The sequence below is a fragment of the Gemmatimonas aurantiaca genome, assembly GCF_037190085.1.
Taxonomy (GTDB): Bacteria; Gemmatimonadota; Gemmatimonadetes; order Gemmatimonadales; family Gemmatimonadaceae; genus Gemmatimonas; species Gemmatimonas aurantiaca_A.
The window spans coordinates 1-81,365 of the sequence record NZ_JBBCJO010000014.1; the positions used below are offsets into that span (position 1 = coordinate 1).

Annotated in this window: 65 protein-coding genes; 34 read left to right on the forward strand and 31 right to left on the reverse strand. The window is 64.9% G+C overall.

Going from position 1 to position 81,365, the window contains the following annotated elements; genetic code table 11:
• From WG208_RS17915 to WG208_RS17935, 5 genes are all read left to right on the forward strand, one after another.
• The coding region (locus tag WG208_RS17915) for a sodium/proton-translocating pyrophosphatase (protein ID WP_337172762.1) at positions 1–880 on the forward strand (880 nt) is incomplete at its 5' end.
• A complete protein-coding gene (locus tag WG208_RS17920; protein WP_337172763.1) occupies positions 873–2,189 on the forward strand; it encodes an APC family permease in 1,317 nt (438 codons plus the stop codon). The genes WG208_RS17915 and WG208_RS17920, both read left to right, overlap by 8 nt.
• Before the next feature lie 83 nt (positions 2,190–2,272).
• Positions 2,273–2,620, forward strand: a complete 348-nt coding sequence (locus WG208_RS17925; RefSeq protein ID WP_337172764.1) for a type II toxin-antitoxin system ParD family antitoxin — start codon at positions 2,273–2,275, stop codon at positions 2,618–2,620.
• On the forward strand, positions 2,617–2,916 hold the full coding sequence (locus tag WG208_RS17930) for a type II toxin-antitoxin system RelE/ParE family toxin (RefSeq protein WP_337172765.1): 300 nt from the start codon (positions 2,617–2,619) through the stop codon (positions 2,914–2,916). Before WG208_RS17925 ends, WG208_RS17930 begins: the two co-directional genes overlap by 4 nt.
• Before the next feature lie 13 nt (positions 2,917–2,929).
• Entirely contained in the window at positions 2,930–4,147 is a 1,218-nt protein-coding gene (locus WG208_RS17935) for an amidase (protein ID WP_337172766.1), read from the forward strand.
• Here the strand turns inward: WG208_RS17935 and WG208_RS17940 are convergent.
• Complete coding sequence (locus WG208_RS17940; RefSeq protein ID WP_337172767.1) at positions 4,113–6,467, reverse strand: hypothetical protein; 2,355 nt, start codon at positions 6,465–6,467, stop codon at positions 4,113–4,115. The two genes, WG208_RS17935 and WG208_RS17940, sit on opposite strands and share 35 nt — an antisense overlap.
• A 94-nt stretch (positions 6,468–6,561) precedes the next feature.
• On the reverse strand, positions 6,562–8,628 hold the full coding sequence (locus WG208_RS17945; RefSeq protein ID WP_337172768.1) for a hypothetical protein: 2,067 nt from the start codon (positions 8,626–8,628) through the stop codon (positions 6,562–6,564).
• Between the two features lie 358 nt (positions 8,629–8,986).
• On the opposite strand from WG208_RS17945, the gene WG208_RS17950 reads away from it, so the two are divergent.
• Together WG208_RS17950 and WG208_RS17955 are read left to right on the forward strand one after the other, a co-directional pair.
• Positions 8,987–9,838 (forward strand): hypothetical protein, encoded by an 852-nt coding sequence (locus tag WG208_RS17950; RefSeq protein ID WP_337172769.1) that lies wholly within the window; start codon positions 8,987–8,989, stop codon positions 9,836–9,838.
• 35 nt (positions 9,839–9,873) lie between these two features.
• Entirely contained in the window at positions 9,874–10,800 is a 927-nt protein-coding gene (locus WG208_RS17955) for a hypothetical protein (protein WP_337172770.1), read from the forward strand.
• Between the two features lie 72 nt (positions 10,801–10,872).
• Here the strand turns inward: WG208_RS17955 and WG208_RS17960 are convergent, their stop codons facing one another.
• A complete protein-coding gene (locus WG208_RS17960) occupies positions 10,873–14,334 on the reverse strand; it encodes an amidohydrolase family protein (RefSeq protein WP_337172771.1) in 3,462 nt (1,153 codons plus the stop codon).
• A gap of 166 nt (positions 14,335–14,500) precedes the next feature.
• On the opposite strand from WG208_RS17960, the gene WG208_RS17965 reads away from it, so the two are divergent.
• Positions 14,501–15,799, forward strand: a complete 1,299-nt coding sequence (locus WG208_RS17965; RefSeq protein WP_337172772.1) for an amidohydrolase family protein — start codon at positions 14,501–14,503, stop codon at positions 15,797–15,799.
• Positions 15,800–16,040: 241 nt separating this feature from the next.
• Here WG208_RS17965 and WG208_RS17970 read toward each other — a convergent pair whose 3' ends face one another.
• Positions 16,041–16,700, reverse strand: coding sequence for a hypothetical protein (locus WG208_RS17970; RefSeq protein ID WP_337172773.1), 660 nt, complete (start codon positions 16,698–16,700; stop codon positions 16,041–16,043).
• Between the two features lie 324 nt (positions 16,701–17,024).
• Between WG208_RS17970 and WG208_RS17975 the strand changes: the two genes are divergently transcribed.
• The 4 genes from WG208_RS17975 to WG208_RS17990 are packed head-to-tail and all read left to right on the forward strand — an operon-like array spanning position 17,025 to position 25,438.
• On the forward strand, positions 17,025–18,719 hold the full coding sequence (locus WG208_RS17975; protein ID WP_337172774.1) for a peptide ABC transporter substrate-binding protein: 1,695 nt from the start codon (positions 17,025–17,027) through the stop codon (positions 18,717–18,719).
• Positions 18,716–19,720, forward strand: a complete 1,005-nt coding sequence (locus tag WG208_RS17980) for an ABC transporter permease (RefSeq protein ID WP_337172775.1) — start codon at positions 18,716–18,718, stop codon at positions 19,718–19,720. Before WG208_RS17975 ends, WG208_RS17980 begins: the two co-directional genes overlap by 4 nt.
• Complete coding sequence (locus tag WG208_RS17985; protein ID WP_337172776.1) at positions 19,717–20,625, forward strand: ABC transporter permease; 909 nt, start codon at positions 19,717–19,719, stop codon at positions 20,623–20,625. The genes WG208_RS17980 and WG208_RS17985 overlap by 4 nt, the downstream gene beginning before the upstream one ends.
• Positions 20,618–25,438, forward strand: a complete 4,821-nt coding sequence (locus tag WG208_RS17990) for a diguanylate cyclase (protein WP_337172777.1) — start codon at positions 20,618–20,620, stop codon at positions 25,436–25,438. The genes WG208_RS17985 and WG208_RS17990 overlap by 8 nt, the downstream gene beginning before the upstream one ends.
• Before the next feature lie 50 nt (positions 25,439–25,488).
• On the opposite strand, the gene WG208_RS17995 is transcribed toward WG208_RS17990, so the two are convergent.
• Both WG208_RS17995 and WG208_RS18000 read right to left on the reverse strand, forming a co-directional pair.
• Positions 25,489–26,157, reverse strand: coding sequence for a carbonic anhydrase (locus WG208_RS17995; RefSeq protein ID WP_337172778.1), 669 nt, complete (start codon positions 26,155–26,157; stop codon positions 25,489–25,491).
• A gap of 135 nt (positions 26,158–26,292) precedes the next feature.
• Positions 26,293–27,447 (reverse strand): AAA family ATPase, encoded by a 1,155-nt coding sequence (locus WG208_RS18000; protein WP_337172779.1) that lies wholly within the window; start codon positions 27,445–27,447, stop codon positions 26,293–26,295.
• Positions 27,448–27,607: 160 nt separating this feature from the next.
• On the opposite strand from WG208_RS18000, the gene WG208_RS18005 reads away from it, so the two are divergent.
• Entirely contained in the window at positions 27,608–28,306 is a 699-nt protein-coding gene (locus WG208_RS18005; RefSeq protein WP_337172780.1) for a response regulator transcription factor, read from the forward strand.
• Here WG208_RS18005 and WG208_RS18010 read toward each other — a convergent pair.
• From WG208_RS18010 to WG208_RS18040, 7 genes are all read right to left on the reverse strand, one after another.
• Positions 28,293–30,500 carry an ATP-binding protein gene (locus WG208_RS18010; protein ID WP_337172781.1) on the reverse strand — a complete coding sequence of 736 codons (2,208 nt, stop codon included), beginning with the start codon at positions 30,498–30,500 and terminating at the stop codon, positions 28,293–28,295. The two genes, WG208_RS18005 and WG208_RS18010, sit on opposite strands and share 14 nt — an antisense overlap.
• A 62-nt stretch (positions 30,501–30,562) precedes the next feature.
• Positions 30,563–33,250, reverse strand: a complete 2,688-nt coding sequence (locus tag WG208_RS18015; RefSeq protein WP_337172782.1) for a hypothetical protein — start codon at positions 33,248–33,250, stop codon at positions 30,563–30,565.
• A gap of 87 nt (positions 33,251–33,337) precedes the next feature.
• A complete protein-coding gene (locus WG208_RS18020) occupies positions 33,338–33,787 on the reverse strand; it encodes a hypothetical protein (RefSeq protein WP_337172783.1) in 450 nt (149 codons plus the stop codon).
• A 50-nt stretch (positions 33,788–33,837) separates the two neighbouring features.
• Positions 33,838–34,683: a hypothetical protein gene (locus WG208_RS18025; protein ID WP_337172784.1), complete on the reverse strand. Its 846-nt coding sequence runs from the start codon at positions 34,681–34,683 to the stop codon at positions 33,838–33,840.
• 2 nt (positions 34,684–34,685) lie between these two features.
• A complete protein-coding gene (locus WG208_RS18030; RefSeq protein WP_337172785.1) occupies positions 34,686–35,192 on the reverse strand; it encodes a DUF4402 domain-containing protein in 507 nt (168 codons plus the stop codon).
• Positions 35,193–35,382: 190 nt separating this feature from the next.
• A complete protein-coding gene (locus tag WG208_RS18035) occupies positions 35,383–36,447 on the reverse strand; it encodes a hypothetical protein (RefSeq protein WP_337172786.1) in 1,065 nt (354 codons plus the stop codon).
• A gap of 122 nt (positions 36,448–36,569) precedes the next feature.
• On the reverse strand, positions 36,570–37,715 hold the full coding sequence (locus WG208_RS18040; protein WP_337172787.1) for a DNA alkylation repair protein: 1,146 nt from the start codon (positions 37,713–37,715) through the stop codon (positions 36,570–36,572).
• Between the two features lie 144 nt (positions 37,716–37,859).
• On the opposite strand from WG208_RS18040, the gene WG208_RS18045 reads away from it, so the two are divergent.
• Positions 37,860–38,327 (forward strand): hypothetical protein, encoded by a 468-nt coding sequence (locus tag WG208_RS18045; protein ID WP_337172788.1) that lies wholly within the window; start codon positions 37,860–37,862, stop codon positions 38,325–38,327.
• 13 nt (positions 38,328–38,340) lie between these two features.
• Here WG208_RS18045 and WG208_RS18050 read toward each other — a convergent pair whose 3' ends face one another.
• Positions 38,341–38,868: a paraquat-inducible protein A gene (locus tag WG208_RS18050; RefSeq protein ID WP_337172789.1), complete on the reverse strand. Its 528-nt coding sequence runs from the start codon at positions 38,866–38,868 to the stop codon at positions 38,341–38,343.
• Between the two features lie 173 nt (positions 38,869–39,041).
• On the opposite strand from WG208_RS18050, the gene WG208_RS18055 reads away from it, so the two are divergent.
• From WG208_RS18055 to WG208_RS18085, 7 genes are all read left to right on the forward strand, one after another.
• Positions 39,042–40,028 carry a MoxR family ATPase gene (locus WG208_RS18055; protein ID WP_337172790.1) on the forward strand — a complete coding sequence of 329 codons (987 nt, stop codon included), beginning with the start codon at positions 39,042–39,044 and terminating at the stop codon, positions 40,026–40,028.
• A gap of 12 nt (positions 40,029–40,040) precedes the next feature.
• A complete protein-coding gene (locus WG208_RS18060; RefSeq protein WP_337172791.1) occupies positions 40,041–40,934 on the forward strand; it encodes a DUF58 domain-containing protein in 894 nt (297 codons plus the stop codon).
• Positions 40,934–42,202 carry a BatA domain-containing protein gene (locus tag WG208_RS18065; protein ID WP_337172792.1) on the forward strand — a complete coding sequence of 423 codons (1,269 nt, stop codon included), beginning with the start codon at positions 40,934–40,936 and terminating at the stop codon, positions 42,200–42,202. Before WG208_RS18060 ends, WG208_RS18065 begins: the two co-directional genes overlap by 1 nt.
• A complete protein-coding gene (locus tag WG208_RS18070) occupies positions 42,175–44,415 on the forward strand; it encodes a hypothetical protein (protein ID WP_337172793.1) in 2,241 nt (746 codons plus the stop codon). The genes WG208_RS18065 and WG208_RS18070 overlap by 28 nt, the downstream gene beginning before the upstream one ends.
• Positions 44,412–46,295 carry a hypothetical protein gene (locus WG208_RS18075; RefSeq protein ID WP_337172794.1) on the forward strand — a complete coding sequence of 628 codons (1,884 nt, stop codon included), beginning with the start codon at positions 44,412–44,414 and terminating at the stop codon, positions 46,293–46,295. The genes WG208_RS18070 and WG208_RS18075 overlap by 4 nt, the downstream gene beginning before the upstream one ends.
• Positions 46,296–46,357: 62 nt before the next feature.
• Positions 46,358–47,851: a metallopeptidase TldD-related protein gene (locus WG208_RS18080; RefSeq protein WP_337172795.1), complete on the forward strand. Its 1,494-nt coding sequence runs from the start codon at positions 46,358–46,360 to the stop codon at positions 47,849–47,851.
• A gap of 26 nt (positions 47,852–47,877) precedes the next feature.
• Positions 47,878–49,551, forward strand: a complete 1,674-nt coding sequence (locus WG208_RS18085; RefSeq protein WP_337172796.1) for a TldD/PmbA family protein — start codon at positions 47,878–47,880, stop codon at positions 49,549–49,551.
• 152 nt (positions 49,552–49,703) lie between these two features.
• Here the strand turns inward: WG208_RS18085 and WG208_RS18090 are convergent, their stop codons facing one another.
• Positions 49,704–50,381: a DUF4159 domain-containing protein gene (locus tag WG208_RS18090; RefSeq protein ID WP_345787017.1), complete on the reverse strand. Its 678-nt coding sequence runs from the start codon at positions 50,379–50,381 to the stop codon at positions 49,704–49,706.
• A 239-nt stretch (positions 50,382–50,620) separates the two neighbouring features.
• Here WG208_RS18090 and WG208_RS18095 point away from each other — a divergent pair, with 239 nt between their 5' ends.
• Together WG208_RS18095 and WG208_RS18100 are read left to right on the forward strand one after the other, a co-directional pair.
• A complete protein-coding gene (locus WG208_RS18095) occupies positions 50,621–51,052 on the forward strand; it encodes a BlaI/MecI/CopY family transcriptional regulator (protein WP_337172798.1) in 432 nt (143 codons plus the stop codon).
• Positions 51,049–52,428 carry a M56 family metallopeptidase gene (locus WG208_RS18100; protein ID WP_337172799.1) on the forward strand — a complete coding sequence of 460 codons (1,380 nt, stop codon included), beginning with the start codon at positions 51,049–51,051 and terminating at the stop codon, positions 52,426–52,428. The genes WG208_RS18095 and WG208_RS18100 overlap by 4 nt, the downstream gene beginning before the upstream one ends.
• 33 nt (positions 52,429–52,461) lie before the next feature.
• On the opposite strand, the gene WG208_RS18105 is transcribed toward WG208_RS18100, so the two are convergent.
• Positions 52,462–52,962: a glutathione peroxidase gene (locus WG208_RS18105; RefSeq protein ID WP_337172800.1), complete on the reverse strand. Its 501-nt coding sequence runs from the start codon at positions 52,960–52,962 to the stop codon at positions 52,462–52,464.
• A gap of 150 nt (positions 52,963–53,112) precedes the next feature.
• On the opposite strand from WG208_RS18105, the gene WG208_RS18110 reads away from it, so the two are divergent.
• Both WG208_RS18110 and WG208_RS18115 read left to right on the forward strand, forming a co-directional pair.
• Positions 53,113–54,234, forward strand: coding sequence for an ABC transporter substrate-binding protein (locus WG208_RS18110; protein WP_337172801.1), 1,122 nt, complete (start codon positions 53,113–53,115; stop codon positions 54,232–54,234).
• The gene (locus tag WG208_RS18115; protein WP_337172802.1) at positions 54,231–56,267 is read left to right on the forward strand and encodes an ATP-binding protein; all 2,037 of its coding nucleotides are present in this window, start codon (positions 54,231–54,233) and stop codon (positions 56,265–56,267) included. Before WG208_RS18110 ends, WG208_RS18115 begins: the two co-directional genes overlap by 4 nt.
• On the opposite strand, the gene WG208_RS18120 is transcribed toward WG208_RS18115, so the two are convergent.
• Positions 56,260–57,501 (reverse strand): FAD-binding oxidoreductase, encoded by a 1,242-nt coding sequence (locus WG208_RS18120; RefSeq protein ID WP_337172803.1) that lies wholly within the window; start codon positions 57,499–57,501, stop codon positions 56,260–56,262. The two genes, WG208_RS18115 and WG208_RS18120, sit on opposite strands and share 8 nt — an antisense overlap.
• Positions 57,498–57,746: a CsbD family protein gene (locus WG208_RS18125; RefSeq protein ID WP_337172804.1), complete on the reverse strand. Its 249-nt coding sequence runs from the start codon at positions 57,744–57,746 to the stop codon at positions 57,498–57,500. The genes WG208_RS18120 and WG208_RS18125 overlap by 4 nt, the downstream gene beginning before the upstream one ends.
• Positions 57,747–58,088: 342 nt before the next feature.
• Here WG208_RS18125 and WG208_RS18130 point away from each other — a divergent pair, with 342 nt between their 5' ends.
• Together WG208_RS18130 and WG208_RS18135 are read left to right on the forward strand one after the other, a co-directional pair.
• Complete coding sequence (locus tag WG208_RS18130) at positions 58,089–58,550, forward strand: hypothetical protein (RefSeq protein WP_337172805.1); 462 nt, start codon at positions 58,089–58,091, stop codon at positions 58,548–58,550.
• 21 nt (positions 58,551–58,571) lie between these two features.
• The gene (locus WG208_RS18135) at positions 58,572–61,592 is read left to right on the forward strand and encodes a PAS domain S-box protein (RefSeq protein WP_337172806.1); all 3,021 of its coding nucleotides are present in this window, start codon (positions 58,572–58,574) and stop codon (positions 61,590–61,592) included.
• Here the strand turns inward: WG208_RS18135 and WG208_RS18140 are convergent.
• Complete coding sequence (locus WG208_RS18140) at positions 61,552–62,247, reverse strand: hypothetical protein (protein ID WP_337172807.1); 696 nt, start codon at positions 62,245–62,247, stop codon at positions 61,552–61,554. The two genes, WG208_RS18135 and WG208_RS18140, sit on opposite strands and share 41 nt — an antisense overlap.
• A 23-nt stretch (positions 62,248–62,270) precedes the next feature.
• On the opposite strand from WG208_RS18140, the gene WG208_RS18145 reads away from it, so the two are divergent.
• Complete coding sequence (locus tag WG208_RS18145; protein ID WP_337172808.1) at positions 62,271–62,900, forward strand: response regulator transcription factor; 630 nt, start codon at positions 62,271–62,273, stop codon at positions 62,898–62,900.
• A gap of 245 nt (positions 62,901–63,145) precedes the next feature.
• Positions 63,146–63,892, forward strand: a complete 747-nt coding sequence (locus WG208_RS18150; protein ID WP_337172809.1) for a DUF4397 domain-containing protein — start codon at positions 63,146–63,148, stop codon at positions 63,890–63,892.
• On the opposite strand, the gene WG208_RS18155 is transcribed toward WG208_RS18150, so the two are convergent.
• Positions 63,878–64,498, reverse strand: coding sequence for a response regulator transcription factor (locus tag WG208_RS18155; RefSeq protein ID WP_337172810.1), 621 nt, complete (start codon positions 64,496–64,498; stop codon positions 63,878–63,880). The genes WG208_RS18150 and WG208_RS18155 overlap by 15 nt on opposite strands.
• A 258-nt stretch (positions 64,499–64,756) precedes the next feature.
• Between WG208_RS18155 and WG208_RS18160 the strand changes: the two genes are divergently transcribed.
• Complete coding sequence (locus WG208_RS18160; protein ID WP_337172811.1) at positions 64,757–65,149, forward strand: response regulator; 393 nt, start codon at positions 64,757–64,759, stop codon at positions 65,147–65,149.
• A 63-nt stretch (positions 65,150–65,212) separates the two neighbouring features.
• On the opposite strand, the gene WG208_RS18165 is transcribed toward WG208_RS18160, so the two are convergent.
• Positions 65,213–65,365, reverse strand: a complete 153-nt coding sequence (locus WG208_RS18165) for a lmo0937 family membrane protein (RefSeq protein ID WP_337172812.1) — start codon at positions 65,363–65,365, stop codon at positions 65,213–65,215.
• Between the two features lie 234 nt (positions 65,366–65,599).
• On the opposite strand from WG208_RS18165, the gene WG208_RS18170 reads away from it, so the two are divergent.
• Positions 65,600–66,439, forward strand: a complete 840-nt coding sequence (locus WG208_RS18170; protein WP_337172813.1) for a hypothetical protein — start codon at positions 65,600–65,602, stop codon at positions 66,437–66,439.
• Between the two features lie 254 nt (positions 66,440–66,693).
• Positions 66,694–68,037, forward strand: a complete 1,344-nt coding sequence (locus WG208_RS18175; RefSeq protein ID WP_337172814.1) for a hypothetical protein — start codon at positions 66,694–66,696, stop codon at positions 68,035–68,037.
• A 25-nt stretch (positions 68,038–68,062) separates the two neighbouring features.
• Here WG208_RS18175 and WG208_RS18180 read toward each other — a convergent pair whose 3' ends face one another.
• The 3 genes from WG208_RS18180 to sugE form a co-directional block, all read right to left on the reverse strand.
• Positions 68,063–70,195 carry a TlpA disulfide reductase family protein gene (locus WG208_RS18180; protein WP_337172815.1) on the reverse strand — a complete coding sequence of 711 codons (2,133 nt, stop codon included), beginning with the start codon at positions 70,193–70,195 and terminating at the stop codon, positions 68,063–68,065.
• 11 nt (positions 70,196–70,206) lie between these two features.
• Positions 70,207–70,776 (reverse strand): sigma-70 family RNA polymerase sigma factor, encoded by a 570-nt coding sequence (locus tag WG208_RS18185; protein WP_337172816.1) that lies wholly within the window; start codon positions 70,774–70,776, stop codon positions 70,207–70,209.
• A gap of 140 nt (positions 70,777–70,916) precedes the next feature.
• On the reverse strand, positions 70,917–71,234 hold the full coding sequence (sugE, locus tag WG208_RS18190) for a quaternary ammonium compound efflux SMR transporter SugE (RefSeq protein WP_337172817.1): 318 nt from the start codon (positions 71,232–71,234) through the stop codon (positions 70,917–70,919).
• 98 nt (positions 71,235–71,332) lie between these two features.
• Between sugE and WG208_RS18195 the strand changes: the two genes are divergently transcribed.
• Positions 71,333–71,962 (forward strand): peptidylprolyl isomerase, encoded by a 630-nt coding sequence (locus WG208_RS18195; RefSeq protein WP_337172818.1) that lies wholly within the window; start codon positions 71,333–71,335, stop codon positions 71,960–71,962.
• Positions 71,963–72,023: 61 nt separating this feature from the next.
• Here WG208_RS18195 and WG208_RS18200 read toward each other — a convergent pair whose 3' ends face one another.
• From WG208_RS18200 to WG208_RS18215, 4 genes are all read right to left on the reverse strand, one after another.
• A complete protein-coding gene (locus WG208_RS18200) occupies positions 72,024–74,534 on the reverse strand; it encodes a DUF5916 domain-containing protein (protein ID WP_337172819.1) in 2,511 nt (836 codons plus the stop codon).
• A 32-nt stretch (positions 74,535–74,566) separates the two neighbouring features.
• A complete protein-coding gene (locus WG208_RS18205; RefSeq protein ID WP_337172820.1) occupies positions 74,567–75,892 on the reverse strand; it encodes a HEAT repeat domain-containing protein in 1,326 nt (441 codons plus the stop codon).
• 93 nt (positions 75,893–75,985) lie between these two features.
• Positions 75,986–78,214, reverse strand: a complete 2,229-nt coding sequence (locus WG208_RS18210) for a M56 family metallopeptidase (protein WP_337172821.1) — start codon at positions 78,212–78,214, stop codon at positions 75,986–75,988.
• Positions 78,207–78,623: a BlaI/MecI/CopY family transcriptional regulator gene (locus WG208_RS18215; RefSeq protein ID WP_337172822.1), complete on the reverse strand. Its 417-nt coding sequence runs from the start codon at positions 78,621–78,623 to the stop codon at positions 78,207–78,209. The genes WG208_RS18210 and WG208_RS18215 overlap by 8 nt, the downstream gene beginning before the upstream one ends.
• Positions 78,624–78,757: 134 nt before the next feature.
• On the opposite strand from WG208_RS18215, the gene WG208_RS18220 reads away from it, so the two are divergent.
• Positions 78,758–79,012 (forward strand): GlsB/YeaQ/YmgE family stress response membrane protein, encoded by a 255-nt coding sequence (locus WG208_RS18220; protein WP_337172823.1) that lies wholly within the window; start codon positions 78,758–78,760, stop codon positions 79,010–79,012.
• Between the two features lie 48 nt (positions 79,013–79,060).
• On the opposite strand, the gene WG208_RS18225 is transcribed toward WG208_RS18220, so the two are convergent.
• The 3 genes from WG208_RS18225 to WG208_RS18235 form a co-directional block, all read right to left on the reverse strand.
• Entirely contained in the window at positions 79,061–79,369 is a 309-nt protein-coding gene (locus WG208_RS18225) for a hypothetical protein (protein WP_337172824.1), read from the reverse strand.
• A gap of 2 nt (positions 79,370–79,371) precedes the next feature.
• The gene (locus tag WG208_RS18230) at positions 79,372–79,764 is read right to left on the reverse strand and encodes a hypothetical protein (RefSeq protein WP_337172825.1); all 393 of its coding nucleotides are present in this window, start codon (positions 79,762–79,764) and stop codon (positions 79,372–79,374) included.
• A gap of 85 nt (positions 79,765–79,849) precedes the next feature.
• Positions 79,850–81,365: hypothetical protein (locus tag WG208_RS18235; protein ID WP_337172826.1), on the reverse strand; the 1,516-nt coding region annotated here is incomplete at its 5' end.

An 81,365-nucleotide genomic window follows, 5' to 3' on the forward strand; every position in this document is an offset into this window, starting at 1 on the left:
GGCCATCGGTCTCGGTGGTGGCAACACCCAGTTCACGCTCTACCTCGTCGCCCTCGCGGGCATGGGCATGCTCGCCACCACGGGCGTGGTCGTCTCCGAGGACACGTTCGGTCCGGTGGCCGACAACGCGGCGGGCATCGCCGAGATGTCGGGCGAGTTCCACGGCGAGCCCGAGCGGATCATGGTGAGCCTCGACGCGGTGGGCAACACCACCAAGGCCGTCACCAAGGGATACGCGATCGGTTCGGCCGGTCTCGCGGCGCTGGTGCTCTTCGCCGACTACTCGAGCAAGCTGAGTGAACACCTCGGCACGAGTGTGTCGTTCTCGATCGACGATCCGAAGGTGGTGATCGGTCTGCTCATCGGCGGGATGATCCCCTACCTGTTCGGCGCCTCGGCCATGCAGGCAGTGGGTCGTGCGGCCGGCGCGGTGGTGCAGGAAGTGCGTCGTCAGTTCAAGGAACTGCCGGGCATCATGAAGGGCACGCAGAAGCCGCAGTACGACCGCGCGGTGGATCTGCTCACCAAGGCGGCCATCCGCGAGATGATGCTGCCGTCGCTGCTGCCGCTCGTCATCCCGGCACTCGTGGGCATCCTGCTCGGCGGCGCGGCCCTTGGCGGCCTGCTCATGGGCACGATCGTGACGGGCCTCTTCGTGGCCATTTCGATGTGCACCGGTGGTGGCGCGTGGGACAACGCCAAGAAGTACATCGAAGAAGGCCATCATGGCGGCAAGGGCTCGGAAGCCCACAAGGCCGCGGTGACGGGCGATACCGTGGGTGATCCGTACAAGGATACGGCCGGCCCGGCCATCAACCCGCTGATCAAGATCATCAACATCGTGGCTCTGCTGCTCATCCCGATCCTGTCACGTGCCTGATCAGACATCATCGGTAGCCTCATCGCCGCGCGGACGAGAACTCGTCCGCGCGGTTGGTGTTTGGGGGCTCGCCGCCAGCATTTTCAACGTCACCGTCGGTGGTGGCATCTTCCGCCTGCCGGCGAGTGCGGCAGCGGCCGCCGGTCCGGCCGCCCCATTCGTCTATCTCATCTGCGCCGCCGTGATGGGATGCGTGGTGCTCTGTTTCGCCGAAGCGGGCAGTCGCATCACGCTCACCGGCGGGCCCTACGCGTACGTGGAGGCGGTGTTCGGCCGCTACGTGGGGTTCCTGGCTGGTGTGCTGCTCTGGATGCTGGGAACCACGGCGGTGGCCGGTGTGTCGTCGGCATTTGCCGAAGGCCTGGGCGCGCTGTTCGGCGTGGAGAACATCCGTGTGCCGGTGATCGTGGCGATGTTCGTACTGCTCGCGCTCATCAACATGCGCGGTGTGGAACAGGGCACGAAGCTGATCATGGTGGCCAGTATCGCGAAGCTCCTGCCGCTCATCGCGTTCGTGGGCATCGGTGTGTTCTTCATCCAGCCGGAGAACATCGCGGTGCACGAGATGCCGAGTGCCTCGAGCATGGCCCGCGCAGCCATCGTGCTGGTGTTCGCGTTCAGCGGCGTGGAGACGGCACTGGTGCCCAGTGGTGAAGTGAAGGATCCCGCGCGCACGGTGCCGCGTGCGCTGGCCATCGCGATGATCGGCGTGACGTTGCTGTACCTCGCGGTGCATCTCGTGGCCGCCGGGCTGCTGGGTGACCGGCTGGCCACCAGCACGGCGGCGCCGTTGGCGTTCGCGGCCGAATCGTTCCTGGGCACACCGGGTCGTCTGCTGCTGCTGATCGGCGCGTCCATCTCGATGTTCGGGTATGTGAGCGGGATGACACTGGCCGTGCCGCGGGCGTTGTACCGGTTCGCCGAAGACGGGCTGCTGCCCAAGGTGGTGGGATCGATCCATCCGACGTGGCGCACGCCGCACGTGGCCATCCTGCTGCAGACCACACTGGTGTGCACGCTGGCGGTGTTCAATTCGTTCGAGGCGCTGGCCGTGATCTCCAATCTCGCGGCGCTGTTGTTGTATGCCGGTTGCGCAGCGGCTACGGTGGTGCTGCGTCGTCGCGGTGTTCGTCAGGAAGGCGCGATGCCCTTCGCCGTGCCCGGCGGTCCGATCATCCCGTTCGTGACCATCGCCCTGATCACCTGGCTGCTGACGAGCATCACGCAGGCGGAGTGGGTGGTGTTGCTCATCACGCTCGGCGTGGCAACGGGGTTCTACGTGGTGGCGACGAGGGTGCGGAAGGCGTAGGGGAACGCAGGTCTTGCGGAGGAGGGGCAGGAATGATTGTGGCGAATATTGACACACCCTCCAGATTCCAGTAGTGTCAGAGCATGGCAGACCGACAGACACGAAACGTTTCAGTGCCCGCCGCCCAGGAGCAGTTCATTGATTCCCTGGTCGGCTCGGGCCGATACCGAACCGCCAGCGAAGTGGTCCGCGAGGGCCTGCGGCTGCTGGAAGAACGCGAGCACGCCCGTTTGCTCGAAAAGGCTCTCTACGGGGAACTGAGTGACGAAGAACGCGCACAGTTGCCGGTCGAGTTGATAGAGAAGGCGCGCGCCCAGATCCAGCGGCTCGTGAGTGAAGGCATTCAAGATCGTGACGCCGGCCGCGTCAGCGATGGACCGACAGCGATGGAGCGCATCCGCAAGTCGATTTCGGCTCGTCGAACCGCATGACTGGCTACACGATCACCGCGATCGCAGAAGCAGACATCAAAGGGATTGTGTACTTCATCGCTTCACAGGATGGCATAGATCGAGCACTTCATGTTCACGACAAGTTTCTCGACGCTTTCGAGTCCTTGAGCAAAGCCCCGGCCATCGGGAGACGCAAACCGGAATTCACCGACGACAACATACGGTGGTGGCCGGTTCTCGGCTTTCTGGTGGTGTACGACGCGGAGCGATCACCTATTGATATTCTGCGCGTGATCCATGGAGCGCGCGACCTGCCTGAATTATTTCGGAGTTAGTTCTCCGCATATCATGAGCATCCTCGATCGCGATACACTCGGTGCCTTCTGTCGGCACACCCACGTCGAACTGGCGCCCACCGGCCACGGTTCTCTCGACGGACTGACCTTCGCCCTCAAGGACAACTTCGATGTGGCGGGCCATCGCACGGGATTCGGCAGCCCCGACTGGCTGCGCACGCACGAACCCGCCGCGCGACATGCGCCGGTGCTCACCCGTCTGCTCGCCGCGGGCGCCACGATGGTGGGCAAGGCGCACACCGAAGAGATGACGTTCAGTCTCACCGGCGAAAACGCGCACTACGGCACGCCCATCAATCCCGCGGCGCCCGATCGTGTGCCCGGTGGATCGTCGAGCGGTTCCGCCAGTGCGGTGGCAGGCAACCTCGTGGACTTTGCCATCGGCAGTGATACCGGCGGCTCCGTGCGCGCACCGGCAAGTTTCTGCGGCATCTACGGAATTCGCCCTACGCACGGCCGTATCTCACTCGATGGCGTCTGTCCGCTGGCGCCCTCGTTCGATACCTGTGGCTGGTTCACACGCGATGCCGACATGCTGCGCCGTATTGGACAGGTGCTGTTCGATACACCAAACCCCGCCGCTACACCGGGTGCGCTGCTCTACGCGGCCGACGCATTCGCCCAGACCATGCCCGGTGTCGACGACGCCCTGTTGCCGGCGGTCCAGCGCGTGAGCATGCTGCTCGGATCCGTGCGTCCGGTGACGGTGAGCGCCGAGGGTCTGCCCGCATGGTATGAAGTGTTCCGTGTGCTGCAGTTCGCCGAGATATGGCAGACACATGGGCCGTGGGTGCGCGAGGCACAACCAACCTTCGGCCCGCAGATCGCGCCCCGCTTCGAAGCCGCATCGAAAGTGACGACGGACGAAGTTGGACGGATGACGCGCGAACGCGCCCGCGTTCAGGCGCATCTCGATGCGTTGCTGGCCGACAACGCGGTGTTGGTGCTGCCCACGGTGCCCGGCGCGGCGCCCCTCCGTGGTCTGCCACTCGCGGAGACCGTCACCATCCGTGAACGATCGCTCGCCCTGCTCTGCATCGCCGGACTTGGTGGCCTGCCTCAGGTCTCCCTGCCGATGGGCATGATCGACGGATGTCCGGTGGGGCTGTCCCTCATCGCCTCACGAGGCAATGATGAGATGCTGCTCGATCTCGCCTGCCGAATCGCCGGGACGACTACGCCGCACGGGCCGATCGCTGTCGCGTCATGATCCACGGCAGGACGATCATGCCGATCGCCACCAGCAGTGAGATCAGGCTGATCGTCTTGCCGCGCGCATAACTCGCGGAATCGAAACGCAGCGTCACGCTGCGTGCCCCGGGCGGCAGGTCCACCGCGAGCAGCGTATGATCGGCCCGGCGCACGACAGCCGGTTTTCCGTCCACTTCGGCACGCCAATCGGGATACCAGTTCTCCGACACGACGAGCTGACTGGTGATGCTGTCGCTCCCCGTAAGCGATATGATCATGTTGCCGGGCGTCCAGTCGGTCACCTGTGCGGCCACGGTCGATTTCGCAAAGGGTGGTGTCGTGACCGTGGGCACCGGTGTAGCGACCGTATCGGGAAGCAGCGCGAGATCGCGCGTCGGGAATCGTGGATCGACCAGGGTGGGCACGATCTGCGCCTCCGGCAACGTGGCGACGGCTCGCGTCACCCGCGCATACGGCGGCGGCTCCGTGCTTTCGTACAGCACCGCGGGAGTTCCGAAGGTCGTAGTGATCGGACCGACGACTCTGGTGAACCCCGGCACCGTCTGTGTGTCGGGTAGCACGAGATAACGAATGGCGAGCAGGTCGAGCACACTCTGCGAGTAGAGATTGCGCCACCCCTCCTGCGCGCCGCCCAGTTCGTTGTAACGCTGCAGCGAGAACCCGTGGTAGCCACGCGCCACGGGAATGCGATAGGCCATCAGCAGCGACCAGCCATAGCTGTCGCCGGCATCGAGCACGCGGTACGGCGGTTTCACGTCCCGCAGCCGGGAGGTGATCTGATCGTCCGCAAAGAGCGTCTTCGCACGTGGTGAGAACACGTAGAACACACGGTCGATGCTCCAGAGATCCGCCATCATCACCACGGTCAGCGCCGGGATCGCCACCACACGTGTCAGGCGACCCACTGCCGTGGCCCAGAGCAGTACCAGCGCGGCGACGGCAAACACCAGCAATCGAATGGCGCCGGCGCGAAGATCCGGCGCATTGGCGGCCACCGCTCCCATACGCTGCGGAATCGCCAGTGACTCGGCCAGCCCCTGCAGGCCCCCCGCGGCGCCCAGCCCCGCAATGATCACCACGAAGCCGGCTACGGCAAGCACCGTGCGTATTGGCACACGACGTTCCACCAGGCGATCCATCCCGATGCCCGCCAGCAAGCAGAGAAAAAACGCCGGCAGATAGAACACCATGCCCATGGCGCGGATCTTCTTCAGCAACGGCAGCAACTCGTAGAACGGCCGATAGAACGGCGTATGTCCGCCGAACGAAAGCAGCAGAAAGAAGAGCCCACCTACGGTGAGAGCCACGACCAGACGCCGACGCTTCACATCGCCGAGAGCCAGGGCTGCCAGGGCGAGTGGCAGTGCACCCATGTACTCGGTATGCAGTTTGATGGGATTGCTGCCCCAGTAGCGCTCCAGTACGCCATTGAACTGCGGGAGCAACAACGTCATGATCTCCGACGGCGGCAGCGCGTAGCTGGTGGCGAACTGCCATCCGGTATCCGGCCCACCGTCCGCTCGCGGCGAGAATGGGATATATGCGAGAAACGGCAACACCTGAAGTGCGGCAATTCCGAATCCCACGATCACTGCGCCGAGCGACCAGACCAGGGGCATCCATGATCGCCCCGGCGTGGCACGGTGCGGGCGTTCGGGGTCCCAGAACGTCAGGTACACCGCCCACAGTCCCAGGGCCAGGAGGAGAAAATAGGCCATGTGATAGTGGCCCAGCACGATGAGCGCCACGACGATCGCGAACAGGCCGAACGCCCAGCGTCTGGCGTGGCGGATGGCCAGCAGCAACACCCAGAACGCCAGCGGCGTGAGCGCGGAGACGAACAGCTTGCCGTCGTGTCCGGGGCTCATCTGCGAGGCGACGATGCCCGTCAATTCATAGGCGATGCCGGCAAAGAGCGACGCACCCATGCCGAGACCAAGGGCCCGACCGAATCGATAGGTGAACCAGCCGGCCAGCACGAAGTGCAATGCCATGCCGAACGTGATCGCCAGATCCACCGGCATGATCCATCTGAGCCAGGCCGTTGGATAGAAGATGTCGCCGTGCATCGCGCCGATATACGGCAGTCCCCCGAACAGATACGGATTCCACTGAGGGATCTGCCCTGTCGCGAGAAACGATTCGGCACCGAAGAGGCGGAACGCATAGCCGGCGATGAACATGTCCGACCGGCCGCCACCAAACAGGATCTGCCCGCCGAGCAACGGCCAGAGCAATGTCAACGCCGCGACGGTACAGGCCGCGAGCGCCAGCCAGTGTTCGCGCGACGCGTGTTCGCGCTGGGAGGCGCGCGGCATGTGAGACGTCCCGTTCTCGGACATCCCGGAGTGTAGCACCATGCGGCGCGGGCAACCACACCGCGCCGCACGCCCCGTCGTATCTCCGGTCCTGTCAGGGCACCGTCACCGTTCCCGTTGCCTGCGCCGACTTGTACACCGCCCCACGCACTGCCTTCACGGGGCAGATACCGACCTGCATGCAGAAGACCTCTTCGGAGGAACCAGGATCCCCCTCTCCTCCTGTGACTGTCCATTGCAGAGAAGCGCCACGGCGTGCATTCCAGAACGCCGTGAAACCGGTTGCCGCGGAGAGATCGGGAATGCCGATGTCGTAGCTGCCGGAACCACCCAGATAGCCGCGTGACGCGACGATCATGAACGCCCGCGGATCGGCGATCGTTTCGCGCAGATAGAGCGAGGCCCGCGCATTGTAGTCGGCGGGAACGGAGCCCGTCGCGCGGATGATCCATGGCGTGGCTCCTGTCCCCGCCGCCACGGTCGGTCGGGGCAGCGCCACACCGAAGTCCAACGTACGACTGGAGACCTGATCGGCAAACGCGATGACCGCACGACGGGAAGCCGCGGTACTGGTGGTGGCCACGATCTGATGCAAGTCGCCGGATTGCAGACGCGAGGCCGGCACACCGTACCAGATGCGATTCGTCAGCGGGTAGTTCCCGGTGGCGCTCATCAAGGCGTTGAGCGCATTGCCGGTCAGGAAATTCTGCGCCACGAAGAACGATTCGCCGGTGGTGTTGCCGAAGGTGACCGTGCCCGTGGCCGGCGTGAATCCTTCACTCGCGAAGTTCAGTGCCGGCAGTGTGGTGCCACTCGCCGGGTCGAGTCCACGTCGCAGGATGATCGACTGCACGGCGATGGGATCCTGTGTGCTGCCGCTGAACGAGGAACGCGTGAGGAAGAGATCGAAACTTCCCGGCCGGATGGTCGATGCCGTGAGTGTCGTGCTGGCCGTCCCGGTGCTGCCCACGTTCACCAACGCATAACGACTCGCACTGCCCAGCATGGCATCGAACGATTGATAGCCGCTCACCGTGGCGCTGGCCGTGCGTGTGGTGACCTCGGGCCACCGCACACATTCCTCCGCGGCCTGTTCGGCGACTTCCTGGGCCGTCAGATAGAACACATCCCAACGGAATCCCTGAATGAGTGGCGAGCTGCTCATCTTCTCCCCGAGGTTCACCATGGCGATGCCGGCGTTCGCCTGAGAGAGAGAGAAGTTGAAGGTGGTGGGAGTGGTACCCGACGCAGCCGCCGGACCGGCCGGTACGATGTGCCGCCACGCGCCGCTGCCGTCCTTGACGGCAAAGAAGCGCGGCACCCGACTCGCGTTGCAGAACTTCCAGCTGATGTTGCCCGTGCTCGGCGCCGAGATCCGCACCCGCACCGTGGCCGTCTGTTCGCCGAAGCCGGTGGCCGCGGCGCGCACGGTGCCCGTGTACACACCGGGCGCGGCGCCGTCGAGTGTGATGGCGGCAAGATTGGTGGCCGTCTCGGATGCGGCGATCGTGGCCGGACTCGGCGCGACCACGGCACCGGCCACGCCACTCAACCCGGTCACGGAAATACTCACCGCCCCCGTGAAGCCAGCCGCCCGCGTGATGCTGACGATGCCGTAACCCGTCCAGCCATTGCCCGCCGGCAATTCGAACTCCACGGGGTCGACGTTCAACGTGAACCCCGCCGGTTGCGCGGCGGATACCGTGACCGTGATCGAGGCATTCTGATCCGTGACACCGGCCGCGCTGCCACGAATGGGCACCGTATACGTGCCCGCTGCCACAGTCGCCGCCACACTGATGGTCACCGAAAGACCGTTGGAGGTGGTCGGTGAGCCCACCACCGTCGCCGTGATGCCCGTGGGAGACGAGGGGACAGTGACCGTGACCGCGCCGGTGAAGCCACTGAGTCGCGTGAGAACGAGCGTTGCCGTTCCCGATTGCCCAGCCGCCACGCTCACCGGGCCGAGTACCGAGAGCAGAAAGCTGCCAGTAGGCGTTGTCGGAGTGGTGGGAGTCGTGGGCGTCTGGGGACCACCACCATCACTACCGCCGCCCCCACACGCCGTCAGGAAGAGCGTACCAAGGAGTGCCGCCGTCGTGGCTATCGTGGCGGGCGTGCCGATGCAGGTACGATGAAACGGGCGATGAAGCGGTCGCATGAGAGATCGGAAGGAGGATCGAAGCGTGGCGGTGAAGCGTGGCTGTCCGGCATGGCTGTGCACCGTGGTGGACTGGCCTGCCGTGGACTGGCCCGTGGACTGCTGTGCCTCGCTTTGCATTGCGCGGAACGACGTGGAATGCCGTCACGAAGGCTCCTTCATTCCGCGGGTCCGTATCGATCCCGGCACAATCGGAATCGTCGAGCTTGCCTCCGGGCCGGCGAACCCACAGAATGCTGACCGCCCCGCTCCGTGATCCATTTCACACATTCCGGTCGATACCGACCAGAGCATCGGACTTATGTTCCGGGCATTTTCTCCCGTCGTAGCGCGAGCCGCCGTCGGGACCACCGTGATCATGGCGTTGTGCATGATGCCCGCATCAGGCCGGGCCCAGAGCAGCGGCACCAAGCCTGATTCGAGTGCCACGAAAGCCGGCAGCACAAAAGGCGGCAGCGCCAAAGCCACCGGGACCAAAACCACCGGCACAAGCACGGCGAAGCCCACGACGACCAAAGCGTCGACGAAGGGCGCCAGCACGACGAAGCCGACGACGACCAAGCCCTCCACGGGTACGACGTCCACGCCGGCAAAGACCACCGCGCCGGCCAAACCCGCAGGCACCACGCAGGGTGCCTCACAGGGCTCGACCGGCGCCGCTCCGTCCTCGGGTGGCGCGTCCGCCTCAGGGACCTCACGATCCCGGAACGCGACGGGACGTCCCGTACCCTTCACTGACGGGGGCCTTCGTCTCTACGGCGGTGCCGCCAGCGCTTCACTGGGCTTCGGCACCGGCCTGACAGCGGGACTGGCGTGGCGACTCCTGTCGGTGCGCGACGGGCTCTCCCTCCGCGCCGACATCGCCGGGTCCCGATTTTCGCAGACGCCTTTGGCCCTGGGTTCCGGCGCGGCCCTGACACAGGCCACACTCACACACGTCGGCGGCAGCCTCTCGGCCGAACTCGCCCTGCGTCGCACGCCCGGCATCCAGCCCTATATCGGTGCCGGCGTCGGTGTCTATCGCTTCCAGGCCGATGGCCCGGCCGGTCAACAGGGCGTGGGCGCCAACGACATCTTCGCCTCCACCACCGATGTGGCAGGCATTGCCACAGTGGGGCTGCGGCTCACTTCGCGGATCTTCATCGAGGCCCGATACATCACCGTCGGGGACTTTCAGTCCATTCCATTCACGGCGGGGGTCCGCTTCTGATGCGCCTTCACTTGTCTTCCCATGAGCACGCACATGTGCATCCGCGCCTGAGTGGATGCCGCCTGTTGCTTTCGCTCGTCGTTGCGGCGCTGTTGACGGCGTGCAGCGGCGGCGACAAGGTCGTCGGTCCCGATGGATCATCTGGTGGCAGCCCCCTGCGACTATCGTCGGCCGATTCACAATTCGTGGCCGGCATGATGAGTGCCGCCGCCAGCGATGCGCAGCGCCAGTTGCGTTTCATCACTGCCCCCTCGCTCCCCGGTCTCGGCAGCGCACAGCCTCCGTGCACACCCACGGTCACCGGTGGGGCCGACAGCAACGGCAACGGCATCCCCGACGACCGCACGCAACAGTACACGGCCGCGTCCTGCACATTCACGAGCAACGGCGCCACGGGCACGGTAGCCGGCAGCATTCGCCTGCAGGACGCGGGCGGCGTGTATGGGTATCGTCTGACCTACTCGAACTACACCGTGAGTGCCACCAAGGGCGATTCCCTGGTGCGCACCATCGTCAACGGCAGCTTCGAGTACCGCTATCTCACCGCCACGAGCGCCAGCACACTCGACAACACCGTGGTGGCCATCGAAACCCGTTCCTCGCGCGGCTCGGCGATCCTCACCCGCACGGCCAATCTCACCGGGCAGTTCACGACCACCGGTACACTGGCCAGCAATCGCACGTTTCCCGGAGGCACGTTGCAACTCAATGGCTCACTCGGTGTGAGTCTCGCGGTTTCGGGCGACCAGGCGGTGAGTGGGCAACCCACCACCTTCACGCTCGATATCGCCGTGGCCACTGTCACGGCCATGAACTCCCCATCGGGCTGCAGCTCCGACCCCGCCTTCGATGCGGGCGCCCTCACCGGTCAGGTGAGCAACGGAGCCACGGGAGCCGTGCGTGTGCAGTTCACCCGCTGCGGCAGTGGAACGTCCACCACGCCGCCGGTCACCAAACGCTGAATCCACGCCATCGTACGTCGTAGTACACATCGTAGCACACATCGTGGCGCATGTCTTCCCGCCGGCACTGGGTCAGTTCCCAGTGCCGGCTTTCGTGTTCGGCGCGATGGGCCGATTGGGCACGTCCGGACCAGGGCGCCTGGTCGGATACTGCTCGGCCAGCGTGTTCCCGTCGTACAGGCGTCCGTTCTTCATCACATAGCGGATGCTGCCGGAGTTCCGGATGTCAGTGGTGGGATCACGATCGAGCACCAGCAGATCGGCCAGCTTACCCACCTCGAGCGAACCCAGGTCGTTCTGCAAACCGAGCGCCGTTGCGCCGACGATGGTGGAGACCCGCAGCACTTCGTGCGGCGTGAGACCACCGGTGGCCATGGCCCACATTTCCCAGTGATAGCCCAGCCCCTGCAACTGTCCGTGGCTGCCGATACCGATGCGGCCGCCGGCATGCAGCACCTTCGCGGCTTCGGTGGCGAGTTGCGGGAAGATGTATTCGTCGTCGCGGAACCAGCCGCCGGCCGTCCCGCCATTCGGCATGCTCGCCATACGACGACGGGTCTTGAGTGCGAGTTCCTCGTAGGCCGTGAAGCGCTGCAACTTCGGATTGGCCCATGGATCTTCCTTCGTGTAGAAGTAGTTCTCCGCCCACGGACCGCCGTAGTTCACCAGCAATGTGGGCGTATACGTGCGCTTCGACCAGGCCAGGAAATCGACGATGTCCGCCCCGAGTGGCACGATGCCCATGGAGTGCTCCAGGCCCGGATAGCCGTCGAGTGTCTCCGTGAGATTGAGCTTCACGTCGAGTGAACCTTCGGTGGTGGGCATCAGTTGTTGTTCACGGGCGGCCGTGATGATCCACTGGCGCACCTGACGGACACCGGACACGTACATCTTGATCGTCTTGGTGTCGTAGTAGCTGCTGTAACGTTTGAGCAGACTGCGCGCGTGCTCCTGATCGCGGATGTTGTCGGTGCTGAAGATCCCGGGGCCCGTGGAGTAGATACGCGGGCCGATGATCTGTCCCGTTTCCACCAGGTCCTGATACGTGAGCACATCGGTCGTGGCGGTCTGCGGATCACGCGTGGTGGTGACGCCGAACGCGAGGTTCGCCAGATAGGCCCACGGCTGGGTTTCGTGAATCGAACCGCGTTCGGCGCGCAGGTGCGCATGCGTGTCCACGAATCCGGGAATGACGGTGGCGCCGGCGAGATCCATTTCCGTGGCTCCGGCGGGTACAGCCACCGTGCCCGCCGCACCGATGGCCGCGATCCGGTTGTTCTTCACGACCACATCGCCACGCGCGATGACTTCCTCTCCCTTCATGGTGACGAGTCTCGCATTGCGCAGCACCACCGTGGCCGAGGGGATATCGCGCGCGGCCTGCATGACGATGCGCTGTTCGACCGGTACATAGGGACGTGGACGCGCACTCTCCGGCACACTGTCGCGGCGCGCGACGGCGATGGCCGCATCCCGCGCGGCCGCCGAGTCGGTATCGAACGACACGAAGGCATTGCCGATGGACCAGTGAATGCGTTTGCCGTCGCTCGACCATGCCGGGAACTGTCCCCCGATATCGGTGATTTTGCGCGCGGGGAAACTCGCCGTGTTCGGATCGGCGATGTTGACGGTGGCCTGCGTGCCGCGCGGCGGAATGGTGATGGTGTAGAAATCCTGATTGATCTGCGCGAGCGCGACGTCGCCATTCGGCGAGATCATGACGAGTTGCGCCGGCGGCCCCGGGGAATTGGGCTCTTCCGGGAATCGCTGCAATTCGAGCTCGGCCACGGTCAGGTCGGTGTGTCCGTGATCGTCATCCACCGCACCATCCCCGGCTCCACCGACCACACGCAGATGACGTTGTTCGTCGGTTCCGTCCCAGCGGATGGAGACGAGTCCGTTGTTGGACGAGAGATAGATGCGCGTGGTGTCACGCGAAAAGTGCGGCTTGTTGCGACCACCGGCACGGGCGATGAACGTGCCCGCTTCTCCAGCCGCGTTCGTGGAGTTGGCCGGGAACCACACGAGCTGGGTCGTGCCCGTCACTCCCGTCTGATCCCGTCGCCCCTGCGCTCCCGACTGCAGCACCACGATGCGCGCACCATTCGGCGACCACACCGGTTGCCGATACGTTCCGGCCATGGCGCTCACCGGCGTCACTCGTGTTGCACGACCGGCCGTCAGTGCGGTGCGATAGAGACGTCCGCCATTGTTTGTCCACGTGATCCAGGCCAGCGACCGTCCGTCGGGCGACCATGCCGGTTCCGCTTCGATATCGTCCAGCGCGGAAACACGTCGCGGCGTGCCCGACGGCCAGTCCATGACATAGAGTCTGTCGAGCGAGATGAAGGCCAACTGCTTCCCGTCGGGGGACATGACCGCATCCCGGATCTGACGCACGGTGAACCGGGCGCTGTCGGAGATGGGATAGTTGAAGAACACTTCCGGTCCGACCGCCACATCGGCTTTCACATGGAAAGGTATCTCCGTCTGCCCGCTGCCGTCGACCGCCACACGCCAGAGTTTCTTGCCATAGCTCGCCACGATCTCCTTGGAATCGGGTGTGAAACTCATGCCGGGCAAGGCGTCGAGCGGCGCGCGTGTTTCCATCTCGTCGCGCTGTGTGGGATAGGCCAGCCAGCGTTCATCACCCGACGACAGATCGCGAATGCGCAGGCCCGTCTTGTTCTCATAGCGTGAACCGTACACGAGCCACTTGCCGTCGGGGCTCAGCGTGGGGCGCACCGCCGATCCATAGCGGGTGGACTGGATCTCGCGCTCACCCGTTTCTCGATCGTATGTCCATACCTGATACTGCGGGAACTGTGCGTTGTAGTTCCACGCTCCGGTACGCTGTGTGTACCACAAAGAGCGACCGTCGGGGCTGAAGGCCGCACCGGCCTGCTGTACCGCCGTGCCCGGCGCGGCGTTGGCCGGCGCCGTGTACAACGGCACACCAGTGCCTCCGCGCACATGGTACATCCACAGTGTCGGCAGAGCGCCGCGGAAGCCGCCCTTGCTGGCCACGATGTACTGACCATCGGGCGAATACTCCGGCGACAGATACACATTGGTGCGACCGCGCGTGATCTCCCTGATCTCCTGCGTGGCAAGATCGATGGTGTGCACATTGTCCGCGCCCTGGCGATCGGAGATGAACACCACGGACTTGCCATCGGGGCTGAACCGCGGCTGTGCATCGAATGCCAGACCGCTGGTGATCCGTGTGGCCTCCCCACCGGTGAACGGCATCAGGTACAGATCGCCCAGCATGTCAAATACGATCTGTTTGCCGTCGGGACTCACGTCCACCGACAGCCAGGTGCCTTCACGCGTGTCGAGGGCAAAACTGCGCGTGGCTTCGAGCGGCAGCGGTCGGGGCGGTGCACTCCGTGAACCGGCAGCCTGGGCCTGCGCGGCCAACGACAGCGGGAGAAGCAGGGATGCCGCCAGCACGAGCGGGGACAACTGCAGCGATCGCAACACGAGAATCCTCCTGGGTTCGACCGGTCCCTGGACATCGGTCCGGCGCATCCCGTCTAATAGGAGCGACGCGAGAGATGAGTGCAAGCGTCGGCATGTTTGTGCGTGTGGGATGCTTGGGAATGCCTGTCTGATGCGTGTTTTGCGCTGGCCCGGCCGCACCCCGGCTCATACCTTCCTGCCGACCATCCACTCGTCCCTTCCCCGCGAGCCTCGCATGCGTCCTTCGACTGCCGTCGCCACGCTCCTGCTCTCGGCGTCACTTGCCGGCCTCGCCGCAACGTCGTCGCTCTCGGCCCAGCGTGCCGCGGCGCCACGCCGTGCCCCCGTCACGGTGATCGAGGATGTGCAGGTCGTCGACGTGCAGGGGCAGACCGTCACCCCGAACCGACGCGTCATCCTGCGCGGCGATTCCATTTTCTCGGTCGGGACCCTCGGGGACCGCATGCCTGACACGGTCGATGTCCGGATCGACGGCCGTGGCGGCTTTCTCATCCCCGGGTTGGTCGATCATCATGTGCACCTCACTCCTGGCATGACGCGCGCGCTCGTGCAGGCGGCGCGTGGCGGCGTCACCATGGTGAACGCGATGGCCGGCGACAATCGCACGGCAGGCGAGTATGCGCGGGCCGTGCTCGCCGGGGAACTCATGGGACCGGAGATCGCCTACGCGTCGGTCATGGCGGGTCCCGACTTTTTCGTCGATCCACGCTTCCGCGGCGCCAGCCTGGGGTTTGCGTTCGGTACGGCGCCGTGGGCGCAAGCCGTCACGGCATCCACCGACATCGTGCGTGCGGTGAGCGCCGCGCGTGGATCTGGTGCGGAAGCGCTCAAGCTCTACGCCATGATCGACAGTGCGCTGGCCGCGCGACTCATCGTCGAGGCACACCAGCAGGGCATGCGCGTGATAGCCCATGGCACCGTCTTCCCCGCGAGGCCCTTGCAGCTCGTGGGCGGAGGTGTGGATGTCCTCACGCATGTGCCCTATCTCTCGTGGCAGGGCGCCGCGTCGATCAAGCCGGAAGACTCGTTCAATCGCGCCAATGGCCCCTACGAGCAGGTGCCGGCCGATGCGCCGGCCATCGAACGCTTGCTGCAGGCCATGCGCGCTCGAGGCACCTATCTGGAACCGACGCTGGAAGTCTTCCTTGGCCGGCCAACAACGGCGACAGGCATGCGGGAATGGAGTCTCGCGGTCACTCGACGGGCGCTCGCGCTCGGCATTCCGATTCTGGCCGGCACCGATGGCATGATCGGCAACGATGCCGAGGCCTTGCCCAACATTCACAAGGAACTGGTCCGGTTGGTCGAGGCGGGACTGTCTCCTGGCGCGGCCCTGGCCAGCGCCACCATCGTACCGGCGCGCGCGATGGGTCGTTCGCGTACACACGGAGCGATCGCGCCGGGACGTGTCGCCGATCTGGTGTTGCTCGACGCCAATCCGCTTGTCGACATCACGGCAACGACGCGGATCAGACAGGTCTTTCTCAAAGGGCGGGCCGTGCGCACGCCGTGAGCGGCGGCGGGGCGGAGCAACGGAAAGACGGAAACAATGACAGCAACAACAACTGCAACTACAACAACCAGCCGCGGACTACACGGATGATGCGGATTGGCGCGGATCAAACGGGGTAGATCCCGTAGTACCCGTGCCAATCCGCATCATCCGTGTAATCCGCGGCGTGTTGTTGCTGTTGTGTTTACTGCACTTCCGGGCGTGCAATCACCCGACGATCACATTGTAGCCGGAGCTCGCTTCAGAATTCATCGAACTGCTCCGAGGAACGACCGGTCGAAACCATGTACCCGGAGAAGTGATTGATATCGAAGTAGACCGTACCGCCGACGACGGTGGCATTGATCACCTCGTTGAGCGTCGCCGAGCCCGTCGTCGTATTGACCTGGCTCGTATTGGCGAAATAGCCGCCGCTGAGCGAGGGCTTGATCGGGAGCAGCGTGTACAGCGTCAGCCCGAGCGACTGGCGGAACTGCAGCGGCTTCACGAACTGCGTGCCATGCGGCTCGAAGTCGTAGGCCACGGCGCGACCGGCAAGCGCCTTGACGGTGATCGTCATCTGGCTCGTTGGCAGAGCACCAGCCGGAATGATCACTTCCAGTCCCGTTTCCGGAACCAGCAGCACACCGCCCGTCGCGTTGTTGACCGTCACCGAACGGGTGATGGTTGCGTTGAGCGGAGTGAGGCGAAGAAGTGCCGTGACATTGGACAACAGTCCGTTCACGAGTCCGAGCGTGGAACCGAGCAACCCGTTCGACGCCTGAGGTTCAGGGGCGACCGGGGCCGACGGAGCGTCATTGGCGCACGCTCCGACGGACAAGCTCAGGCCAAGCACCACGGCGGCGCGGCGCGCACGACGGATGAGGCTGACCTTGGGCAAGGTGGTGGTTCCGATAGACATGTCCATCCTTGGAGTGAGAGGGTTGTCGACGCAACCGCGTCAGACGGTGGGTATAGCCCACCTGCCGGTGAGATTCGTCACGGCCCCCTACCGACTTGAGAGTTTCATCACGTGATGGGCACGGTTCGTCAGAATTGTCAGCCGTCACTTTTCCGGCACGGTCCACGCGCATTGTCATGTGACGCAAGCACATAGAGGCTCTCAAGTTGCCGGGCACAGCAGTCGAAATGAGAAATGACGACAAGTCGGTGCGGGATTCATTGCAAGCGTCTCGCGAACCGGCCCCACGAACCGTTGATCGAACTCCAGGCGCCGATGCTGCGCATGAAACACCCCACTGAAGAGACGCGTGGTCTCATCCGTTCCGGCACGGTGATCCGTTCCGCGCTCGTGACGGGGCTGGCGATCGTGACGACCGGTGCGCTGCTCATGGCAGCGTGCGCCGAGCCGCCTGCGCCTGCCGAAGGGCCCGTGGGCGTCCTGACCATCGCCACCCCCGCCGATCCCGATGCACTGATTCCGCCCATCGTGGCATCGCTGCAGGGCAAACAGGCCGTGGATCTGCTTTTCGACATGCTCGCACGCCCCACCGGCACCATCGAAACCGTGGGCGATGGGGGCTTTGCGCCGCAACTAGCGTCCGGTTGGCGCTGGGCGTCCGACTCGTTGTCGATCGCTTTCACCATCGACTCCACCGCGCGATGGCATGATGGCCGGCCCGTGCGGGCGGAAGACGTGGCGTTCTCCTTCGCGCTGTACACCGATCCCGTCGTGGCCTCGCCACACGCCGGTGCCTTTGCCGGCATCGACTCGGTCACCGTGCGTGATTCGCTCACCGCGGTCGTCTGGTGGGCCCGACGTCATCCGGAGCAGTTCTTCCAGGTGGCCTACAATCTCGCGATCATGCCGGCGCATCTGCTGGCACCGCTTCCGCGCGCCACACTGGCCCAGTCCGACTTCGCACGACAGCCCGTCGGTTCCGGTCGCTATCGGTTCGGGGCATGGACACGCGGTCAGGCCCTCATGTTCGACGCCGACACCTGCAACTACCGCGGTGCGCCTCACATTGCCCGGATCGTCTGGAGCATCACACCGGACGCCGCGGCCGCGAGCCTGCGTGTCCTGGCAGGTGAAGCCGACATGCTCGAGGCCATCCGCCTCGATGCCTACGCACAGGCCACGGCCACCAAGGGGCTGACACTCGCGCCGTATCATTCACTCGACTACGCCTACCTCGCGTTCAATTTCGCGGCTCACGATCCGCGTCGCCGCGATCTCTTCACTTCACATCCTCTGCGGGTCGCGCTTTCGGCCAGTCTCGATCGGCCGGCACTGGTGCAGAACGTGCTCGGGGAACTGGGCATGGTGGCACTCGGTCCATTCACGCGCGCCGTACCGGAGGCCGATACCAGCGTCGCGCAGATCGCGTACGACACCACCGCCGCTGATCGTACACTGGATTCGCTGGGTTGGGCGCGCGGCGCCAATGGCATGCGCGCGAAGAACGGTCAGCCGCTGCGCTTCGAGGTGATTCTTCCCGCCTCGAGTGCCACCCGTCAACGATTCGCGACCCTCATGCAGGCACAGTTCCGGGCCCGGGGCATCGACATGCAGGTCGCCGCGCTCGAGCCCGCACAGTTCTTCGCACGCGTGGGCAAGGGCGACTTCGACACTGCGTTGAACATGTGGCATGCGGATCCGAGTCCGATGGCCGTGCGCGATGTGTGGGGATCGCCACGTGGTGGTGATGTCGGCGGCAATTTCGGGCGGTACCACAATGCCGCGGTCGATGCCGTGTTCGATACTGCGGCCACGACCTTCGATCCGGCTCGTCGTCGGGCACTCTTCCGGCGCGCATTCGCCGCGATCGTGCGCGACGCGCCGGCGATCTGGCTGTACGAACCGCGCAACATGGCGCTGCTGCGCATGCGTGTGCATCCGACGGTGCTTCGGGCCGATGCGTGGTGGGCCGGCATCCCCGACTGGAGAGTCGATGCGCCGGAGACGGACGGCTCGTGAACACGCTGGTCCGCGGCCTGATACGATGTCTGCTCGTCATGGTGCTGGCCACTATGGCGGGCTTCGTCATGCTGCGGATGCTCCCCGGTGATCCTCTCGGACAATCCATCGAGCAACGGGGACGGACGCCCGAAGCACGCGCGGAGCTTCGCGCCAGGTATGCGCTCGATGCGCCATTGTCCGTTCAGGTTCTCCGGTATGTCGAAGGCCTCGCGCGCGGGGACCTGGGATCTTCACTCGTCGATGGACGTCCCATTGCCGGAGAACTCCTCCGCGCCACCTGGCTCAGCATGCAACTCGCCATTCCTGCCCTGATGGGCGCGGCGATGTTGGGACTGCTCGTAGGCACCGCGCGGGGATGGCTGGGCGAGTATCGAGCCGTGCGCGTCGTATTTCATGCGCTGACGGCGATCACGGTGCTTCCCGAGTTCATGCTCGCATTGTTGCTGCTGGTGGTGCTGGCGGTGAAAGCGCGATGGTTTCCGGTAGGCGGTGTGGCTGATCCCGTGATCGTCTACTCCGGTGGTGCGGGCACGCGCCTGCTCGACCGACTCCATCATCTCGTACTCCCCGCCGGATCGCTGGCATTGACCTGGTCCGCGATCGTGGCCCGGCAACAGGCCCTGGCCACACGGAGCGCGCGGGACTCACACGCCACACAGGCGGCGCGCGCGCGGGGACTCGCGCCCTATACCCTGTGGGCCCGATATGGGCTGCGCGTGGCATTGCCTTCGAGCGTGACCACCATCAGCCTCATGTTCCCCGCGTTGATCAGCGGCACCATCGTCGCCGAAACGATCTTCAGCTGGCCAGGTCTGGGACGACTCATCGTGACCGGCATCGGCTCACGCGACTACCCGCTCGTCGTTGGCGCCTTGATCGTGACCTCCCTATGCCTGGCCGCGGCCAGTGTATTCACGGAGTGGCTGCTCGGCTTGGCGGACCCGCGTGTGGTCGCGGCACACTCCTCGAGACGTCTCGGTGGAGGAGCCCGACGATGACAGTGGCTTCGCTCGATTCGCTCGATTCGCTCGATTCGCTCGCACCGGTACAACCCGCGCCGGTGCGGCCGGTTCTCACATGGAATCGACCGGCCCTCGACCGTCGCCTGATTCTCCCCGGTGCGATGCTCGCCGTGATGATACTGCTCGCCGCGTTCGGTCCCTGGATCGCGCCGTTCGATCCGGCCGCGCCACAGGACATGCTGCACGCCGCACTACAGACACCGGGACCTGTCTTCCGGCTGGGCACCGACAGTGCCTCCCGCGATCTCCTGAGTCGCGTCCTGTACGGAGCCAGAACATCACTGACGATCGCAGCCATCGGCACACTGACGGCACTGCTCGGTGGGGTGGCATGGGCGACCCTGGCCCGGCTCTGCGGAGGGGCGTGGAGGGCGATGCTCCTCGCATTGTCCGATGCCTTCCGTAGCATCCCCCGCCTGTTGGTACTCCTGGCTGCCGGGGCCGTGGCAGGAGGTGCCCTGGCACCGTACACGATCGCCATGACCATGGGATGTCTGGCCATGCCATTCGTCTGCCGTGTCATCGATGCGGAATTGCGGCAACTGGCAGCGCGCCCATGGAACGAGGCGGCACACGCCCTGGGTGCGTCGCCGTTTCGTATTCTTTCGCATCATCTGCTACCGCACCTCCTGCCCGTGATCGTCAGCCTGGGTGTCGTGTTGTTGGGAGAATGCCTGGCTGCCGAAGCTGCACTGGGAGTGCTGGGACTGGGGATACCCGAGCCAGCCGTGAGCTGGGGACGCATGATCCAGGACGCTCTTCCCGATCTCGCCCGCGCCTGGTGGCCACTCGTGGTGCCTTGTCTTGCCCTGCTGGTGACCATGCTCGCCACATCGACACTCGCCGAGCAGTTGAATTCCCGCTCTTCGTATCATGACTGATCGCTCACCGGAGGCCGTGCCTCCCCACGCTCCGTTCCACGATCTCGTCGCGCTCGCACAGCGGGAGGAGAAGGCGGGACATCGATTGGCTGCCCGTCAGGCATACGAAGCCGCGTTGCAGTTGTTAGAGCGCCCGGAGGACGCACGGGAAACCAGCGATGTGCTGCGCTGGATCGCGCGCACCTATATCGCCGATGGCGATGGTCCGGCTGCGCTGACCTGTCTCGACCGGGCGCTCGCTGTGGCCGAGACGTGGGGCGATCACGCCGCCGCGGGGCATGCGTTCAACGTGCAGGCGGTGGTTCACTGGCAGACGGGTGACCTCGACGAGGCGGAGCGGCTCTATCTGCTCGCGCGCCAACGGGCCCTGCATGCCGGTGACGCCAAACTGGCGGCCATGACCGCGCAGAATCTCGGAGTGCTCGCCAACATCCGTGGGGACTACGCGTTGGCGGAACGACAGTATCGGGTGAGCCTCGATGACTATCGTTCACTCGGTCTCATGACCGATGTCTGTGTCGCGCTGAACAATCTCGGCCTGCTCTACATTGCCCAGAAGCGCTGGAACGACGCCGAGGAAGCGCTGCTGGAAGGCGTGCGCGTCTGCGAGCCGCTGAATGACGTCAATGTGCGTCTGCAGCTCGACATCAACCTGGCCGAACTCTGGGTGGCGCAGGGCGAGTATGCACGTGCTCATGGCGCCGTGACCGCCGCACAGGCCGCGGCCGTGCAGTTGGGCGATGGTTCCGCGATCGCCAAGTCGACCAAGCTGCTGGGTGTCATCGCCAGCAACACCGGGAAATACGCCGAGGCCGAACAGTATCTGCTGCAGGCGGAGGAAGTGGCCACCGCACGCAGTGAGAAACTCCTGCTGGCCGAAATCGCCCGTGACCGGGCGGCGCTCGCCCGACGCACCGGCCGCAATCGCGACGTGCTGCAGCAACTCAACCGCGCGCACCGTCTCTTCTCGCAGCTACGGGCACAATCGGAGCTGCGGGACATCGGCGCCCGCGTCGACCAGCTCGAGCAGGAGTTCGTTCACGTCGCCCGTCGATGGGGTGAATCCATCGAAGCGAAAGACCGGTACACGCAGGGTCACTGCCAGCGCGTGGCCGAGCTGGCCTGCGCCATCGCCGAGGTCAGCGGCATGGACGCCACCTCGCTGTTCTGGTTCCGTATCGGCGCCCTGCTGCACGACGTGGGCAAGCTGGTGATCCCCGAAGAAGTGCTCAACAAGCCCGGCAAACTGGACGACACCGAGTGGGCGCTCATGAAGAGCCACACCACGGCGGGCGCCGAGATGCTGAGCGAGATCGAGTTCCCGTGGGACGTGCGTCCAATGGTGGAGTCCCATCATGAGCGATGGGACGGTCGGGGATATCCGCATGGTCTGGCCGGTACCGCCATTCCGTTGGTCGCGCGCATTCTCACCATCGCCGACGTCTACGATGCCCTCACGTCGGTGCGCAGCTACAAACGTGCGCTCACCCATGAAGAGACCATGGCCATCCTGCGGAAGGATGTAGGCACGGTGTTCGATCCCGAGGTCTTTGCCTGGTTCGAACAGATCGAAGCCGATTGGGCACGTCGTTCTCTCGCCGCGGCGGCACCGGCGCTCGAAGAGCGCCGCGATGCCGAATCGGATACCGCGGAGCCGGGCTTGCACACCTTCGACGATCTCACCGGCGTGGCCTTGCGGCGTGCGTTCCGGCAGACGGCCGCCCGTACACTCGAAGCCCGGCATACCACCGGTCGGCCCGTGGCGTTGCTCATTCTCGATGTCGATCGATTGAGCGTGATCAACGAGCAGTTCGGGACCACCGCCGGTGACGACGTGCTGAAGCACGTGGCCAACGCCATTCGCGCGACGGTTCGTCCATCCGATTTCATCGGACGGTATGCGGGTGATGAATTTGTCGTCCTTCTGTCCGGCATCCGGTTCGAGGAGGCCACGCGTGTGGCGGAGCGTATCCGGGCGGCGGTGTCGGCTTCGGCCGTGCCGGTTTCCTCCGGCGTGTTGGAAGCCGACGCAACGACGCACACATCGGTCTCCATTTCGATATCGGTGTCCATCGGCGTGGCCTGCGCCCCTCAACACGGCACCTCGCTGGATGGCCTGTTCGGTGCCGCCGACAATGCCCTGTATGCGGCGAAACATTCGGGACGCAATCAGGTCGTTCCTGCCTCGCGCCTGCAGGGCGGCCGGCAACAGCTCGTTCTGCAAACCGTGGTTGGCCGGGAGCAGGAGCGTGCCCGGGTACGCGAGCACTTCGCCGACGCATCACGCGGCCAACCATCGGTGGTGCTAGTCACGGGCGAAGCCGGAGTCGGCAAGTCGACACTGCTCAAGCAACTGGGGCCGGATCTTGGCGTCCGGGGTGGTGCGTTCCTGATCGGGCATTGTCTCGAGACGGACATGACCACCCCCTTCGGGCCGTGGCGCGACATCCTGCTCACGATGCATCGTGGCGGTCTTCTTCCCGATCGGGCGTGGTCACATCTCGCGCACATCGTGCCGGACTTCGGTACACCAGCACCGGCTCTCGAAGGTCGGGCCTTTGCCCGGGCCGTGCACGAGGAGCTCGAAGAGTGTCTGCGACTCGCTGCGACACAGCGCCCGCTGGTGCTCATGTTCGACGACGTGCAGTGGGCCGATGCGCGCAGCTGGGACGCACTCGAGTACCTCGTGGCACGTCTCCAGGATCAACGGGTGCTGCTCGGACTCACGTTGCGCCCCGAAAGCGCGTTGGAGGAAGCCGAACGGCGCGTACGACGTCTCACACGATCGGAGCGCTGCACCACATTGCGTTTGCGTCGTCTGTCGCAGGCGGATCTGGCGCTGTGGTTGCAGGATGCCCTTGGTGGACAGACTCCACCCGCGTCGCTTCTCCAGGCCATCGTCGCGCGCAGCGAAGGCAATGCGCTCTTTGCCGTGCAGCTCCTGCGGGCCATGAGCGATGACGGTCGCCTGTTCTGGACCACGGATGGATGGCAGTACCGTGACGACAGGTCGTCGGAACTGCCGGCCGCCATCGGGGATCTGCTCGCCCAGCGGGTAAAGTCGCTCTCACGGGCCCACCGCGAAATCCTCGCCATGGCTGCCGTGCTGGGTCGTGAATTCGATCCCGGTGTACTCGTCGCCGCATGTGATGCGCCCGAGTCCACGGTTCATGAAGCGCTCGACGAGGGTCTTTCGAGTTCCGTGCTCGTCGCCACGGAACGGATGCAGCACACGCTCGCGTTCGCCCACGGGCTACTCACCGAGCTGTTGCTCGCCGAGGTGAATCCGCTCCGGCGACAGCAATGGCATGCACGCGTGGCCCAGGCCGTGGCGCAGCGGGATTCCGCCGATCCGGGCACACTGGCCCGTCACTACGATCGGGCGGGTATGTCATCCCACGCCCTGATGTCCGCACTGGAGGCGGGTGACCAGGCCCATCGGGTTTTTGCGCATGAAGTCGCCATCGAGTGGTACCGTGTGGCACAGCGTCATGCCATCTCGGCGCCGCAGAAGGCCGATGTGGAATTCCGCCTGGCAACGGTGGCGGAAGCCGCTGGACAACTCGCGCAGGCCGAAGTGCATTGTGATCGGGCACTCACCGAGTACGCCGAAGCCACCCGGGTCGGCGGGCGGACACTCACCATCGGTCGCATGCGCGAGCGCCTGCGTTTGCAACGGGGGGTCGACCATCGCACGGTGCTGCAGGCGTGCACGGCATTGTACGACCGGGCCGTCGCCGACGGTGATCACACGGAGACCGTGGCGCTGCGCATCATGATGTCGGCGGTATTGCAACAAGCGGGTGGCGTCGCGGAAGCCGATCACATGGCCCGGGAGGCCGTGGCTGCAGCCGAGCGACTCGATCAGCCGAGTGTACTCGCCGAGGCGCTGTTGCGCCTGGGCTCCGTCCTGCTGACGGAGAGTCCCGCCGCCGCCATCCCGCACTATCGGCGATCGCTCGATCTCTCTCTTGCGGCTGGTGATCGCCACGGACAATTGCGCTGCCACATCAACATCGGCACGGCCTGCGATCGCGCCGGCAATCATCCGGCCGCGGAGGTGTCGTTCCTGACGGCCTGCGAGTTGGCGCGTGAGCTGCGGGCCACCGATCTGGGTGGCGTGGCGACGCTCAATCTGGGAGTGTTGCTGATGAAGACAGGGCGCACCGACGCGGCCCGGCAGCGGTTTTCCGACGCCCTGCGCGACTTCGAGTCCATCAAGCACGACCGTTATCGACTGGCGGCGCTCTACAATCTCGCGCATCTGGCGCGGATGGAGAACGATGCCGCCGCCGCACTCGAGCTGTACGACACCTGCGCCGTGCTCGCGGCGCATATCGGCCATCACGATGTGGAAGTGGGCGCGCTCGCCGGTGCGGGGCTCGCCGAACTCGATCTCCGTTCCATCCGGGCGGCGGAACAACTGGCGCAGCGTGTGGAATCGATGATGAACGGGATGGCCAATCGTTTCGCGTGGTTCCAGGGGCGTGAGCTGGTGGAGGCGCTCCTGCTCCGATTGGAGACGAAGCGAACCTCCGTCGCCAGCATACGCGGCAAGCTGCTGACCACGCTCGCGCGCATCGAAAGTCAGGATGCGTATGCGGCGCTCTGGCTTGCCGCCGAGTGCTCACATCTGCTGCTGGCCAACACGGCCGACGTCGCCGCGGCACGTGCCCGGCTGTTGGTCCAGGCACGTGCCCATGGGTATACGCCCCTGGTTCAGCGCCTGCAGGGAGACCGTCTGCCGCGTGTCAGCGGGTCGGTGCGCATCATCGCACACCCCGCCACGCCTTCGGTCGCCCAGGCGTCGTAAGGGCGCCGCGAAGGCGTCGTGAAAACATCGGGCAGGCGCGGGTGGCGACCTTACGTCGCCGTTCCGGCCTGGCCTTCTTCGCTCATCAGATTGTAGATGCGCTGCACTTCACGCAGCCGGGCTTCGAAATCGATCTCGAGATCGCGGAGTGTCCCGGTGCGCAGGTCGAACACCCAGCCATGGACGATCGGCGCGCCATGATGCAGGTAGGAACGCTGCACGACCGCCGTCTTGATGACGTTCATGCACTGCTCGACCACATTGAGCTCGACGAGGCGCTTGTAGCGCGAGGACTCATCCGTGATGGCATCCAGCTCCTTCTGATGCAGCCGGTAGACATCGCGGATGTTCCGCAGCCAGGGGTTCAGCAAACCCAGATCGCGGGACTGCATCGCGGCGAGCACACCGCCACAGTTGTAGTGGCCGCACACGATGATGTGCTTCACGTTCAGATACGCGACCCCGTACTCGATCACCGACGCCGCATTCAGATCCGTATTGGGTACGATGTTCCCGACATTCCGGTGCACGAAGACATCGCCGGGTTCGACGCCCATGATCTCGTTGGCGGGCACCCGGCTGTCGGAGCAACCGATGTACAGATAGTCCGGGCACTGCTGTGATGCCAGACGCTCGAAGTACTCGGGATCGCCCGCCGTACGGGAGGCGGCCCAGCGTGCGCTATTCTCGAAGAGCTGTTCGTAGGGAATGTTGGGCATGAGATCGTGATACGGAACGGGACGGCCGCGCCTTGATCGCGGGCACCAGGGTCACGAATGATCCCAGTCACGCAAACTCGCAGACGGCACCACGCCACGCCAGCGGTGTCACGCCGCGAAATGCATGCCCTCCTCTCAACGACTCGGCCAGGACCAGGCCGGCGGCTCATCGTCGTCGACGAGGGTCTCGCCGAACGACTTGCCGAGCGTGATCAGTCGACAGTCGCGCTGAGTCTGCAACACGTTCAGCAGCGCCGGAGCGTGCGAGACGACGACAAGCTGGCTGCGCGTGGCGGCCCGTGCGATCAGACGGGCCAGCGCCGGCAGCAGATCGACATGCAGACTGGTCTCCGGCTCGTTGAGCACCATGAGCGCCGGTGGGCGCGGGGACAGCAGTGCTGCCGCCAGCAGAAGGAACCGCAAAGTTCCATCGGAGAGCTCGCTCATGGCGAGCGCCCGGAGCAATCCATGCTGACGCATCTGCAATTCGAAATATCCCGAACGGGTGGATACCTCGAGTGAGGACTGCGGAAACGCGTCATCGATCGTTTCGGCGAGCGCGGTGCCATCGCCCATTTCCAGAATGGTCTGGATGGCGGCGGGCAGATCCCGCCCATCCGGGGCCAGCACCGACGTACGGGTACCGATGTGCGCACTCCGGGCAGGAGCGTCGGCGCCACAATCGAAGTGATCGTAGAATCGCCATTCCCGCATCGCATCCCGCAGCGTGATCAGCTCCGCACACTCGCGCGGATCCCCGGCGTGTGTCATCATGCTGTCCCAGGGAGCCAGCGATGTGAGCGCCTGCACCCATTCATTGGCCTTGTTGCGTACGCGCACGCTGGCGCCATGACGTTCCGCCAGAATGTTGTGACGACCGGGCCGGGGGCCGAACCACATGGTTTCCGCCTTGATCACCGGGTCCCTCGCAAAGAGCGACGCGCTCGGAACGGGCAGGCCGATATCCACGGCATAGCCGTAGTCGTCGCCCGCAAAACCCAGCTTGAGTGAAACGGGGTCCTTGCGACGCGTTCCCTGCACCGGATGCTCCCCGCGTTTGACCGACGCGCCGAACGATTCGGGACCTGCCCACAATGTGGACGCGAGACCACCTTCCGCCGCCAACGATGCGATCAACCGCCCATGCGCGACCTGCGTCATGAGCCGCAATGCCCGGTACACACTCGACTTGCCCGTGCCATTCGCGCCGGCCACAACCGTGAGTGTGCCCAGCGAAAGACGCAGATCCCGGAGGGAGCGGTATCCGTGGATGGCGATGGTTTCGATCATCTTCGAAATATGACCACGTGCGGCGGACGGTGTATGGTAGCAGCATGACCACGACCGACTTGCGATCGATCGAAACGAGAGTGCATTCTTTCGGCAGTACACTCAGTCGGCAGAAGCTCCAGTCCAATGACTGCTCCCCCCCTTATTCCACGAATTCGAGATGCGTTCTCAGCCAGAACAGAGCCCCGCGCCGTTGCATGCGCTGGTGGTGGACGACGACCCGTCGGTGGTTGCCTGGATTGCCCAGCTGCTCCAGGGAGATGGATGGGATGTGCATGTCGCGCATTCCACCCGGGATGCCCTCGCCACCATTGGCGCACTGCCGATCCAGATAGCCATCGTGGATTTCGAATTGCCGGACGGCCAGGGCACGGCGCCGGTACACTCCCTCCGTCACGCCGTCCCCGAGGCCGCGATTCTCATGCTTTCGGGGCACGACGATGACGACACGGTGGTGAAGGGACTCGAGGCCGGTGCCGACGATTTCATTCACAAGCCGGTTTCGGCTCCGGTGCTGCGCGCCCGCATCGCGGCCGTCCTGCGAAGACATACGCTGCCCGATCGACTCAGCGTGTGCGATCTGGTGCTCGACCGCCACTCGCGTCGGCTCACCGGGACACTTGGCCATGTCCAGCTCACCGCCAAGGAGTTTCAGCTTCTGGCGGCGTTGATGAGTCGTCCCGGCGAAATCCTGTCCCGTGCGACGCTGCTGGCCGACGTCTGGGGATACGACTTCGACCCCGGAACCAGTGTGCTCGACGTGGCCCTCACACGTATCCGTCAGAAGGTGGCCGCGGTCTCCGCACAGTCCACCATCGTGAGCGTGCGAAACGCCGGTGTGCAGATCACAGCCGGATGAGATCGGGGTCTGTCTCCGCGACGGCGTCCAGAAGCTGGCTCGGTGAAAAGGGTTTGGTGAGGACATGCGCGTCGAACGGCAGGACCGCCATGCGGAGGGAAGAGTTCATGCCGTACCCCGTGAGGAAAAGCACACGAATCCCCCAAGTGGTCACCAGCTCGTGCCGGGACAGATCGACACCACCAAGTCCCGGCATGACGAGATCCGTGATGATCAGATCGATCTCATCGCCTCTCCGTCGGAGCACTTCGATGGCGTCCAGACCGTTCTTCGCGACGTGCACGCTGTACCCGGCTTCACTCAGCACGTATTCGGTGAGCTGGCGGACATCACGATCGTCTTCGACCACCAGCACCGTGCCGCTCCGGCGCTGAGGGCTGTTCAGGACCGGTGTCGCTTCCACCGGCACCGCCTCCGCTTCGACCAGTGGGAGATAGACTTCGAAAACCGTGCCCACCCCCGGTGCGGTTTGCACCCCGATATATCCGTTCGCTTCCCGTACCACCTGTAGGGCCGTGGAGAGACCAAGTCCGGTCCCCTGTCCAACGGGCTTCGTGGTGAAGAACGGCTCGAAGATCTGGCGTCTGACTTCGGGAGTCATTCCGCTGCCCGTATCGCGGACCCGTATCAGCGCAAACCGTTCGCGGAGGGCGCTCGCGGGAAGGTCGCCACGATCATGGGCGGCCTGCAGATCCGCGGTCGACGCATTGTTCATCTCGACGGTCAGTTCTCCACCGTACTCCATCGCATCGCGCGCGTTGATGATGAGATTCAGGACGAGTTGTTCGATGCGCCCGGCGTCGGCTTCCACGCTGCCGGTGTCGGGCGCGATCCGCACCTCCACCTGGATGTGCGAGCCGATGAGCCGTCGGATCATCAACTCGAGATTGCGTACGATGTCGCCGAGACCGTATACCCTGGGCTGCAGTACCGGCTGACGGCTGAAGGAAAGCAGTTGTCGGGTGAGCAGCGCGGCACGATCCGCGGCCCGGCGCGCCTGCTGCAGATCCTCTCGCAACCGCCCGCGTTCTCTCGCCTCGGCCAGTGCCATGTCGGTGAAGCCGATGATCGCGGTGAGCGTGTTGTTGAAGTCGTGGGCGACTCCGCCAGCGAGCCTGCCGATCGCCTCCAGCCGCTGCGATTGCCGCATCTGGTGTTCCATCGCCCGCAGAGACGTCACGTCCTGCAACATGAGACAGATGCTTCCGTCCAGATCCGCACCACGCGCCACACGATATGCCGTGACCATCCACACCCGCTTCACCGACTGGCCGGCGACTTCGGTCATCGCAGAAGGGTCGATCAACTCCTCGCGACGCGTCTCGTGTGTCGTGCGAACCTGTTCGAGCAGAAGTCGCAGGACATCGCCCAGCGCGGGATCGAGTCGACTCATCCATTGGGCGTCCGGTGCATCGAAGTGCTCGAGTGCCCGCCAGGCGGCATTCGCCAGGACCAGGCGGTCATCCACCCCCACGATCGCGAAGGCATTGGGCGAGATGTCCGTGATCACGCCGAGACGCTCGGCCGTGCGATCTCTGGCACGGATCGCATCCCGCGCGACATGCGCTTCCCGCACCGTGGACCGGACGAACCGGGTCAGGACATACCAGATGATTGCCAGCGCCACCAGAATCGACGCGAGAACAGCAAAGCGTAAACCTCGCGCGTTCGCCGTGCGTGCATCGTACAGGCGCTGCTCCTCATCCTGAAACTCGGCGATTCGAAGCTGCAGAACCCGCTTTGCCTCCAATGCTTCCCTGTTCGATTCCCCCAGCACAATACCACGCATCGCGCCGTTCCAGTTCACCACCGCGTCGGCGATCGTTTCGACACGACGATGCTGTTGCGGATTGTCGGACGTCAGGGCCTGCATCGTGTCGATCACAGCCAGCAGATCGACAGCCAAGGGTGGACTCGCTGCCGGGATGACGGACTCGGCCTCGGGCTGCGGAACGATCGGTCCTCCTTGCAGCGCAACCGATTCGTGTTCGAAGAGACGCGCCTGGAGTTCGCGGACCATGCGTAGCATCTCCCGCGTATGCTGCACCCATCCAGTTGTTCGTTCGAGTGCGATTCCGCCAAGCACAGTGATCGTCCCGACAACGGCAATCGACAACAAGGCGATGCGATGCAGACGTCGCAATCGCGCTTCCAACACCTCCTGCGCTCCAGGCAGGTCGGAAAATCCGAGCATTCACGCCTCCCGCGCCAGACGACTCCGGGAAAATTTCCCACTTATTCCGCTCGCGGTTTACTCTACGGTGCGGAACGGGATGACGCGAGGGTTGGCGGCGAAATGCGGAGTCGGGTAGTGAGCACTTCACAGGTCGCCATCGGGACCTGCGATGATCTGGGAAGCTCGACCGTGACCGTTGTCAGGATTTTCTCGGGGCCCATCGACGACGGTGTCACGCCGTTTTCCCCTGCCACATCGGTACGACGGGAATTGTCCATCACGTGGTAGCGCCCTGCGGGAAGCCCCAGCAGATAGAAGCCACCGTCACTCATCACGTCCACGGGAAAGCGTTCGTTCCCCTGCTGCGCAATCAGCGTCAACTGCGATGGAAAAGCCGTGCGTGCCTGAAGCTCGCTGGCGAGTCCAGCAGTGTCGAACACCACCTGTCCCTCGAGAATAGCGCCATAGCGCACGGGGAGATCCACCTCCCCGATTCCCGACACCGGTACCTGCACTGTCCACTGCGGTGAGGTCGGGCGCCAACAGGGAAGCGGCATGGTGGTGGAATCGATCCCCACCATCACCGGTTCACTCGCCGACAGCCCGGTGATCTCCGCCCGTCCCCGTTGGTCGGTTTCCATGCGTCGATTGCCTGCGATCACGCCAATGTGCGGGATCAATGGTTCGGACGGATCATACCGTCCATCGTTGTCGAGATCGAGGAACACACGAAGACGCAGTCCTCCTGCCCGAACGATGTGGTCCGCGGATACATGGGCTGACCGTTCGCGCGCATCGATCACCAGCGATCCACCAGCCACCTGTGTCAGCGTCGCGGAGCGCTCTCCCGGCCACACATCACTTCCGCGCGACGGAACCGACAGGTGTGAGACCGTGGTCGTCAGACGCGTCTGACGCAGACGCGGCGACACCATCAGCATCCATCGGCCGAGGCGATCGGCCTGCGAATATGAACGGGCAATCTCGATTTCAGTACGAGGCAACGAGCCGTTGAGGCGGACATCGAAGCGCAGAGCCATCGCCGACCGCGAAGACGCCTGTACCTGCTCTTCGTTCGCGACCGCGACCCGGATCCACCAGGGTGCGCCACGCACCGCCATCCAACGGGGTGCGGCACTCACATCCATGCCCAACGATCGCATCGTGGAGACATTCAGAGCCTTCGTGCGATGAAGCCGGCCGAACAGTTCCGTACGCAATGCACCGATCTGACCTACGATACCGATGTGCTCGAGGTCGACCAGGCTCTCGCGTCCTCCGACGCGCGTCCACGTGCCGATCAGCGACACCCCTTTCAGTCGTGGTACCGCCGTCTGCCACTGCGCGGAGCGGACGGAACGCTGTCCCTCTTCCCGGCCATTGACGGTGAAAAAATGCAACGGCGCCGGATTCCATGTCGCCTGCCATTGTGCCAGACGCTCGCCGTGTGTGGAAAGTCCGGCCAATCCCTGCAGCAGGACCGACGATCCGACCAGCGCATTGGCGCCCAGATAGGGCTGCCACTTTCCATCAGTCCATGTCATTCCGCCGCGGGCGGTCAAACGGGGATGCATCCCGACCCGCCAATCCGTGGCGGCACGCCAATGACATGACGCGACGTCCGCCCCGGGGAAGAAGAACTCATCGGTGCAGCGACCGAACGAGGCGAGATACCGCACGTCACCAGTGGAGAGCTGCGTGACCGGGGCATGCACCAGACGGGAATAGCGCTGCTCACGGCCGTCGGGACTCCAACCAATGATGTCGTAGCGCACGACATCGCCGGTGACAGGAATATCCATGACGATCGCGGTGTCACCCCGGCGTCGCGTCTCGACCAACTGATCATTCACCAACCCCACATAGTTCCACCCGATCGGGGCATCGGTCGTCACTGAAACCAGGCGCGGCAAGAAGGTTTCGCGAAGGGGCCGACCGATCATCACACCGCTGACACGCGCGGCGGACGGCCCGGCATCGTCCACCACGCCCAGACTCACCGTCGGTCGCCAGCCATCGGGACCGGGACGATAGCTCCACGCACCATTGCCCACCGTCGTGCCAGTCGCATCATGTCGCACGTCGATACCAAAATCACCACCGATCGCATGGGTCGACGCGCGGACCAGCGAGGTATACTGCCAGGGATCCGACGCACGCTCCCCGCCGGGCATCTCCGCACGCACCATGCTGCGCTGTGCGGACATCCGATAGTCGAGCTGCAGCACCCCATGCCTTCCACCCACCGGACGCACCCCGAGTGTCGGCAGCGCGCCGGCCTGCATCCGCGGCTCGGCGATGCGGCGTTCGCGGAGCAGGTGCGCACGACGCACCACAGGCCAATGCTCGGCATTCCTCACCACCACGACGGCGGATGCGAGATCCACCTCCATGACGACACCGAGCGCCGTCGCCAGCGTTTCGATCGCGACATAACATCCGGACGCGCTGCGACTGGCGGCGGCATCACACAGTGTCACCGCCGGGCGCCCCGGATACGGCACCACACGTACGGCCTGATGACTCGCCGGTCGGTGCCAACCCGCATGAGCAACGACTTCGCGGGCATCGAGCAGGATGGCGCCATTGTCTTGCTGACGCGCCAGAACGGTGCCGCGATGAATGTTCTGGATGTTGAACTCGAATGCGATCTCGACCGGCCCCGTCGAGTGCGTGTCTGGCGTGTTGCCCCGTGCCGGAGCCGACATCGGCGCCACATCGCCCGGAATCTGCGCGAAAGCCGCGCTTCCCACGATCGGCCACGCCACGAACAGCGATATCAGCAGCCCGCACGAAGACCGACACGTCCGGACCGATGCACGATTCTCCGCCGTTGGCCACAGCATGCGTCGATCTCAGATGATCGAAGCCAACGTGATGACCACCGTGCCGGTATAGCTTCCCGCCATCTGATTGAGTGGTGGCGTCGTGGAGCCTCCCACCCATACATACACATCGGACGCCACCAGCAGCAGCAATCCCAGCACGCCGTTGGCGGGATTGAATGTGGCTCCCCCGGCGGGATTGGAATTGTTCACGCGATACCGGCCGCAGGTACTGCAGAACGACACCGGCATCGTCGCGCCTCCGTCGACATGGGTGAGGCTCGTTGGCAACGACAGCGAAAAACCCAGACTGAGCCCCACGTTGGCGCGAATGCGGAACGACATGGCCGAAGCCGAAGTGGGGGACACCGACGTCGTGGTCCCACTGATGATCGAGCCGAAACTGAGACCGGACAGCGTCGTGACCGATGTCTGCGCACCCGCATCGCCTGCCACCACGAGCAGCAGAGCACCGGCCATCGAGGTCAGCGAGCCACGCCCGCACCACTGCATTCGCCGACGCCCCGACATCAGGGCACCGTGACGGCGACTTTCCGGCTGACCGCCTGCACCGGAAGCAGGGAGGTGCTGGGCACGTCGGGACGTTCGGCGTGTGCAGAAAGCTCGAGTTCGTATGTGCCCCGAGGCAGGGTTCCGAGCGGCAATGCAATCAATGGTTCAATGTCATTGTAGACTCCCAGTGGCAGATTGAGGCGGCTCTGTATCGTGCCCTGGCGGTCGCGCAACACCGCCGCAATGGAGCCCACGAATGCGGCATTGCCCACCCGGGACAAACGCGCGCGGGACTCGATCTGTCCATTCGCAATGCGGACGGACGGCACCCCTATCTTCAGCGCCGTCGAGAGCCCCGCCGGACGATAGAACACCGCCAGCACGGAGCGGACCTCGAGATCCAGCGCGACCTGTGCCTCCGTCACGATTCCGGTGGTCGATGACGGGGAGGCCAGGAGCGGACGCCCCTGACGACTCGTCACCACCAGCCGTGCCCAGTATTCGCGCGCCGCCAACGAACGTTGCGGTGCGGCCACGAGACGGACGACCTGCCGGCCTCCCGCCGGCAACACCAGACGGGAGGGGTATGCGTGCAGAAAGTCCACCGCGGATGGCAGGGTATCCGCGGGATTCTCATCCAGCTTCAGATACATGTTGCCGACACTGTCGGTCGCCGGCAGGCCGAAGGCGAAGGACAATGCGACCTCGGCCGGTGCCGTGCCGGTATTCACCAGCGTGATGGCCGCGGAGGGGCGAGCGGCATCGATGACGATGGCCGTCGGCGCGATGAGTACCGATTGTGCATGCAGCGAGGACACGGCCGACATCCATGCCACACACATGACCGCACGGTTGATCCACATGGTCAGAAGTAGACCACGGTGAGGGTGAGCGTGCCTGTGTATGCACCCGCCGCCTGTGAACTTCCGGGGTGTGCCGTGGCGCCCACGAAGACATACAGATTTCCCGATCCACTCAGCGCGGCCTGTGTGGCCGTGGCACTTGGCGTGAAATCTGTGCCGGAACTCGCGCTGTTGGTGGTGTTACGGCGCGCCGTCCACGTGTCCACTGTGAGAGTGTTGGCACCGTTCGTGATCGTGCTGGGAATGCCGAACGTCATGCTGACATTGCCACTGGCGGCACCGGAAATGGAGAAAGCAGCGGCCCCGGCTTCATTGACGGCAATGGTCTTGGTATTGCCTGGAAACAACGTGCCAAACGCAAGGCCATTCGTGGCGCTGACGGACAGAGGCTGCGATACCGATGCCGTCACATTGGCACTGGCCGAAGTCTGTGCACCGGCCGCGTGTACATTGGCGGTCAGGAGGGCAATGGCAGCGACGACCATCCATTTGGTGCTTACGTCGAACATACGTGCACCGACGAGAAGCGGAGAAGAGCGAAAGTACATGGCAACCTCCACGGCGGGACATCACGATGGGTGAAGAACCCACCGCGACAGGGAGTCGGCCTCAGTGCAGACCCACTGTGTTCTCTTCCCAGTCTCGGATATCGAACCGGACGCTTGAGCGTCAACGGCCTCCACTTCTCTTACAACTGCCTTACAATGCCGTCTCCAGGCGGGCCGGCAGGTGGACCAACGCGTTCATGGCAAACCCATTCACCCATCGTGCACGATGGATGACATCCCTCGGCAGCAGGATGCTTCGTGTGGATCCGAGCACCCCCATTGCTTCGGCGAACAGGGCGCGAACGAGCATGGCCCCTGCACATCGATGTCGACCATCTCCAAAAGCGAATTGACCGGTATCGGGCAGCCGCAGCACGACCCGGTCACCTGCCGCAATCGATATCTCCGCGACCGTCGCCTCGGCCAGTGCCGTCCTGAAGACTGCCCGCACCGGAGCAGCGGCCTGCAACAGAGTGTCGAGCCCTGGGGGGCCGCCGGTCGTGCTCCGAGGCGGCTCCTGGAGCGCCGTCCATCGTTGCGTATCGATCCGAAGCAGGAAAAATGCCGCGGCAATCAGTGTCGGCATCGTCTGCGTCAGCGCCACCAATGCCTGAATGGTGAGCCCATCACCCGGCGCATCCAGGCTTCCGGAAGACTGCAACAGTTGCATCAGCCGGGCCGTGGCGCGCGCTCCGTCGGAAACGTCGCCTTCGGAATCCGGCCGAGCGGCATCGTCACCAGCAAATGCCGCAGCGATGAATATCGCTCGTGTGAGCGGCTCTGCCCGATCGACGATTCCGGATGGAATCCCGAGCAACGCAGCCGCAACGTCACGGCACCACGGACGAATCAGGTCGTCCACGAGATCGATCTCGTCGGTCGCGGAACTGGCACCCACGTAACGCCCGGTGAGTGTCCGCAGTCGATCGGTCATCAACGTGCCCAGCTGTCCGACGACCTCCGGATCGGGGCGAAGCACACGCAGCGCGGCCGGAGACATCCACCAATGGTGAGGCTGTACCACGGCATCGACGGAGGTCGGGTGAGTCTCGGGCCGCATGCCTGGCGTTCCGAAGCGCGCGTCGCGAAGCACGGCCTGGATGTCCGCCGCACGCGTGATCAGCCAGGCCTGACGCTGCGGATCGAAGTACGGCGCCCGGTCGATTCCGACTTCATCCATGACGAGCGGCGCGAAACGTGAGCGTGATGGGGCCACTCTCCAAAGTTACGTCGCGCCTCCTGCAGGCGCGATGCGGCCGGGAGAAGACCACGTCAAACCCGTCGACACATCTCCCGTGCATTGGCCCGTACCTTGGAATACACGCTCCTTCCACAGCATCACAGCGAGAGGCGAAACGTATCCTCGGCCACGACGTTCCCGTTGATCTGGATTTCCACCCGGTGCACGCCGGCATGATACCGACGGGTGGTGATGGGTTTGACGGAATGTTTGCGCTGGAGTGTGCGCTCGCCGCGGGCCGGAAGTTCCAGCGTCCAGCCTTTGAACACTTTGGGTGACGTGCTTCCATCAGCCTTCACGTGATGCACGACATAGTCGATCACCAGCGTCTGTGCGGACTTCGCGGTCGAGGTGAGTTCGAGCGTGAGAGTGAGTGCGTCGCCGAGTACGATGCGGCGCGGCTTCACGTGGAATGTCGCCCGTCCGAGGAACGGCGCACCAAGCCCCCAGGCCTGGAGTGTACGCCGGTCGCCCTTCTTGATGAGCGTACGGCTCGCGTGGCGGAGCAGTGCCCGGCGTTCCGCCGATGCCTCCGGGAGATGCCGTTCCACCCAGTGGGCCACCAGGGCCGGATGATCCTTGGCAATGTCGTTGAGATGATTGGCCACACTGCGCCGGACGTACTCACTCGGATCGTCCAGCAGTGCCTCCAGCAGGGGCCACGAAGGCGACGGATCGGTGATGAGCGTCTTGAGCTGCAATCCCCACGGGAGCCGCGGCCGTGTCCCCTCGCTCACCAGCCGGCGCACATGCTCACTGGGATCCTTCGTCCAGCCTGTCAGCGTGTCGTATACCAGACGGGGATGCGCGACGATGAGGGGACGAATCGCGAATTCCGCGGTGAATCGCTGCGTCAGGGCATGCAGGAACCGCAGCGCACGCTCCGGATGATGCACCCCGCGGCGGGCCGCGTATTCCCCCACGGACCAGAGAAACCACCCACTCAGGCCATTTTCCGCCAGATGCATGACCGGCCCATCCTCCCGCACACCGACAGGCGCCATTGCCCGTTCCAGAAGCGTGGCTGCGTCATCGAACTCCGCCGGCAGCGACGCGTCCAGCGCGTCGGCGACACACATCGCACGGGCTTTGAGCTCCAGGGCATCCAATTGTGGAACCACGCGTGCAATGAAGGGTTTGGCTTTGAAGCGTGCGTCGACCTGTTCGAGGTGTTTCGCCGCGTCGCGCACCAGTGCCGCGTTGATGAGATGCTTGAAGGGTTCCGCCATGAGGAGAATCTGCATGGTGTGCCGGCAACCGGACACCGGCCCGGCGTGTCACATCGGGCCTCCCGGTCGTACCGCGTCCCGTGCACCTTTCATCGACAGCCCCGGACGTCCCGCTCAGGAGCCATCATCATGTTTCGTCCCAGTCCCATGCTTCCAGTCATGTTCGCCGTCACCTTGCTGGCAGCGGTGCCGTCCGTCGGCATGGCGCAGGGGCCGGGCAATGCGCGTGGCGCGGCCCGGGCAACGACGAAGGGCGGCACGGCACAGGCCCCCAAAAACACGAAGAACACCGATGTGACCACGCTGCTCGGTGCCTGGTCGGGGACCGCCACCATTCCCCTCGGCGACAGCACGATCGTCGTGCCGGTGACGTACAATTTTGCGCAGACCAATGGCGTCCTGGCGGGCGTTGCGATGGTCCCCGGACAGGGCTCCGGTCCCATCGGCAAAGTCGTGAAAGACGGCGACCGTATCCGTTTCGTGGTCACCGCGCCCGAGAATCGCCTGCTGGAACACGAGGGCACGCTTTCCGCATCGCGTGTCATCGAAGGCATGGTGAATCTCGACAACAAGCCCATCGCCAGGTTCCGCATCACGCCCGCAAAACCCGGCACGGCTCCGCGATGAATGCCGCGCCGGCCTAGGCTCCGGTGCCGGCGCGCGATTCCATCCGCGGTTCGGTCGGTCGATCCATCTGCAGGAGTTGAAACGCGGCATTGGACACGAGACAGTAGGCCGCGAAGCAGTAGAAGCCGACACCGGCAACCGCGGACAGGTTGGCCGTCCCTTTGGCCACCAGCAGCGCAATCAGCATGCCCACCGCGAACACGTCGGCCATCGACCACTTGCTGATGGCCCGCACGAACACAAAGAGCCGGTAGGACCAGGCCGATCTGCGCAGAGCGACGATGGGAACCAGCAGCGCGGCCTTGGTGAGCGGCACCAGTATGCTGAAGAGCAGAATGAGGCCGGCGACAAAATGATTGCCGGTGTCGTTCAGACTGCGGATGGCACCGACCACGCTGCGGGTTTCGTTCGTCAGCTCGCGGGTGACACCGAACAGTTCCATCGTGGCCTTGATGGTCAGGACCGGTTCCACGAGCCCGGGCCACAACAACGCCAGGGAGATCAGCGAAAGCAACAACGCGAGGCGATTGCGGTTGGTCATGTCCCGACGTTACCACCGGGAGCGCCGCTCTTCCAGCACATCGTGCCGGTTCGAGGGCTGCTCTGTGCCTGCTCCGTGTCGTTCGGGGAGGACTGTCGCCTCAACAGTCGTTTCGTCACCGACGTATCTTCCGGCATCTCGTCCCTCAGCATCGCCGACGCCATGTTGGAGCCATGACTTCACCCGACGCGCCCTTCCAATCCGCCGTGGCCCTCGCCAACCGTCTCGATCAGGAGATCGGGCGGGTCATCATCGGGCAGCGACAGGTCCGGCGGGAGGTGCTGATATGCCTGTTGGCGGGCGGACATTGTCTGCTGCGAGGGGTGCCGGGGTTGGCCAAGACCCTGCTGATCAAGACGCTGGCCGATGCGGTGCATCTGCGGTTCAGCCGGATTCAGTTCACCCCCGATCTCATGCCCTCCGATATCCTCGGCACGGAGGTCATCGAGGAGGACCCTACCACGGGCAAACGACAGGTGCGGTTCATTCCGGGACCGGTGTTCGCCAACGTGATTCTCGCCGACGAGATCAATCGCACACCACCACGCACCCAATCGGCGCTGCTGGAAGCGATGCAGGAATACCAGGTCACGGTGGGTGGTGTGCGCCACGCGCTCGAGCGCCCGCTGTTCGTGCTGGCCACCGAAAATCCCATCGAACAGGAAGGCACGCATCCGCTGCCCGAAGCGCAGCTCGATCGGTTCATGTTCAACGTGGTGATCGACTACCCCGATCCCGACGACGAACGACGCATCCTCGCCGATACCACCGTCGACAGCAGTGCGCAAGTGACGCCGGTGGCCACCGGCGCCGAACTGGAGGCCGCCCGGCATCTCGTCCGCTCCATGCCCGCGGCGTCGAATGTGGTGGACTACGCGCTCCGGCTCATTCGCGCCACACGACCGGCGGATGCCACGTGCCCGGCGGACGTGCGGGAGTGGGTGCGCTGGGGAGCCGGTCCCCGCGCCGGCCAGGCGCTGCTGCTCGGAGCGAAGGCCACGGCATTGCTCGACGGACGGACCGTTCCGTCTCCGGATGATGTGGCACGGGTGGCGCTGCCGGTGCTGCGCCACCGTCTGCTGGTCAACTTCCGGGCCGAAGCCGAAGGCGTGTCCGTCGATAGGGTGATCGGCCTGCTGTTGAACGCCATACGCGCCTGAGACAGGGAGCGCATGCCTGCGCCATCGACCGGGAGTCTCTCCCCCACACTCGTGACGGCCATCGAGGATCTCGAACTCGCGGCGCGTGTGGTCGTGGAAGGGCTGCGGGTGGGTGGTCATCGCAGTCCGTTTCACGGAACGGGCGCGGAGTTTCACCAGCACCGTCCCTACCGACCCGGCGATGATCTCAAGCATCTCGACTGGAAGGTGTACGCGCGCAGCAATCGCCTCTACACCCGTCAGTTCAGAGAGACCACCAATGTCGGCGTGATGCTGGTGCTCGATACCAGCGGATCGATGGACTATCCGCCGGGCGCGGCTCATTCGAAGTTGCGTTACGCCATCCTTCTCGCCGCGGCGCTGGCCCATCTCGCGGTGCAACAGGGTAATGCCGTGGGACTTATGACGATGTCCGGTGCGACGATGGCCTATCTTCCGGCCCGCAGTGGCCGGGTGCACCTGCGGGCGCTGCTGGCCCGCCTGGATGGTCTGACGGCAACCGGTGTGGGGGACCCACCCATGGCCATCGGCCGCGCCGCGGAATTGCTGCAGCGTCGCGGGTTGGTGATGGTGCTCTCCGACTTCTACGATCGGGAGGCGGAGACACAGCGTGAACTGCGCCATGTGGTGCAACGTGGCCACGATGCCGCCATGCTGCAGATGACGGCCCCCGACGAGCTCCGCCTGCCGTTCACGGAGCAGGTGGAAGTGCGCGATCTCGAGACGGGCCAGCGACAACTTCTCGATCCGGCGACGGGAGCCGTTGTCTATCATCGCGAATACGAGGCATTCCTCACCCACTGGCGTCGATTTGCCCAGCAGGAAGGCATCGACTACGGGCAGTTCGATTGCAGCGAACCGCCGGAACGCACCTTGCGGGACTATCTGCTGCGTCGCACCACCTGATGCAGTGGCTCAACCCCTGGGCATGGACCGGCCTCGTCCTGCTCGCCGTACCGATCGTGGTGCATCTGTTCAGCAGGAAGCCGCCACGGGTATTCGATTTTCCGTCGTTGCGGTTCATCCAGCCCTCGGCGCTGCGCCCCACGCGCCGTTCGTCATTGCACGACATCCCGCTGCTGCTGGTACGTCTGGCCATTCTTGGCGCTGCGGTGATGGCACTCGCCCAGCCGTTCCGGCACGCACCGGATCGTTCCGATGGGACATCAGGGACACCGGTCACCGGCGCACGTGGCGCGCCCGGGGCCGCGGCGTCGATGGCCATTGTCGTGGAACGCCCGATGTCGGCCACTGCGGATCAGTCGGATCAGCGTGTCCGCATCACAGGCGACACGCTGCACCTGACCGCCGATGACGCCTCGGGCACCACACTGCGGTCGAACATCACGCGGGCCGTGGCATGGCTCCGCGCACGTCCCGCCCCCCGCACGTTGATCGTACGGTCGACGTTTGCCCGCAGTGTCCTGGATTCGGGTGATGTGGCCATGCTGCCCAGCGACGTGCAGGTCGTGCTCGACCCGTTGCCGGTTGCCGCGGATTCCTCGAAGCAAGCCCTCGCATCGCGGGATCGTTCCGTGCTTTCCACGATCGCACGGGACACGATCGAATGGATCACCACACTCGATCCATCGACGGCCGATGCGGTCGTGCGCACCGTTCACGCCCTGGGTGGAGCCGTGGTCCGTGTGACGGCACGACCGGCCAGTGCGACGAGCGAATCGGGCATGCAGGTCTCGGCGTCCCTGCCTCGCCTGCTCGCCGCAGCGGATGATCCGACCCTGCGCGTGCTGGCCCTCACACCGCCTGCGCGGTGGCAGTTCCATCCTGCGGACACCACAGCGGGGCAGGAGAAAAACCGACGCCTTCCCCTGCTCTTCGATGCAGCGGGCGCGGTGGCCCTTTCCGGAACTTTCAGCGACGCCCGTCCCGCGTTGATATCGCATCCACCCGAGCAGCCCACACTGGCGGCGGCAGCCTTGCTCGCGCTGTCGGACAACACGGCCATTCACATGCGTCGTATGCCGCCGGCCATCGACACCGAATACCGGACGGCCGCGAGCCTGCGGCAATGGCAACGGTTGCCATCGGCCAGTCCCATCGGCGTCGGTGCAATGACCGATATCCACACGGTGCCGACGTTCGCGCGCTGGGGCTGGCTGCTCGTGTTCGCGCTGGTCGGCTTCGAATGGATCCTTCGACGGCGGGCGACGTGACCACCGACGTGACTGTCGACATGACCACGGACACGCAGCGTCTTTCCGTCAGACGATTGCGGGACGCGGTCACGGTCCGTCGGGCATGGTTCACGACCGGATTCGGTGCGGCCATCGGTCTCGATATCGCCGCCCTCTGGCAACTGCGACATCTGTGGATCACATCGCCGGATATCCATGCGCTGTCACGGTTCGCCCATGTGGCGCTGGCTCTCGGTCATGCCCTGCTGTTCGCCGCTGCCGGCGCGCTCACGGGATACGGGTTGTTCCGGATGCGCCGGACAGCGGCAATGGCCAACGCCGATCTCGAACAACTCGTACCGCACTCGCACAACCTGTTGTTCACCGCACTCGAAGCCGACGATACCGGCTCCGCCGATCCAGCGACGGTGCAGTTGGCCACGGCGCGGTCCGCCATGTGGTATCGTGCCGCTCGACTTGCCGCATCGATCGATATTCCCGCGCTGCTGCCCTCGACGGGCGCGAGGCGCGCACTCGTCACTGCAGTCGTGTTGTGGGCAATGGCCACCGTGGCCTCGATGGTGATACCGTCGGGAGCAGCCGATCGCAGTATCCGGCGGGCCGTCGCCAATGTCACCGGCACACGCGCCATCTCGCGCATCGATGTCGTGGTGACTCCACCTGCCTACACCGGCCGTTCCGCACAGGACGTCCGCCAGCCCACACACATCGAAGCGCTGGAAGGCAGCACGCTGACGTTCAGGGTGGCCTCCACCGCAGACACGCTGCACGTGACCACCGACAGTGGCGAGGTGAAAATCCCCCGTCCCGAACACGGCGACTTCCAGTGGCGCACGACCATACGTCACGACGGGTTCGCGGCATTCGCGACCACGAGTGAAGGTGAGCCTCGGCTGATCGCGATCGGCATGCAATCGGATGCTCCACCGGGCGTGCGCATCACCTCGCCGGCCCGTGATCTCGTCGTCGACAGCACGCGCCACACACTCGCCATTGCGGTGGAAGCGGGAGACGACATCGGCCTGCGGTCACTGTCGCTGCACTACACGAAGGTATCCGGCTCCGGTGAACGGTTCACGTTCGTCGAGGGGCAGATTCCCGTGCGCGTCACGCGATCGTCCGGCACGGCCTGGCACGCGACGGCCACGCTGCGACTGGACTCGCTGCTCACCGAACCGGGAGACCTGGTCGTGTACCGCGCCCGCGTCACCGATGCACGTCCGGGAGCCGATGCCACGGAATCGGACGCCTTCATCGCGGAACGCGCCGCCGCTGGCGGCATCGCGGCCGCGGGGTTCGCCCTCGATCCCGATGAAGACCGCTATGCGGTAAGTCAGCAGATGGTGATCCTCAAAACGGAGCGACTCATCGCATCGCGGAAAGCCCTCTCGCCGTCGCAGATCGCGGAACAGGCACTGCAACTCGCCACCGAACAGCGTCGGGTGCGCGCCGAATTCGTGTTCATGACGGGTGGGGAGTTCGAACAGGCCGTCGTGGCGGATGAAGAGGGTGTCGCCGATCTCGACGAGACCCACGAAGCGGAAAGTGAAGCCGACCTCGCCGCCGGACGCATGGTGAACCGCGGGCGCACGGCGCTGCTGACGGCCATTCGAGCGATGGGGCGCGCTTCGCTGGCCCTGGGCGAACAGGATCTCACCACCGCGCTCCGGCATGAGCGCACCGCCCTGACCAATCTGCAGGAGGCCTTTGCCCGTCAGCGCTTTCTCATGCGGGCGCTCACGCAGCGCGAGCAACTCGATTTCACACGTCGACTCACGGGTCCATTGGACAGCATTGCCCGCGCACCGCGCGCCACACCGGTGGGCAGTGTCGACACACAGCGTGTGGAGTTGCGGCGCGTCCTCGATGCGCTCGTGGCACACGCCCATCCGGCATCGCCGACGGCATCGCCGAACACGGCGTCCGATCGTCCGCCCACGCTTTCCGCGTTGGCCTTACGTGTCCTGCAACTCGCTCCCGGTGATGCCCGCGCACAGCGCGTCGCCAGCTGGTTGCAGAGCGCCGGCAAGGGAAGAGAAACGGAATCGAACCCGTCACGCGACGGCCGCGCCGCGCTGGACTCCGCATCACTGACACTTTCCACCTGGCTCGGCACGCTGACACCCGGCAGCGATGCCGGTGTCGGTGAACGGGCTTCCGACATCCCTGCCCTCCGACGGCAGTTGCAATCGGAGGCCAGGGGACGGGGCGGCAAGGTGACCCCCCGATGAACGGTGAATCCCCGACAAAAGCGGTGCGTGTCGCGATACCGCGCGCGGAGTGGATCGCCCGATCGATCGCGCTCGCCATCATCATCGCCGGCATCGTCGATCCCGCGATCACGATCGCGCGTCGCGTGAAGCCGGTGATATCAATCGTCACTGCCGACAGCCTGGGCAACGCCGCGGCACTCGGCGCCGTGCAGCAGCGCCTCGCCGATCGGACGACTCCAGTGATCGGCCATGTACCGGGCGCCACCGCGCAGGTGGTGGTCGGATCACGACTGCCCGCGGCGGTGATCGGGGAATCCATCCCATCATTCGTGGTGAGCACCGGCACGACACACCGCCTGCATTTTGAAACGCTCGACATCCCCGACATCATCCCTCTCGACGCTCGCACACCGGTATCCGCACGTATTGCCCGCGAACCGCTGGTGTCGGCTTCGGGCCCGGTGGCGGACACCACGCAGGCCCTGCTCGAGTTGCGTGAGGACGGCATGCTGCTCGACCGCCGAACCCTGTCGCTCGCCGCGGGTGCGCGCACGCGTCAGTCGCTGGCCTACGCGCCGTCACGCGCCGGTGCGCACATCGTCGATGTCCATCTCATCGATGGGCCGGACACGGTGCAATGGACACACCCGGTGCTCGCCCGTGAGCAGCGCTGGAACGTATTGGTGTTCGATCCGCGTCCTTCATGGCTGTCCACGTTCGTGCGCCGCGCACTCGAGCAGGACATCCGATTCGACGTGCGCAGCCACATCGTCACGTCCACCAATGTCGGGCGCGCCACCGCCCGTGCCGCGCCGTCCATCAACACGGTGGAGCGCCTATCGCCGCTGCCGGATGTACTCATCGTGGGGGCGCCCGATGCCCTGACGGCCACCGATGCGGCTGCGCTGGAGCGCCTGCTCGATACACATGGCGTCTCCGTGGTGCTTCTGCCCGATCACCTGGTTTCGGGCGGGGGGCTCAATACCAGGGCGCCCGCTCTCGATGCGCTACTGGGCGCGCGGGGCTGGCACCTGCTGCCTCCCACACGAGCCGATACGCCGCGCCGGATCTCACGCGAAACACCCGCTGGCAGTTTTGCCAACGGCACGGCCGACTCGATTCAACTGTTGGCGACCTCGGTCGGCGCGCCCCACACATGGCCCGATGATATCGAGATCGTTGCCTCGACCATCGCCGCCGGTGCGTCCGGATCAGCGCGGTCGGCAACGGACACGGTACCCGTGATATGGCGCCGTGCACGCGGACGCGGAGAACTGCTGGTCAGTTCCGCATTCGACACCTGGCGGTTCCGTGATGCCCAGCGCTCCACGTTCGAAGCGACCTGGCGCGATCTCGTGGCACACGCCGCCAGGCAGCGTGTGCCCCGCCTCCGCGTCACGCCCGATCGCGATGGACGCGGAGCCATCGTGCAGGTGGACGACCAGGTGGACCACGTCGATGCGACGCCGCCCATCCTGACCCGCCTCGGCTCTGGGGACACGGCGACAGTCCGGCTGCTGCCAACCGTGCTACCGGGCACCTGGCGTGCCGTCTGGTCCACTTCCGCTGAAACGCCAGCCGCGCCGCCGGCTCTGCTGCGTGCGAGTCATGGTCGGGACACCGTCTTCATCCCCATCCCCATCCCCGTGCATGCGCCGGGCGCCCGTTCCGGGGGCGATACTCCCCACGAGCAGCTCCTGGCCTGGGCCACCCACTCAGGTGGCCAGGTGGTGCCCCTGGAAGCCCTCGATTCGCTCGCCCATCTGGTCATGGCCACGGTGGGTGAGCGTCGCGACTCGTCCCCGTGGCATCCGATGCGATCGGGGTGGTGGATCGTGCCTCTGACCCTCGCATTTGGGACGGAATGGTGGCTACGTAGACGTCGCGGATCTCCCTGAGATTTTCCCGAAGCGACTCGTCCCGTCCCTGCCCTCCCCTTTCTCACCGCGTCCCCCCGCGCATGTACACACGCGAACAAGTGAAGGCGATCACCGACAAGGTGATCGACATGGCAAAGGCCGATACCGTCGAGGTGCAATTCACCGGCGGCGAGCGGTCCGGCACGCGATGGGCGAACTCGTCCATCACCACGAACCTCGTGCAGTTCGACCTCAACGTGAATGTCTCCGTGCGGGTCGGGCAGAAAGTGGGCACCGCGAGCACGCGGGACACCTCCGACGCCGGTCTCAGGGCGATGGTCGCGGAAGCCATCGCGGAAGCCCAGGCCGCACAGGACTCCCAGAACCTGCCCGAACTGCTGGGCCCGCAGGAATACATCCCCGTCGACTCCGCCCTGCCGAACATGGTGCGTGTCGGTCCGGCCGAGCGCGGACGGATGGTGAAGGAGAGCATCGACATCGCCACGTCCAAAGGCGTGGTGGGCGCGGGCTACATGCCCAAGAACGATATGGCCAATGCGACGGCCAATTCGAAGGGACTCTTCGCCTACTATCGCTCTGCCGATCTGGGCTTCGTCCTGACCTGCCGCATGGCGGACGGCAGTGGTTCCGGCTTCGCGGCCATCAGCGGCGTGAAAGACTTCAGCATGATCGACGTGAAGGCGCTCACCGAGCGCGCGGCCGAGAAAGCGCTGCGCAGCCGGAACGCCAAAGCGCTCGAGCCGGGCCGATACACCGTGATTCTCGAACCCCGCGCCAACGCCCGCTTCCTCTCGCTGGTGACGGGAATCTTCGGCAGCCGCGGATTTGGTGGTGGTGGGTTCGGTGGCGGCGGCTTCGGAGGCCCACCGGGTGGGGGGCCTCCGGGTGGCGGCCCTCCGGGGGGTGGGCCCCCGGGTGGTGGTGCTCCTGACGGCGCGGCCGGCGCTCCCCCAGGCGGAGGTGGTGGAGGCGGCGGCGGAGGAGGTGGTGGCGGCGGCATGTTCGGGGGCATCGGTGGGCCCGATGCATTCATGCGCGGGAAAAAGCCCGGCGACAAACTCTTCAGCGATCTCTTCACGTTGAAGAGCGACATCGGCAATCAGGTGCTGCGTCAGTCCACCATCGGCCCCGACAACAAACCGGCCGCCCCTGTCACGTGGGTGGAGAACGGGGTGCTGCGTACGCTCGGCGCCAGTGCGGCGGCATCCACCAATCAGAGTCTCGTGCAGGAAGGCAGTGGACTCTCGGTGGAAGACATGATCAAGCAGACGCGCCGTGGTCTGCTGGTCACGTCGTTCTGGTACATCCGCGGTGTGCCATCGCAGGAACAGCCGCTGCTCAACACCGGCATGACGCGCGATGGGCTCTTCCTCATCGAGAATGGAGAGATCGTCGGCCCGGTACAGAATTTCCGCTGGAACATGTCCCCGCTGGTCGGCTACAACAATCTCACGCTCGTGGGCAAGCCCGTGCCGATGCTGCTCGGTGAATCCTTCGACAGCGGCAATGCGGCGCTCGTACCGCCGGTGCGCATCGAAGAGTTCTACATGACGTCCGTTTCTCCCGCGGTCTGACCGACTCACTTCGACAGGATCCTACCATGAGCTCTTCCCGTCGTGATTTTCTGAAGAAGTTCGGAGCCGGCGCCGCACTCACGCTCTACTCGCGTGATCTGTTCGGCCAGGTGCTCGCGGACTCGCCTCAGGGCCGTCCGCTCGAGACGCGTTTCAAAGGGCTGGCCGACATCGTGCTGGCCGAAGGCAAACTTGCCGGCTGCAGCTACACCGACGTGCGCTTCACCATGACGTCGACGCTGCCCGGCGCCACCGTGAACCTCCGGCCCGGCGGTGGCCCGGCTGGTCCCGGTGGCGGTGGATTCGGCGGAGGGCGTGGCGGCGGTGGTGGTGGCCGCGGCGGAGCCGGTGGTCGCCGGGTTCAGGGCATTCCCTCCGACGCAGACCGTCAGCCCGGTGGATTCGGCGTGCGCGTGATCCACAGTGGAGTGTGGGGGTTCGCTTCGAGCCCCATTCTCACCGAAGACGAACTGCGTCGGGTCACCCGCGTGGCCGTGGAAGTCGCGAAGGCCAGTGCGATCGCGAAGAAGGCCGACATGAAACTCGCGCCGGTGAAGCCGTACCAGGAGCACTACATCACGCCGATGCTCAAACACCCCACGTCGGTGTCGCAGACCGACAAGCAGGCGTGGGCGCAGGCCATTGCCGACAAGGCCGCCGCCGTGAAGGGCGTCACCGCCGTGAACGTGGCCTGCAACCACGGATACGAATGGCGCTATTTCGCGAGCAGTGAAGGCTCGTACATCGAACAGGAACTGTTCACCACCACGCCCACATTCTCCGTGACGGCGCGGGTCGGCGATGTCACGCGCACACGCAATTATTCGGGGGTGGCCGGCACGGGTGGCTGGGAGTTCGCCGAGAACTGCGACTTCCTCGATCAGGCCGAGAAGGTCGCCACCGATGCCGTGGAGATGTGCACCGCGAAGCCACTCGGCTCGAGTGGCCTCAAGGATCTCATCCTCTCGCCATCGCACGCGATGCTCACCATTCACGAGATCGTCGCGCACGCCACGGAAGTGGATCGCATCGTGGGCTACGAAGCCAACTATGCCGGCACGAGCTTCGTGAAGCTCTCCGACGTGGGCAAACTCAAGTACGGCTCGAAGCTGTTCAACGTCACCTGTGACAAGACCAGCACCGGTCTTGGCACGGTGGGCTTCGACGACGATGGCGTGAAGACGCAGAAGTGGCCCCTCATTCGCGATGGTATGCTCGTGGGTCTGCAGACCAACCGCGAGACGGCGCACTTCGTGGGTGAGAAGGAAAGCCGGGGGTGCACGTTCGGCAGCACCTGGCGCGACTATCCGTTCCTCCGCATGCCCAACGTGCACGTGGAACCCGGTCCGGCCAATGCCCCCACACGCGATCAGCTCATCGCCGATGTGAAGGATGGGGTGATGATCGACGGACGGGGCAGTTACTCCATCGACCAGCAGCGATACAACGGACAGTTCGGCGGCCACATCTTCTGGGAGATCAAGAACGGCAAGATCACCCGGCAGGTCACCGACGTGACGTACAACGCCATCACCACCGACTTCTGGGCCAATCTCGACGGCATCACCGGTCCGAAGGAATGGCAGATGCACGGCACCGGTGGCGACGCCAAGGGACAACCCACGCAGACGAACAGCATCTCGCATGGCTCACCCTGGATGCTGATCCGCAAGATCAACGTCGGCGCCGCCTTCGATTGAGAACCTGAAACAGTCTGGTGGTATCAAACGGAGGGGGCGCGAATGTCTTCGCGCCCCCTCCGTCTATTGTTCTCCCCCCTGACCAGCTCCTTCCTGCATCCTCTTGGTACAGAAGCGGAGCGGCGCCAAAGCGCCGCTCCGCCATCCTTGTCTCACGTCATCGCATAGACCACGATGTTCACCCCGAACCGCGTGTTGTCACGCCGTCGGAAACGTTTGTTCTTCCAGTCGTAGTCCCATTCGCAGCCGTAGTCCTTGTTGGAGTAGAGCACGCCCAGTCGCCCCCGGCGCTCCACACCGCGCAGGTAATCGTGCACGACATTGTCGCCCCAGCCGTTCAGCTCGTGCGACGTGCGCGGCGGCCCCTCGGGAAACTGGAAGAAGCTCGAATACAGCGGATGCGTGCGTCCGATCTTCGGCATCGGATTGGGGCCGAACGCCTTCACCATCTCGGCTTCGAACGTCTTCGCGTAGAGACCGTTCACGTCGTGGTTGCAATCGTCGCTGAACAGCAGCCCGCCGTTCTCCACGTAACGCACCAACCCCTTTCGCTCGGCGTCACTGAAGCGCACGAGCTTGTGTCCGGTCATGAACAGAAAGGGAAACGCCGTGAGTTCCGCCGAGTCGGCGGTGATGACGACCTCCTGCTGATCGACCGGGATGTCCGTATACTGCACCACGGCGTCGAGCAGATTGGCACAGACCTTGGGGTTGTAGTCCCAGTCGCCGGAATCGTAGCGCAGGCGCGCGAACGTGAACTCGAATCGGCGCGTCGGCAGTACACGCGCGGCCGCCGCGAACCTGTCGGCCGTCGCTTCGGCGGCCACCATTGAAGGCACAAGCGACCCGAGGCCGGTTCCCAACGCCGCGGCGCCCGTGAGCGATCCCAGGCGCGCGAGAAACCCGCGCCGAGTGCAGTCGGTCGACATCCGTGAAAGATACCCTCGATGATCCCCGGTGTCCGCGCCCGCTCAACTACTACGCATATAGTTGACATCCGGAACGAGCGTCCCTATTCTACTATGCAGTTAGTAGAACCCCGCCTCTCCTCCTCCTTCGCCGCACCCCCATGGACGATCTCTCGCTTGGCAGCCGCGAGCTCAATGTCATGACCCTGCTGTGGAAACACGGCAGCGGCACCGCCGCCGAGATTCGCGACCGACTCGAAGCCGACCTCGCGTACACCACGGTGCTGACCATTCTGCGGAATCTCGAAGCCAAAGGGTTGCTGCGTCACGAACCGGAAGGCCGCGCACACCGTTACTACCCGCGCATCGAACAACGCGCCGCGCAACGGTCCGCGTTGCAGCGCGTACTCGGCAGTTTCTTCGGCGGTTCCGCGGAGAGCCTGCTCGCCCGGCTGGTCGACGATCAGCATGTCGATGCGGCCGAATTGCAGGCCATCGCACGGCGCATCACGGAGGGCGCGACGGAATCCGCCGCGGATACGTCATCCGGCCCCGCGCGCCCGGCCGCGGGCAAGCGGCGGCGGTCGTCATGATTGCCCTCTGGATGCTGAGTAGTATCGCCTGGGGCGCCCTGGTGTTCATCGCCGCGGCAGCATTGGACGCCGCGTTGCAGCTCGATGCACGGCAAACACGTGGCATCTGGGTGATGGCGGCCTGCACGACCGTCCTATGGCCTCTGCTCGCCCCATGGCTCCTGACACCGGAAACCACGGTCAGTGTCACGCAGGCCATGCGTGCGGTGACCGCAGGAACCGGCGCGCTGCCGGCGGACGTGCCATCGTTCATCAGCTGGCGTTCGCGACTCGGCCGCCTGGATACACCGCTGCTGATCGCGTGGACGGTGGGCACGCTGTGGCTGACCATCCGCTGGGTCCTGCTCGCCCGGGCGCTGCGGCAACACATGCGGGACGCACAACCACAACGCGTCGACGGGCAATCGGCCCTGGTGACGAACGATATCGGCCCCGCGGTGATCGGCGTGTGGCGTCCGCGCATGGTGCTGCCGTCATGGTTCTTCGAACTCGATCGTGAGCTCCGCGCCCTGATCCTCTCCCACGAGTCCGAGCATGTGCGTGCCCGTGATCAGATGGTGCTCACCGCGGCGCGGGTTTTCACGACCATCATGCCATGGAATCCGCTGGTGTGGGTGCTGGCGCGCCGCACGCGACTTTCCACCGAAGTGGACTGCGATCGACGCGTTCTCCGCGGGGGAGTCACGCCCGTTCAATACGCGCAACTGCTGATGTTCGTCGCTCACCGCCAACACAACCACCCCCTGTTCACCACGTCACCGGCCGCTGCGACACTCGGTTCACACATGGCCGGTTCGCCCACCACGCTCCGCAGGAGAATCACGGCCATGCATCTGCCTGTTCTTTCAGGTCGCGCCCGCAACGTTCGGTACATCGTTCTCGGCACAACGGCGATCGCCGCTCTCGCGTTCGGGGCATCACCGAGGCTGGCCCGGGCGCTGGCAAGTGTGCGGGAGGCGCAGGTCCTGTCGCCGGCCGCGTCCGCGGCGCAACCGCCAGCCAGACCCATGGTCGAATTCCGGATCGACAGCCAGGCGACACTCATTGCCGGCACCGCCACGCCACGCTATCCGGATGCGCTGCTCGCAACACGCACGAACGGCTCCGGCCAGGCCCAATTCGTCGTGGATTCGTCCGGATTGGTGATTCGCGAAACCCTGAAGATCGTCGGCGCCAGCCATCCCGCCATTGGCGAAAGTATCGCACGAGCGGCCGCATCTGCGCGCTTCAAGCCCGCCCATGTCGGGGGAAGGGCCGTCAAGCAACTCGTCCGCCTGGTGTATCACTTCGATGTGCCCGGCATGACCGCGGCGCCGGTCCATATCTCGTCCGAGGACATCCGGACCTTTGAGATCACGGTGACGGCGCCGCGCTGAACGGGCCGCGCGGAACGCGCCCCGCACGCCACGTTATCCGACGACTGGTGGGTTCGACAATGCCCGTTCTATCGGCCCCACCAGTTCGTCGGGCGTCACGGTCGGCGCGAATCGTTCGATCACGTTGCCATCACGTCCGATGAGGAACTTGGTGAAGTTCCACTTTATTGCCGTCGTTCCCAGAATGCCCGGCTCCTCCCGTTTCGCCCATTGCCACAGCGGATCGCCTCCGTCGCCATTCACTTCGAGCTTGGCCGACAGCGGGAAAGTCACGTCGTAGGTCCGTGAGCAGAACGCCGCGATCTCCGTTTCGTCGCCGGGCTCCTGCCCGCCGAACTGATCGCAGGGGCATCCGATGATCACCAGCCCGCGGTCCCGGTAGCGCCGCCACAGCTGCTCGAGACCGGCATACTGCGGTGTGAAACCGCACTGGCTGGCCACATTGACCAGCAGCACCACCTGGCCATCGAATTGTGCCAGCGGCCAGGGTTGGCCATCGATCCCGGTCAGGGAAAAATCATGAAGGGTCGGCATACCCTGAAGTTATTCGCAAACATCCGCCCGGTCATGATCCCGCAACGCCCCGGGAAGCGCCGCGATCCATCGGCGATCGCACCATGACGGATCCCCACGGCGGAGCCGATACTCAGGAGGTATCTTTTGGTGACCTCCCACCCTGCCTGCATGCTCCGACGAATCCGCGTGGCTCTCGGACGGCTTCTCGCCGTGGCACTCGGACTCCTGTGCCTTCCGCTGGCATGCCGCGAACGACCGGTGCCGCTGATCGGATCCGCGCTGGGGAGCACGTTCAATTCGGCCGTCAGGCTCGCATTGGAAGACGCGACGCAAGGGAACGGGGCGGTCCTGGTGGACACGCTCCTGCTGGCGGAGTCGAGCTCGATCGCCGCATCGGCCATCGAACTGGCGAGTACGCTGCTCGGTCATCCCAACATCGTCGCGGTCATCGGTCACACCAACAGCAGCGCGAGTCTGGCGGCGGCCCAGCTCTACAACGATGCGAAGGTGGTGGAACTGGCGCCGACGTCCACCGCACAACTCTATTCGTCGGCCGGCCCCTTCTCTTTCCGCATGGTGCCGCCCGACCAGCGACAGGGACGCGTGCTCGCGCAAGCCGTGGCACAGGAACGGCCAACGGGCGCGCGCGTCGCCGTGTTGTATGTCAACGACGACTACGGTCGCAGTCTCCGCTCCGTGGTATCGGCGGCGCTCGATTCGCTCCAGCTCCCGATCGTCGCCGAATTGCCGCATCTCGACAGTCCCGGGAGAGCCCGCACCGTACTCGGCGATATCGCCTCGGTCATCCAGGCCCGCCCCAATGCCATCGTGTGGCTCGGACGCCCCACCACGCTGCGCGCGGTACTGCCGGCCATCAGGTCGGCGCTCGGCCCCATTCCGGTGTTGGCGAGCGATGCCACCACCTCGTGGACATTCGGAGGGAACGTCGACGGCGCGCTCACCGACGTGCGTTACGTCGATTTTGTCGACCTCGACGCGACCCCGGAAGGCCGCGACTTCCGCGAACGGTACCGCGCCAGATTCGGCGGGATACCCGGTGCCGGCGAGGCGCTCGCCTACGATGCCATGCGGGTACTGATCGAGGCCGTGCGCAGCGGCGCACGTACCGGAGACGAGGTGCGGCGTTTCCTCGATGATCTCGGTCGCGGAAGGCCCGCCTTTCAGGGCGTGACCGGACCGATCACGTTCTCGATTCAGGGCGACATGCGCCGGGATCCGATCCTGTTGCGCATCCCCGCCCCGGAATCCCTCGCCGTCGTCCCCCCGTGAACACCGGCATCGCAGATCGCGCGGTCACCGACGCGATGGAACGGGGTGATCGTGCACCGAAACCACGTGCTCCGCGCTCGCTGCGCGAGCGCCTCTTTCTCACCGGCGTGGTCATGGCCATCGGCACCGTGATCGCGCTCGCGGCGATGGCGGCCACCGGCGCCCGTGAACAGGCACGACTGCGCCGCACCACGGCGCACATCATCGAAGAACAGCGTATCGGTGATGCGGTGATTCGCGGGGTGATGCGGCAACTGGCCATCGCCGGCGATCCGACCAGTCGCGGTTCGCGGGCCCGCCTCGCGATCTTCGATTCGCTGGGCCGCGGTGTCTACGACGACCTGCGTCGATATCTCTTCCGCACGCTCTCCGCGGCGGAGCGGCTCCAGATCGAGTCCGTGAAGGAAGAGCATCAGCAGATGGAAGTGGCCGCCCGTCGTGTGATGGCCACCGGCGATCAGCAGACCGCCGCCGTTGCCGCCGGCAACAACGAGATGGTGTTGCATGCCTTTCAGTTGCTCGACGCGCTCCAGGGATTCGTCGACCTGCGGGAGCAGGCACTGACGGTGCTGGCGGACACGCAGGGCAGTACGCTGCGGCGTCTCATGATCGGCAGCATCGCCTTCATCGCGACGATGTTCCTGCTGCAACTGTTCCTCGCCATGCGCTTCGTGCGCAGTCGCGTGACGGAGCCCCTGCATCAATTCACCGAGGCCGTGGCCCGGGTGGGCGCCGGCAATCTCGATGTGCGCATGCCTCCCCCCGCCGATCGTGAATTTTCATCCACGTTCGCCGCGTTCAACGACATGTCGGCCAGTCTCGCGACCGCACGGGCCGATCTCGAAGCGCGCAATGCCGCGCTCTCGGTGGCATTGGCCCGGGTGCGCGAAACCCAGGATGAGCTTGTGCAAGCCGAGAAGCTCGGCGCCATCGGCCGTATGACCGCGGGACTGGCGCACGAACTCAACAATCCGCTGGCCACGGTGCTGGCCACCAGCGAGTTGCTCGCGGCGCGTCTCACGGAAAACGATCCGCCGGCCATGACGGAACTCTCCGTCGAATTCGTGGAGCCCATGCGCCGGGAGGCACAGCGCGCCCGCCTGCTGGTCCGGAGTCTGCTGCAATTCGCCCGACGCGCGGACAGTGAGATCACGGCGGTCTCTCTGCGTGACAGCATCGAAGTCATCCGCGATCTGCGGAAGTTCGCGTTTGCCAACCTGGGTATCACCCTGCGGGTCGATCCGGTACCCGAGGTGCTGGTGATGGCGGAACGGCAGCAATTGCAGGGGGTTCTGCTCAACGTGATCAACAATGCGCTCGATGCGCTGGCACCGCGTCGTCGCGGACTGGTGCACATCGCGACGCATGTCGATGCCGACCATGTCGATGTCGTCATCGAAGACGATGGCCCGGGCCTTCGCGATCCTTCGCGTGTCTTCGAAGCGTTCTACACCACCAAGGGCGTCGGCGAGGGAACGGGCCTCGGACTGGCATTGGCCGAACGGTTCATGACCGCGTTCGGTGGAACGATCACGGCGGAGAATCGCCCCGAAGGTGGTGCCCGCTTCACGCTCCGTTTCGTGCGATCCGAAGGACCGGCACCCACGGGTTCACCGGAAGACGAGGTGATGGTTCTGCCTGCCCGTCAGATTCCGATACCCACCACCACCCGTCAACGGATCCTCGTGGTGGATGATGAGCCATCCATTCAGCGGGCCCAGGCCCTGCTGTTGCAGCGCCTCGATCTCGACGTCGTCCTGTGTGACAATGTCGAATCCGCCCGCGCGGCGATCACGGACCAGGAATTCCACGCCGTTCTCTGCGACGTGAAAATGCCGGGTGAGAGCGGCATCGTGCTCTTCGAATGGATCCGCCGGGAAATGCCATCGATGGTACCACATTTTCTCTTCGTCACGGGCGACGTGGCTGCTGTCGAACTCGCCGAGCTCGTCGCGGAATTTCCCGATGCGTTCATCTCGAAGCCATTCGACGCGCGGGAATATCTGACCCGGGTGGAACGCGCGCTCAGGTGAGCGGAGACCGGAGGTGGGTACCGATGCGGAACAGTGCCGCATCCGGATCGGGCGTCCCATTGATTGCCGCACTCACCACCTGCGCCGCCACGACACTGAAGGTGATGCCGTTACCGCCGAACCCGGCCACCACCCAGGCGCGGGAATGTCCCGGCAGCCGATCGATCAAGGGCAACCCCGACGTCGACTCCCCGAACGCTCCACCCCAGGCGTGTGTGACCTGCACGGACCTGTCCGGCAGTATGGCGCCAACATCCCGGGCGAGCAGCCGCGCCTTGCGTGGCAGACGCCGCCGATCGGTATGGGCCGATCCCGATCGTTCGTCCCGACCGCCCGCCAGCAACCGTCCATCCGGCAGTGCCCGCAGATACAGATAGGGTGTCGCCGCTTCCCACACGATCGTGTGACGCAACCACGCCGGCACGGGCCTTGTGGGGCGTGCCGCGATGGCCCACGTGCTGAGAATGTGATGCGTGCTTCGGGGTACGATGGTCGGCACTTCATACCCACTGCAGAAGACCACGTGATTGGCGACCAGTACACGACCTTCCGAGGCCACCAGCATCACGCCGTCGCGCGCGCGCTGCACATCGACGATGTCGGCATCATGGAAGAGCCGAGCGCCGGCCCGGATGGATCGGCGAAGCAATCCGGCAGTGAGCCTGACCGGGTGCGCCACGGCCGCCCCGGCGCTGAGAATGGCTCCCGTGCGTTCGATGCCGTAGTGCTCCCGCAAGGTACGTCCATCCAGGTAGTGCGCGGAAAGCCCCGCACGCTGCCGGCTCTCCACCTCGTACTGCAATGCCCGTCGGCCATAACGCGAACCCGCGAGATAGAGGCTCTCGCACGACGTGAACTGACAGCGCAGATGGTCGGCCCTGACGATATCGCCCAGATCCGCCACCGCCCGCGCCGATCGTTGCCACGCCCGCTTCGCCCGTGACCAGCCGATCTGTCGTGCGAGCCGATACAGCGGCACGTCGAGTTCGTATTGCAGCAATGCCGTGGAGGCGAGCGTACTGCCCGCGACGGGCCGTCGTCGATCGACGATGACGACGTCACGCCCGGACAGCCGAAGAGCGCGGGCGACCAGTGCACCACTGATCCCCGCGCCCACCACGACCACATCGGCCACCACGGTGGATGGCAGCGGCCGACTCGGCACCGTTGTGCCGGAATCACCGGCCCATACGGTCTCACCCCGTCGCAATCGTCGACGGGGCGACCATGTCATCGCATGCCGGTGTTGGACGGTGGCACGGCATCCGCCCGCTCGTCCCGGGCCAGTTGTTCACGATACCGGGCGAGTTCCTGTTCCACCTTGTCCTTGGACTCACCGTACCGCTGCTGGATCAGCCCCGAGAGCTGCTCCCACTTGCCTTCGAGCTGGTCGAGCTCGTCGTCCGTGAGTTTGCCCCACTGTTCCTTCAGCTTGCCTTTGACCTGGGTCCAGGCGCCCTTTACGCGATCGGTATTCATGAAGAACTCCGAGGTGTCGAGAATGAAAGTCGCAGCGCGACTTCAGGGCCGCAGCTCATATAGCCGAGGCTCTCGAAGGATCGTTCCCGCCACGGTTCGACACAGTTGCCCGCCCGACGCATCTTTCTCCCCTCCCTTCCGCCGAAGCCCGCCTCTCTCTTTTGGCCGATGCCGGCCGCCGAAAACGTTCCGAACCCAGTCTGCGATCTACCCCTTTTGGATAATGCCGGTGGCCCGGATCACTGATGACCTTACGCCACGTTCCTCGTGGATCAGCCCGTGCGGTCATGATGCCGACAGTCAGGAAGGTGATGACCGTGACATTGGCAGTTCTCCTCGTTCGTGTTCGCGCCCGTGCCTTCAGTTCGCCGATACGCCCGCTCGTTTGTGGTGCGCTGCTCCGCGCACCAGGCCTACGCACACTGGCGCGACCATGTCACTCTGGCCGCCGATTTCCCCCATGGCGTTCACGCCATGACGCACGGTGCGCGCACACGATGGCGGGCCACCTGGAATGACCAGACCTGCATGTGGGAAACCGTCTGCACGGCCGACGTGCCCGGCCGCTTGCTGACCTGGACCACCGCCACATCGGAATGTGCGCGCCATAGCTGGGATTTCTGGTTCGCCGAGCGGGCCGACGGTTGGGGTACGGATATCCAGCTGGTGGTCGTGCTGGAATCGGCGGACGCGGACGACGATGCTCCGTCCGTATTTTCCGATCCGCTGCTCGATCCCGATCCGGATCAGACGCTCGATCAGTTGATCCTTCTCTGGCAGGCTCGGCTCGCGCACGCGTCCTGACTTCCTTCCCGTTCTGCGATCATGGCCGTTCCGCCCCGCGGCGCTCAGAAATCTTTCAGCAACCCGTTCGACCGGCTCACCACGCGCTCTCTGACCTGGGGCGCGATCGTCGCGGCCGCCGTGCTGGCGGTCAATGTGCCGCTGACCTATCGCAACACCCGGCAAATCGAGGAGAACGCCGCATGGCTCGCCCACAGCCATGAGGTCGTCAACGAACTGGCCAGTCTGCTCATCCTCGTGAAAGATGCGGAAACGGGGGTTCGGGGTTTCATGATCACCGGGGATGCACAGGATACCGTGCCCATCGCCGAGGTGCGCAAAGCGATCGGCCAGCGGGTATCGGCCCTCGACACGCTCCTGGTCGACAATACGCAGCAGGCGGAGCGTCTGGCGCGGATCGACGAGGTCGCATTGCTGCGCATGGAAGCGCTGGAACAACTGCAGACGATTGCACGGGTGCATGGCCGGGACTCGGCACGGCAGGTGATGATCGATGCACGAACCAACCGGATCGGCGACTCCCTCCGTCGTCTCGTGGATGAGATGACCGAGTCGGAGCAGCACCTGCTCGCGACGCGCGCGGGACAGGCCGGTCGCACGTATCAGCAGGCGGCGCGCAGCGGCGTGTTTGCCGGCCTGGCGGCACTGGTGGCGTTCATGGGCTTCGTCATCGTGTTACGCCGTGAACTCGCGGCCCGTGCGCAGGCGGCCTCTCTGCTGGCGGAGGAGCGGGAGCGTCTCGATACCACGCTGCGCAGCATCGGGGATGCCGTCATCACCACCGACCCCGGCGGCCGCATCTCCGCCATGAATGCGATCGCCGAACAACTCACCGGTCTGCCGTCGATGGTCGCCGTGGGCAAGCCGCTCGAGGAGGTGTACCGCATTCCGTTCGACCCGTCGGTCAGTCACGAGGAACATCCGGTCCGGGCGGTGCTCGCGGGCCGGCGTTCCCGTTCCGAGTTGCACTCGCTCACTCTGCGCTCACACGACGGCACGGCGCGACCGATCGATCAGACGGCGGCCGCCATCGTCACGGCGTCCGGTCAACGACTGGGGGGCGTGCTCGTCTTTCGCGATGTTTCCGAACAACAGGCCGCCCAGCAGCGCATCCGGGCCGGTCAGCAACGCCTGCAACTCGCCCTCCGTTCGGCGCGACTGGTTTCATTCGACATCGCGTTCGACGGAGGCCTCCTCACACTGTCCGAGAACGTGGCGGACGTGCTGGCGCTGTCCCCCGGACACACGCTGCGTACGCTCGACGATGCCCTGGCCATCGTGCATGCCGACGACCTCCCCGAGGTGATCGCGGCACTCAAGAGCGTGGAGCAGCCGGGCGATTCCTTTCAGGTGTCCTGTCGAATCCACCGTGAAGCGCGCGGCGACATCGGCTGGGTCGAGGTGCGCGGCGAAGTCCAGCTCACCCGCGACGGAAAGCGGCTGATCACCGGTCTCGTGCTCGACGTGACGGAGCGGGTCGCCGCCGAGCGGTCGCTGCGTGAAAGTGAAGCGCGGTTCCGCAGTATGGCCGACAGCGCGCCCGTGATGATCTGGATGACCGCCAGCGACGGCCGCTTCACCTATCTCAATCAACGCTGGTATGAATTCACCGGAGATTCCGCCGACGACGCGACTGCACTGGAGGCGCCCTTCGCCCGCATCCATCCCGACGATCGGATGGAGCAGCTCCGGCAGTTCGTCGAGGCGCTGGATACCCACCGCACGTTCCGGCAGGAGATGCGCCTGCGTCGGCACGACGGCGCGTATCGCTGGGTGATCAATTCGGCCACGCCCCGTTTCGGAGAACATGGCGAATGGCGTGGATTCATCGGATCGATCATCGATATCGAGGACCGCAAGCTGCTGGAGAACGAACTGCGGATGTTGGCCGCCGACCTCTCGCAGGCCGATCAGCGCAAGGACGAATTCCTCGCCACTCTCGCACACGAACTGCGCAATCCATTGGCGCCGCTGCGCAACGGCGTGGAAATCCTCCGGCTCGCCACCCCCACGCCCGAAGTCCTGGAACGCACGCGCGGCATGATGGAGCGTCAACTGGGTCAGCTCGTGCGCCTGGTCGACGATCTGCTCGATGTCTCCCGCATCACCAGTGGCAAACTCGAGCTGCGCCATGACCTGCTCACGTTGCAGGTCAAGCTGACCAATGCCTCCGAAGCCAGCAATCCGCTGCTGGCCTCGCGGGCACAGCGTCTGCACATCTCCGCGCCCGATGAGCCGGTGATCGTGGAAGGGGACGCCGCGCGCCTCTCGCAGATCTTCGCCAACCTTCTCGACAACGCCTCGAAGTACAGTCCACGCGACAGCGATATTCACGCCACGATCACCACCACCGACACCACGGCGATCGTGACCATCCGGGATGAAGGACAGGGAATTCCGCCCCATTTGCTGCACAAGGTGTTCGATCTGTTCGCGCAGGTCGACCGTACCCTCGAACGCACCACCGGTGGACTGGGGATCGGCCTGACCCTGGTCAAACGTCTGGTGGAAATGCACGGAGGGACCATCACGGCCGAGAGTGCCGGCGAGGGTCAGGGCAGCACATTCACCGTGACCCTGCCTCTCGCACATGCGGCGGCGGGTTCTCCGCATCGCCGGACCCAGGGCGCGATACGTCCGCAGGGCGAGGGTCTCTCCATCATCATCTGTGACGACAATGTGGACGCCTCACTCACGCTGGAGACCATCCTGCGGGCGGGCGGGCATCAGGTCGAAACGGTGCACGACGGCCTGAAAGCCCTGGAGCGTGCCGGTACACAGCCCCCGGCGGTGATGATCATCGATCTCGGCATGCCCGGACTGAATGGCTTCGAGACAGCCGAACGGATTCGTCAGCTCCCCAATGGAGACCGCATCGTGCTCATTGCACTGACTGGCTGGGGCAACGACGACTACCGGCAGCGCGCCCGCGCCGCCGGTTTCGATCATCATCTCGTCAAGCCAGCCGATCCGACGGTACTGGGCGATCTGCTGGCGCGCATCAGTCGCCAGCGGCGGGCGTCAGAACACACTGCCAGATGAACCCGTCGGTCCCGCACGGCTGCCACCACCGCATACCCCATCCCAACTCCCGCACCTGCGCATCGGCATATCGCTGCCAGCGACTTCGGCGGGCACGAAGACGCGGTGATCGTCCATCGGCGAGGAAGCCGGCCTCCATCGTGATCGACAGTGTCAGCCCCTCGGGCCCGTTGGCCGGAGAGCGTTCCCGCTCGACACGGATCCCGAACACCACCGACCCATTCTCCCCCCGGATCTGCATATGGTGAAGCGCGGCCAAGCCGAGCATGGTGAGCGCCGCGATCTCCTGTTCCGAAAGATTCAGCGCCGATGCATGTTCCACTCCGGAGACATGACCGGTCGAGCCACGGGGCAGAATCGTCATGACGAGTCGTTGCAGCTGTTCCAGCCACCAGCCGGCAGGAGCTGAACGGTTCGCACCCATCTCTGAACGACCATCCCCGCCCCGAACGACCTCCAGCAGGCGCATGGCGGCGCGGATCTGCTCGGCAAGTGATTTCAGGACCATCTTCTGTTTTTCCGCGGCGGCGGAATCCCGTCCATCACCCAATTCCGCACGCAGGGCCAGCGCGCCGGCGATACTTCCCAGATCGTGCGTCACGGCCCTGACGATGTCCCGCTGCAACTGCGCAGTTTCCACGGTATCCAACGGCATCCCCTCTCCGGAGAACTCGCTTCATGTCGGCAACGACGATTCGCATCCTGCTGGTGGACGATCACGCCATTCTGCGCGAAGGGCTGGCCGCGCTCCTGAGTAGCGTGGACGGGATGCAGGTGGTCGGCCAGGCAGGCGACGGAGCGACCGCCATCGACCTGTACCGCGACCTGCTTCCCGATGTGGTGATCTGCGACCTGCGCATGCATCCGATGGACGGCACGGAGGTCACCAGCACCATCCGCGCGGAGTTTCCCTCCGCACGCATCATCCTCCTGACCACATACGATACCGACGAAGAAGTGTTTCGTGGACTCCGCGCCGGCGCTTCGAGCTATGTGCTCAAGGATGTCGAACCTGCACACCTCGTCGACACCGTGCAAGCCGTCCACGCTGGCCGCAAGGCCATCGCACCGTCGATCGCCGCCAAGCTGGCCGAACATGTGGCCAACGATGCGCTCACCGCACGGCAGCTCGAAGTCCTCGGCTGTCTTGCCCAGGGCCGGTCCAACATCGAGATCGCCGGCACGCTGTACATCAGCGAGGGAACGGTGAAAGCCCACATCAAGGCCATTCTGCAGAAACTGGGCGCGCGTGACCGGACACAGGCCGTGACCATCGGCATCAAGCGTGGGTTGATTCGTGGCCTGTGAGGAGCCCGTCTGGGATGCCATGAGGGACATGGTGGCATTTCCGACCCGTGATCTATCCCTCAGGAGGTAGATCGCGACCCCTCCCGGGGGTGACACAGGGCTTCCCACTGGAGCCACGAAAAAATGCGTCGGATGTGCAATGGATGCAGCGATGATGCGGGGGGATACTGCAAGACGAACGAGGCGGCGCGTTGTGAACGCAGCCAGCCAGTTTCCTCCCGCCCTCCAGAATGGAGCGTTCTCCCATGCCGAATCATACCCGTACCCTCGCCCTGTTTGCCGCGGCCATCATCGTCACGCAGGCGTGTGGTCGCGAAGCGGGTGACGACCGCACCGTCGAGACCAGGACCGAAGACGGGACACTTGCCGCCATGTCGGCCGACAGCGCCGATGAACGTGGTGTCGCACTCGTACGTGTCGTCAACGCCGTCCCCATGTCGCGCGAGATGATGATCCGTGCCGACGAGATGCATGTGCTGCCTTCGGTGAAGTTCCGGGGCGTGAGCGCCTATCAGCCCATCGACAAGACCTGGGCGGCATTCCAGATCGGCGACACGGTGGCTGGAACGTTCGTACCGCTCAACACCAACCGCGAGCTGCTCACCAACGGCAATCGGTACAGTCTGATCGTGCTCAAGAATCAGGAAGGCACGAATTTCGAAACGCTGATCGTGCGCGATCAATTGGTGCAGGAGCCGGGCAAGGCGGCCGTTCGTGTCGTGAATGCGGCGCCGGGGCTGCGCGAAGTGATCGTCCAGCCTCGTAACGCGGAACGACTGGTGGAAGGGCTCGACTACGGGGAGGAAGCGTCGTACAAGATGATCGAACCCTGGTCCGGCGTCCTGGAGATTCGCGCCGACAACCGGAACGAGTCACTGATCACGACCCCGAAGATGACCTTCGAGGCCGGCAAGGCCTACACCCTCGTGATCTCGCGTACGCCGCAGGGGAAGGTCGACCTCTTCTGGTTTGCCGACTCACCCATGGGTTGAAGAGCGGGCTGACGTACTCCCCGCCAGTTGCACCATCGCATTCAGCAGCGCCGCCGGCTCGCCTCCTTTGGCAAGGAAGCCGGCGGCGCCACTGGCATGTACCTCGGTCAACAATCCGGAATCCACCATGCCTGACATGACCGCCACTCCCACGGATGGGTATCGACTGCGCAGTTCACGACACAACACCAGGCCATCGGCATCGGGAAGATTGACATCGACCACGATGAGATCCGGGATGAGATCCGGTGTGCTCGTTTCGAGCATCCGGCGCGCGCTTGCCGCACTCGAAGCATGGAGCATCCGCGCGAATCGCGTATCCGCACCGATGTATTCACCCAGCGCCTCGCTCAGCAATTCGTTGTCATCCACCAGGAGCACGTGAACCGGCCTTCCGGTCGACACGAGGGGCGATACACCGGGAGGCGATGAGGCGGGAGACACGGAGGCAGCATCCGCAGATCCCGCTTCGACCTCGCCCTTCTGCATCGTGTCCACGAGCTGCTGCACTTCCCTCATGGAGTCCTGCAGCGACAGGAACAACGACGCCAGCGGTGTATCTGCGGCAAGTCGACAGCCTGCGTCGATACGCAGACGCATGGGCATCAGCCGATTTCGCAGCTCATGGAGCTGCTCACGGAATTCTCCATGCAATGACTGGTCCATGCCTGCCGTGTCCCGACCGATTTCCATCATGTTCCCGTGCTGCCATCAGGTGATTGTGCGCACATATTCCGGAGCACCAATCCGGATCACCATGGTAGATAATGCCGAGCAGTGAGGCGGATTGCCAGCACGTTCCGTGAATCCGCTCCTGGTCGCCGTGAGGCGCTCTCGCCCCATGGATTCCCGTACCGGACCTCTATGCAACACACCGATATCCGCGCAGTCGTCATCGACGACAACCAGGACGTGCGCGACAGCATGGTGATGGTACTCGAGCTGATGGGCTGTTCCGCCCGGGCATTGCCGACAGCCGAGGAGTCTCTGCCTCTCCTTGCACACGAACAACCGCGTGACCACCCCATTCACATCGCATTCATCGACGTTTCACTGCCCGGAATGTCGGGCTACGAACTGGCCCGTGTCATTCGCGCCGCGAGCGTTCCGCGCCGCGCGATGCTCGTGGCCATGACCGGCTGGGGTACGGAGCGGGATCGTGAACGCGCGCTCGACGAGGGATTCGATGCTCATGTCGTGAAACCGCTCGACATGGAAAGATTGCGAAGTCTGCTCGACGCGGTACGGGGGCGATGAAAGCGGGGCCGCAGAGACATTCTGCGGCCCCGCTGGTTGTTCCATGCTTTCATTCTGCGGCCGTCAGGAAATCGGCTTCCGCCCCTGGATGATGCGCACCAGGATCATGACGATGGCGACGATGAGAAGAATGTGGACGAATCCACCGATCGTATAGGACGACACCATTCCGAGTGCCCAGAGTACCAGCAGCACGATGGCGAGGGTGGTCAGCATGTTGCCTCCTGTTGGGTTGTCTCACGAGGGGAGAGTACGAAACTCCCCTGTCCGCAACCAGTAGCCTTCGGCAGAGTCTTTCCCTCTCTCTTTTGGATGAGGAACACCCCCCGCCAATGGAGAGCAGAAAGATCGCTCCTGTGGGAACGCGCGTGGTCCATCGGAAACACCTACACTGATCACCGTAGACTGTGCGATGGACCAGACACCCTTGGAGGCCCTATGTCCGGGACGATGTCCAATTCGATCCCCTCCTTCATCTCGGTGACGCGCCAGCGAGTATCCGCCGCGATCACCTGCGCCGCCGTGGCCATGTCGATCGGCGCACCGCTGCCGTTGTGGGCACAGAGCGACAGCCAGATCCCCCAGAGCGCCATCAGCACCCCGCGTTCGTCGAGCACGGCCGGCAACACTCCGGACAGCGCCACCATCACGCAGCCGGTGCGGCGCACACCGCTGTTCCACAACAGCGGCTTCTATGTCTCTCTCGGCGGCGGAACGTCGTTGCCATCTCTCGAATTGAACGACCGCGGTTATCAGCCCGGGTTCAACATTCATGTTCCGATCGGCTATCATCGCCCCCAGCAGCTCCTCGGTGTGCGACTGGATCTCGGATACAACCGGCTCGGCAGCGACAAGAGTGTGATCGTGCACGACGCCTCGGGCCAGGGGTTCGCCATTCCCGCCAATCGACCGCAGATCTACTCCGCCACGCTCAACATGACGGCGCGGGGTCAGCTTGGCGCCTTCGGGATTTACGGGTTGGGCGGGGCCGGCGTGTATCAGTTCCGTTCTTTCGGCAGCAACTCGCCCATCGGCCAGGTGCTGGGCGAGCCGGAGACGCCTACCGAAGCCATCGAATACGGCAACGGCAACAAGATTCGCCGCAACGCCTTCGGTGCGCAGATCGGCGGAGGTGTGGAATTCGGAATCGGAGCCGCGGCCCTTTTTGTGGAATCGCGCTTCGTGAACGTGTTCGGCAATACCGATGATTTCTTCAACCGCCAGGAAGGCCTGGGCAGTCACAACGCCATCCGCTGGGTGCCGGTCGCCGTCGGTATCACGCTGCGCTGATTCGGCTCACCCACACAGCGTTTCACGAAGCCCGGCAAGGCTTCGCAGAGTGGCGCGGAGTTTCCACTCCCACCCCTCCCCACGAACGCGAATCGGATTGTCTCCCGCTTCGCTGCAGTCATAGAGCAGCACCCCATCACGCCCTAGGCGCGCTTCGACGCAGCCGGGGCGTGTGGCGTTCATCGCGCAGCACCACGCGCGGAGGATCCCCCCTGCCCTGACGACCGGCCGCGTCAGTGAACAGATTGCCCATCATGCGCGAGGCGATCGACTCGACGACCCTGCGGGGAACCCACCGCACCATCTTTCGCTGGGGCAGCCGCTTCCTGGTGGGTGCGGTATTGCTGGTGGGCCTGGCACCGATCGTCACCATTGCCACCTCACGTCCGACACGGACATTCGATCTCGACCGGATCAGTGCGCGACTGCATGCACTGGACTCGCTGCGCGATCAACGCATGGCTTTTACGGCGCCGGGACCGGGTGCCGCCGTCGATCCGTCGGGCACCCTGCGTGACTCGTTGATCGTGACGCTGCGTCAGCTTGGCGCGGTGCAACCGATCTTCCCGCGGCGCCGCGAGACCGCTTCCACCGCCCGACCATGGAACGCCCTCGCTCCCGATGCCGCCATGTTCCCCGGTCTGCGTTCGACGCAGTATCGGGGACCGAATCCGTCCATGATCATCGCGCGTGCACGTGAGGGATTCACCAGCGCGGAGATGTCGTATCTCGGTGTCATGGCACAGGCGCCGCTCTGGAACGATTTCGAAGGCCTCACCCGTCTGTCCCCCGCGGCCGGGCTTCTCCTGCCCGTCGATCGAAAGGAAAATCTCCGTGGCGATCGTCCCGGCAACGGCAGCAGCGTGCCCTTGCCCCCATTGCTCGCATTCGGCGAAGCACGACAACTGGCGATCGCTTCGGTGTATCGGGCGGCGTGGCTGCTCGCACGACACGATTCGGCGGGTGCCGAGCGTGCGTTGCGACAGGCATTGACCGTGGGCTTCGCGCTCATCGATGTGGGTACCGGAGCGGTGGATGCGCTGGCCGGCGCGATGTTCGTGGATCTCACACGTGATGGACTGCAACAGCTCCGCGCTCCGGATTCCCCTGCGGCGGCGATCAATCGCACGGCGCTCACCCGACCGCGTCTTTCCTTCATCGAAAGCATGATGAATCAGACGTCGGGCACGCCGCTGTTCCAGTTGCGGCGCGAACTCATCGACGCCGTATCCGACTCGGTGCTGCCGCGCGTCCTTCGTCTGCAGGCATTGCAGTCGCTGGTTCTCACCACCTGCGACGAGATACGCACGGCGCTGCTGGGTCCGGACGCTGCCATGCTGGAAGCGGCGGCGGAAGCGCGGCGCACGCTGATGCAGGTTCCCGCCGATCGGGCATTCTTCGACGCCATCGATGCCGCATTCATTTCGGGACCAACGCCAACGGTGCCCGTCCTCGCGGCAGCGAGGCCGACACCTGTCGGCACGACGTTCACGTCCGTAACCAACGGGGCCATCGGGCGGGCCGGTGATCTGGTGGCATGGGCGACACGCACGCCACGCATCGCCCGCTGCACCCGGCGCGCCCTGCCGGTGCGGTGACCATTCGCGGAACGGCCCGGTGGTCTCAGTTCGCCAGAGGCCGCTGGACGGTGGACATGGCATAGGCCTGTAGCAGCGCCCGATCGACGTCACTGGTGGCCCGAAAGACCAGACGGCTGTGACGATCGAGAAGAAAGATCTGCGGCGTGCCCCAGTTGTTGAAGGCCTTGTTGACGCGACCATCCCGGTCGAGATACACCGGCAGCGTGAACCGATGATCGGCAATCTGCCGATCGAGCTGGACATCGCGTGTCGCCTGTTCGGCCACCGTGATCACGCGGAAACCGAAGTCTTTGAAACGTGCACCTGCCTGCTGCAACACCGGCAGCGCTTCAATGGCTGGACCGCAGTCTTTCGACCAGAACACGACGACGGTTCCCACCGCACCCTGCTGCTCCGACAGGCGGGTCGTTGCGCCATCGATGCGGGTCAGCGTGAGGTCTTCGATGTGGCGCAGTTGCGCATCTTTCATGACCGTCGTGCCCAGGATGCCACGCGCCTCGTGCAACAGCACACGCCAGGCCGAATCACCGACTTCCGCGCTCAGGCGACGGGTGAGTGAATCGACGACGACCGGTGATGTACCTGGATCGGCCGCCACCCGGGCCCACTGTCGTCTGGCGCCTGACACGTCGCCGAGCTGCTGCAGCACCTGCGCATATGCGCGGAAGGCGGTGGTGTTCCATCCCGCCTCTGCGGCAAGTCGCAACGTGTCGCGTGCGGCCACGAGCTGACCATCGGCCGCCAGTGCCTTGCCCAGGGCGAGCAGAGGCTCGCGCGGAGCCGCCGCCGCGCGACGCAGATACGACGCGCGGTCCTCCCAGAGTCGACGGGTGAGCGCAGAATCCGCATACCAACGGCGCGCCAATTCGCGCAGCCGATCGAGACCAGCCTGACGGGTACGGCGATACTCGAGTGCCCGAACCGCAATGAGGCGTTCGTTGATGAGGCGTTCGGAGCCGACGCGAGGCTGGGCCATTCGCAACCGTTCCGTCCATCGTTCGAATGTGGGCGCGGCCGATTCGATACGCGGCACCAGCTCGAGTGCCGCACCTGCCACCTGCGCATGACGCTTCGGCGGGACGTCGGCCCATTGCGTTTCGAGCGCGGACAATGCCGCCGCCGTATCGGCCGATTTCCACAACGCACGCAGTGTCACGATAAGACGCTCCTGCGCCCCAAGCTCCGAGCGTGGCGCCTCGGCGAGGAGTCGTGTACGCCAGTACTCGCCGAGAGTGGAATCCCCTCGGGCGGTGTACCAGAACATCACCCCCGGCAACTCCTCCGGAAGCACGCGTTGCGCCCGATAGCGCGCATCGAACTCCCTCCCTTTCTCCCGATGCACTCGGCGGGTACTGTCGGTATCGAGGGACATCCAGCCTTCGTAGCTCTGCAGCAGACTCCACGAGGACACCGAGTCGGGGTACAGGCGCACCATCCGGCGCACCGTGGCGAGTCCTTCCTCCCAACTGCGCCCCATCATGTCGGCGGCCCGCTGCCTCAGTGCCGCCCATGTCGGCGCACCGCCTTCACCGGCCTGCATCACTTCCCAGGCCCGACCGCCAAAATCATCCACCACACGGCCAGCGATGTCTTCCACTGCCAGTGCAGCGTACACCACACTGTCCGGCAATGTGAACCGCCCCACATAGGTCGCGTCTTTTTCGCGCTGCAGGGTGGCCAGCGCCACCACGGGAATGCCGGTCTCGTACTCCTCGGCGTCCTGCACGCGGATACGCGCCCGGAGTTGCAACGACGGTGGCTTTCCCAGCAGTCCGGCCGAGATGTACTGCACCGTGACCGATTGTCCTGGCCGGGGCGTCGTGGACGACAGATGCAGTGTACCGGAGATGACACCGGCTTCCACCGGCTGCGGTGGTCGAAGCAGCGCGAAGAGCGCCACACCCGTGGCCGCGGCGCCGCCGACCCAACGGGGCCACCCACGCGACACGGCATGTCGCACAGGTGTATCCTCGTCCTCGGACATCACGCCCGGTCCGGCGTCGATGGCGACCAGCAGTGTCGGCATGGTGCGCAGACCGCTCGCTCGCGACACGAGAATGCGTTCACGGAGTCCCGGGTCGGGCTCCGGCTCCATACGGCGCATCGCTTCCAATGAGGTCTCGAGCTGTCGCTCGAATGCGGGGTCGAAGGCCATCGGTGTCCGCCTCAGTCCAAAGTCGGTGATGGTGCACCATGCAGGCGCTGCTGCAATTGCCCGAGCGCTCTCACGAGACGCACCCGCGAGTTGCCCTCGGAGATCCCGAGAGTGCGGGCGATCTCCGCGTGACTGAATCCTTCGATCCGATGCAGGACGAACACCGCGCGCAGCCCCATGGGCAGTGCGGCGATGGCCACCTCCAGTTCGCGCACTTCGACGGCGACATCGGGGGCCACCTGGCCACTGGACATCCGATCGTCGAGCGCCACGTGCTCACCACGACGGCGGGTCTGCCGCAATCGCATGAGCGCCAACCGCACGACGCACCGGATCAACCACGCATCCAGTCGATCCCTGTCGTCATAGCGCCGCAGCGCCTCCGGGAGCCCAACGAACAAATCGTGCAGGACGTCCTCGGCTTCGGCGCGTTCGCCCAGCATGCGCCAGGCGACACGCAGCAACCGCGGCGCGTACTGGTCATAGAGCGCGCCCAACGCGTCCCCGTCGCCCGAGCGAACCCGGTCGACGAGCAATGCGTCGGCACCGGGAAGCTCATGCACGGTCGACGATATGGTCATCAGGATGAAAGATTCTGCCGATGCAATGCCACGTCGCCGCTATTCGTTACACCACCCTTTGCGATCTTCGTCGTCCGGTGACCGCCGTCCGGTGACCGCCGCCCGGTGACCGCCGCCCGGTGATCGTCACCCCCTGATCATCACGACGACAATTTCATCAGCACGAGCCCCGCGATGATGAGCGCCCCGGCCAGGAGACGCATGGGACTCGCCGATTCGCCAAGCACCAGAATGCCCACCGCGAACGCCCCCACCGCGCCGATGCCGGTCCATACGGTGTAGGCGGTGCCCAGTGGCAGGGCCTTCATGGCGAAGGACAGGAGTGCAAAACTGGCGATCATCGTGACCAGGGTGATGACCGTGGGCCAGAGCCGCGTGAACCCCTGCGACTCTTTCATGAAATACGCCCACACGACTTCCAGCACTCCCGCAATCAGCAGTGAAATCCAGGCGGCCATCATGGCCCTCCAGTGAAGTAGGGCCGGGCCGTCCCGGACTTTGTCCCGAATTGGGTGAGGTCGTGGCCTCAGCGTGGAAATATAGCCATTCTTTCTCCATGATCACCACGCTCCTCGTCCGGGCGCGCCGACGCGCCCTCGCAGCCGGCCTTGCCGTGGCCGCATTGCCCATCATGGGCCACGCGCAGTCCGCAGCCCCGACACCGGGTACCGTCGCCGTGCGGATCGAGACCTCTCTCGGCACGATCCTGGCCGAGATCGACAGCCTGCATGCACCGGTCAGTGCGCGCAATTTCCTGCGCTACGTCGACTCCAGTGCCTATGTCGACGGACGCTTCCATCGCACCGTGACCATGGACAACCAGCCCCGGGACACCGTGCGCATCGAAGTGATTCAGGGTGGTGCGAATCCCGCCCGCACGGGAGCACGATTCCCCGCCGTGCCGCTCGAGCGCACGACCGTGACGGGACTTCGGCATCGCGATGGCACGCTCAGCATGGCTCGCGGTGGTCCCGACTCTGCCACGTCGGATTTTTTCATCTGCATCGGTGACCAACCGTCACTCGATTTTGGTGGACACCGCAACCTCGATGGTCAGGGTTTCGCGGCCTTCGGTCAGGTGACACAGGGCATGGACATCGTGCGCGCCATACAGAAACAGCCCGCGAACGGACAGACCCTCGAGCCGCCCATCCGGATCGTGCGCATCGAACGCGTGCGGCGCTGAGACAGGCTGTGACGTTCAGGTCGTGATGGGGCAGGCCTCAGCCCCATCACGACCTCTCGCATCAGGGATTGAACCAGTACGACACCTTGAGCAGGAAACTGTTGTCTGGTGGCAGTCCGAACAGATCGTGCATCTCGGGACCGAACGCGAAGCGGCCGGAGAGGTCTTCATAACCGCTGCGTCCATGTTGCCATACCAGGAACAGCGTGGATCCGGGACGATACTCCCATCGGGCAACCACATTCGATCGCCACTCGCGGAACTGAAAGCCCCCGCCATCTTCCGCCAGTACACGCCAGCGGTCGGCGTATCGCGCCGCCCGCGGTGCCGCCGGCACCATCAACCGGTCATAGTCACCGCTCGTGAGGTACGGCTGCCCCCACATCTGCAACGACAGGGTTGGCGTGGCGGTGAAATTCAGCCGGACGCTGCTCGAGAATGTGGTCTGATCGAGCGGCGCAAACAGCCACTGCGGAGCGCCGCTCACACTGTCCGTACGATTGCGCACCCACTGCGACCCGGTTTCGGCGTGTTGCCAGCTCGCATTCAGCGATGCCGAGAAACGTGACGAGGCACGAAACTGCAGCGATGGTTCGACCCAGAAGCTCGAGGTGTGTCCTTCGTCCGCCCGCTTCCCTCCCACGAACAGCGTCGGAATGACCACACGACGTCCGTCACCTTCCACCCCCACGAAGTAGTTGAACCCTCGTGGCACCCGGATCGCCGGACCACCACGCGCCACCCGATCGTCGTATGCGGGGGCGAGACTCTGCACCGTGAGTCCCCAGTGTGCGCCCCACTGATTCGGCAATTCGATGTGCCAATTGGTGTTGACGCTGTTCCAGGTGTTGAGCCCGGACGCCGACCAGTTGGTGCCGATGTTCGTGTTGATGAAGGCCCGGCGATAGTACGACGTCGGTTGGAGCAGCTGGAACGCATACCACCCACGGGCGATCTGCTCGTCGGCGCGGGACTGGAACCCCAGGTCGTTGGTCTCGTAACCCGGCGTGAACCGCTGATACACGAACTGGAAGCGCGTGATGCCGCCGCCGAACTTGCTGAGTGAAACCCGTTGGGCCAGTCCCGTGAGCGCCGTGCGCGTCGAATCGACGGACAGACGGTCGTCGGGCCGTTGATAGCGATGCACCCCGTCGGTCTGCAGTTGCAACACACTGGCGGCACTTCCACGCACCACGCTCCCCGAAAGCGAGAAGGTCGCTTCGTAGTTGCGTCCACCGAATCGATGACGCCCGTCGATGCCTCCCGTGTAAGCCTCCCGCCGCAACCACGGCGACGTCCATTCGTCGAGTGAACGGTTCACCGCCGTCACCATCGCGCCGATGCCGCTCTGCCCCTTCGCGAGATCCTGCTGCAGGCGCACCACCGCATGATTGGTCATCGGCTCGATGGTACGATCCTGTGAGCCCACCATACGTTCCGTGGCGACATCCAGCAGGCCCACCGACAGTCCCCCGCGCGTACGTCCGGTGATCTTGGCCGCGCCGAGGATGGTGGATTGCTGCGGACTGCCGGCATCGCCATAACGACCGACGAGTTGTGGGGCACGACCGATGCGTCGTGAATAGAACAGGCCCCGGCATCCCGAATCGATGTCGTCGCAGAAGTTGCGAAACGCGAAGATGCCGGCGCCTTCCAGGAAAAACGGACGCCGTTCCTCGAAGTAGGGCTCGAACGCCGACAGATTGAGCAGCGAAGGATCCGCCTCCACCTGACCGAAGTCGGGATTGACCGCCGCATCCAGCGTCAGGTTGGATGCGAGGCCCATCTTGAGGTCCGCCCCCACGGTACTCTGCTGCGGATGCGACGCGCCACCGATGCCATCGAAACGGGTCGTACTCTTCGTGAGGACGTACGGAGTGACCTCCAGACGTCGAGGCGATGGAATGCGCTCGAGGCCCGTCAGTTCTCCGGCCTGCGAGATGAAGCCCTGGGCATCCTGCCGGAACAGCGGCCAGCTCAATCGCTCACCGGTGCGGGCAATCTCGCGCACGAACATGAGACCGAACGTATGTGTCTCGCGTGCCGGAAAGCGGAACTGACTGAATGGCAACCGGTACTCCGCCGTCCATCCCAGCGAATCGATGCGGGTGACCACATCCCAGATCGCATCCCAGGTGCCGTCCTCGTTGGTGTCGTTGTACACGAGGAAGTCGCGCTTCACCCCCACGGGATTCACCGCGAACTCGTATCCCGTGCGACGGTCGTGATACGAGTCGAGCACGACTTTGAAGTGATCGCTGTTGGTCCGCACGTCGCGTCGGCTGAGCAGCGCCACGATGCTGTCAGGCGCCGGATCGTACATCCGGGCGAATACATAGAGCGCACGATCGTCGTAGGCCACCTTGACCTCCGTACGGAAGCGCGGCGCTCCCCCGACCCGCGGTTGGTATTCCAGAAAGCCGTCCACCACCGGCGCGTTCCGCCAGACCTCGTCGTCGTCACGACCATCGAGCGTGGGTGCGGTGGCGGCGCGGACGGCCACGGCCGGCTGCGCACGGAGCGCGCCGGCGCAGGCCAGCAGCACGATCGACACACCGAGAGCGCGATTCATAGCGCGATTCAGAACGCGATTCATCACGCGATTCACGGAAACGGCCGCGGACGGGGCATCGGCCACGGCCAGGGATCGATGGCCCCTCCCCGCACCATCGAGCGAACGGCCAGCTCACGTACCTTGGGGTCGGACGACGACACCAGCGCACGCACCGCGCGGTCACTGCCGCCTCCCAGGCCGGCCGCCGCGCGCACGAGCGCCTCCCGTACGCGATCGACGTTTTCACGTTCCAGCGCATCCACCACCGCATCGAGTGTCTGGGGATCCTGCAGTTCCTTGAGCGCCCACGCTGTGGCCCGACGGACCTTGGCTTCACGATCACGCAGGGCCCGCACCAGTGCGGCGGGTACCTGTCGATCACCAACCGACCCTGCTGCCCACGCCGCGATCTCGCGCACATCACCGACACGATCATCGGCGGCCGCGGTGGCCAGCACATTCAGCGCCGTACGATGACGCGTGGTCCCCAGTGCCCAGGCGGCTGACTCCCGCGCATCGGCATCGTCGTCGCGCGCGACCATGGTCATGAGCGCCTCGCCCGCCTCGTCCGTGAGCCGACGCTGCTGACCGAGCGCCCACGCGGCCATCTCACGTACCGACGCGTCCCGGTCCCGTAACGCCCGCGTGAGTGCCACCGCGCCTTCCCGGGCGTCGATGTTGCCGATGGCCCACGCCACCGTGCGTCGTACCTGCGGACTGGGATCGTTGGCCAGCAATGGCGCGAGGGTCGCCACACTGCGCGTGGAGTCGAGCTGTCCGAGTGACGTCACGGCCGCGAGCCGCACCGCCGTGTTGCGATCCGCCACCAGATCGTGCAGGACACGCAATGCGGCTCCATCGCGCAGGCGTCCCGCGGCCCAGGCGGCATTGGCCCGCACACTTGCCACGTCGTCATGCAACACCCGCCGCACCGAGGGTGCGGCCTCACGCACATCGCCACGTCCGAGCACGGCCAATACCGACACCCGCACCACCGAATCACGCGACGACAACCGCTCCACCATCGGCGCCATGATCGACGAATCCGGTTGCGTGGCGAGCAGCTGTGAAGCCATCTCCCCCACACAGGCATCGGTATCGCCAAGGGCCTGCACCAATCGCGCGACCGCTGGAGTGGGCAGGACATCCGGCCGTTCAGGCATCGACACAGGCAGGCGGGTCACCGGTGGCTCACCCCCGCGTCCCCATCCCATACCGCGCACGGCGCGAGTGGCCAGTTGGCACATCGTCACCGGCGCGCCGCGGGCATCGGCCAGCAGCGCTTCCACATCCAGTGCCGCGCGGGACGCCGACGTCTCCGCGCCACCCACCGTCAACGTGGTGGTCACCACCACGCCCATCAGAAAACTTTTCATGATCTCCTCCACCGCGGGGATGCGGTCATGTTGAAATTTCAGCACTTCGGGGGAAAAGAGTCGGCGCCGAAGCGCCGTGCTCCTTACTGCTCCTTACCTCTGCGGAGTGGGACGCGGGTCAGGCCACGGCCAGGGCCAGGGTGTCGGCTGGGGACGTCCTGCCAACAGCGAGATGGCCTGTTCGCGGATATCGGGATCGTTGTTGTCGAGCATCTGCTTGATGAATTCCGTCGATTGTTCACCCAGCGACACGAGTGTGCGGAACATGTCCCGACGGACCATGGGGTCTTTTTCCGCACGGAATGCACGCAGCAAGGCCGGCACCGCGCGGTCATCACCGATCTGATACAACGCCCACGTCACCGCCCGACGCACGTCGCGACCACTGTCTTCGAGATGCGTCGTGAGTCCGGCAGGCAATTGTGCCGGTGTCACGTTGCCCAGTGCCCATGCCGCGCGTGAACGCACCGATGCTTCGGGGTCTTCGAGGGCTTTGAGCAATGCGGACTCCGCCTCCCGCGCTTCGATCGTGCCGATGGCCCAGGCCGCCGTTCCGCGCACCCGTGAGTCGACATCGCGCAGGGCGTCGATCAACGCACTGGTTGTCGTGCGCGATGCCGGATCGTCGGCCAGCGCCCAGGCGGCCACTTCGCGGACCTTCGCATCGGTATCGCGTCTGAGAGCCGTGATCAGCGCCGTCCGCACACCGGGATCCACGACCAGGTACTCATTCAGCCCCCAGGCGGCCACGCGACGAATGGACGCACTGCTGTCGGTGGTGAGAATGCGGACCAACAACCGGGCCCGCTCGGCCATCGGCAGACTGTCGAAGCCAGCCAGTCCACTGTTCATGGACTGTCGGCCCACGGCGGGACCGAGCGCGTTCAGGATCCCGGTACTCACGTCGGTGGAGAACTGCGTCACGACCCGGCTGAGCGCCTGGTCCACCCGACGACCGAGTTGCCCCGACGGAGGGACCGCGGGCGCGGCAGGAGGCCGCACTGGCAGGTATCGCGTTTCGCTGGTCGTCTTCTCCGCTTCCCTTCCCGAATCCGTCACCGCGTTGCGCACGACCGCGTCATGTGCTGCTGCGTCGTACGCTGGCGCGTCATGCACTACTGCGTCAGGCGTCACGGCATCCCGCCCAACGTTCGTGCTGTCTGCCCGCTGAACCAGCCCGGCCATCGATGTCATCGTGGCACTGGGAGCACTCGATGTCACCGGTGCTGCCGCACCGACCAGCAGGGTCACCGCGCCGATCAGTCCCGCCAGCGTGACAGCCTGTCGACGCGTGGTGTTGCGCCGGGGACGCTCCGGATCGAGGATCGCCAGCATGCGTCCTTCGAACTCACTGCGGCGCGCCATCGCGATGGCCACGGCGGGTGTCGCATCACCCTTCACCGAAGTCACGATGTCCAGCAAGTGCTCGGCATAATCCGACGGACGTGTGCCCGACGACACCGCGAGATCGTCACATGCCTGCTCACTTTCCGCCCGCAATGCGCCGGCTGCCATCCACACCATCGGATGGAACCAGTACACGGCACACACCAGCCGCGCGAAGGTGTGTCCGAGCAGATCGTTGCGTCGCACGTGCGCGAGTTCGTGCAGCAGGACGGCCTGTCGACGTTCGAGGCTCCATGCATCCGACGACAACGGCAGCACGATCGTCGGTGTCCGTACACCGCAGGCGAAGGGCATGCGCACGTCGGCCGAGCGGACGACACGCGGCACATCATCGAGTCCGATACGGTCGGCCACTTCGTACAGCGGGTCGAGCCAGTCGGACGTGGACACCACGCTGGCGCGACGTACGATGCGTGAAGCCGCGAGCCAACTGCGCAGCAACCAGGCCGCGGAGATCAGCATCCCCACCAACCATGCCATCGCGATCAGCGTCAATGGCGGCAGCGACCGCAGCAGCATCAGAGACGTCTGCAGACGCGTCGTGATCGACGGTGGCGTGCTGGACGTGCCGGGAGACTCCGAGGTCAGTGCCGGCGTGGTCGGCGAAGCGATCGTCGCCGGTGAGGCCGGACTGGCTTCGGTCGAGGCCATCTCCACCGCCGGTGAATACGTCGCCCTGGCCCCGGGCACCACACCGGCCGGAATCACCGCAATCCGCATGGGCTGCGTGAATTCCAGCACGGGAATGAGCAACGTGGCCACCAGCACCACCAGCCACCAGAGATGCCGGATACCGGCCGTGGCGCGCCGCAGCAGACGCGCGCCCAACACCGCCAGTCCGAGCAGCAGCGTGATCTTCGCAAGCACCAGCATCAGCGTCGACGGATCCACCGGGAGGGAAAGGGCATCAGGCATCGGTGCCCCCCTCCGAGTGCCGCGCTCGGGCGATCGCCTCGCGCAGACGACTCACGTCACGCGCATCGAGCCCGAAGTCGTTGCGACGCAGCAGCGCCGTCACCGCCAACTCGGGCGAACCACCGAAATAGGTGTCCACCAGATGGTTCAGGGCCGTCTCACGCACCGCATCGCTGTCCACGGCGGGATAGTACACATAGCGCGGCCCATCCTCGCGGAAACGGATGGTTCCCTTCTCCGCCAGAATCCGCACGATCGAACGCACGGCCGAGTAGGTCGGCGGATCCGGCAACTCGGCCATGATCTCGGCCACCGTCGCCTCACCACGTCGGTGCAGAATGTCCATCACCTGCCGTTCACGCCGGGACAGACTGCCCGTCGGGGATTCGGAGTCGTGCGGAGTAGCCATGTGGCCTGACCTGAAAGAGTCTGCTGATTTTTCAACCATGCTGATATTTCAACAGTCTTCCCTGCTTGTCAACCCGGGGTATAAGTAGGCAGACCCGCCGTCTCGGCGGGATTTCTCACTTTCTGGAGCGGATCATGGGTCTTCTGTATACCTGCCTGATCGGTCTCATCGTGGGTGCGGTTGCCAAGTTCCTGATGCCCGGCAAGGACCCCGGAGGGTTCATCATCACCATCCTGCTCGGTATCGCAGGCGCGTTCGTGGGCACGTGGCTCGGACAGGTGCTCGGATTGTACGCCGCGGGTGCCCAGGCCGGATTCATCGCCAGCGTCATCGGGGCGATGTTGCTGCTCTTCGTATATCGACTGATCACTGGCAGGAAGTCGGCCTGAACAGGCCTGATACGGCTCGCCTACGGCTACATCATCCGCGCGACCCGGTCAGCGCGGACGACGCCAGAAGTACCATTCACGCGCGGCGGTCCATCCCTGGGCCGCCGCGTCGTGTTCTCCTGCCACGCAGCCCCCACACTCGACGGTGGCCCCGCGGTAGATCCCATCCAATTCGGCCAGCATTTCCCGCGTCTCCGCCGTCACGGGACGCGCCCGGATGCGACGCGCGATCTCGTGACGGACGGCCAGATCCTCGAGGTGGTCGGACGGGGTCGTATCGAGGGCCCGTTCGAGGCGATCGACGGCACGGGCCCACTGCGCCATCAACGCCGGCAACGCGAGACGCTCCAGGTTCATGACTACGGGCGATCGTTCTTGAGTTCCACCACGATCACTTCGATCGGCTGCCGGGTGTTGTTCACATCGGCGTGCGTTTCTCCTTTCGGATCGGCGCCGAGCCAGTACGCCTTCCCCTTCTCCCACTTGTAGGTGTTCACCGTCTTGCCGGCCGGATTCACCACATCGAGCGTGCCATCTGTCAGGGCCACCAGGGCCCGCCCATGTTCATGTCGATGCTGCGTGAGCGGCTGGTTGGGCATGATGATGGACTTCCACACCTTCAGCTCGCTGTTCTCGAACTGCGGCTCGCGACGCGTCGCCGACTGCTGTTGCGCGCGCATCACGCCGGCACCGGCGGCAAAGGACAGCAGGGATGCAGCGACGACGATGCCTGCGTGACGGAGACTGGCCATGGCCGATCGGATGGTGTGAGTGGGAGAAGAGGAGAGGGCGTATCGTGTCCGGTGTTCTGCTACCTCGCCGGATTACCCGGCCCGGTTACATCGCCAGGGCGCGGAGATCCTGCAGCGACTTCTTGAGCAGGTCGACCTTGGCGCCATCGCAGCTGCGCGCGCCTTCCGCATCGCTCACCGCCTTGGCCAGCGCATCGTTGCGCGCCGCGCCGTTGGCCTTCTCGGCCGCCGCGATCTGCGTCCGCAACGCACTCACCGTGCCCGCCGCGCAGCCCTTGCGCTCGAGCTGATCGGTGAACGCCTTCGCCAGCGCGAAGCTGGGCGGCCACACGATCTTCGGCTGCCCCTGCGCGTTCAGGTAGTCCCACTTCACCGTGTTGGCGGCATCGATCTCGTTCTGCGAGATGTATTCGCTGGGCACCAACTGGGCCACGTCCATGCCACGCGCGATCTCGGAGCTCACGATGTTGCCGTTGTACCAGTACACCGACCACGAGCCGCCCATCTGCATGCGCGTACCATCCACCGGGCCACGATCGAACGACGCGATCTCCTTGGGATGTGACGCATCCGTCCAGTCGAACACCGAGATGCCGCCCTGATACCATGCCTGCACCATCACGTCGCGGCCCGGGATCGGGATCAGCGAGCCGTTGTGCGCCACGCAGTTCTCGTTCGCGGTCTGGTAGGTCGGGATCTTGTAGTAGCTCTTGAACACGAGCTTCTTGTTCACGATCTCGAAGATCGCGTTGGCGCCCCACTCCGGCTTGTCGAGTGGACGGCACTTCGGCGCGCCACCGCCGCCCCATTCGTCGGAGAAGAGGATCTTCGTGCCGTCGTTGTTGAACGTGGCGGAGTGCCAGTAGGCGAAGTTGGAGTCGGCCACGGCGTCGAGACGCACCGGTGCAACCGGGTTGCTGATGTCGAGCAGCAGACCGTGTCCTTCACACGCGCCGCCGGCCAGACCGAGCGACGGATACACCGTGATGTCGTGACACTGCGACGTCTCGTGAATGGCGCCACCCTTTTCCGGCGGATTCATCATGCCCTGGGCGGCCAGGAGACGCTTCACCGCGGCATCCACGAGCGGACGGGCGGCGGCCGAATCGGCGGCATTGGGCGTGGTCGCGCCGCGCGCCTTGACCAGACTGTCGAGCACCGGCTTCACGAACTGCGCCGGCACTTCGATTTCCTGATTCATCGCCGGAATCATGATCATGAAGGCGCCTTTGGCTTTCATGGCATCCAGCTCGGCCTTGTCGGCGGCCGACGCGCCGTGCGTGCTCGGCGCATTCAGTCCGGCAAAGATGTTCGCCCGGCCCACGACCGCCGCCTTGCTCGGATCGGCCAACGGCACCTTGATGATCTCGATGCGCAGACGCGACGAGTTGGCTTCTCCGCTGGCCACGTTCGCGCATTCGGCGAGTTCACCACCCGGACGGATGCCCGACGAACCGGAGACGTAGATGTAGACGTTCTGCTTGTCCTTCGGGTCCTCGAGCACCGTGTGCGTGTGCGAGCCGCGGCACGTCTGCACATTGGCCACCAGCTTCGGCTCCCGGATGTTCGAGATGTCGAAGATGCGCACGCCGCGCATGCGC

Coding starts and splice junctions, on each gene's coding strand:
- WG208_RS18065 (WP_337172792.1), top strand. CDS start 40,934: ATGCAGTGGCTCAACCCCTGGGCATGGACCGGCCTCGTCCTGCTCGCC.
- WG208_RS18175 (WP_337172814.1), top strand. CDS start 66,694: ATGCGCGAGGCGATCGACTCGACGACCCTGCGGGGAACCCACCGCACC.
- WG208_RS18220 (WP_337172823.1), top strand. CDS start 78,758: ATGGGTCTTCTGTATACCTGCCTGATCGGTCTCATCGTGGGTGCGGTT.
- WG208_RS18030 (WP_337172785.1), bottom strand. CDS start 35,192: ATGTTCGACGTAAGCACCAAATGGATGGTCGTCGCTGCCATTGCCCTC.
- WG208_RS18090 (WP_345787017.1), bottom strand. CDS start 50,381: ATGGTGGCCGCCGAAGCGACGGCCGACAGGTTCGCGGCGGCCGCGCGT.
- WG208_RS18010 (WP_337172781.1), bottom strand. CDS start 30,500: ATGCTCGGATTTTCCGACCTGCCTGGAGCGCAGGAGGTGTTGGAAGCG.
- WG208_RS18155 (WP_337172810.1), bottom strand. CDS start 64,498: ATGCCCATGCGTCTGCGTATCGACGCAGGCTGTCGACTTGCCGCAGAT.
- WG208_RS18145 (WP_337172808.1), top strand. CDS start 62,271: ATGTCGGCAACGACGATTCGCATCCTGCTGGTGGACGATCACGCCATT.
- WG208_RS18215 (WP_337172822.1), bottom strand. CDS start 78,623: ATGGCTACTCCGCACGACTCCGAATCCCCGACGGGCAGTCTGTCCCGG.
- WG208_RS18100 (WP_337172799.1), top strand. CDS start 51,049: ATGATTGCCCTCTGGATGCTGAGTAGTATCGCCTGGGGCGCCCTGGTG.
- WG208_RS17990 (WP_337172777.1), top strand. CDS start 20,618: ATGACTGATCGCTCACCGGAGGCCGTGCCTCCCCACGCTCCGTTCCAC.
- WG208_RS18060 (WP_337172791.1), top strand. CDS start 40,041: ATGCCTGCGCCATCGACCGGGAGTCTCTCCCCCACACTCGTGACGGCC.
- WG208_RS17975 (WP_337172774.1), top strand. CDS start 17,025: ATGAAACACCCCACTGAAGAGACGCGTGGTCTCATCCGTTCCGGCACG.
- WG208_RS18040 (WP_337172787.1), bottom strand. CDS start 37,715: ATGCAGATTCTCCTCATGGCGGAACCCTTCAAGCATCTCATCAACGCG.
- WG208_RS18120 (WP_337172803.1), bottom strand. CDS start 57,501: ATGACATGGTCGCCCCGTCGACGATTGCGACGGGGTGAGACCGTATGG.
- WG208_RS18095 (WP_337172798.1), top strand. CDS start 50,621: ATGGACGATCTCTCGCTTGGCAGCCGCGAGCTCAATGTCATGACCCTG.
- WG208_RS18135 (WP_337172806.1), top strand. CDS start 58,572: ATGGCCGTTCCGCCCCGCGGCGCTCAGAAATCTTTCAGCAACCCGTTC.
- WG208_RS18195 (WP_337172818.1), top strand. CDS start 71,333: ATGATCACCACGCTCCTCGTCCGGGCGCGCCGACGCGCCCTCGCAGCC.
- WG208_RS18005 (WP_337172780.1), top strand. CDS start 27,608: ATGCGTTCTCAGCCAGAACAGAGCCCCGCGCCGTTGCATGCGCTGGTG.
- WG208_RS17940 (WP_337172767.1), bottom strand. CDS start 6,467: ATGCCGCGCGCCTCCCAGCGCGAACACGCGTCGCGCGAACACTGGCTG.
- WG208_RS18160 (WP_337172811.1), top strand. CDS start 64,757: ATGCAACACACCGATATCCGCGCAGTCGTCATCGACGACAACCAGGAC.
- WG208_RS18125 (WP_337172804.1), bottom strand. CDS start 57,746: ATGAATACCGATCGCGTAAAGGGCGCCTGGACCCAGGTCAAAGGCAAG.
- WG208_RS18180 (WP_337172815.1), bottom strand. CDS start 70,195: ATGGCCTTCGACCCCGCATTCGAGCGACAGCTCGAGACCTCATTGGAA.
- WG208_RS17945 (WP_337172768.1), bottom strand. CDS start 8,628: ATGCGACCGCTTCATCGCCCGTTTCATCGTACCTGCATCGGCACGCCC.
- WG208_RS18080 (WP_337172795.1), top strand. CDS start 46,358: ATGTACACACGCGAACAAGTGAAGGCGATCACCGACAAGGTGATCGAC.
- WG208_RS18110 (WP_337172801.1), top strand. CDS start 53,113: ATGCTCCGACGAATCCGCGTGGCTCTCGGACGGCTTCTCGCCGTGGCA.
- WG208_RS17930 (WP_337172765.1), top strand. CDS start 2,617: ATGACTGGCTACACGATCACCGCGATCGCAGAAGCAGACATCAAAGGG.
- WG208_RS18170 (WP_337172813.1), top strand. CDS start 65,600: ATGTCCAATTCGATCCCCTCCTTCATCTCGGTGACGCGCCAGCGAGTA.
- WG208_RS18140 (WP_337172807.1), bottom strand. CDS start 62,247: ATGCCGTTGGATACCGTGGAAACTGCGCAGTTGCAGCGGGACATCGTC.
- WG208_RS17935 (WP_337172766.1), top strand. CDS start 2,930: ATGAGCATCCTCGATCGCGATACACTCGGTGCCTTCTGTCGGCACACC.
- WG208_RS17950 (WP_337172769.1), top strand. CDS start 8,987: ATGGCGTTGTGCATGATGCCCGCATCAGGCCGGGCCCAGAGCAGCGGC.
- WG208_RS18045 (WP_337172788.1), top strand. CDS start 37,860: ATGTTCGCCGTCACCTTGCTGGCAGCGGTGCCGTCCGTCGGCATGGCG.
- WG208_RS17995 (WP_337172778.1), bottom strand. CDS start 26,157: ATGCCCAACATTCCCTACGAACAGCTCTTCGAGAATAGCGCACGCTGG.
- WG208_RS18050 (WP_337172789.1), bottom strand. CDS start 38,868: ATGACCAACCGCAATCGCCTCGCGTTGTTGCTTTCGCTGATCTCCCTG.
- WG208_RS18185 (WP_337172816.1), bottom strand. CDS start 70,776: ATGACCATATCGTCGACCGTGCATGAGCTTCCCGGTGCCGACGCATTG.
- WG208_RS17925 (WP_337172764.1), top strand. CDS start 2,273: ATGGCAGACCGACAGACACGAAACGTTTCAGTGCCCGCCGCCCAGGAG.
- WG208_RS17965 (WP_337172772.1), top strand. CDS start 14,501: ATGCGTCCTTCGACTGCCGTCGCCACGCTCCTGCTCTCGGCGTCACTT.
- WG208_RS18150 (WP_337172809.1), top strand. CDS start 63,146: ATGCCGAATCATACCCGTACCCTCGCCCTGTTTGCCGCGGCCATCATC.
- WG208_RS18230 (WP_337172825.1), bottom strand. CDS start 79,764: ATGGCCAGTCTCCGTCACGCAGGCATCGTCGTCGCTGCATCCCTGCTG.
- sugE (WP_337172817.1), bottom strand. CDS start 71,234: ATGGCCGCCTGGATTTCACTGCTGATTGCGGGAGTGCTGGAAGTCGTG.
- WG208_RS18070 (WP_337172793.1), top strand. CDS start 42,175: ATGGATCCTTCGACGGCGGGCGACGTGACCACCGACGTGACTGTCGAC.
- WG208_RS18085 (WP_337172796.1), top strand. CDS start 47,878: ATGAGCTCTTCCCGTCGTGATTTTCTGAAGAAGTTCGGAGCCGGCGCC.
- WG208_RS18165 (WP_337172812.1), bottom strand. CDS start 65,365: ATGCTGACCACCCTCGCCATCGTGCTGCTGGTACTCTGGGCACTCGGA.
- WG208_RS17960 (WP_337172771.1), bottom strand. CDS start 14,334: ATGCGCCGGACCGATGTCCAGGGACCGGTCGAACCCAGGAGGATTCTC.
- WG208_RS18025 (WP_337172784.1), bottom strand. CDS start 34,683: ATGTGGATCAACCGTGCGGTCATGTGTGTGGCATGGATGTCGGCCGTG.
- WG208_RS18055 (WP_337172790.1), top strand. CDS start 39,042: ATGACTTCACCCGACGCGCCCTTCCAATCCGCCGTGGCCCTCGCCAAC.
- WG208_RS18205 (WP_337172820.1), bottom strand. CDS start 75,892: ATGAAAAGTTTTCTGATGGGCGTGGTGGTGACCACCACGTTGACGGTG.
- WG208_RS18020 (WP_337172783.1), bottom strand. CDS start 33,787: ATGGCCGGTGCTCTGCTGCTCGTGGTGGCAGGCGATGCGGGTGCGCAG.
- WG208_RS17970 (WP_337172773.1), bottom strand. CDS start 16,700: ATGTCTATCGGAACCACCACCTTGCCCAAGGTCAGCCTCATCCGTCGT.
- WG208_RS18225 (WP_337172824.1), bottom strand. CDS start 79,369: ATGAACCTGGAGCGTCTCGCGTTGCCGGCGTTGATGGCGCAGTGGGCC.
- WG208_RS17985 (WP_337172776.1), top strand. CDS start 19,717: ATGACAGTGGCTTCGCTCGATTCGCTCGATTCGCTCGATTCGCTCGCA.
- WG208_RS18075 (WP_337172794.1), top strand. CDS start 44,412: ATGAACGGTGAATCCCCGACAAAAGCGGTGCGTGTCGCGATACCGCGC.
- WG208_RS18105 (WP_337172800.1), bottom strand. CDS start 52,962: ATGCCGACCCTTCATGATTTTTCCCTGACCGGGATCGATGGCCAACCC.
- WG208_RS18000 (WP_337172779.1), bottom strand. CDS start 27,447: ATGATCGAAACCATCGCCATCCACGGATACCGCTCCCTCCGGGATCTG.
- WG208_RS18200 (WP_337172819.1), bottom strand. CDS start 74,534: ATGAATCGCGCTCTCGGTGTGTCGATCGTGCTGCTGGCCTGCGCCGGC.
- WG208_RS18210 (WP_337172821.1), bottom strand. CDS start 78,214: ATGCCTGATGCCCTTTCCCTCCCGGTGGATCCGTCGACGCTGATGCTG.